General features: G+C 63.1%; 120 protein-coding genes, 1 tRNA gene, 1 pseudogene and 1 riboswitch (2 of these 123 only partly in view). Of the genes and pseudogenes, 77 read left to right on the top strand and 45 right to left on the bottom strand.

The window, feature by feature from the left end:
* On the top strand, positions 1-315 hold the 3' end of the coding sequence (locus RPF88_RS02870; protein ID WP_027160742.1) for an NmrA/HSCARG family protein. 555 nt of this gene lie to the left of the window's left edge; only the last 315 of its 870 coding nucleotides appear in the window; the start codon falls outside the window, past its left edge; its stop codon occupies positions 313-315.
* Between the two features lie 80 nt (positions 316-395).
* On the opposite strand, the gene RPF88_RS02875 is transcribed toward RPF88_RS02870, so the two are convergent.
* A complete protein-coding gene (locus RPF88_RS02875) occupies positions 396-713 on the bottom strand; it encodes a hypothetical protein (protein ID WP_013530766.1) in 318 nt (105 codons plus the stop codon).
* A gap of 278 nt (positions 714-991) precedes the next feature.
* Here RPF88_RS02875 and RPF88_RS02880 point away from each other — a divergent pair, with 278 nt between their 5' ends.
* Positions 992-1,234, top strand: a complete 243-nt coding sequence (locus tag RPF88_RS02880; RefSeq protein WP_013530767.1) for a hypothetical protein — start codon at positions 992-994, stop codon at positions 1,232-1,234.
* 91 nt (positions 1,235-1,325) lie between these two features.
* Here RPF88_RS02880 and RPF88_RS02885 read toward each other — a convergent pair whose 3' ends face one another.
* From RPF88_RS02885 to RPF88_RS02900, 4 genes are all read right to left on the bottom strand, one after another.
* Positions 1,326-1,532: a hypothetical protein gene (locus RPF88_RS02885; RefSeq protein WP_013530768.1), complete on the bottom strand. Its 207-nt coding sequence runs from the start codon at positions 1,530-1,532 to the stop codon at positions 1,326-1,328.
* Positions 1,533-1,726: 194 nt separating this feature from the next.
* Positions 1,727-1,912: a hypothetical protein gene (locus tag RPF88_RS02890; RefSeq protein WP_013530769.1), complete on the bottom strand. Its 186-nt coding sequence runs from the start codon at positions 1,910-1,912 to the stop codon at positions 1,727-1,729.
* Positions 1,913-2,229: 317 nt separating this feature from the next.
* Positions 2,230-2,303 (bottom strand) — tRNA-Gln (locus RPF88_RS02895).
* 84 nt (positions 2,304-2,387) lie between these two features.
* Positions 2,388-2,678, bottom strand: a complete 291-nt coding sequence (locus RPF88_RS02900; protein ID WP_013530770.1) for a hypothetical protein — start codon at positions 2,676-2,678, stop codon at positions 2,388-2,390.
* Between the two features lie 545 nt (positions 2,679-3,223).
* Between RPF88_RS02900 and RPF88_RS02905 the strand changes: the two genes are divergently transcribed.
* Positions 3,224-4,291: a sensor histidine kinase gene (locus RPF88_RS02905; RefSeq protein ID WP_013530772.1), complete on the top strand. Its 1,068-nt coding sequence runs from the start codon at positions 3,224-3,226 to the stop codon at positions 4,289-4,291.
* 33 nt (positions 4,292-4,324) lie between these two features.
* Here RPF88_RS02905 and RPF88_RS02910 read toward each other — a convergent pair whose 3' ends face one another.
* The 3 genes from RPF88_RS02910 to RPF88_RS02920 form a co-directional block, all read right to left on the bottom strand.
* Complete coding sequence (locus RPF88_RS02910; RefSeq protein ID WP_224621165.1) at positions 4,325-5,041, bottom strand: helix-turn-helix transcriptional regulator; 717 nt, start codon at positions 5,039-5,041, stop codon at positions 4,325-4,327.
* Positions 5,042-5,086: 45 nt separating this feature from the next.
* The gene (locus RPF88_RS02915) at positions 5,087-6,019 is read right to left on the bottom strand and encodes an NAD(P)-dependent alcohol dehydrogenase (RefSeq protein ID WP_224675784.1); all 933 of its coding nucleotides are present in this window, start codon (positions 6,017-6,019) and stop codon (positions 5,087-5,089) included.
* 102 nt (positions 6,020-6,121) lie between these two features.
* Positions 6,122-6,784 carry a nuclear transport factor 2 family protein gene (locus RPF88_RS02920; RefSeq protein WP_337121664.1) on the bottom strand — a complete coding sequence of 221 codons (663 nt, stop codon included), beginning with the start codon at positions 6,782-6,784 and terminating at the stop codon, positions 6,122-6,124.
* Here RPF88_RS02920 and RPF88_RS02925 point away from each other — a divergent pair.
* Complete coding sequence (locus RPF88_RS02925) at positions 6,783-7,331, top strand: MgtC/SapB family protein (protein WP_024501608.1); 549 nt, start codon at positions 6,783-6,785, stop codon at positions 7,329-7,331. The genes RPF88_RS02920 and RPF88_RS02925 overlap by 2 nt on opposite strands.
* Here the strand turns inward: RPF88_RS02925 and RPF88_RS02930 are convergent.
* Positions 7,311-8,249 carry an alpha/beta fold hydrolase gene (locus RPF88_RS02930; protein WP_337121665.1) on the bottom strand — a complete coding sequence of 313 codons (939 nt, stop codon included), beginning with the start codon at positions 8,247-8,249 and terminating at the stop codon, positions 7,311-7,313. The genes RPF88_RS02925 and RPF88_RS02930 overlap by 21 nt on opposite strands.
* A 146-nt stretch (positions 8,250-8,395) precedes the next feature.
* Between RPF88_RS02930 and RPF88_RS02935 the strand changes: the two genes are divergently transcribed.
* Positions 8,396-8,704, top strand: a complete 309-nt coding sequence (locus tag RPF88_RS02935; RefSeq protein ID WP_013530773.1) for a hypothetical protein — start codon at positions 8,396-8,398, stop codon at positions 8,702-8,704.
* Between the two features lie 91 nt (positions 8,705-8,795).
* A complete protein-coding gene (locus RPF88_RS02940; RefSeq protein ID WP_263484935.1) occupies positions 8,796-8,930 on the top strand; it encodes a hypothetical protein in 135 nt (44 codons plus the stop codon).
* 38 nt (positions 8,931-8,968) lie between these two features.
* Here RPF88_RS02940 and RPF88_RS02945 read toward each other — a convergent pair whose 3' ends face one another.
* From RPF88_RS02945 to RPF88_RS02965, 5 genes are all read right to left on the bottom strand, one after another.
* A complete protein-coding gene (locus RPF88_RS02945) occupies positions 8,969-9,214 on the bottom strand; it encodes a DUF982 domain-containing protein (protein WP_337121666.1) in 246 nt (81 codons plus the stop codon).
* 13 nt (positions 9,215-9,227) lie between these two features.
* The gene (locus tag RPF88_RS02950) at positions 9,228-9,464 is read right to left on the bottom strand and encodes a DUF982 domain-containing protein (RefSeq protein WP_013530775.1); all 237 of its coding nucleotides are present in this window, start codon (positions 9,462-9,464) and stop codon (positions 9,228-9,230) included.
* 94 nt (positions 9,465-9,558) lie between these two features.
* On the bottom strand, positions 9,559-10,002 hold the full coding sequence (locus RPF88_RS02955; protein WP_013530776.1) for a GFA family protein: 444 nt from the start codon (positions 10,000-10,002) through the stop codon (positions 9,559-9,561).
* A 171-nt stretch (positions 10,003-10,173) separates the two neighbouring features.
* The gene (locus tag RPF88_RS02960) at positions 10,174-10,353 is read right to left on the bottom strand and encodes a DUF3606 domain-containing protein (RefSeq protein ID WP_013530777.1); all 180 of its coding nucleotides are present in this window, start codon (positions 10,351-10,353) and stop codon (positions 10,174-10,176) included.
* 490 nt (positions 10,354-10,843) lie between these two features.
* Complete coding sequence (locus RPF88_RS02965; RefSeq protein ID WP_013530778.1) at positions 10,844-11,035, bottom strand: hypothetical protein; 192 nt, start codon at positions 11,033-11,035, stop codon at positions 10,844-10,846.
* A 199-nt stretch (positions 11,036-11,234) separates the two neighbouring features.
* Here RPF88_RS02965 and RPF88_RS02970 point away from each other — a divergent pair, with 199 nt between their 5' ends.
* The gene (locus RPF88_RS02970) at positions 11,235-11,663 is read left to right on the top strand and encodes a DoxX family protein (protein WP_063168563.1); all 429 of its coding nucleotides are present in this window, start codon (positions 11,235-11,237) and stop codon (positions 11,661-11,663) included.
* Between the two features lie 49 nt (positions 11,664-11,712).
* Here the strand turns inward: RPF88_RS02970 and RPF88_RS02975 are convergent, their stop codons facing one another.
* Positions 11,713-12,018 carry a hypothetical protein gene (locus RPF88_RS02975; protein ID WP_013530780.1) on the bottom strand — a complete coding sequence of 102 codons (306 nt, stop codon included), beginning with the start codon at positions 12,016-12,018 and terminating at the stop codon, positions 11,713-11,715.
* A 73-nt stretch (positions 12,019-12,091) separates the two neighbouring features.
* Positions 12,092-12,361 (bottom strand): hypothetical protein, encoded by a 270-nt coding sequence (locus RPF88_RS02980; RefSeq protein ID WP_063168562.1) that lies wholly within the window; start codon positions 12,359-12,361, stop codon positions 12,092-12,094.
* A 365-nt stretch (positions 12,362-12,726) separates the two neighbouring features.
* Between RPF88_RS02980 and RPF88_RS02985 the strand changes: the two genes are divergently transcribed.
* From RPF88_RS02985 to RPF88_RS03035, 11 genes are all read left to right on the top strand, one after another.
* On the top strand, positions 12,727-12,921 hold the full coding sequence (locus tag RPF88_RS02985; RefSeq protein ID WP_337121667.1) for a hypothetical protein: 195 nt from the start codon (positions 12,727-12,729) through the stop codon (positions 12,919-12,921).
* A gap of 1 nt (position 12,922) precedes the next feature.
* On the top strand, positions 12,923-13,195 hold the full coding sequence (locus RPF88_RS02990) for a hypothetical protein (RefSeq protein ID WP_337121668.1): 273 nt from the start codon (positions 12,923-12,925) through the stop codon (positions 13,193-13,195).
* A 2-nt stretch (positions 13,196-13,197) separates the two neighbouring features.
* A complete protein-coding gene (locus RPF88_RS02995; protein WP_337121669.1) occupies positions 13,198-15,237 on the top strand; it encodes a hypothetical protein in 2,040 nt (679 codons plus the stop codon).
* Between the two features lie 66 nt (positions 15,238-15,303).
* Positions 15,304-16,599, top strand: coding sequence for a hypothetical protein (locus RPF88_RS03000; protein WP_063168560.1), 1,296 nt, complete (start codon positions 15,304-15,306; stop codon positions 16,597-16,599).
* Between the two features lie 36 nt (positions 16,600-16,635).
* Entirely contained in the window at positions 16,636-17,427 is a 792-nt protein-coding gene (locus tag RPF88_RS03005; protein ID WP_063168559.1) for a class I SAM-dependent methyltransferase, read from the top strand.
* A gap of 482 nt (positions 17,428-17,909) precedes the next feature.
* The gene (locus RPF88_RS03010; RefSeq protein WP_337121670.1) at positions 17,910-18,620 is read left to right on the top strand and encodes a glycoside hydrolase family 108 protein; all 711 of its coding nucleotides are present in this window, start codon (positions 17,910-17,912) and stop codon (positions 18,618-18,620) included.
* On the top strand, positions 18,617-18,832 hold the full coding sequence (locus tag RPF88_RS03015; protein WP_063168557.1) for a hypothetical protein: 216 nt from the start codon (positions 18,617-18,619) through the stop codon (positions 18,830-18,832). Before RPF88_RS03010 ends, RPF88_RS03015 begins: the two co-directional genes overlap by 4 nt.
* A gap of 1 nt (position 18,833) precedes the next feature.
* Positions 18,834-19,067: a phage-related exported protein gene (locus RPF88_RS03020; RefSeq protein ID WP_013530787.1), complete on the top strand. Its 234-nt coding sequence runs from the start codon at positions 18,834-18,836 to the stop codon at positions 19,065-19,067.
* Positions 19,052-19,237, top strand: a complete 186-nt coding sequence (locus RPF88_RS03025; protein ID WP_063168556.1) for a hypothetical protein — start codon at positions 19,052-19,054, stop codon at positions 19,235-19,237. The genes RPF88_RS03020 and RPF88_RS03025 overlap by 16 nt, the downstream gene beginning before the upstream one ends.
* Complete coding sequence (locus RPF88_RS03030) at positions 19,237-19,560, top strand: hypothetical protein (protein WP_013530789.1); 324 nt, start codon at positions 19,237-19,239, stop codon at positions 19,558-19,560. The genes RPF88_RS03025 and RPF88_RS03030 overlap by 1 nt, the downstream gene beginning before the upstream one ends.
* A 363-nt stretch (positions 19,561-19,923) precedes the next feature.
* Complete coding sequence (locus RPF88_RS03035; RefSeq protein ID WP_013530790.1) at positions 19,924-20,238, top strand: hypothetical protein; 315 nt, start codon at positions 19,924-19,926, stop codon at positions 20,236-20,238.
* Positions 20,239-20,323: 85 nt separating this feature from the next.
* Here RPF88_RS03035 and RPF88_RS03040 read toward each other — a convergent pair whose 3' ends face one another.
* Positions 20,324-21,031 (bottom strand): hypothetical protein, encoded by a 708-nt coding sequence (locus RPF88_RS03040; RefSeq protein WP_127369710.1) that lies wholly within the window; start codon positions 21,029-21,031, stop codon positions 20,324-20,326.
* A 299-nt stretch (positions 21,032-21,330) separates the two neighbouring features.
* Here RPF88_RS03040 and RPF88_RS03045 point away from each other — a divergent pair, with 299 nt between their 5' ends.
* Entirely contained in the window at positions 21,331-22,878 is a 1,548-nt protein-coding gene (locus RPF88_RS03045) for a glycosyltransferase family 39 protein (protein WP_013530792.1), read from the top strand.
* An 82-nt stretch (positions 22,879-22,960) separates the two neighbouring features.
* Positions 22,961-23,479, top strand: coding sequence for a peptide-methionine (S)-S-oxide reductase MsrA (msrA, locus tag RPF88_RS03050; protein ID WP_013530793.1), 519 nt, complete (start codon positions 22,961-22,963; stop codon positions 23,477-23,479).
* A 69-nt stretch (positions 23,480-23,548) separates the two neighbouring features.
* Here msrA and RPF88_RS03055 read toward each other — a convergent pair whose 3' ends face one another.
* Positions 23,549-23,866, bottom strand: coding sequence for a hypothetical protein (locus tag RPF88_RS03055; RefSeq protein WP_013530794.1), 318 nt, complete (start codon positions 23,864-23,866; stop codon positions 23,549-23,551).
* Between the two features lie 183 nt (positions 23,867-24,049).
* Positions 24,050-24,163, top strand: a riboswitch (TPP riboswitch).
* On the opposite strand from RPF88_RS03055, the gene RPF88_RS03060 reads away from it, so the two are divergent.
* The 5 genes from RPF88_RS03060 (at position 24,154) to RPF88_RS03080 (ending at position 28,263) form a co-directional block, all read left to right on the top strand.
* Entirely contained in the window at positions 24,154-24,762 is a 609-nt protein-coding gene (locus RPF88_RS03060) for a YkoF family thiamine/hydroxymethylpyrimidine-binding protein (protein WP_164919913.1), read from the top strand. It overlaps the preceding riboswitch by 10 nt.
* A 92-nt stretch (positions 24,763-24,854) precedes the next feature.
* The gene (locus tag RPF88_RS03065) at positions 24,855-25,616 is read left to right on the top strand and encodes an ABC transporter permease (RefSeq protein WP_224621222.1); all 762 of its coding nucleotides are present in this window, start codon (positions 24,855-24,857) and stop codon (positions 25,614-25,616) included.
* Entirely contained in the window at positions 25,613-26,380 is a 768-nt protein-coding gene (locus tag RPF88_RS03070) for an ABC transporter ATP-binding protein (RefSeq protein WP_063168554.1), read from the top strand. Before RPF88_RS03065 ends, RPF88_RS03070 begins: the two co-directional genes overlap by 4 nt.
* The gene (locus RPF88_RS03075; RefSeq protein ID WP_224621151.1) at positions 26,373-27,395 is read left to right on the top strand and encodes an ABC transporter substrate-binding protein; all 1,023 of its coding nucleotides are present in this window, start codon (positions 26,373-26,375) and stop codon (positions 27,393-27,395) included. The genes RPF88_RS03070 and RPF88_RS03075 overlap by 8 nt, the downstream gene beginning before the upstream one ends.
* Positions 27,396-27,567: 172 nt before the next feature.
* On the top strand, positions 27,568-28,263 hold the full coding sequence (locus tag RPF88_RS03080) for a methyltransferase family protein (RefSeq protein ID WP_224675516.1): 696 nt from the start codon (positions 27,568-27,570) through the stop codon (positions 28,261-28,263).
* 781 nt (positions 28,264-29,044) lie between these two features.
* Here RPF88_RS03080 and RPF88_RS03090 read toward each other — a convergent pair.
* On the bottom strand, positions 29,045-29,302 hold the full coding sequence (locus tag RPF88_RS03090; RefSeq protein ID WP_013530800.1) for a hypothetical protein: 258 nt from the start codon (positions 29,300-29,302) through the stop codon (positions 29,045-29,047).
* Positions 29,303-29,386: 84 nt separating this feature from the next.
* On the opposite strand from RPF88_RS03090, the gene RPF88_RS03095 reads away from it, so the two are divergent.
* The 10 genes from RPF88_RS03095 to RPF88_RS03140 all read left to right on the top strand — a co-directional run bounded on the left by RPF88_RS03095 (position 29,387) and on the right by RPF88_RS03140 (position 38,298).
* On the top strand, positions 29,387-29,656 hold the full coding sequence (locus tag RPF88_RS03095; protein ID WP_013530801.1) for a DUF982 domain-containing protein: 270 nt from the start codon (positions 29,387-29,389) through the stop codon (positions 29,654-29,656).
* Positions 29,657-29,885: 229 nt separating this feature from the next.
* On the top strand, positions 29,886-30,611 hold the full coding sequence (locus tag RPF88_RS03100) for a GntR family transcriptional regulator (RefSeq protein ID WP_013530802.1): 726 nt from the start codon (positions 29,886-29,888) through the stop codon (positions 30,609-30,611).
* Positions 30,612-30,614: 3 nt separating this feature from the next.
* On the top strand, positions 30,615-31,655 hold the full coding sequence (locus RPF88_RS03105; protein ID WP_224621148.1) for an ADP-ribosylglycohydrolase family protein: 1,041 nt from the start codon (positions 30,615-30,617) through the stop codon (positions 31,653-31,655).
* Positions 31,652-32,623 (top strand): PfkB family carbohydrate kinase, encoded by a 972-nt coding sequence (locus RPF88_RS03110; RefSeq protein WP_013530804.1) that lies wholly within the window; start codon positions 31,652-31,654, stop codon positions 32,621-32,623. Before RPF88_RS03105 ends, RPF88_RS03110 begins: the two co-directional genes overlap by 4 nt.
* Positions 32,624-32,680: 57 nt before the next feature.
* Positions 32,681-33,742, top strand: a complete 1,062-nt coding sequence (locus RPF88_RS03115) for an ABC transporter substrate-binding protein (protein WP_275952666.1) — start codon at positions 32,681-32,683, stop codon at positions 33,740-33,742.
* Between the two features lie 64 nt (positions 33,743-33,806).
* Positions 33,807-34,670, top strand: a complete 864-nt coding sequence (locus RPF88_RS03120; RefSeq protein WP_013530806.1) for an ABC transporter permease — start codon at positions 33,807-33,809, stop codon at positions 34,668-34,670.
* The gene (locus RPF88_RS03125) at positions 34,670-35,458 is read left to right on the top strand and encodes an ABC transporter permease (protein ID WP_224621147.1); all 789 of its coding nucleotides are present in this window, start codon (positions 34,670-34,672) and stop codon (positions 35,456-35,458) included. Before RPF88_RS03120 ends, RPF88_RS03125 begins: the two co-directional genes overlap by 1 nt.
* Entirely contained in the window at positions 35,458-36,522 is a 1,065-nt protein-coding gene (locus RPF88_RS03130; protein ID WP_027160724.1) for an ABC transporter ATP-binding protein, read from the top strand. Before RPF88_RS03125 ends, RPF88_RS03130 begins: the two co-directional genes overlap by 1 nt.
* Positions 36,523-36,592: 70 nt before the next feature.
* On the top strand, positions 36,593-37,843 hold the full coding sequence (locus tag RPF88_RS03135) for an aconitase X (RefSeq protein WP_337121672.1): 1,251 nt from the start codon (positions 36,593-36,595) through the stop codon (positions 37,841-37,843).
* Positions 37,840-38,298: an aconitase X swivel domain-containing protein gene (locus RPF88_RS03140; protein ID WP_013530810.1), complete on the top strand. Its 459-nt coding sequence runs from the start codon at positions 37,840-37,842 to the stop codon at positions 38,296-38,298. The genes RPF88_RS03135 and RPF88_RS03140 overlap by 4 nt, the downstream gene beginning before the upstream one ends.
* On the opposite strand, the gene RPF88_RS03145 is transcribed toward RPF88_RS03140, so the two are convergent.
* Positions 38,259-39,344 (bottom strand): siderophore-interacting protein, encoded by a 1,086-nt coding sequence (locus RPF88_RS03145; protein WP_337121673.1) that lies wholly within the window; start codon positions 39,342-39,344, stop codon positions 38,259-38,261. The genes RPF88_RS03140 and RPF88_RS03145 overlap by 40 nt on opposite strands.
* Before the next feature lie 2 nt (positions 39,345-39,346).
* Positions 39,347-41,530: pseudogene (locus RPF88_RS03150) on the bottom strand (TonB-dependent hemoglobin/transferrin/lactoferrin family receptor).
* 123 nt (positions 41,531-41,653) lie between these two features.
* On the opposite strand from RPF88_RS03150, the gene RPF88_RS03155 reads away from it, so the two are divergent.
* The 7 genes from RPF88_RS03155 to RPF88_RS03185 all read left to right on the top strand — a co-directional run bounded on the left by RPF88_RS03155 (position 41,654) and on the right by RPF88_RS03185 (position 48,273).
* Positions 41,654-42,598 (top strand): heme/hemin ABC transporter substrate-binding protein, encoded by a 945-nt coding sequence (locus tag RPF88_RS03155; RefSeq protein WP_337121674.1) that lies wholly within the window; start codon positions 41,654-41,656, stop codon positions 42,596-42,598.
* Positions 42,599-42,878: 280 nt separating this feature from the next.
* Entirely contained in the window at positions 42,879-43,475 is a 597-nt protein-coding gene (locus tag RPF88_RS03160; protein ID WP_013530814.1) for a thioredoxin family protein, read from the top strand.
* Positions 43,476-43,506: 31 nt separating this feature from the next.
* Positions 43,507-45,132: an FAD-binding protein gene (locus RPF88_RS03165; protein WP_337121675.1), complete on the top strand. Its 1,626-nt coding sequence runs from the start codon at positions 43,507-43,509 to the stop codon at positions 45,130-45,132.
* Positions 45,129-45,455, top strand: coding sequence for a 4Fe-4S dicluster domain-containing protein (locus RPF88_RS03170; protein WP_013530816.1), 327 nt, complete (start codon positions 45,129-45,131; stop codon positions 45,453-45,455). Before RPF88_RS03165 ends, RPF88_RS03170 begins: the two co-directional genes overlap by 4 nt.
* Before the next feature lie 17 nt (positions 45,456-45,472).
* A complete protein-coding gene (locus tag RPF88_RS03175; RefSeq protein WP_013530817.1) occupies positions 45,473-46,309 on the top strand; it encodes an ABC transporter ATP-binding protein in 837 nt (278 codons plus the stop codon).
* A gap of 12 nt (positions 46,310-46,321) precedes the next feature.
* Entirely contained in the window at positions 46,322-47,218 is an 897-nt protein-coding gene (locus RPF88_RS03180) for an ABC transporter permease (RefSeq protein ID WP_127366722.1), read from the top strand.
* Between the two features lie 35 nt (positions 47,219-47,253).
* Positions 47,254-48,273 (top strand): aliphatic sulfonate ABC transporter substrate-binding protein, encoded by a 1,020-nt coding sequence (locus RPF88_RS03185; RefSeq protein ID WP_013530818.1) that lies wholly within the window; start codon positions 47,254-47,256, stop codon positions 48,271-48,273.
* Positions 48,274-48,330: 57 nt separating this feature from the next.
* On the opposite strand, the gene RPF88_RS03190 is transcribed toward RPF88_RS03185, so the two are convergent.
* Positions 48,331-49,359 (bottom strand): LacI family DNA-binding transcriptional regulator, encoded by a 1,029-nt coding sequence (locus RPF88_RS03190; protein ID WP_024501567.1) that lies wholly within the window; start codon positions 49,357-49,359, stop codon positions 48,331-48,333.
* Positions 49,360-49,695: 336 nt separating this feature from the next.
* Between RPF88_RS03190 and RPF88_RS03195 the strand changes: the two genes are divergently transcribed.
* From RPF88_RS03195 to purU, 15 genes are all read left to right on the top strand, one after another.
* Positions 49,696-51,309, top strand: coding sequence for an extracellular solute-binding protein (locus RPF88_RS03195; RefSeq protein WP_063168542.1), 1,614 nt, complete (start codon positions 49,696-49,698; stop codon positions 51,307-51,309).
* A gap of 81 nt (positions 51,310-51,390) precedes the next feature.
* Positions 51,391-52,164, top strand: coding sequence for a carbohydrate ABC transporter permease (locus RPF88_RS03200; RefSeq protein WP_337121676.1), 774 nt, complete (start codon positions 51,391-51,393; stop codon positions 52,162-52,164).
* A gap of 82 nt (positions 52,165-52,246) precedes the next feature.
* Entirely contained in the window at positions 52,247-53,206 is a 960-nt protein-coding gene (locus RPF88_RS03205; RefSeq protein ID WP_013530822.1) for a carbohydrate ABC transporter permease, read from the top strand.
* A complete protein-coding gene (locus RPF88_RS03210; RefSeq protein WP_337121677.1) occupies positions 53,203-54,294 on the top strand; it encodes an ABC transporter ATP-binding protein in 1,092 nt (363 codons plus the stop codon). The genes RPF88_RS03205 and RPF88_RS03210 overlap by 4 nt, the downstream gene beginning before the upstream one ends.
* A 1-nt stretch (position 54,295) precedes the next feature.
* Positions 54,296-55,357 carry an ABC transporter ATP-binding protein gene (locus RPF88_RS03215; protein WP_337121678.1) on the top strand — a complete coding sequence of 354 codons (1,062 nt, stop codon included), beginning with the start codon at positions 54,296-54,298 and terminating at the stop codon, positions 55,355-55,357.
* A 35-nt stretch (positions 55,358-55,392) separates the two neighbouring features.
* Positions 55,393-56,478 (top strand): Gfo/Idh/MocA family protein, encoded by a 1,086-nt coding sequence (locus tag RPF88_RS03220; protein WP_337121679.1) that lies wholly within the window; start codon positions 55,393-55,395, stop codon positions 56,476-56,478.
* Between the two features lie 55 nt (positions 56,479-56,533).
* Positions 56,534-57,448: a sugar phosphate isomerase/epimerase family protein gene (locus tag RPF88_RS03225; protein WP_013530826.1), complete on the top strand. Its 915-nt coding sequence runs from the start codon at positions 56,534-56,536 to the stop codon at positions 57,446-57,448.
* A gap of 64 nt (positions 57,449-57,512) precedes the next feature.
* The gene (locus RPF88_RS03230; RefSeq protein WP_337121680.1) at positions 57,513-58,457 is read left to right on the top strand and encodes a sugar ABC transporter substrate-binding protein; all 945 of its coding nucleotides are present in this window, start codon (positions 57,513-57,515) and stop codon (positions 58,455-58,457) included.
* 58 nt (positions 58,458-58,515) lie between these two features.
* On the top strand, positions 58,516-59,520 hold the full coding sequence (locus RPF88_RS03235; RefSeq protein WP_337121681.1) for an ABC transporter permease: 1,005 nt from the start codon (positions 58,516-58,518) through the stop codon (positions 59,518-59,520).
* The gene (locus RPF88_RS03240) at positions 59,517-60,299 is read left to right on the top strand and encodes an ATP-binding cassette domain-containing protein (RefSeq protein ID WP_024501560.1); all 783 of its coding nucleotides are present in this window, start codon (positions 59,517-59,519) and stop codon (positions 60,297-60,299) included. The genes RPF88_RS03235 and RPF88_RS03240 overlap by 4 nt, the downstream gene beginning before the upstream one ends.
* A 16-nt stretch (positions 60,300-60,315) precedes the next feature.
* Positions 60,316-61,497: an aldose 1-epimerase family protein gene (locus tag RPF88_RS03245; protein ID WP_337121682.1), complete on the top strand. Its 1,182-nt coding sequence runs from the start codon at positions 60,316-60,318 to the stop codon at positions 61,495-61,497.
* Positions 61,498-61,546: 49 nt separating this feature from the next.
* Entirely contained in the window at positions 61,547-62,629 is a 1,083-nt protein-coding gene (locus RPF88_RS03250) for a fatty acid desaturase family protein (protein ID WP_337123846.1), read from the top strand.
* 11 nt (positions 62,630-62,640) lie between these two features.
* On the top strand, positions 62,641-62,955 hold the full coding sequence (locus tag RPF88_RS03255; RefSeq protein WP_013530832.1) for a MocE family 2Fe-2S type ferredoxin: 315 nt from the start codon (positions 62,641-62,643) through the stop codon (positions 62,953-62,955).
* A 34-nt stretch (positions 62,956-62,989) separates the two neighbouring features.
* The gene (locus tag RPF88_RS03260; protein ID WP_063172545.1) at positions 62,990-63,790 is read left to right on the top strand and encodes a 3-methyl-2-oxobutanoate hydroxymethyltransferase; all 801 of its coding nucleotides are present in this window, start codon (positions 62,990-62,992) and stop codon (positions 63,788-63,790) included.
* Complete coding sequence (gene purU / locus RPF88_RS03265) at positions 63,787-64,668, top strand: formyltetrahydrofolate deformylase (protein ID WP_337121683.1); 882 nt, start codon at positions 63,787-63,789, stop codon at positions 64,666-64,668. Before RPF88_RS03260 ends, purU begins: the two co-directional genes overlap by 4 nt.
* 9 nt (positions 64,669-64,677) lie before the next feature.
* On the opposite strand, the gene RPF88_RS03270 is transcribed toward purU, so the two are convergent.
* Together RPF88_RS03270 and RPF88_RS03275 are read right to left on the bottom strand one after the other, a co-directional pair.
* Positions 64,678-66,159 (bottom strand): HAL/PAL/TAL family ammonia-lyase, encoded by a 1,482-nt coding sequence (locus RPF88_RS03270; protein WP_337121684.1) that lies wholly within the window; start codon positions 66,157-66,159, stop codon positions 64,678-64,680.
* Positions 66,156-67,157, bottom strand: a complete 1,002-nt coding sequence (locus RPF88_RS03275; RefSeq protein WP_337121685.1) for an ornithine cyclodeaminase family protein — start codon at positions 67,155-67,157, stop codon at positions 66,156-66,158. The genes RPF88_RS03270 and RPF88_RS03275 overlap by 4 nt, the downstream gene beginning before the upstream one ends.
* A 121-nt stretch (positions 67,158-67,278) precedes the next feature.
* Here RPF88_RS03275 and RPF88_RS03280 point away from each other — a divergent pair, with 121 nt between their 5' ends.
* The 7 genes from RPF88_RS03280 to RPF88_RS03310 all read left to right on the top strand — a co-directional run bounded on the left by RPF88_RS03280 (position 67,279) and on the right by RPF88_RS03310 (position 76,447).
* Positions 67,279-68,742, top strand: coding sequence for a DHA2 family efflux MFS transporter permease subunit (locus tag RPF88_RS03280; protein WP_063168532.1), 1,464 nt, complete (start codon positions 67,279-67,281; stop codon positions 68,740-68,742).
* Positions 68,743-68,982: 240 nt separating this feature from the next.
* Positions 68,983-69,969, top strand: coding sequence for an ABC transporter permease (locus tag RPF88_RS03285; protein WP_013530837.1), 987 nt, complete (start codon positions 68,983-68,985; stop codon positions 69,967-69,969).
* Positions 69,970-70,035: 66 nt separating this feature from the next.
* Positions 70,036-71,064 (top strand): sugar ABC transporter substrate-binding protein, encoded by a 1,029-nt coding sequence (locus tag RPF88_RS03290; protein WP_013530838.1) that lies wholly within the window; start codon positions 70,036-70,038, stop codon positions 71,062-71,064.
* Positions 71,065-71,146: 82 nt separating this feature from the next.
* Entirely contained in the window at positions 71,147-73,270 is a 2,124-nt protein-coding gene (locus RPF88_RS03295) for an ABC transporter permease (RefSeq protein ID WP_337121686.1), read from the top strand.
* Positions 73,267-74,322 carry a hypothetical protein gene (locus RPF88_RS03300; RefSeq protein ID WP_337121687.1) on the top strand — a complete coding sequence of 352 codons (1,056 nt, stop codon included), beginning with the start codon at positions 73,267-73,269 and terminating at the stop codon, positions 74,320-74,322. The genes RPF88_RS03295 and RPF88_RS03300 overlap by 4 nt, the downstream gene beginning before the upstream one ends.
* The gene (locus tag RPF88_RS03305) at positions 74,322-75,818 is read left to right on the top strand and encodes a sugar ABC transporter ATP-binding protein (RefSeq protein WP_013530841.1); all 1,497 of its coding nucleotides are present in this window, start codon (positions 74,322-74,324) and stop codon (positions 75,816-75,818) included. Before RPF88_RS03300 ends, RPF88_RS03305 begins: the two co-directional genes overlap by 1 nt.
* 221 nt (positions 75,819-76,039) lie before the next feature.
* Positions 76,040-76,447 carry a carboxymuconolactone decarboxylase family protein gene (locus tag RPF88_RS03310; RefSeq protein ID WP_337121688.1) on the top strand — a complete coding sequence of 136 codons (408 nt, stop codon included), beginning with the start codon at positions 76,040-76,042 and terminating at the stop codon, positions 76,445-76,447.
* 4 nt (positions 76,448-76,451) lie between these two features.
* Here the strand turns inward: RPF88_RS03310 and RPF88_RS03315 are convergent, their stop codons facing one another.
* From RPF88_RS03315 to RPF88_RS03370, 12 genes are all read right to left on the bottom strand, one after another.
* Positions 76,452-77,339: an amidohydrolase family protein gene (locus RPF88_RS03315; protein ID WP_337123847.1), complete on the bottom strand. Its 888-nt coding sequence runs from the start codon at positions 77,337-77,339 to the stop codon at positions 76,452-76,454.
* Positions 77,339-78,475: a vWA domain-containing protein gene (locus tag RPF88_RS03320; RefSeq protein ID WP_337121689.1), complete on the bottom strand. Its 1,137-nt coding sequence runs from the start codon at positions 78,473-78,475 to the stop codon at positions 77,339-77,341. Before RPF88_RS03320 ends, RPF88_RS03315 begins: the two co-directional genes overlap by 1 nt.
* Before the next feature lie 200 nt (positions 78,476-78,675).
* Positions 78,676-79,557 (bottom strand): AAA family ATPase, encoded by an 882-nt coding sequence (locus tag RPF88_RS03325; protein WP_337121690.1) that lies wholly within the window; start codon positions 79,555-79,557, stop codon positions 78,676-78,678.
* Positions 79,558-79,565: 8 nt separating this feature from the next.
* Positions 79,566-80,570: a xanthine dehydrogenase family protein molybdopterin-binding subunit gene (locus RPF88_RS03330; RefSeq protein WP_023756899.1), complete on the bottom strand. Its 1,005-nt coding sequence runs from the start codon at positions 80,568-80,570 to the stop codon at positions 79,566-79,568.
* Position 80,571: 1 nt separating this feature from the next.
* Positions 80,572-81,939 carry a xanthine dehydrogenase family protein molybdopterin-binding subunit gene (locus tag RPF88_RS03335; protein WP_337121691.1) on the bottom strand — a complete coding sequence of 456 codons (1,368 nt, stop codon included), beginning with the start codon at positions 81,937-81,939 and terminating at the stop codon, positions 80,572-80,574.
* A gap of 11 nt (positions 81,940-81,950) precedes the next feature.
* Complete coding sequence (locus RPF88_RS03340; RefSeq protein WP_127370349.1) at positions 81,951-82,433, bottom strand: (2Fe-2S)-binding protein; 483 nt, start codon at positions 82,431-82,433, stop codon at positions 81,951-81,953.
* 60 nt (positions 82,434-82,493) lie between these two features.
* Positions 82,494-83,288 carry an FAD binding domain-containing protein gene (locus tag RPF88_RS03345; RefSeq protein ID WP_275952685.1) on the bottom strand — a complete coding sequence of 265 codons (795 nt, stop codon included), beginning with the start codon at positions 83,286-83,288 and terminating at the stop codon, positions 82,494-82,496.
* 13 nt (positions 83,289-83,301) lie between these two features.
* Positions 83,302-83,745: an SRPBCC family protein gene (locus RPF88_RS03350; protein ID WP_013530850.1), complete on the bottom strand. Its 444-nt coding sequence runs from the start codon at positions 83,743-83,745 to the stop codon at positions 83,302-83,304.
* 152 nt (positions 83,746-83,897) lie between these two features.
* Positions 83,898-84,725: an AraC family transcriptional regulator gene (locus tag RPF88_RS03355; protein WP_063172535.1), complete on the bottom strand. Its 828-nt coding sequence runs from the start codon at positions 84,723-84,725 to the stop codon at positions 83,898-83,900.
* A gap of 178 nt (positions 84,726-84,903) precedes the next feature.
* Positions 84,904-85,671, bottom strand: coding sequence for an SDR family oxidoreductase (locus RPF88_RS03360; protein ID WP_013530852.1), 768 nt, complete (start codon positions 85,669-85,671; stop codon positions 84,904-84,906).
* Positions 85,672-85,758: 87 nt separating this feature from the next.
* The gene (locus tag RPF88_RS03365; protein WP_337121692.1) at positions 85,759-86,757 is read right to left on the bottom strand and encodes an ABC transporter permease; all 999 of its coding nucleotides are present in this window, start codon (positions 86,755-86,757) and stop codon (positions 85,759-85,761) included.
* A 42-nt stretch (positions 86,758-86,799) separates the two neighbouring features.
* Entirely contained in the window at positions 86,800-87,540 is a 741-nt protein-coding gene (locus tag RPF88_RS03370) for an ATP-binding cassette domain-containing protein (RefSeq protein WP_013530854.1), read from the bottom strand.
* Between the two features lie 466 nt (positions 87,541-88,006).
* Between RPF88_RS03370 and RPF88_RS03375 the strand changes: the two genes are divergently transcribed.
* Together RPF88_RS03375 and RPF88_RS03380 are read left to right on the top strand one after the other, a co-directional pair.
* Positions 88,007-88,996, top strand: coding sequence for a sugar-binding protein (locus RPF88_RS03375; RefSeq protein WP_013530855.1), 990 nt, complete (start codon positions 88,007-88,009; stop codon positions 88,994-88,996).
* Positions 88,997-89,194: 198 nt separating this feature from the next.
* Positions 89,195-89,977 (top strand): FadR/GntR family transcriptional regulator, encoded by a 783-nt coding sequence (locus RPF88_RS03380; RefSeq protein WP_013530856.1) that lies wholly within the window; start codon positions 89,195-89,197, stop codon positions 89,975-89,977.
* Between the two features lie 24 nt (positions 89,978-90,001).
* Here the strand turns inward: RPF88_RS03380 and RPF88_RS03385 are convergent, their stop codons facing one another.
* Positions 90,002-90,940: an NAD(P)-dependent oxidoreductase gene (locus RPF88_RS03385; RefSeq protein ID WP_013530857.1), complete on the bottom strand. Its 939-nt coding sequence runs from the start codon at positions 90,938-90,940 to the stop codon at positions 90,002-90,004.
* Positions 90,941-91,059: 119 nt separating this feature from the next.
* On the opposite strand from RPF88_RS03385, the gene RPF88_RS03390 reads away from it, so the two are divergent.
* Positions 91,060-91,956, top strand: coding sequence for an NAD-dependent epimerase/dehydratase family protein (locus RPF88_RS03390; RefSeq protein ID WP_337121693.1), 897 nt, complete (start codon positions 91,060-91,062; stop codon positions 91,954-91,956).
* A 308-nt stretch (positions 91,957-92,264) separates the two neighbouring features.
* Complete coding sequence (locus tag RPF88_RS03395) at positions 92,265-93,041, top strand: FadR/GntR family transcriptional regulator (protein ID WP_024501538.1); 777 nt, start codon at positions 92,265-92,267, stop codon at positions 93,039-93,041.
* Positions 93,042-93,055: 14 nt separating this feature from the next.
* Here the strand turns inward: RPF88_RS03395 and RPF88_RS03400 are convergent, their stop codons facing one another.
* Positions 93,056-93,346: a DUF3175 domain-containing protein gene (locus RPF88_RS03400; protein WP_027160693.1), complete on the bottom strand. Its 291-nt coding sequence runs from the start codon at positions 93,344-93,346 to the stop codon at positions 93,056-93,058.
* A 169-nt stretch (positions 93,347-93,515) separates the two neighbouring features.
* Here RPF88_RS03400 and RPF88_RS03405 point away from each other — a divergent pair, with 169 nt between their 5' ends.
* From RPF88_RS03405 to RPF88_RS03435, 7 genes are all read left to right on the top strand, one after another.
* Complete coding sequence (locus tag RPF88_RS03405) at positions 93,516-94,745, top strand: MFS transporter (RefSeq protein ID WP_337121694.1); 1,230 nt, start codon at positions 93,516-93,518, stop codon at positions 94,743-94,745.
* 176 nt (positions 94,746-94,921) lie between these two features.
* Complete coding sequence (locus RPF88_RS03410) at positions 94,922-95,950, top strand: LacI family DNA-binding transcriptional regulator (RefSeq protein WP_337121695.1); 1,029 nt, start codon at positions 94,922-94,924, stop codon at positions 95,948-95,950.
* Positions 95,951-96,252: 302 nt separating this feature from the next.
* Entirely contained in the window at positions 96,253-97,380 is a 1,128-nt protein-coding gene (locus RPF88_RS03415; RefSeq protein WP_013530863.1) for a sugar ABC transporter substrate-binding protein, read from the top strand.
* Between the two features lie 79 nt (positions 97,381-97,459).
* A complete protein-coding gene (locus tag RPF88_RS03420) occupies positions 97,460-99,007 on the top strand; it encodes a sugar ABC transporter ATP-binding protein (protein WP_024501534.1) in 1,548 nt (515 codons plus the stop codon).
* Positions 99,004-99,984 (top strand): ABC transporter permease, encoded by a 981-nt coding sequence (locus RPF88_RS03425; RefSeq protein WP_337121696.1) that lies wholly within the window; start codon positions 99,004-99,006, stop codon positions 99,982-99,984. The genes RPF88_RS03420 and RPF88_RS03425 overlap by 4 nt, the downstream gene beginning before the upstream one ends.
* Positions 99,981-100,967, top strand: a complete 987-nt coding sequence (locus RPF88_RS03430; protein WP_013530866.1) for an ABC transporter permease — start codon at positions 99,981-99,983, stop codon at positions 100,965-100,967. The genes RPF88_RS03425 and RPF88_RS03430 overlap by 4 nt, the downstream gene beginning before the upstream one ends.
* A 2-nt stretch (positions 100,968-100,969) precedes the next feature.
* Positions 100,970-101,515, top strand: a complete 546-nt coding sequence (locus tag RPF88_RS03435) for a gluconokinase (protein ID WP_337121697.1) — start codon at positions 100,970-100,972, stop codon at positions 101,513-101,515.
* Here RPF88_RS03435 and RPF88_RS03440 read toward each other — a convergent pair.
* Together RPF88_RS03440 and RPF88_RS03445 are read right to left on the bottom strand one after the other, a co-directional pair.
* The gene (locus tag RPF88_RS03440) at positions 101,510-102,661 is read right to left on the bottom strand and encodes a hypothetical protein (RefSeq protein WP_337121698.1); all 1,152 of its coding nucleotides are present in this window, start codon (positions 102,659-102,661) and stop codon (positions 101,510-101,512) included. The genes RPF88_RS03435 and RPF88_RS03440 overlap by 6 nt on opposite strands.
* Positions 102,662-102,825: 164 nt before the next feature.
* Positions 102,826-103,731, bottom strand: a complete 906-nt coding sequence (locus tag RPF88_RS03445) for a LysR family transcriptional regulator (RefSeq protein WP_337121699.1) — start codon at positions 103,729-103,731, stop codon at positions 102,826-102,828.
* Between the two features lie 118 nt (positions 103,732-103,849).
* Between RPF88_RS03445 and RPF88_RS03450 the strand changes: the two genes are divergently transcribed.
* Both RPF88_RS03450 and RPF88_RS03455 read left to right on the top strand, forming a co-directional pair.
* Positions 103,850-104,272, top strand: a complete 423-nt coding sequence (locus RPF88_RS03450; protein WP_337121700.1) for a DoxX family protein — start codon at positions 103,850-103,852, stop codon at positions 104,270-104,272.
* A 43-nt stretch (positions 104,273-104,315) separates the two neighbouring features.
* Positions 104,316-105,185, top strand: coding sequence for an NmrA family NAD(P)-binding protein (locus tag RPF88_RS03455; protein WP_024501528.1), 870 nt, complete (start codon positions 104,316-104,318; stop codon positions 105,183-105,185).
* Between the two features lie 114 nt (positions 105,186-105,299).
* Here the strand turns inward: RPF88_RS03455 and RPF88_RS03460 are convergent, their stop codons facing one another.
* From RPF88_RS03460 to cysT, 5 genes are all read right to left on the bottom strand, one after another.
* Positions 105,300-105,749, bottom strand: coding sequence for an RrF2 family transcriptional regulator (locus RPF88_RS03460; protein ID WP_013530871.1), 450 nt, complete (start codon positions 105,747-105,749; stop codon positions 105,300-105,302).
* 256 nt (positions 105,750-106,005) lie between these two features.
* Positions 106,006-106,992: a sulfate ABC transporter substrate-binding protein gene (locus tag RPF88_RS03465; protein ID WP_337121701.1), complete on the bottom strand. Its 987-nt coding sequence runs from the start codon at positions 106,990-106,992 to the stop codon at positions 106,006-106,008.
* Between the two features lie 371 nt (positions 106,993-107,363).
* Positions 107,364-108,404 (bottom strand): sulfate/molybdate ABC transporter ATP-binding protein, encoded by a 1,041-nt coding sequence (locus tag RPF88_RS03470; RefSeq protein ID WP_013530873.1) that lies wholly within the window; start codon positions 108,402-108,404, stop codon positions 107,364-107,366.
* Between the two features lie 13 nt (positions 108,405-108,417).
* Entirely contained in the window at positions 108,418-109,302 is an 885-nt protein-coding gene (cysW, locus tag RPF88_RS03475; RefSeq protein WP_013530874.1) for a sulfate ABC transporter permease subunit CysW, read from the bottom strand.
* Positions 109,295-110,090: the 3' portion of a sulfate ABC transporter permease subunit CysT gene (gene cysT, locus RPF88_RS03480; RefSeq protein ID WP_013530875.1), read on the bottom strand. The gene runs 56 nt beyond the window's last position; the window shows 796 of its 852 coding nt (coding positions 57-852); the start codon falls outside the window, past its right edge; the stop codon is at positions 109,295-109,297. Before cysT ends, cysW begins: the two co-directional genes overlap by 8 nt.

Genomic DNA, 110,090 nt, shown 5'->3' on the forward strand with positions numbered 1-110,090 from the left:
GCGGAGCCGCTTGCGCTCGAGCGGATCAACCTCGTCGGTCCGCAGACACTGACCGGGACGGATATCGCGGCCATCTGGTCCGACGTGCTCGCCCGGCCGATCAGCTACGGCGGCGACAACACCGAAGGTTTCGAGCAGAATCTCAAGCAGTTCCTGCCTGCCTGGATGGCGTACGACATGCGCTTGATGGGCGAACGGTTCCTGACCGACGGCATGCTGCCCGACGCCGGCGACGTGGAGCGCCTGACCGCGCTTCTGGGCCGCCCTCTGCGTCCCTATCGCGACTTCGCCTCACAAATCGCCGGCTCTGCCTGACGGAACGGCTCCGGTCATCACCCGGTTCAGAAACAGCAGGGCGGCCTTTTGAGAAGGCCCCCTGTTCAGCCGGTACCGTCTTACTGCAGGGTGGCCGGACCAGGCCCGTCGCGTTGGGCGATCATCCGCCCGCCATCGTCGCCACCGAGACCATCCACGAACAGGCCAGCCACGCCGTCGAAATTGGTGAGCCCGTCGAATTCAATTGCGGCGCCAATCAGCTGGGCTGCCTGGAAGACAAGGTATTCGACGTCCTCGAGAGCGATGTTTTCGGCCAGGTTCCTGACCCTTACATGTTCCGCCACCGCCGTGATGCTGACGATGCCGGTCTTCCTGAAGGCGATCTGGACCGCTGAACGGACGTCATCGCGCAGTCGCGCCGAGTAATCATACCGCATCGAAACCTCCCAAAGGGAACGGTTTTCTGTTCAGGTTGCACAATGCGGCAGAGGCTTCGTCTTGGCAAGTCACGAATTAAATAATATCTAAACAAATCAGCTAGTTAGCATAGTTATGCAAGTATGCGCCTTACGCCGAATACCATCAGGCTCATCATGTGCATGAGAAGCAGTTCACTCATCGCGAGGTCTTGACGCACTAGGAGCGCTTTCCTAACTATTAGGTAAGCGAGTTGAATACTCATTCGAGGTATCGGGATCCTGAGCGAGGGAGCGCGATGACTGAACTGGAACGCCCGGAACGGTTGCAGATCATGCTGACGTCAGACGAGCTGGCTGCGCTGGAAAACTGGCGCTTCGACAAGCGTATGCCGAGCCGTTCGGCCGCGGTCAGGGAATTGCTGCGGCGCGGGCTTGCCTCGGACGGCTTCCTGACGGCGGAGCAAGGGGCGAAGTCGCAAGACTTCGGCATCCTGCCAACCGCCGGCGGCAACGGCATTTCCGAAAGCGGCAAGGAGTAGCGGTTCACCGCGCGTGAGCCGCTCCAGTCCTTTCAGGCTGCCGGTCGCCGCAACGCGGTGCCGACCGGCCCAGCGGACCATAACTCTCGATTCAGAGGATGTTGGTCGTCACTTCGACGACGATCGCGGCACCTTCCAGGCTGCCATTGGTGACGTGCACGACACGCGATACCCGCAGATCCTGCGTGGTTCCATCGATCGACAGCGCAACGCTTTCGCCGATCCGCGGAACCGCCTGAAAAACCGCGTCCGTGGCCTCCGGCCGGTTGTCGATCGATATGCGGCAGTTGACGGTCATGAGATGTCTCCTGTGTCGGCCCGGTGGTCAACGCGGGGTCCGCGAAATGGTTTCAGGAGCCGGATGCAACTTGACGGCGCCCGAATCCGTAAAGCAGTAATTGCTCCATTGTTCGTCGTAACGGAGCAACAGGGCTCGCTGGGGGCGTTGGGGCTGCCCCGGCGAGCTTGATCCGCCTTGCCAGGGGCGTGGCATCACCGGGGTATGGAGACGAGTTTCGGCGCCCGCAATTCCCCGGCCATCCTTGCCGCCTGGAAAATTGTCATCAAAACCAGGATGGGCTCACCCTCGGTCGGGTTGATGGTCAGCACGACGCGGCCAAGCTCGTCGCTCATGCCGCAAGACCAGTCCTTGACGGCTATCACCTTTCTCGCGGCCATATGCCGTTCTCCTGCACGGGAGGTTCTCTGCCGGCTACGCCGTCTGGAGTTGGTCGACAGAACCTTCGCCTGACATTGCAAGCAGCCGAAATGCGGCAAATGCGGCCAATATCATGAAAACCGCCGTGACGTTCAGGGACATCGTCGACGCAAGGACGCCCCCGTCAAAGCAACTCAGTTCCATGCGCTGTACCCCTTCAAGCCACTGACGGCCTGGATGATGATCCTGCTTCGAGTGAAATACAAGCGCGCGCTAATGTGCTGAAGCCGGCTGGCCAGTCTGCGCGCGGCTTCGAACCAGCCAAGCGCTTGGTTGCTGGTTCCCGCTCAAGGGCTCGAACCTCGATTCACGCCTTCAAAGGGCGCTGTCCTACCATTAGACGAAGCGGGAAAATGCACGTTGCGCCCCACCCCTAGCCGGTTCGCGCGCCGGGATCAACGCACTGCGGCGGCAAAGCCGATTGGAAGCGCGGTGTCAGTCCGGAAAGTTGGTGACGGGTTCCTCGCAGCGGTAGACCGGGCAGCTGCCGTCACGGGTCGGGACATAGGCCGACATCGGCACCTCCGGCCAGTCGCATTCGTTGCCGAACTGCCTGACATAGCGGTCATAGGTGTTGGGGCCTGTGGTCAGCACCACGGCATGGCGGCTTTGGAGCAGTTGCCGGAGCTGGTCGCAACTCATCGTGCGGGTGTCGGGCCTGGCTTCGGCGAGGCCGGTCGCGGCCAGCAGGATCGCTGCCGTCAAGGCAATTCGGCGCATTGGCATGGCTGTTCCTCGAATGGACATATCGGCCGAAACTCGCATCCCGCCGGGTGGTTCCGCAACCGCCGGCTCGCCGTCTGTGGCAGCGCAACCAAATGGTCCGTCGTGCATTGCTGGGGATGGATGGCAGGAAGCCCTACAAAACTCCGCAATGGCGGCCCGGAAGCGGGGATCGCGAGGCCATGTGCTGTTCCTTCTGCGGCGGGCGCGACCACAGCTACGAGGACTGTCCGCAAAGGAATCCCGACGCCGATGCAGTGCCCGTTGCGCCGCCCAACGACGCCGGCTCCGAAGAAGCAGGCCGATGAGACGGACAGGGCGAAGCGGCCACCGGGCTTACAGCAGCTCGACTGGATCGGCATTTACGGCCGCAGAGGCATTGCCGAGATGGAGGGCCGGGCATTATCGTGACATGCGTGTCCGCGACCGCAAATGCGGAATGTTGCGCACCGACTGCAACCAAAATGCCCGGTCAGGCATTTCTGGCAGGAGGGGAATCCTCACGCAGACGCTGGCGGGAGGCGGCAAGGTGGGGCCACGACGGGGCAATGACAGAATTGGCAAGCGTCGATAGCCTGCTCGAAATCACTGCCCACGCTCGGCTGGCGGCGATTGTCGATTCGTCCTTCGACGCCATCGTCAGCAAGGACCTGAACAGCATCATCACCAGTTGGAACGCGGCGGCGCAACGCATGTTCGGCTACACCGCCGAAGAGGCCGTCGGCCGCTCCGTGCTCATGCTCATCCCCGATCATCTCAAGGATGAAGAGACCGACATCATCAGCCGGGTTCGCAAGGGCGAACTCCTGGCCAGCTATGAGACGATCCGCCGGCGCAAGGATGGCGGCCTCATCGCCGTGTCGCTGACCATTTCGCCGATCAGGAACGCGTCCGGCGAGATCATCGGCGCATCGAAGATCGCCCGCGACATCACCGCCAGCAAGGAGAGCGAGCGCCGGATCAGGCTTTTGCTCCGCGAGGTGAACCATCGCGTCAAGAACCAGTTCGCGGTGATCCTCTCGATGATCCGGGAGACCAGCAAACGCTCGACCGATCCGCGCGAGTTCGAGGAGATGATCCGTTCCCGCATCATGGCGCTGTCGCGGTCGCACGATCTGCTGGTGAACTCGGAATGGGCCGGCGCCAGCCTCTTCGACCTTGCCCAGGAGCAGCTCAAGCCGTTCGGCCACGAGGCGCGGGTATCGCTTTCCGGACCGCTTTTGACCCTGCAGCCGAATGCCGTGCAAAATCTCGGCATGGCGTTTCATGAACTCGGCACCAACTCTTCCAAATATGGCGCGCTGGCGAGCGAGGCCGGGCGGCTGGAGATCACCTGGCGGATCGTCGAAGGCGCTTCGGACAAGCTGGAAATCCATCTGCTCTGGGACGAGACGATGCCGGTGCGTGAGGGAGAGCGGCCCGGGGGGCGGCAAGACGAAAGCACGCGCAAGGGTTTCGGCACCGTCGTCCTGCAACGGGTCGCGCCGCAATCGCTGAACGGCTTGGCGGTGCTGGATCGCAGTCCGGGCCATCTCAGCTGGTCGCTGACGGCGCCGCTGGATTCGATCATCGTTCCGCAGTTGGGCGCCGACCTGCCTGAAACCGAAACGTCCTGAGCGCTTGAGGGTCGGGCTCTTGGCGGCCGCCAATTAAGCGCGGGGTTTGCCGTCGCGAGATGTGTTCGCGTTTTCGCTATCGACCTTTGCCCGCCATTGCTTGGCGAGATCACGACGGCGTCCCGGATAGCGGTCGATCTGTAGTTTCGCCCGGCCAACCCGATCCATGCGAAACAGCCGGAAGTCTTGCCGCAACTCGCACCAGCTGGCGATAAAGCGCTTTGTTTCGACGAAGCCGAGCACGATCGGCCAGATGATCCGTTCGGTCTCGGGCCCCTTCGGGTCATGATAGGTTATCAGCAGCTTGCGTTGCTCGCGCATCGCCTGGCGCACCATTTGCATATCGATCTCGTTTGCATGGTCTGGCGCGCGGCCGACATGGAAGGCGTTCTCATTCAGGATTGGGCGGAGCTCGACAGGGAGCACCGCGCCGATCTTGCCAAGCAAGTTTTCCGCGGCGCGCGCCAGTCCCGCATCTGTCTGCCGGCTCACCCATTGCGCCCCCAGCGTGAGCGCGTGCATTTCCTCCTCTGAGAACATCAGTGGGGGCAAAAGGAAGCCGGGCTTCAAAATGTAACCGAAGCCCGGCTCACCTTCGATTTGAGCGCCCAAAGCCTGCAAGGCGGCAATGTCGCGATAGATGGTCCGCAAAGAAACCCCGGCTTCGCGCGCAAGCTCCGTGCCCGGCACCGGGCGTTGGTGCCGTCGCAACATCTGCATAAGCTCGAAAAGCCGGTTGCTCTTGGACATGGAACTATCCTAGCACAGCTGGTGCCAAAATTTGGCAGCGAGCTGTCAGGCCATGGATACCAAGGCTTTTCCGCCCAGTTTGCGGCCTCCTTCAAGGGCGATCACCAAGGGGATCGCGTCCTGAAGCCGAACAATCTCGGCAACCGGCAGCTTGAGTTGCGCTTCCCCTGCGGCCCGGGCAAGGCCATCCAGGATGTCGGCCCCCGGTGTGCATATGATCGGCTTCAGCTGCCGCGTGAAAAGGGCACGGATGAACTTGGGCAGCGTCGGCTTGATGTCTAGATATATGCCATCCTTGCGCAGCAAACCGAGGCCCACGGCCACCGTCATGATGCCAGCGGTGTCGTAAACGACGTCGTAGCGGGCGCCGAGCTTGGACAGATCAATCGTGCGATAGTCGAATACTTTTTGCATGCCGAGGTCGACAGCCCTTTGCATCGCTTGCGCGCTGCAACTGCCCGACACCGTGGCGCCGAGCATACGGGCGATTTGAACCGCCGATTCACCGACGGCGCCGCTGCACCCGTTGATGAAGACCTGCTGCCCGCCCTTCAGGCGCGCCTTGTCGACGAGGCCATTCCAGGCTGTGATGCCGGGGGTGGCAAGACACGCCGCCTCCTCGAAAGAGATGGAGTTCGGCTTCTTGGCAATGAAGGTTTCCGGCACGATCACGGCTTCGCCGAGTGCGCCACCATCCTTGATTGGGGCGAGGCCAAACACGGCATCACCAACCTTGACGCGCGAAACGCCGGGACCAATGGCGGTGACGGTCCCTGAAAAGTCGCTGCCCAGGGCGCGCGGGAAGGTTTTCCCCGTCACCATCTTCAGCGCACCGTTGCGCACTTTCCAATCGATGGGATTGATGGCCGCGAAGCTGACCCTGACAGCAACCTCACCCTTTCCGGGGGTGCGAAGCTCGAAATCCCTGAGCTTCATCAATTCCGGGCCGCCGTAGCGGTCATACTGGATGCGTCTCATAGCAGGGCTCGGTGTGGAGGCGACCACCTCGGCCAAGGTGCCTAGCCGTTGTGTCGTAGGGGCAATGATAGTCATTGGGGGACTTCTTTCTGCCGGCGCGGCTCAGTGCGGTTGAACCGTTTTCATGTACTCGGCGAAGGGCGTGCCATCGTAAATCACGGTCGTCGATGCGATCTTGCCGTGCTTGACGATGATGTGCTCGGCCACGATCGCGTTCGGAACCGGATAGGTTTCCGCATCGTAGACAATGACGGCGTGCTCATCGTCGCCGAAGGCTGCGAGCAGGGTCAGCTTCTTGATCATCTTGGCGAAGCCTTCCTGAAAGCCACGGAATGCTTGCACGCCCTGAAGCTCGCCCACCGGAGAAATACAGGCCACGTCTTCGGCAGAAATAGAGACGATATTGCCGGCGTCCTTGTTTGCCATCGCTTCGAAATAGGCCTGCGCGATCGCCAGAGCCTTGCCGTTTGTTCCAGTCATCGTTCGTTCCTTTTGTTCGGTGTTGATGGCCAGCATATAGAGCAAGGCAATGACAGATTTTGTCAGCATGATGCACGCAGCTTGGAATTGGCCCAAAGGCGAGGCCAACAGGCGAGGCGAGAGTGACGAGACCCGGCCACTCGACCCCGAACTACTTGCTGCACCTCTTTCAGCCGTCGAGAAGCCTGCCACGATCGTCGTGGCTCGGGCCACCTTGAAGACAATCCTGAGGGAACCGTGACCCGGCGGCCGCGTTGTTGGCGTCAGGCCTTCAGGGGACATCATGGAACAGCTCGTCGAGGAATTCGGCCATCCCACCTACACCTCGTTTCCGGTCATCGCGGCAAGGCTGTTGCTGGCGACGCTCTACGGCGCGGTCATCGGTTTCGAGCGCGAATGGCGTAACCGCCCGGCCGGGCTTCGCACGCATATTCTCGTCTGCGTCGCCGCCGCCACCTTCGGCATCCTGACGATCGAGATCGTGCATGCGCCGATGTTCGCGCGGGAAGCCGTCAAGGTCGATCCAATCCGGGTGGTCGAGGCGGTGACCGCCGGCGTCGCCTTCCTCGCCGCCGGCTCGATCATGTTTTCGCGCGGCGAGGTGCATGGGCTGACGACCGGCGCCGGCATGTGGCTGGCGGGCGCGATCGGCGTAGCCTGCGGCCTTGGTCTTTGGCAGGTGGCCGGGTTCGGCACGCTGATCGTACTGGTCGTTGCCGGCTTCCTGCACCGGTTCGAACGCGGACCCGGCCTTGCCGCCGGTGATGAAGGCAGTCAGGCCAAGGTGCAGAAGGAGGCGGCCTCGACCCCATCAAAGGGAAGGCGAAGGTAATTCCGATCGCGGGGAGATGCCGTGACCGGTCTCACTGAAGAAGCCGGCCAGCAGATCGGCCGTCCGCGCCGGGTCCTCCTCGGGGAAGAAGTGTCCACCCGGCATCGCCTGGCCGCGCACATCCTCAGCCCAGCCGCGCCACAGCGCCAGTGGTCCGCCTTCGCCGGCATACCAATCCGCCAACGCGCCCTGACCGCTCCATAGCGCCAGCAGCGGGCAGCGGATGCGCCGGCCGGCTGCCTTGTCGGCATGGTCATGCTCGCGGTCGAGCGTGGCTGCCGCCCGATATTCCTCGCAGATGGCATGGGCGTGGGCAGGCGTACGCAGGGCCTCCACATAGGCCTGACGCACTTCGGCTGGAAACGCCGATGGCTGTGAGCCCCAGCCGTTGAGCGCATTGTCGACGATCGCCTCGGCGGCGCCGGACAGGATCTTTTCGGGCAATGGCTCGGGCTGCGCCAGCAGCGACCATGGCCAATAGCCCAGCGCCAGCCTGGCGTCGGCGCGGTCCCAGGCATCGGCGGTCGGCACGATGTCGAGGACGGCGAGCCTGTCGATGCTGCCCGGATGGTCGAGCGCCATGCGGTAGGCGACACGCCCGCCGCGATCATGGCCGGCGACCATGAAGCTGCTGAAACCCAGCTTCTCCATCAGCCTCACCAAATCGTCCGCCATGGCGCGCTTGGCATAGGGTGCGTGGTCCGGAGTGGACGCCGGACAGGAGCTGCCGCCATAGCCGCGCAAATCGGCGCAGACGACGCTGAACCGGCTGGCCAGAGCCGGCGCGATGTCGCGCCACATCAGATGCGTCTGCGGAAAGCCGTGCAGCAACAGCAATGGCGGCCCGGTCCCGGCACGCAGGCAGAATATGCCGGCATCGCCGGTGTCGATTTCCGCGCCTTGAAAACCTTCGAACATGACCGCCTCCGGCACGCGCAACGGCCGGCGAACGGGTTTGGTTGCAATGCCGCCCGGCGACGCGGCCAACCTTTTTCGTCGACAGGCGTTGTCCCTGTGAAGGGAAGGTCGCCGCAGGCGACCGTGAAAGAAAGAAGGAGGCAGTGATGAGAACTCTCGCCATCATGCCATTCGGCCTTATGCTGGCGCTGGCAGTGCCGGCCGCAGCCCAGCAGCAGAACGACAGCCAGGCGCCGCAGGCCGACAAATGCAGGGCTCAGACCGGGCAAGAGGCAAAACAGCAGCCTGAAAAGCAAGCCGATGACGGCAATTTGACCGCGAAGCTCAACGACTGCGGCGGCGTGCTGAAACCGCCCCCGACGGGAGACCAGGGCATGGCGGCGCCGGCCCCCGACGAAGGCAAGACGCCGGTGATCAAGCCGGGTGAAGTTCCACCCCAGCCGCCGAAGCAATAAACGCCGGCTCACTGGTATTATCGCACAAGCTAATGGAACCTCGTTTTCTCGGGAGCGTTTTTCTCACGACTTGGAATTTGGAGAGATTATCGTGAGAGATATTGCAGCCACAGCCACGTTGCTTGCATCGATCGCCATCGTGATTGCATTGATTCTTCTGGTGCCGAAGAGCTTTGGATTCGAAACCTCTCAGCCGATTGTCCAGGGCGAGCTTCCAACGAAATGACAAAGCAGGCGAGGCACGACGTCTGCTTCCTTTGACACCTACCGCACCAAGACGCCGGCGTGGCTGCAGAGCGCTGCGAACGCTTCCTGCGCCTCGGCGGCGCCTGTCTGGGTTTCCAATGCGGCTTCGACCTTCTCGCGCGCCGCCTGGTAGAACGGGCCGCGCTTGGCCTGCGGCCAATCGATCAGGATTTCGCTGGCATCCCTGAGCGTGGCGACGTCGCGGATCGTGTCCGAGCCATGCGGCTTGATCCGCGTCGGTGTGGGCAAAATGAGCTCGGACATGGCCCTGTTCCAACTACTGCAGGAGTTTTGCTTCGCGCGCGGCGTCGATCACCGCCCGCATCGCTTTTTCCGGCGGCGTCCAGCCATCCAGCGCATCGCGGCAGCTGCGCAACGCCGCCCGGTAGCGCCGTCCCTGACCAGCCGGCCAGTCGCCGAGGCATTCCAGGCCTTCCCAGGCGCTGCGGACGATGCGCTCGCGCTCAGGCGCGAATTTCAGCCTGATGGGGCGGGGAAACATCTTGTCGTTCAACGGTCGTCTCCATGATTGCCGCAAGTCGCCGGGCGACATGCGTGAGAGGCGTCCGGTAACGTCGGCGACAGGGCAGGGTTCCCTTGCCCGGAGATCAAATCTCTGCGTCGATGTCCGACAGCGATCTCGGCGTCGGCGCTTCGGCGTTGTACGCCGCTGGGCGGTCGTGCTCGAACTGTTCGGCGCCGGGCAAAGCGTGCAGCCAGGTCTCGCGCCTGGAGGTCCACAATTCATATTCGGGCACGAGATCGGTCGGCGCGATGTCGAGGCTGCCGATTGCCACCTCGGCCTCGTTGTCGTCGACCCAGGCGACGCGGCCGCCGCATGTCGGGCAAAAGCTGCGCGTGCCATAGGAGCTGACGAGGCCGGTGGTCTCGAAGGCCTCGCGCGGCCAGATGGCAAAGGCCGAATAGACCGAACCGCCGGCCTTGCGGCAATCCTTGCAATGGCACAGGCCGACGCGCAGCGGCGCGCCGTGAACCTCGAACTGCACGCCGCCGCACAGGCAGCTGCCGGTCCTGCGTATGGTGTCGGACATGACAACCTCCCTCAATGCGTGGCGCTGCGGGCCGGGTGGGACAGATGCTCGTCTGCCGTTTCGTTGGCCAGGATGAGAAACCGGGAAAAAGACATCCTGTTCACCGTACCACCAGGCCCGGTTGACGCGGCCCGCAGCGTCTTCAACGCCGCCCAGGCGAAATGGTTTCGGCTAGCCGCGGGCCGCCATATGGGCGTCGAGCTTCTTGCGCGAGGGTCCGTAGCGCTTGATGATGGTCTGTGCCTCGCTTGGCGGAATGCCGTATTTGCGGGCAAAGGCGGCAACCTCGTAGGGCTCTTCGCCCGAGACCTGCTTGCGGTCCTGTTTCGTCTTCGACTTGTCGTCAGCCATCTCAGGCCTCGCTTTCTGTTGTCGGGGAAACGCGCAACCTTCGGCGCCCGCGATCAACACGACATAACACAGATCGGCGCCGCCGGTTCCACCAGGCGACATGGCCAGGCTGCAACCGGCCTGTATCAGGCCGATGGCCGCATCGGGTCGGCGTCGGCAGCGTGGTCGCCGTCACATTCGGAGCATGCCGCGCTGAGGCCGGGGCAGCCGCGCCGGTGGGTGCCGGCAGGGCAACAATGGCCGTTGGAACTCGTCCAGCGCGGACATTGGAAGACCTGGCCAGCGCCGCCGCAGCCGCTGCATTCCAGCGTCGCCGACCCCACGCCACGAGGTGTCGCCCCAAACCTGACGCTTGTTCGCAAATTTCAGCCCACCCAAAATTGCTGCACCGGCACACCGCTGCATTAGCCCCGGCTAACAATATCACATTCGTGATTACCAACAAGTTTCAATCGCGATGCGCCGGAGAGCCGTTCGGGCCGGCGTGTCGTCAGGCCGGCTTCAGCCGCATCGCGGCGAGATACATGAGCGCCGAGGCGGCCTGCCCGCGGTCCCAGCCGGCAGCCTCGACCTTGCGGAGCAGGGCGTCGAGATGCGGAGCCAGCATATCCCTGCATTCCTGTTCGTAGGCGGTGCTCATCGCCGGATGCCGCGGTGCGCCAATGGTCAATGCCTTGGCCATGTCCGTTTCCCCCTTTGAGCAAACAACGCTATACCGTCGGCCGGCAAACCGAAGATCGCTCCTTGCCGTCGGTGTGAGGCTTCGAAGCCTGCTTCGACCCGCGGCAAGCGCCCTGTCGAGAAAAATTGGCCTGGCGTGTCGGATCTGGCTCCAGTCGCGCGTCCTAGGAGCGAGCAACCTGCAAAGCTGGAGAACGAGCATGTCGTCGCAAATCACTCAATCGCCGTGGCAGACCGCGGCCCTTCTCATCGCCCGGCTGATTTTCGCCGGCGTCTTCCTGATGGCGGTGACGTTCAAATTCATGGGCATGGCGGCCACCGCCGGCTATATCGCCGCCGCCGGCTTTCCGTTTCCGCTGTTCCTGGCCTGGTGCGCGGCGATCCTGGAAGTCGCGCTGGTGCTGTGCTTCCTGACCGGCGCCTTCTTCACGCAGGCGGCCCTTGTCGCCGCCGCCTATGTGCTGTTCCTGGCCCTTGCCTTCCACGGACCCAGCCACTGGGCCGGCAACCAGGCCGAGTTCGGCTTCTTCATCGACCATTTTTCGTTCCTGGCCGGACTGCTGTTTGCGGCGGTACATGGACCGGGCAAGGTGCTTTCGCTCAATTTGGGATGGCCGGGCAGGGCTTGAGGCGAGGGCAGTGGGCCACCGCGGACGCATGCCGGCCCGCCGGCACCGTTCACAGCTGGTCGTTGTAGGGTTCCTTTATCTTGCCGACCATGCGGGCCAGCTTTGAGAAGGACGGCAGCTCCGCCTCCGGCTGGCACTGGTTGGCGAGTTCCAGCAGCCGGATCGGAAAGTTGACGGCGTCGCGGCTGGATGCGGACATGCCTTCGGATCGTTCCTCGTTGGTTTCGCCGGCCTCGGTCTTGCGCAGGGCCAGGTCGATTTCCTCCGCCGTCAGCACCCCCTTTTGAACCAGGAGACGATTGATCGAGGCGACGGCCATCAACAGGCCTTCGAGTTGCAGGTTGGCGACATTCATGGCGATTGCTCCCGTGGCTGGGGTTGAAACGCACGAGCGGCATTTCCGCTCCAGAGAGGCTGCGGGCGAATGCCTATTCCTGCGTCAGCCGTTCGCCATATTCGCGCCACAGCGCCTTGACCTCCAGGTTGCCGAGGCTGCCGATCGAAACATCCCCACAGCTGATGGCGACGGCGCCGACGTCGTATTGGGGGTAGGCGTTGGCGACGAAACGGATGGCTTCGCCCAGCGAACGCACGCGGATGACTGGATCGGCCTGACCCTGGCCGGTGCTGCACACGCCGGAAACCGTGGCTGGTGCATGCCGCATCCTGAACACGGATGCCATGGCTGGTCTGTCCATCGTCCTCTCCCACAAGGCCGTGCGACGGGAATCATTCCATGAGCTTCGACGAATGATTTCACACCTGCCGGCTTATGACCAGCCGCCGGCAAAAGCAGGGTTTTACGCGCTTTGCCAGCGTCGCTCAGCGCGGGAGTTTCGACCAGACTAGGAATTTTTTCTCAGAAAGTGGTTGACGGGGTGAGTGCAGCTATGCTACATTTTTGCCCATGGTGCTGAGTTGCGCCAACGACCCGCCGCCGAGGCGGGTTTTTTGTTTCTGGACCGGTTTCATTTGCGCCACATGGAAACGTCGGCGGGACAGCGGGGGCGCCAAGGAATGCCATCCTTCGCCCGATGACTCATTTCGCAATCCGAGAGACACCATGACCCGCTACGCCACCATCATCACCGATGCTGACGGCCAGGAAATCGTCAGCGCCATCGGCGAATTCGAAGGCACTGCGCCGCAGCCATGCCTGGGACGTGTCGAGCAGGTGGCACCCGGCGTAAAGATCGGCGTGGTGCGGGATGCGGCCGGGTTCGACCGAATTAGGAATTTTTTCTCAGAAAACGGTTGACGTGATCGGAACCGACGACATTGTGCTGTCGTTCTACCAGTCCGACGACACAGTCGGGGATATCCAGGCAGCCGCGCAAGGCATCATCGACCAGGCCCAGGCCGCTGCGGACGTAGCGACGGGCGCCATGACAACCGTGCTCGATCCGCAATTCGCGACCAAGGCGACGGCGGAGGCATACTCGCCGGCGGTTGCGCCTTCTACGACAGCTCTCAGGTGGCAGGCAGTGGCGCTGTGTACCGCAAGAATGGAACGAATGTCGGGGATTTGGTGATCATGCTGAGCGATGGCATGACGAAGACAGGCTATACGCTCGCCTCGACCCCGGTGACGGCATCAATGCTCGGGGCGCGTGGTAATGGTACAAATGCCACGGCTGCTATCAGTGCACTGCTCGCGGGCAGCTATCCGCATGTGCTGATTGACGGCTCCTACCAGACCGACGGCAACCATACGATCTCGACAGCGAAGAAGCGCGTCGAATGCCTGGGCGGCTCTGCCCTGATCCTGCGCGCGCCAGTCGGTGCCGTTACCGGCCACCATCCCGTCATCGATATCGCTGCCGATGACGTCCTGATAGACGGGGACCTCACGATTGATGGTGGATCACATGCCGGCTACCAGGCTTCTATCGGTATTCGCGTCGGCCTCTCCACTGGTGCACGCCGGAAGCGGCCGACAATCCGCGGCGTGAAAGTCCGCAATCTCGGCCTTGCCGGTGTGATGGCGCTCTGTGTCGACAGCCCGACGATTGAGGACATTGACGGCTATAACATTGTCACGCCAACCGGCGGCGAGTTTGGCGACACGGTTTACGTGGCCGGCGTCCGCAAGCCGATCGTGCGCAACATCCGGTCGGCGAAGTGCAAACGCGACGGTGTCGTGTTGACCTATACGGGGAATCTAAACACCACCGACGTGTTGGTCGACGGGGTTTTCGCCGATGCACATCTCGACAGCCCCTCCGCCGGTGTCTGGGTGGAGATGACCGGTGCGCGAGATCCGCGAGGGATCATAACTAACGTGGTGGCGAATGACTGTCTGATTGGCGTAGCTGCGACTGACGCCAACAGCGAGATCGTCATTTCGAATGTCAAGGCAATCGGCAACCGGCTCTCCGGTAGTTCTGCCGGTAACGTCTTCGGCGTTCAGATTCAGTCGGGCCGGCTCGATAACTGGTACATCGATCGCTACAACACAGCCCTGCAATTGGAACCAAACGGCGAATATCAGTTCGCCCTCAGCTCGCAAGTTGGATCGTTTGCGATTAGCGAAACGGTCAGCGGCGGCACCTCTGGCTCGACCGGAACCCTGCGGTTCCAACATTTTGAAATCGTCATTACCGGTTCAACCCTCGACTATGAACTCGGTGAGACGGTGACAGGCGGTTCATCCGGCGCGACGGGCATCTTGGTCGACTTCTTTGCCAACGTGCTGAGGGTCTTGCCGATAAGCGGAACGTTTCAGGCCGCTGAAACAATCACTGGAGGCACCTCTGCGATTGCCAAAACGGCAAACAGCGCGACCCAGCGCATCTATGTGCGCGGTTCGGCCGGCATCTTTCGGGCTGGCGAGACTATCACGGGCGGAACGTCAGGTGCCACAGCCGTAATCGCCGCGCCCTACCAGACGCCACTTGCGATCGGCCCGGGCACGTTGATGAACTGCTCGACCGACGCCATTGTCGTTGCGAACGTAGTGACACCGGCGAGCCTTAGCCTTTCTGGCATCAGGGGAAACACCCAGTCGCATGGCGTCCGGTTCAATCTTTCGGTGGGCCAACGGCTGCGCAAAGCCAGTCTCAGGGACATCGCCCTGAAGAACCCGACCTCCATTGGCGTTGCCTTTCGGGTAACCACCGGCGGCGCGATAGACGAAATGCTGGTCGATGGCTTTGACATGACGGAATGGGTTGGCGATGGCACCGGCAGTTCCATCACGGCCGGCACCGTGACCAGGTTTATTGGCGGCAACAATCCCGGCCTGCAGGGGACGTCGAGTGTGCCGATCAATCTGAGCGTTAACACAACGCTGTCCGGGCTTCACAACCGGGCACTCTGCCACAACAACGGCGCCGGCGCGACGTGCACACATACGCTGCCGCCTGCCGTGCCTGGCCTTCGGATCGGCTTTGCCGGGGTACACGCAACCCATGTCATGAACATCGAGCCCAACGGGACGGACACGATCAAGGGCGGCGGTGCAGGCAAATATCTCATTCTCGATCCCGGCGAGCGTGTAACCCTGGAGGCATACGCAACGGGCTCATGGGTGGTCAGCGCGACAGTCGGTTGGGCGGGCGATTTCGAGTTGTGACTTTGTCGTTGTGAATGACCGAATCGCCTAGGTTGCTTTTTTGATCCAAATAGTCGAACGAAAGATATGGTCCTCGCTCTGTGGTCAATGGTGGCCGTGACCACCTTTATACTTGTGGCCCGCCACAATCGGGTTTCTGTTGTAGCGATTGGCTATATCGGCCTTCTTGCTTATTCGGTGCCCGCGCTGATTGGCTTCACGCGGCCTGTGAGCGCGAAAGGATTGGTGCCATATCTTGAGCCGGCGTCGTCGGAAGCAATTCTGGTGATGGTCGCTGCTTGGCTAGGGTTCGGGTTGGCGCTGCTGCTGATGCCTTCGTCTGTGGGCGGCAGGCGTCCCCCTTGTTACCAACTGCACCCGATGCGGGTCATCTGGTTCATTCGGTGCGCGCTGATCATTTCTTTAGCCTGCTATGCATGGATGGCAAACAGGGCTGGACTTGAGTGGTACGCGATGGAGCGTGCCGACATCTATGACGCCGTCGGTGGGCTCATTTCCATCGTGTGGCGTTGGGTCAGCGGCATCGGTCTTCTGGCATCAATCTATTTCGATAGGCCATGGGGTCGCGGCGCTCGTATTTATCAAGCCATCTTTGCGTTAATGGTCGCACTTAATGCGATCGCGGGTGATCGGACGGTCCCGGTGATCTTGGCAATGGCGTTCGCCATCGTGTTATTGTGGGAGTGGCCGATAACGAAGGCGGCCCTGCATTGGAAGGCATGGGCGATCGGGCTGGCGACGCTTGCGATCATCTTCTTTATGAAGCCCTTCTATCTGGCCTACAAACGCGACCTGCCGTTTGGCAGGATGCTGACAGGCGGTTCTGATCCGATGGCTATGGTGGCCTCCTGGGAAGCCTTCGGCACTCATGAAAACATCGAAGGGCTGATTAGGAGTAGCACGACCTATCCATGGTGGAACACGGTTCGCGATACCTTGGCGCAACTGCTAATTCAGCCGTCGGCCTTCGGCTTCGACAGCACTGGGTTCAACACGGTGCTCCAGACCCAGATATTTTCACAGGCGTTGTACGGCTTGGCTGGTACATTCTGGGGGCAGGCGTGGGCGATTGGCGGTATTCCCGTTGTGATCGTATTTGGGTTGATCTATGGCGGAGCGTTGGTGGCGTTGCATCATGCTTCGCTCAAAAGTAAGGGTATGTGGTTCTTCTTCTGGATCATCCTCGGCAGCGTGATTGGGGTCTATGCGCACCGGAATGCCTTGGAGAATGTTCTTGCGCAGGCACGGCAGCCATTCGTCGGTTTCGTGACGATTCAGGTCTTGGTGTGGGTACTGCTCTTCGGGCGCTTCCATACCAGCATTCCGGCTGTTCCGATTGTGGGTCGAGACTACGGCAAATGAACTGACGTTGAGCGGCGCCTTGGGGGAGGCAAATGAATGGTGGAGCAGGTATATCTCGATCGGCAGCATGATCGTCTTGTATTCATCGACCAACCAGCCGACGAAGGATTTTGGGACGATCGTTGGGCGCAATCCCTAACAGCAACGGACATTCGGAAAAAGAGCGTCTTTGTCCAGCATGTTACCCGAAAGTATTTAAGCCCGCCTGATCGAGTGATTGATGCAGGCTGCGGTGTGGCAAACACAGTCTTTGGGCTCCATCACGCCGGGTTCGAGGCATACGGACTAGACTTTGCCCCCGTAACCATCGCTAGAATCAAGAAGCACGCCCCCGAACTTAATATCGTTCTCGGCGACGTGCGAGAAATGCCATTCGAGGATGCCTTTTTCGAAGGGGTGTGGTCCTTAGGGGTGATCGAACATTTCAAGGATGGTTACGCATCGATCATCGAGGAGGTACGCCGAGTGCTGAAACCTGGCGGACTCCTTTTCCTAACTGTCCCCAGCGTGTCGCCATTGAGGCGTCTAAAGATGCGGCTCGGTCGATACGAAGATGTGAGTGCCGCGGACATGGCTCGATTTTACCAATTTGCCTTCACCCCGAACGACACAATTAGAACGATCAGCGGGATGGGGTTCCGGCTTTTGGAAAGTCGGTCCAGGGGCGGATATCTGGGGTTGATGCGGGAAAGCAATTTGTTCAAGCGCCTGCTTGAACCATTGTATGAGAGCCGGTCGCGACCGATGGTGACCTTACGACGCGCGATCGACTTAGTGATCAGTCCAGTATCGTTTCACACAAAGCTGTTCGTCTTCAAAAAGAACTAGCTGAAACTGAATTTTCGAACTCCGACCTCAGTTACTTGTATCCAGCACGAGTTGTCGCGGCGCTTCGACTGAAGTCCTGTTGATCATTTCCGCAGCGTCAACGCGCCGAAGACTCATTCATTGATCTTTATCCTGACGGAGCTTCTCATCGATGTCTCTCAGGCTTTTGTTGTACGCTCGCGTCTCTCGCCGCACCCCTATCGTGGCAATAACTACCCACGCGATAGAGAAGGCGCCGATGAGGACTCCTAAAACTAAATGTTGTATGTCAGGCATATGTGCTTTTGCGCGTCCTAGGTGCGTCAATGACTTACCGAGCGCACGATTCTCTTGCCGATACTCAGAATTTTAAGTCTGTATCTGCCAACTTGGCGAATGATATCCAGAATCATAATCGCCCGCGCCAAGCCTAACCTCCACCCGGCGAACATACCAAAAATCAAAAACTGAACAACTGCCCGGAAGGGCGGAAAGGAAACACCATGGACCGCAACTTCGCGCGGGCGCTTGCGCTTGTTCTCAAATCGGAAGGCGGGTGGTCGGACAATCCGGCTGATCCTGGCGGCGCCACCATGAAGGGCGTGACGCTTGCCAGCTTCCGCCGCTATGTGAAGGCGGGCGCGACAAAGGCGGATCTGCGCGCGATCAGCGACGCGCAGGTCGCCACCGTCTATCGCCGCTTCTACTGGGACGCTGTGCTCGGCGCCGAGTTGCCCGATGGCGTCGATCACGCGGTATTCGATTTCGCCGTCAACAGCGGGCCTGGCCGGGCGGCCAAATATCTGCAGGCGGCCGTCGGCGTTGCGCAGGACGGCCGGATCGGACCGGTCACCGTCGCGGCGGCCAAGGCAAAGCCGGCCGGTGTGACCATCGATGCGCTTTGCGATGCGCGGCTGGCGTTCCTGAAGCGGTTGCCGACATGGGCAACATTCGGGCGCGGCTGGTCGGATCGGGTCAGGTCGGTGCGGGTTCAGGCCCTGCTGATGTCGGCGCAGCGCTCCGCCGCACCGGTGACCGCGGCGGCGCCGCCCAGGGTCGAAACATCGGCCAATGGGGCGCCGTCGGTTCGTCTCGAGCAGCCGACGCCCGGCGGCAAGACGGCTGCCGTGGCCGGCATCCTCGTTCTCATGGCCGGAGCGCTCGCGGCCGTCCGGTATCAGATCGCCGATTTTTTCGGGAGCCTGTTTCGATGACATGGTTCAACACCAATGCGCTGCACAATCTCCTCAACACGCTGATCGCCATCATCTGCGGCGGCGCGCTCGCCGGCTTTGACTGGACGCTGCTCGGCGTGAGCGACCGCACCGCCCTTCAGATCAGCGGCGCCATTGCCCTTGCCAAGATCATCATCAACGCGGTGCGTGACGGGCCGCGCGGCATGGTCGCGCCGGCCAAGGAGACATGAGATGGGAACACTCGCTTTCGCGCTGCTTGGCCAGGCCTGGCCGTATCTTCTGGCAATGGGCGCCGCGCTCGCCGGTGTCTGGACGGCCTACGCCAAGGGCAAGGCCAACCAGAAGGCCAGGCAGGATGCCGCCGACGCCGCGGCGCGCACCGAAGCCCAGGAGATCGACGATGCCGTCGCCGGCCGGGCGCCGGACGACAACAGAGGGAGGCTGGCCAGATGGTCAAAATCATAGCGCTCTCGCTCCTGCTGGCCGGCTGCACCACATCAGGCGGATCGTTCTGCGCGGCCGGGCATCCCATCCGGCCGACAAGGGCAGAGGCGGCGGCCCTTTCCGACGCGTCGGTGGCGGCGATCCTGGCTCACAACGAAAAGGGCCAGAAATTTTGCGGCTGGAGGCCATGATGAACGATCTTTTCGACCTGCTCGGCATCAAGGGACCGGTCGTGGCGGCGGGTCTCGCCGGCGGCGTTCTGCGCGCGCTGTCGCGGCATCGCTACAAGCTGCGCGAAATGGTGGCCTCGCCGATCTGCGGTGCGCTTGCGGCAGCTTATCTGACGCTGCCGGCGGTTTCCTACGCCAGGATCGCCGGCCTGCCGATGCCCGATCCCGCCGACGACACCACCACACTGGCGGCCGCCTTCCTGATCGGCGTCTGTGCGATGTGGATTTCGGACGTGCTGTTCGAGTTTGTGGTGCGGAGATTCAAGCCAGGGGTGGAGGAGTAGCTGTTGGCACCGCGTCGTCTGTTGGCTGCTGCCTGACGGAATTACCGAGACAGGTGGACCTGGCGCGGCGTGGCTCTCATTTCCAGGACCGACCGCTGCCCGCTTCGGCTCACGCCGGGGCGGGCTTTTTTGCATTTCCGATCGGCCATTGCTGAGCGGCATTCGAGTTGACCGGTCTCGTCGTCGTCCGTTGTGATAAGCAAGTTAATCATGTCGGTTATGCATAATGATTATTGTTAATTTTTGATTGAAGCACCGAAACTAGATAAAGACTTGAGCGCATGAAGTGTTCATATATTGTTAAGCAAGAGGTAGACCACAGAAGACGGAAGCCATCTCCATCATCAAACGGGAGTAGCTTTCATGAACAAGTTCACTGTTATTTTCGCCGCTGTTGCAGTTGCATCGTCCGTTGGAGCCGCCGAGGCAGGTTGTGGGTGCGGAGGTTCGGGCGGCTGGGGAGGCAATTCGAGCAGCCTGATCAATGTTTCGCCGTCCATCGACCTTGGCAAGATCACCGCGCTGAACGACGTGCTCAGCGGCAACAACATCCTGAGCGGCAATGTCGTCTCAGGCATTCTAAACGGCAACAAGACCGGCATCGTCGGTGGCGTTCTGAGCGGGCTCGGCGTGAACCTGCTGGGCGGCAACAGCTACAGGCTGGGCAAACGCCACTAGTCCGGCGCTGCATTTCAACTGTCGAAGGCAACCCAAAATAGCCCGTTCCGGTGCGCCGGGCGGGCTATTTCGCGTGTCGGGCCGATCAAGCGAGGATGTTGACCGCGCGTGCCGCGACCAGCGCGATGGTCAGCAGCGAGATCATGGCCTCGGCCATCATCAGCAGCTTGGCGCGCTGGGAAAGGGGCAAGGTATCGGTGGGCGAAAACGCTGTCGCATTGGTGAAGGCGAGGAAGAAATAATCGACGAAACCGGGCAGCCAATCTCGGAGGTCACGGTCGTTCAACGTCATCTGCGCGAACAGGAAATCGGCCTGCGCAAGCTTGACGAGGCCGCAGGTCGGCGGGCCGCCGCGGTCGGTGCTCCAGAACCACAAGGCAAAGACGATGACGTTGGTGACCCAGATGTTGAGTGCGTCGATCAGCAGCGTCGTGCCGCTGTTGCCGCCATGGCCCTCCAGCAAGGCACGCACCAGCAGGACCAGCGAACCGCAGTTCATGATGCTGATGATGGCGGTCATGGTCAGGGCTGTTCTGCGGATCATGACCCGAAACTGGCCGATCGCATGCCACTCGTGGTCCTCGACCGCCTTGCGGGTGGCGGCCTGTGTCCAGGCGGTGGCCACCGACAAGGGCAGCAGCAGAGCGGCCTCCAGCGCGGGCGCTAGCCAGCGCGGCCCGAATGAGAGATTGTTGATGACCAGAAGCTGCAGGCAGATGATGACGAGAACGGCCGCACGGGCCATCCAGAAATCGAGCGCACGGTAGTGGATGATGGCATGGTGGTGGCGCATTTATCAAATCCTGGATGCTTTTTTGGGGACGGGAACCGGTCAGGCGTAGGCGACGCCTGCCGCGATCACGCCCGATGCGCCGTGCCCGGCATGTTCAGGGCGCTCCGGGACGGCGTGTTCCATTGTTGTCCTGCTGGCATGTGATGATGAGAGAGGCGGCATGGTGGCGCGAAACTCTGCCTCAATCTTGGTTTTGCCATGGTCACCCAAGTATACATTTTCGTAAGCTTCGAGTTCTGGGCTGTTCCAAAAACCGTCCGGTGTGATTTATCCACCGCATGACGCGAATCGACGAACCCATGAACGGTTGGCTGCCGGTCGGCAGTTCTGTTCCAGGCGACTGGCGGCAGTCGTCGATCTGGCAGGGGCTGACGCGCTATCCAGAAGCCGGCCTGGCGCTTTTATGCCTGACACAGATCCTGTGCTGGACCGTGGCGCCCGCGCTTGTCGACGTGTCACCGCCCAACGATGTCGTCGAAGGCTTCATGTGGGGCCGCGAATGGGTGCTGTTGACCTACAAGCATCCACAGCTTCCCGGCTGGCTGCTCGAGATCAGCCATCTTCTGACCGGATCGTTCCGCTGGCCGCAATATCTCGTGGCTCAGCTAACGATCTCGGCCACTTTCGTGCTAGTCTATCTGCTGGCCCGCGACATGCTCGGGCGAACCCGCGCGCTGGCCGCCGTGCTTCTGATGCCGTCGCTCTATTTCTTCGGCTGGCCGACCCCACAGTTCAATCATGACTACGCGCAGATGCCCTTCTGGGCCGCTATCTGCTGGCTGTTGTGGCGTGCGGGCCGTGGTGGTGGGCCGGGCTGGTGGCTGGCGCTCGGGCTGGTGTCGGGCGTCGGGCTCTATGCCAAGCTTTCCACCGGCCTATTATTGCTTTTCGGGGCGATCTGGCTGCTGTCGGACACACGCGCACGCAGTCGGCTCGCCACGCCCTGGCCATGGCTCGGGCTCGCGGTTTTCGGCGCTGTCGCCGCTCCACTGGCCGCCGAACTCTGCCGCGTCGATTTCCTGCCGCTGACCTATGCCGCCTGGCGCGATCAGTGGGTGGTGGCCCATCGCTCCCGCTTTTATTATATCGGCGTCCAGATGGCTGGGCTCTGCGGCTTTCTTCTGGTGCTGGCGATATCAGGGCTGCTGCGGCGCTCGCCCGCGCCGCAAAAGCCCGTCGGGCGCGGCACGCTGGTCTATCTCTTGTGGATGGGGGTTGGCCCGGCGATCCTCGTCATGGTGGCGTCCCTGTTCACCGGCGCCGGCGAGGCCTGGGGCGCGCCGATGTACAATCTTGCTGGCGTTGTGGCGCTCGCCTTGCTGGGCCATCGCCTCGGCGCCATCGAGATGCGAAAGCTGGCGATCTGCGCGCTCATCTCCATTGTCGGCATATCCGGTGCCTATGCGGGCATCCGCTGGACGAAATGCAATCTGCGTGGGCGCATGGACGCCGTCTGCTGGCCGGCGCAAAAGATCTCGGATGAGGCAGAGGCTGTCTGGCACGCTGCGACGCCCGATCGGCTCGACATCGTCGGCGGCCATGCCCTTATTGCGCCGCTGGCGGGCCTCAATGCCTATGACAAGCCGTCGATCTTCACCGAACTGAACATGCAGTACGCCCCCTGGATCACCAAGGAGCGGCTGCGCGAGCATGGCATATTGCTGGTCTGGCCCGGGCGCGATGTGCCATCTTATCTGCAGGCGTGGGTGGGCGACATCCCGGTCAAAACCGTTCTTTTCGACTGGTCGCTCAAGGCGCCGCCGGTGGCGATCAGCTTCGCAGCCATTCCGCCTGGCGCGCGGCAGTTGCCGGGTGCTATCGACGGCCTCGCCCGACCGAGCAACTGAAGCAGATCCGCCGGTCCGCTGGACGAAGCAGGTGACAATGCCCATCTATGTCCAGACAAACTTGCCTTTGAGGAGACGTGATATGGCGACTTCGACCGAACGCGCAGTCCTTGCCGGTGGCTGCTTCTGGGGTATGCAGGATTTGATACGGCGCTATCCCGGCGTCATTTCCACCCGTGTTGGCTACAGCGGCGGCGACGTGCCCAACGCCACCTACCGCAACCACGGCAGCCATGCCGAAGCCATCGAGATCAATTTCGATCCGGCCATCATAAGCTATCGCACGCTGCTGGAACGCTTTTTCCAGATCCACGATCCGACGACCCGCAACCGCCAGGGCAACGATGTCGGGACGAGTTATCGCTCGGCGATCTATTACACCAGCGACGAACAGAAGCGCATCGCCGAGGACACGATCGCCGATGTCGATGCCTCGGGCCTGTGGCCGGGCAAGGTCGTCACCGAAGTCGCACCCGTTGGCCCCTTCTGGGAAGCCGAGCCCGAGCATCAGGACTATCTGGAGAAATACCCCAACGGATACACCTGCCACTTCGTCAGGCCGGGGTGGAAGCTGCCGGTTCGGGAAAAAGCGGTGCCGTAGATACACTGATACGACAGGATTTGAGAAGCCGCGGAGCGCTCGCTCCGCGGCTTCTTTTCATTGCAATTCCTACTTGCCGCAATGGTTGTCGTTAACTGTCGGCGCGGTGGTGCCCGGCGACGTTCCACTGGCATCGGGCTGTGCGCCCTGCGGATGGGCAGGGCAATTTTCATCCGCGTTTGAATTCGTGGCGCCCGGTGCTACCGTCGTACTGTTGGTCGTGCCGGGGTCTACCGTGTTCGGCGAAGCCGGCGTATTTGGGTCGACGGTGACCGACTTGCCGCTGCCGCCGGATCCGTCGGTGCCGCTTGTGCCATTGCTCTGCGCCATGGCCGATGTCGCCAGGCCAATGGTGAGCGCCGAAGCTGCGAGGATTTTCATGAACATGGTTTGTCTCCATTGTCTGTGAACTCGTCGCGTAGCGACTGGTGGGACAACCTCGCGGCCTGGTGAAGGTTCCCGATAAATTCTCGCGCCGGCAGAGCCAACCGCTCCCGCCCTGGCGCAATGCTTTTGGCGCAGTGCGATAAAAAAACGGCTTTTCCTTCAACTCGAATGATGCTTTAAGGCGCACATCCACAGGGGTGCTCCGTACGGTCGGGGCTGAGACGGGGGCGGCAAGCCCACAGACCCTAGAAGCTGATCTGGGTAATACCAGCGGAGCGAGGCGGGCGATGTTTTCAGGCGCACAGATTTCCCTATATCCCATGACCGACGATTTCGTCGGTGTCATCCTTGGCGCGCTCGGTGCGCTCGATCCCTGGCGCGACAAACTCAGGATCGAGACCGACGACATCTCGACCTTGCTGGTCGGGCCGCCCGAAGTGCTGTTTCCTGCCATGCGCGACCTCTTCGTGGCGGCGGCACGCAGCGGCAAACATTGCGTGTTGTCGGCCACCATCTCGCGCGGCTGCCCTGGCGAGCCGGACGATCCGATCTGCCGCTCCGATGCGTTTGGCGGGCCCGTCGGTCCACTCGGCCCGCGCAAGGACGCGGCCATCGCGGCGGTGCGCAATGCTGCTGCCACCGGCCAGCCTGCGGCGGCGCAGTTCTCGCTCTATGTGATGGGCACAGACGACCACATGGACGAGATCTACGGCTGCATAGACTTTCTCAAGCAGTCCGGCGTCTATGAGCGCTCCAAACATTTCTGCACGAAACTGCGCGGTGATGCCGGTGCGATCTTTTCGGCGCTGGACGAGGCTTTCTGCCGTTTCGGACCAGGCGCTGGCCACGTAACCCTCGACGTCACGGTCTCGGCCAACAGCCCGTCGGCCGTCTGAAGCCGCGCGGCTCTCGCGGCCGTCAAAGGTTATCTCCCGTGGTCTCATCATCAGTCGCTTCGCGCCCGATCGCGAGCTTTCTCGTCAAGGCAATGCCGGCCATGATCTCGGCCGGTTTGCTCCTGCTGGCGTGGGAGCTTTATGCCACCTATTCCGGCATCAGGGCCACGATACTGCCGGCGCCGTCACGCGTCTTCGAGCAAGCGATGCTCAATCGCGAGGCGCTGGCCGACAATGCCGTTCCGACCATCCGTGCCACGCTTCTTGGCTTTGCCTGTTCGCTCAGCGCAGCCTTCGTGCTGTCGATGCTGGTCGACTTCTTCCAGCCGCTGCGGCGTGCGTTGTTTCCCGTCTTCATCGTCAGCCAGACCTTGCCGCTGGTGGCGATCGCGCCGCTGGTGGTGCTGTGGTTCGGCTTCGGGCTGGCGCCCAAGATCATGCTGGTGGCGCTGGTCACCTTCTTTCCGATGCTGGTCGCATTGGTCGAAGGCTATGAGGCGACCGAGGCCGAGATCGGGCAAATGCTGCGCGCCATGGGGGCAGGGCGCTGGCGCATCTTCCTGCTCGCGCGGCTGCCTTCGGCGCTGCCTTACTTCTTTGCCGGGTTGAGGATCTCCATCACCTATGCGGTGGTCGGCGCCATCTTCGCCGAGTATGCCGGTGCCGCAAAGGGACTGGGCATCTACATGCTCAACGCCAAAAACAATTTCCGTCCTGATCTGGTTCTTGCCGCCGTCGGTGTCAGCGCGGCGCTGACCCTTGTCCTGTTCGGGTTGACCGTGTTGCTGCAGCGTCTTGCCATGCCCTGGGAGCGAGCCGGCAGGGAAACTGCCGGGAAGGGGGCCTGGCGATGAGCCGGCTCGAACTGCGGCATGTGCACAAGGCGTTCGGTGGCCTCGACGTGCTGGCCGATATTTCGCTCAGCGTCGGCGCTGGTGAGTTCGTCTCGATCCTTGGACCCTCGGGTGCCGGCAAGTCGACGCTGTTCCAGCTTCTGACCGGCGCCGAGCATGGCGAGGGCGAGATGTTGTTCGACGGCGCGCGGCTCGACGACCACGGCAGGCACTTCGCCTTCATGCCGCAGCGCGACGCGCTGATGCCATGGCGGCGCATCCTCGACAACACGACGCTCGGGCTCGAAGTGCAAGGTATGAGGAGACAGGCGGCGCGGGCGCGCGTTGCGCCGTTGTTTGCCGAATTCGGGCTTGCCGGCTTCGAGCGGCATTTTCCCGCGCAGCTGTCCGGCGGCATGCGCCAGCGCGCGGCCTTGCTGCGCACCGTGGTGCAGGAGCGCGACATGCTCCTGCTCGACGAGCCTTTCGGCGCGCTCGATGCGCTGACCCGCACCGCCATGCAGCGCTGGCTCGAACAGATGTGGCGGCATCATCGCTGGACGGCGCTCTTGATCACCCATGACGTGCGCGAAGCCGTGTTCCTGTCCGACCGCATCTATGTGCTGTCGGCGCGCCCGGCCCGCATCGTGCGTGAAATCAGGGTGCCGTTGCCGCGCCCGCGCAGCCTTGGCGGCGATGCCGCGCGCCAGGCAAGCGCGCTCGAGGCCGAAATCCTCGACATCATCCTCAACCCCAATCCATCCAAAGGACACGATCATGACTGACTTGACGCGCCGGCAGGCCTTGTTGCTGACCCTTGCCACCGGCCTTCCCTTGATTGCCGGAACGCGTCGGGCTCGAGCACAATCGGCGGCACAAAAGGTCACCGTCGCCCTCGACTGGACGGTCAACACCAACCACATCGGACTGTTCGTTGCCCGCGACAAAGGGTTTTATCGCGAGGCCGGACTCGAGGTCGACATCCTGCCCTACAGCGATACCGGTGCTGGCACGCTGGTCGCAAACCGCGTCGCCGATTTCGGCATCAACGGCACCATCAGCCTGTTCACCCAGAGAACCGCCGGGGCGGATCTGAAGGGCGTCTATGCGGTGGTGCAGTCCGAAACAGGCCGCGTGGTCTTCAATGCGGCACGCAACGAGATCAAAAGCCCAAGAAGCCTCGACGGCTTGATCTATGGCGGCTTCGGCAGTGCCTGGGAAAACGCGCTGATATCGACCATCATCCGCCACGACGGCGGCAAGGGCGATTTCGAGACGGTGACGCTCGGCACCTCAGCCTATGAGGCGCTGGCCAATGGGTCGGTCGATTTCACGCTCGAAGTCTCGACCTGGGAGGGTGTCGAAGCCGAACTCAGGGGCGTCAAGCAGCGCAGCTTCGTCTATGCCGATTATGGCGTGCCTGATGAGCACACGACGCTGATCTCTTCGAGCGAAGCCTATCTCCAGGCCAATCCCAAGCCTGCGGCCGACTTCGTTCAGGCGACGCGACGCGGCTACCAGTTCGCTGTCGACCACCCCGACGATGCGGCAACCCTGCTGATCGCTGCAAACAAGGATGCCTTGACCAATCCGGCGCTGATCCACGCCTCGCTGAAGGCATTGATCGACGGCCATTATCTACGCAGCCAAAGCGGGGCCATCGGGACGATGGATCCGGCCAAGATGGAAGCGATTGGCGACTATCTCTTCGCCTCCGGCATTTTGCGCGATTCCGACGGCAAGCTGGTTGCTCGACGCCCGGATTTCGGGAGCTATTTCCGCAACGACTATCTGAGCTAGTCTGGCAAAACCAAATGACATGGGTCGCCAGTCTTTCTGGGCGACCGCGGGGAGCAGGTCGTCTGGAAGTGGCGCCCTGGCTCCCCGACAGCCAATTTAAGACCGATCTGATCTTGTTGATTAACTGCCCGGCAATGGTTGCGTGCAAAGGTCGCCCTGAGGGATCATTGGGGTGTCTGCATTGCTCATATCAAAAAGCGAGGCGCTTTCGCACGTCAGTGACGGCACGATTCTGTCCGCAGCCCGAAAGCGTGAGATCCTGGTGGATTTGCGCGAAGGTTTCTTTCGGATCTGCGCGCTGGCCTTCGCGGGCATGTTCGTCTACCGCGGCGTGTATCACCTGATGCTCGACCCGACGCGCATCAATGTGGCGCTGGTGGCGATTTCCGAGATCCTGACCTTTACCTGGCTGCTTCTGTCGCGTCGGCCGAAGGTTCGCGACTGGAACCCGCTCACGGTGGTTGTCTCCGTGATCGCCAGCTTCGGTGTCGGTTTCATCGACCTGGAGCCGGGCGTGGCCATCATCCCGGTCCATGTTGCGGCGCCGCTGCAGGCCCTGGCGTTGGGGTTCGTGATCTGGGGAAAGATATCGCTGGGGCGTTCTTTCGCCATTCTGCCGGGCAATCGCGGCGTGATGACAGGCGGTGCCTACCGTCTGGTGCGGCATCCGATCTATGCCGGCTATCTTGCCGGCCATCTCCTGTTCCTGCTATCGGCCTTTTCCTTCTACAATCTAGCCGTCTACGCGGTGATCACCTTCTTCCAGGTGCACCGCATCCTGCGTGAAGAGGCGCTGCTGGCCGCCACGCCGGAGTACCGGGACTATATGAAGCGCGTCCACTACAGGCTGTTCTACGGCGTCGTTTAACAGCGCCCCGGCGCGCAGAATCGTTCGGTCTGCAATCACCTGGCAACGTTGATCGTCAATAGATCTGCGCATTGTTTGTGCAAACTAATATTACAACTTTATTATTTCAGAAATTTTGAGATATATATAACACACTTCAATTTCAGTATTCTCTCTGTGAAGCTGAAACTCACTACCTCGCGTAATTGCTTCTGCAATCGGCTTCTCGCCATCTCCGGCCGATCGGAAAGCCCGCCACACTGGTGGGCTTTCTGCGGTCCACAGGCGTGCCGGAATTAAATTCTGGTTGCCATCACCTGGATGGCCGTTTCTGTTGCTGGCGTGACTTCTTCCGCGCGATGCCCGCCACAATCGCGGAACGGTAGGCCTTTGGAGCGCTCGTCTTTTGAACATCGCAGCTGCGACGTTCAATCCTACGGCGCCGGCTCCTATGGCGGCGGCGGCCTTGGGCTCGTGCTGCTCATTGTCATCGTGCTTGTCGTACTCGGGTGCATCTAGCCGGGTTATCGCCAACTGATCGCAATCTCGTGAGCGCCCCAACGTCGGCGTGCACCGGATTGTGATGCAGGCAAGCCGGCTTGTGATCCTGCACTCTGCAAAACTTTCGTATGGTCATTGCGGTCCACACCCCCCCCGTGGAAACAAGAGGAGAGGGTCCCACCCCTTGTCCTCCTCCAAGGCCCGCTCCGGTTCACCGTAGCGGGCTTTTGCTTGCTGGCGAGGCAAAACCGGCTCGCATCAAACCCTATGGGCGAGGCGTTCAGATGCTGGCGCCAGTCGACTACTCCATGTCAGGCACGTCACCGCTGACGAAGAGCGTGTTCGGCGGACCATATTCGCCCAGCGTCGGATCGGCCTCACGGCTCCAGGCGATGACGCCGGAATGCTTTGCCGTCAGAGCCCTGGCGGTGCGTATGGCGCGATCCTCGCTCTGCTGGTCGGCGGGTCCAAAGGCTGGGAACAACTCGCCATCCTCACCGCGATCGAACGCGACCACGACGATCAGCCTGGGATTTTTCTGGCCACTGGAATCGGACATCTTGCACCTTTGGCGCAGAACCTATCACATTGCTCGGGGTTGAAGGCCGCGAATCGATGAATGCCGACTTTGGGGAGTGGCATCGTGCAAGATCAGCGTTTCGATGAGCCGGTCAGGATTGCGCTCGGCCGATCGCGAAACTCGATCTTCAACGTGGAGCGGGTCGCTCAGGCTGCCGACATCCTGCTGAACCGCTGGCCGGTTGCGACCGGGCAAAAGCATATGGTTGCCCGCAAGGCCTGTCTGGCCGTGCTCGAGGGAAAGAAAGAAGTCTCGGCGGCAAGAGCGGCGTTCATCAACGCCGCTATCGAGGCGGACATCCTCGTCGAACCGCGTGAGGTGTCGATCCCGTAGCCTGCCCCTGCTGAAATTGAATCAGGATCTGGCTCCATACCCTTGATGTATGCCTCTTTTTGGCGATCGCCGACCGGCTTTTCAGGGCTATTGACCTGCCTCTCGGCACGCCCTGCACGGTTATCCCGCACATTTCGCTGCCTGTTGGTCAGTCTTCGGCATCTGTTGACATAGCATCCGGGCCTCGGTATTGAACAGGATTATACAGGTTCATTGAACAGGTACCCTTATGAAGCGGCGCGCGGTTCAACTGTCTCCCGGCACGGGCAAGCCCGAGCAGATCGCCACCGTCCTCGAACATGAGATCCGTTCCGGCGTCCTCGGTTTCGGCGACCGCCTTCAAAGCGAGAACGAACTCGTCCAGCGCTTCTCCGTTAGCCGCAATACGGTCCGCAAAGGCCTCGAGGAACTGTCCAGCCGCGGGCTGATCACGACCAAGGTTGGTATCGGCTCGTTCGTCACCTTCGACGGCAAGCCGGTCGACGACTCGATCGGCTGGTCGCGCGCGCTGGCCGATGCCGGCGCCAATGCCGAGACGCGGACGCTGCGGCTGGAGGTCATCGAAGACCCCGATCTGGCTGCGCTGCTTGGCATCGAAAGCCCGTTCTTCATCGCCGTCGACCGGGTGCGCACCAACGCCAGCGACGGCCATGCGATCTCCATCGAGCGCAGCCGGTTGCCATTGTCCTCCGAGCTCGAGGACGTACCGTTGCGCGGATTGCGCGAGGGCTCGCTGCACCAGACGCTGCGCGTCGCCGGCCTCATTCCCGACCATGGCGAGGAATGGGTCGAGATCGAGATGCTCAATGCCGAGGATGCGGCCATCCTCGGCTGCCCGCAAGGCACGCCTTTCCTGCGTGGCCGCCGGCTGACGCGCGCCGCCGACGACCGGCCGATCGAGTACGTCACCAGCCTGCTCAATCCGGCGCATTTTGCGCTGCATATGAGGTTCTGAGCGATGTCGGATGCAACCAGCAAGGCCATTGATCGCGCCATGGGGGCGCTTGTCGGCGGAGCGCTGGGCGATGCGCTCGGCATGCCGACGCAGCTTCTGTCGCCGGTTCGCATTGCCGAACTCTACGGCCGTGTCGAGGATTTCATCGAGCCTTTCCCGGATCATCCGGTGTCGAAGGGACTGGCCGCTGGCACCATCACCGACGATACCGAGCAGGCGTTGCTGCTCGGCCGCATCCTGGTCGAATCCGGCGACCGTTTCGACCATGCGCGCTGGGTCAATGCGCTGCTCGACTGGGAACGCGAGGTGAAGGCGCGTGGCAGCTATGACCTTTTGGGGCCATCGACCAAACGCGCCATCGACGCCATCAACAATGGTGTGCCGGCTGAGGAAGCGGGACGCAGCGGCGACACCAATGGTGCGGCGATGCGTATCGCGCCGGTCGGCATCATGATGCCGCTCGAACCGTTGGAAGGGTTCGTCGGCAAGGTGGCTGAGACCTGCCGGGCCACGCACAACACCTCGATTGCCATCGCCTCCGCCGCTGCCGTTGCGGCAGCCGTCAGCCGCGGCGTCGCCGGCGGTGGCTGGCGCGACGCTTCCGCCAGCGCGGTCGCGGCGGCGAGGCGAGGGGCGACACTCGGACATTGGGTGACCGGCGGCGACATCGCCGCGCGCATCGTCTGGGCGCAAGACATCGTGCACGGCAAGGCGATCAGGGATGCGATCCGGCTGATCACCGATCTGGTTGGCACCGGCGTCGCCAGCCAGGAATCCGTTCCGGCGGCCTTCGCCGTGCTGGAAGTCGCGCGTGGCGACCCATGGCAAGCAGCCGTCATCAGCGCCAATCTCGGCGGCGACACCGATACGATCGGCGCCATCGCTGCCGGCATGGCCGGCGCCTGCAGCGGTTTTTCCCGATTGCCGCAACAGCATATCGCCCGGCTTGTCGGCCTCGACATGTCGGAGGTTCGTGCGCTCGCCGCCGATCTCGTGGCAGCAAGGATGGCGAAAATCGGTTCCGGCAAGGACGCGGCGGAATGAGCGGCCGTCTCGTCCATGTCGGCAGTGCCGTGGTCGACTATGTCTACCGCATCGACGCCCTGCCGGCGCCCGGCATGGAAAAGACGGCATCGAGCTTTGCCCAGGTCGCCGGCGGCGGCTTCAACATGATGGTGGCGGCCAGCCGCACCGGCATGCAGGTGGTGTTCGGCGGCCAACTCGGCAGCGGGCCCAATGGCGATTTCCTGCGCGCTGCGTTCATAGCCGAGGGTATCGAGACACTGACGCCGCCATCGCCCGTGATGGACAGCGGCAACTGCGTCGCCATGATTTCGAGCGACGCCGAACGCACCTTCGTGTCGTGGCCTGGTGCGGAGAGCGTTCTCAGCCTCGACATGATGGCGCCGGTCGCGGTGGCACCGGGTGACTGGGTGTTCACCTCCGGCTACACGCTGAGCTACCCCAAGAGTCGCGATGCGCTCACTGATTGGATCGAGGCGCTGCCGACAGGTATTCCCTTCGTCTTCGACCCGACGCCGGTCATCACGGACATTCCGCGTCCCATCCTGTCGCGGGTGCTTGCCCGCACCACATGGCTGAGCTGCAACACGACGGAAGCCGCCGAGATTGCCGGCCCAGGCGATGTCGAGGGCCTCGCGGTACGGCTGCTGGGCGACCACTGCCCGAAAGCAGCGGGCGTGGTCATCCGCTCCGGGGCAAAGGGTTGCCATATCAGGTTGGCCGACGGCACGGCGCAGACCGTTGCCGGCTTCAAGGTCACCGCCATCGACACCAATGGCGCTGGCGACACCCATATCGGTGCTTTCGTCAGCGCGCTGGCGCGCGGCATCCCGCCCTTCGAGGCAGCGCGCTATGCCAATGCGGCAGCGGCCATATCGGTCACCCGCCATGGCGGCTCGTCGGCGCCGACCGACCACCAAATCCAGACATTCCTGAGCCATGCCGCCGATCCGTCGGGAGCAGGCCGGACACAGAAGGCCAATGCATAACAGCTGTAAAGCCTGACAAGCCCGGGAACCGGGCAAACCCACAGAGAGGAACCAACCATGCGCATGCCTGACTTGACTGCTCTGCTGACGGCGACCGCCGTCTTTACCTCCGCACTCGCGTTCGCTGCCAAGGCTGACGAAGTGCATGTGCTCAACTGGAAGGGATACGGCGCCGACGAACCATGGGCGGTGGAGGCTTTCGAAAAAGCGACCGGCAACAAGGTCGTCAACGACTTCTTCAATTCCGAACAGGAAATGCTGACCAAGATCCGGACCAATCCCGGTCTCTACGACGTGGTCATGATCAATGCCGCCTTCAACGACCAGGCGATGGACGGCAAACTGATCCAGCCGATCGACGTCTCCAAATTGCCGAACTACGCCGACATCAGCAAGGACAAGGCGGGATCGCCGATGCTCGTCCATGACGGCAAGGTCTATGGCGTGCCGTGGGTGTGGGGCCTCACCGCGCTCGCCATCAACGACAAATCCTTCGACAAGCCGCCGACGAGCATCGCCGAGATGTGGGATGCCGCCCACAAGGGCCGCGTCGTCATTCGCGACGATGCCGTCGAAGCGGTGCAGTTCGGCGCCATCGCAACGGGCCAGAACATCAACGACATCAAGGATATGGATGCGGTCAAGGCGAAGCTCACCTCGCTGATGCCGCAGATCAAGACCTTCTGGAGTTCGGAGAACGACTGGAACCAGATGGTCGCCTCCAACCAGATCGACATCGGCACCTACTGGAGCGGCTCGGCCGATCGCGCCAAGACGCATTTCAAATTGCCGGTCTCTCTGGTCGTGCCGCAGGAGGGTGCCGTCGCCTGGCTCGACGCGTTTTCCATTCCGGTCGGCGCCAAGAACGTCGCCGGCGCCGAGGCTTTCATCAACTACATGATCGACCCGAAATTCTACGTCGAATGGGTCACCAAGGTCGGTGCTCCTGTCTCCGCCAACACTAGGGCGGTGGAAGCGCTGCCCGAGGATGCCTTCAACCGCAAGGTCATGGGCGACCCCGAGGTGGCCAAACGCATCCAGTTCCAGGCGCCGATCACCGATGCCCAGCGCGAAGCCTATCTGGCGCTGTGGCAGCAGTTGAAGGTCGACGTGAAATAGAGCCAACATCCCGGCCAGCCGGCGGTTCGCGCCGGCTGGCGTTTCAATCCTGGGGGAGGGTATCATGGCAGCTGCGACAGCGTCGCGAAGCGGGCTGAGATCGGCACTGCCGCTGCTGGCGCCAGCCTATCTCTGGCTGACGGTGGCGATCTTCCTGCCGCTCTCGGCCATGGTCTTTTTCTCGTTCATGACCGAGCTGCCGCTGTCGGGAAAGCCGTGGACATTCACCCTTGGCAACTATGCCACCTTCTTCTCGCAAAGCCTCTATCTGACACTGCTGCTGGCCTCGCTGCGGCTTGGCCTCGAAGTGACGCTGTGGTGCGTCGTCATCGGCTATCCCGCCGCTTACGTGCTCGCCAAAGTGCTGAAGGGGCGCAGCCGCGAGGCGATCTTCCTGCTCGTCATCTTGCCGTTCTGGTCGAACGGGCTGGTGCGCATCTTTTCCTGGGCGATGGTTTTGCGCGAGGGCGGCATTCTCGACACCGCGCTCAACGCCGTGCTGCCGTTCAAGATCAACATCGACCTGATGTATTCCTATCCAGCCGTCATCATCGGGCTGGTGCATTCCTACGTGCCTTACATGGTACTGACCTGCTATCTCACGCTGCAGGCGATCGATGATTCCCTGATTGAGGCCGGGCGTTCGCTTGGCGCTTCACGGCTACAGGTGCTGAAGCGGGTGATCATCCCGCTGTCGATGCCCGGATTGGTCGCGGGTGCGGCCCTGATCTTCGTCCCCGTCGTCGGCTCGTTCATGGAGCCGCGCATCCTCGGCGGTCGCACCGGCACCTTCTACGGCACGGTCATCGAGGACCAGTTCGTCGCCGTGTTCAACTGGCCGCTCGGTGCCGCGCTTTCCTTCATCCTGCTGGCCGTGGTGCTGGTCATCCTGGCGGTGGCGTCGCCGGTGCTGCGGAGGGCCGCGTGATGGCGACGACCCGCGTCCTCGAATGGCTTGGCCGCTTCTACATCGGTCTGCTGCTCGCCTTCCTCTATCTGCCGATCATCATCATGGCACTGATGTCGTTCAACGTCTCGCCCTTCTACCAATTGCCGTTCGAATGGACGACCGAATGGTACGCTTCGCTGTGGCAGAACGACCAGCTGATCGCCGCCACCTGGAACAGCGTCGAGATCGCCGTCATCACCACCGTCATCTGTGTCGTGCTCGGCTCGGCGGCATCGCTGGCGCTCTATCGCTATGAGTTTCGCGGCAAGAAATTCCTGCAGGCGCTGTTGTTTCCGCCGATCGCCATTCCGTGGCTGATCACCGGCACGGCGATGCTGATCTTCTTTTTCGGCGTCGGCATCGGTCGCGGGCTGCATGCGATCCTGCTTGGCCACGTCGCACTGGCGCTGCCCTATGTCATCGTCGTCGTCTCGGCCCGGCTGCAGACCTTCGCGCCGGAGCTGGAAGAGGCGGCACGCTCGCTCGGCGCTAACCAGTGGCAGGTAACGAGGCGCGTCACGCTGCCTTGGATCACGCCAGGCGTCATTGCCGGAGGGCTGTTTGCGTTTGCAGTGTCGTTCGACCAGTTCGTGGTGTCCTATTTCCTGGCGACGCCTGGGCAGACGACGCTGCCGGTGGAAATCTACGCCGCGATCCGCAAAGGATTCACGCCCGAGATCAATGCGGTCTCGACGATCATCATTGTCGTGTCGATGGCGCTGATGCTGCTCACGGCGCGGTTCTTCAAATTCGGCGGAGAGAAATAATGGCCGGCGTGCAGGTATCTGATGTCTCGCGCAGTTTCGGCGCACACAAGGCGCTGGACAATGTCTCCATCGATTTCGCCGATGGCGGATTCTATGCGCTGCTGGGGCCGTCGGGCAGCGGCAAGACCACGCTGCTGCGCCAGATTGCCGGTTTCGATTTTCCCGATTCGGGCCGCATCACCATCGGTGGCGAGAGCGTCGAGCGGGTGCCCGTCGAAAAGCGGCGCATCGGCATGGTGTTCCAGAACTATGCGCTGTTTCCCAATATGAGCGTCGCCGACAATGTCGCCTTCGGCCTGTCGGTGCGCGGCGAGGCCAAGGCGGTGATTGCAACGGAGGTGCAGCGCGCGCTCGATCTGGTGCAGCTCGGCAAGCTTGGTGGCCGCCGGCCGCACCAACTCTCCGGCGGGCAGCGGCAGCGTGTGGCTCTCGCCCGCGCTATCGTCACCAAGCCGCGCGTGCTTTTGCTCGACGAGCCGCTCGGCGCGCTCGACAAGGCGCTGCGCGTCGATATGCAGATCGAGCTCAAGCGCATCCAGCGCGAGATCGGCATCACCACCATCTTCGTCACGCACGACCAGGAAGAAGCGCTGACGATGAGCGACCGCATCGGCATATTGCGCGACGGCAGGCTGGTGCAGGAGGGGCCGCCGGAGGAGATCTATAACAGGCCGAAGAGCGAATTCGCCGCCACCTTCCTCGGCGACGCCAACATTTTTCGCGGCGACAGCACGGGCGATGGCATCAGGCTTGCGGACGGAACGGCGATTGCCGCTGGTGTGGGTGCCAAGCTTGCCGCCGGCGCCAAGGCGAGCTGTGCCGTGCGGCCCGAACGCATCCGCATCGCCAGGGATGCCGGAACACCGGATGGCAACGCCAACATGCTCAAGGGACAGGTTTCCAAGCGCATCTTCGCCGGTAGCAACAGCACCTATTTCGTCGAGCGTGCTGGTCAGACGTTGAAAGTGATTGTGCAGAATACCGGCATGGAACGGCTGGCAGAAGGTCAGGATGTCGTGCTGCGCTGGTCGCCTGAAAGCACGGTGTTGATCGCGGCGAACTGATCCTCACCGGGTCTTGCCAGACCGTCCGCAATCAGGGACAGCATAGACGGGCACGACCCGGAGCATACCGATGACCCTGGAACTGACTGCACGCGACCGATCCATGCTCGACGGCGAGCATGGCCTGTCAGCGGCTGCTGCCATGAAAATCCTGGTCGCCTTTTCCAACGCGATCGGCGCGGGCAGCCTGCTCGACATTGCCGGCGCCCATATCGACGGCTGTCTCTACCACGGCAAGGCAGGGCTCGATTTCGTCGAGCGGCTGGTCGAAGGCGGTGGCCGCGTGCAGGTGCCGACGACGCTCAATGTCGGTTCGTTCGATCTCATCCATCCCGGCATGGTGAAAATGCCAGCGGCGGAAGAGGTGCCGGCGCGGCGGCTGATGAAAGCGCATCTGGAGCTCGGCTGCCAGGCGACTTTCACTTGCGCGCCTTACCAGACGCGGTTCCGGCCAAGCTTTGGCCAACAGATCGCCTGGGGGGAATCCAACGCCATCGTCTTTGCCAATTCGGTGATCGGCGCGCGGACCAACCGCTATGGCGATTTCATCGATCTGTGCTGCGCCATGACCGGGCGCGCGCCGGCCTGGGGTCTGCATCTGAGCGAGAACCGGCGTGGTCGGATCCTGTTTGAGCTGGATGTTCCGGACAGCGAGCCGAGCGACAGCCTTTTCGTCGGCGTCGGGCTATTGATTGGGCAAGCGAGCGGCGACCGCGTTTCGGTGATTGCCGGCCTGCCGCGGCCGCGCGACGAGGACCAGCTGAAGGCGCTGGGGGCGGCGGCGGCAACGACCGGTGCTGTGGCGCTGTTCCATGCGGTCGGCATCACGCCGGAAGCGATGACGCTCGACGAGGCGTTCCAGGGTCATGCGCCTGACGAGACGATCCGCATCAGCCGCGCCGACATCGATCATGCGCTGGCCAGGCTATCGACCGTGCCCGATGGCGCGCCGCTGGCGGCCGTGTCGCTCGGCACGCCGCATTTTTCGCATGAGGAATGGATGCGACTGTTGCCGTTGCTGCGCGAGGCAGCACCGGGTAGGCGCATTCCGATCTATGTCAACACCGGCCGCGCGACGCTGACGCGATTGCAGGAGGAGGGCGCGCTGGCCGGTATGGAGGCGTTCGGCCTGATCCCGGTCGCCGATACCTGCACCTATGTCACATCGATCCTGGAACGCCTCGATGGCGTGGTGATGACCAATTCCGGCAAATGGGCGCACTACGCACCCGGCAATATCGGTGTGTCCGTCGCCTTCGCCGAGATGCGGGATTGCATCCGCTCTGCTGCGGCCGGGCATGTTGTGCGGAGCGCGTCATGACGCGACCGGTGGAACGAACCGGCACTTTCCAGCTGGCCGGTGACGCTGAGGGTCAGGCGCTGGTGTTTTCGCAACCGCTCAGCTTCTGGGGCGGTATCGATGCCGAGACCGGCGAGATAACAGACCATTCGCACCCCGGCCTCGGCCGAAATGTCGCCGGCAGGATTTTGGTCATGCCGAGCGGTCGCGGCTCGTCGTCGTCATCCTCGGTCCTGGCAGAGGCGATCCGCAGGGGCACGGCGCCGGCCGGTATTCTTCTGGAGCGGCCGGACCCGATCCTGGCGGTCGGTGCCATCGTTGCCGAATTTCTTTATGACATCCGCATGCCGCTGGTGGTGTGCGATATTTCGAACCTTGTCTCCGGTGATCAAATTGATATCGGCATCGGCAAAGACCGCGGGCCGATCATCAGAGTTCACCCCGCCATCAATCCGGCAGAGCCACGCCGCCAATAGGCCGCCGCCAGCGTTTGATCGCGACCAAGCCCCAGCGTGTCGCGCCAACATTCGCGCACGATCTTGGCGGCAGCGGCTTCCGCGGCGAACCAGCCGAAGGCCGAACCGTCCTGCGGCCACGCCACCGAGCGGACAGCCTCGGCCAGCAGTCTGTCCTCGCCCGCCGCCACGCCATCCCGTGTCAGCCAATGAACGTCGATGCCCGTGCCATTGTTGATCGCTTGTCTTTCACCATCATTGGCGATCTCGACGAAGGCGACGCCTTTTGTCCCGGCCGGTAGTGTCTCCAGCAGCCGAGCCAGCGCCGGCAAGCCGGTTTCGTCGGCGCCCATGACGTACCATTCTGCCTGCCGCACCGGACGGCCGACCGGGCCCATGATGCCAACCTTCATGCTGGGCGCGGCCTGCATGGCCCAGGCGGAGCCGACGCTCTCGCCGGGATGGATCAGGAAGTCGACATCGATGATGCCCTTTTCCACGTCAAGCGCGCGGATGGTGTAGACGCGCGCCACCGGGCGCCGGTCGTCGGTGGGCCAGACCGGTAAGCCATTGCCGCCCAGCACCGGCCACAGCGGATCGGGGACGTCCCTGGTCGGAAACAGCATGCGGATATGCATGCCGCCGAACTTGGCGAAGCGCGAGAGATTCTCGCCGGCCAGACGAATGCGGCGCATATTCGGAGTGAGGTCGCGAACATCGGTCACCACCATCTCGCGGAACTGGGCGAGGCTGGTTTCGCCTGAGAGATCGCCGGTCCAGACGATCTCGGGGTTTTCCTCCTTGGCGTAGACCTGTACGGCTGTGGCGAGCAGGTCCTTGATACGGGCGAGCCCGTCGCGGTCGGCAGCATTGGCCCGCATCACCAGCCGCTCCATGTCGAACGAGGCGCCGCCGAAGGCAAAGCGGAAATCGATGCGCTGTCCCTGATGCGAAGCATCGGCCTCGAAGCTCCGCAGCCTGTCTGAGATGCTGTCCATGTAGTCCGGCAGACGCCGCAGGTTGAGCCGTGCCTCGCAGGCCAGTTCACGCACCGATGCTTCGTTCATTGTCAGCCTCCCATCCTGCCGGTGAGGGCCACCTTGAAGGTGCGGCCCTTGCCCTGTTCTGTTGCCGCCGAGGTCGACCATGCGCTTTGCGGATCGGTGTAGGCGGTGTTGAATATGTTATCGACGCCGAAATCGAGCTTGAGGTTGTCGTTGACGCGCCAGTTGGCGAAGACATTGACCAGATCGAAACCGTCATCGACGACCGGCACGGCGTTGGGATTGGTGCGGCTGGTGCGGGTGATCTTGCCGACGCTGAGATATTGCGCGCCGACGGTGAGCTGGTCCTCCAGCATGCGGAAGCCGATCGTGGCCGAGAAGCGGTCGAGCGGCGTGTTGTTCAACGCCTGGCCGGAATAGACGCCGCTGACGACCTTGGCATCGATCAGCGCGCCGGAGAAGTTCACGAAACCCTAGCCATAATCATAAACCATCTCGGCCTCTACGCCCTTCAGGCGTGCGTCGCCGATGTTGATTGCCGTGCGCGGCAGCACGGTGAGGTCGACGTCGATGTAATCCTCGACGTCAGTGTGGAAAACGTTGACCTTGGCGCGCAGCCGATCACCCGCCGTCAGCACATCGTCATATTTCACGTTGACGCCGGCCTCCCAGTTCTTCGCCGTCTCGGGCTGCAGCAGAAGATTGGGCCGATATGTATCACCGCCGCCATGCGCGCCGCCGCCACGGAAGACATCCTGCAGACCCGGCGCCCGGTAGCCTTCGGAATAGGTGCCATAGAGCTGGAAGCCATCGAATGGCGTGACGCCGACGGTGAGGCGCGGCGACCAACGATCGCCGGAGATCGAGGCTTCCTGCGGTGACGGGATGCGCGTCTCGCCATCGAGCTGGTAGCCGTCATAGCGCATCGCCGCGATGACCTGCAGCCAGTCCCCGTAATCGCCCTGCCACTGCAGGAAGCCGCCATAACCCTGCTGTTGGCCAGCGCCGAAATGCGCCGCTTCCGAGGAGGCCTCGAGATAGTAGTAGTCGAGTCCGTAGGTCAGCGTATGTGTTAGTCCCCAGACGTCGAAACGCGAGGAGTTCTTCACATTGAAACCTGTCGTGGCCACGTCGTAGAAGCGGAAATTGCCGATCGCCGAGGTCGGCCAGACCTGCGTCTGCTCGGCGCGGGTGCGGTTGTGATAGGCATTGGCGCTGAAGTCGATCAGCGCGTTGTCGTCGGGCTTCCAGGTGTAAGCGGCGGTGTAGGTCTGGTTGGTGGTGTCGGTGTCATAGCGGCTCAGGGTCGGCGAGGCCGAGCCGCTCGATCCGGTGATCTGGTCGTTGTAGCGCTGCAGGATGGCGCCGAGCTTCAGCTCATGGCCATCGGCCGGCCGCAACGTCGCCTTCAGATAGCCGCTGGTCACCCGCTCGCCGGTCCATGGCACGGTGTCGCCATTGCCATCGGTGTAGCTGTCGCGGTCGCGGTAGATGAGGTTGCCGATGATATCGGCATCGTCGCTGAAGCGGTAGGCACCGGTGGTGCTGGTGGTGAAGCCGTCGCCATTGTCCTCGTAGCCGAGCTTCTCGCTCAGCGCCCAGCGCTCATCCTTCTTGAGGAAATCGCCGGCATCCTTGGTCTCGAAGGAGACGACGCCGCCGATGCCGCCGGAACCATAGGCATTCGAGACCGGACCGCGAATGACGGTGGCTTCCTTGATCAGGTCGGGTTCGACATAGAACGAGCCAGAGCCATGACCGACGCGCCAGTAGTCCTGGCGGGCGCCGTCGAGGGTGACGACGACGCGGCCATATTGCTCCAGGCCGCGGATGTTGATGGCGGTTGCGGGATCGTCGCCATTCATCGAGGCAGCGACGCCCGGTGTGGTGCGGAAGATGTCGGCGGCTGTGTCGGGCTGGATGCGGTCGAGTTCGTCCTGATCGACGGCGCTGATGGCGGCCATCGATTCGATCACCGCCGTTTTGATCATCGTTGCCGAGATGGTGATCACGTCGAGCATCGTCGCCGGCTGGTTCTGCGCGACACTGGCCGGCGCCAGGCGGCCGGTCTTGGCGGCGGCCTTTTTCTCCCGGTCCTGTTCCTGCGCGCTGGCAAGAGGCACGGCGCAGAGGCCGAGCACGAAGGCGAGCGCCGTGCTCGCCATCAATGTCGTGTTTGTTGTCGTTGTCATGCAGCCCCCAAGCAAAAGCAAAACTGCTGGCGGTGGCTGAGCGGCCTTGGCTGGCATTATTGAAAATCCCTCGACCAGGCAGGTCAGGGCACGGGTCACATATTAAAACATGATGACATAAGTCAACTTTAAATTTATAGCCGACCATCCTCGAGAAGCATCTGGCACGGGAACAGCGGCATGGTCGGCAGTTTAGGCGAAGGCAAGACGACCCACTGGTCGCAACCGGGCAGGATCGCGGCGGTGCTGCTTCTGGCACTGTCGGTGCTGGCGCCTTCCTGCGGCTTCAAGGCGCTGGCCGCCGAGATCGTTGTCGATGCGCTGGGGCGAACCGTCGTGCCGGGCGCGGCGACCCGGATCGTGACGCTCGGTTCCGACGTCACCGAGATCGTCCACGCGCTGGGCGCCGGCGGGCGAATCGTCGCTATAGATCGCGGCAGCAAATATCCGCCTGAAGTCGCGCAAAAACCCAATGTCGGCTACCGCCGCCAGCTTTCGGTCGAGGGGCTGGCCAGCCTGCGTCCCGACCTGATCCTGGCCGCAGAAGACAGCGGGCCTCCTGAAGCGGTCGAGGTGCTGAAGTCGCTGGCAATCCCGATCGTCTTGGTCCCGCAGGACAACAGCCCGCAAGGCATCGAGCACAAGATCACGTTGATCGCCGCCAGCCTTGGGCTCGAGGACAAGGGCAAGGCGGTTTCCGCCGAGGTGCTCACCGCCTTTCAGGCTGCCGCGGATCTGGCGTCGCAAATTCCGCCGGAGCGGCGCAAGAAGGTGGTGTTCTTCCATGGCCTGGTACGTCTGAGCGCTGCCGGCGCGGGTACTTCTGCCGACGCCATCATCCGCTATGCCGGCGGCCTCAACCCTATGGACATCGTACAGGGCTACAAGGCGGCGTCGGAGGAAAAACTGATCGAGATGGCGCCTGACGTCATCCTGATGATGGGCGACGGCAAGGGCGGGCCGTCGGCCGAGCTGGTGTTCGGCAACCGCGCGCTGGCGGCAACGCCGGCGGCAGCCAACAAGGCGCTGGTCGTGCTCGACGGCGCCTACATGATCGGCTTCGGCCCGCGCACATCGGATGCGATCCGCGACCTGGCGAAAGCGCTCTATCCGGAAGGGGAATGACGTCGCGAAAATCGCAAGACGGTTCGGCTGGGCAGTACAATTTCGTCGCCGAACCCCGTTGCGCTTCATAAATGCTGTCCGTCCGGATTTCTCCGGATCGGCTTCCGCCCGAACAAACTTGGCGGCTCGGCCTGAAACATTGGCACGATATTCTAAGCCGCGCGGTTGACCGTGAATGCGCTCTCCAGCCTATAATTATACTAAATTCATAGACTAACTGCGAACGCTCGGAGCGCTCGCATCTTGGCCTGTGAAAATGGTTGCACAAGAGAGCGCATCGATGCCGAAAACAGAGTCCAATCCGGTCGACCTCGGCACCAGGGCCGCCGACTTCCTGCTGCCCGACGCGCAAGGTGTGCTGCACCGCCTTGCCGATTTCGACGCCAAGCCGGCCTTGCTCGTCGCTTTCATCTCCAACCGCTGCCCGTTCGTCGTGCTGATCCGCGAGCAGCTTGCCGCTTTCGCCAGGGATTACGCCGGCAAGGGGCTGCAGGTGGTGGCGATCAACGCCAACGACCACGAGGCGCATCCGGAGGAGACGCTCGCCCGCATCGGCGAGGAGGCCGAAAAATTCGGCTATTCCTTCCCCTATCTCAAGGATGCGTCGCAGCAGACGGCGAAAGCCTATGGCGCGGCTTGCACGCCCGACTTCTTCCTGTTCGGCACTGACCGGCGGCTCGCCTATCACGGCCAGTTCGACGATGCACGGCCGGGCAACGGCAAGCCGGTGACGGGTGCCGATCTGCGCGCGGCGGTCGATACGGTGTTGGAGGGCGGCAGGCCCACTGCCAGCCAGGCGCCGTCGATCGGCTGCAACATCAAGTGGAGCGCGGGCAACGAGCCGGTGTGGTCTTCCAGCGCGGCCCGCGCGGCCTAGCGCCTGCTTCGACTTTATTCGCCAGGTCTCCATGCCCAAGCCGCAAAAATCCGCTTCCGACAGCTTGCTGCTCCAGGCCGACGTGCTGGTGCTGGGCGGCGGTCCGTCGGCAGCTTGGGCAGCAGTCGCCGCGGCCGAGGCCGGCGCCAAGGTGGTGCTGGCCGACAAGGGCTATCTCGGCACCAGCGGCGCCACCGCGCCGTCCAACACCGGCACCTGGTGCGTGCCGCCGGGCGACAACAGGCATGCCGTGGTCGAGCGACGCTGGCAGCGCACCGGCGAACTCGCCGACCCGCGCTGGATGCTGCGCTGCGTTGACACCGCCTACCGCAACCTGCTCAGGCTCTCCGAATGGGGCTATCCTTTCCCGAGCGAGGATGACGGCCGGCTCTACATCGCCAATCTGCGCGGCCCGGACTACATGCGCTTCATGCGCCGCCGCGTGCTTTTGGCCGGCGTCACCGTCCTCGACCATCATCCCGCGCTCGAACTTTTGTCGGACGGCGATGCCATCGTCGGCGCCGCCGGTGTCGCCAGGCAGATCGGCCAGGATTGGCGCGTCGACGCCAACGCGGTGGTGCTGGCGACCGGTGGCTGCGCTTTCCGCGAGCGCATCCTCGGCGCGACCGGGCTGACCGGCGACGGCTATCTGATGGCGGCGGAGGCCGGCGCCAGCCTGTCGGGCATGGAGTTCACCGGCAAATACACGCTGGCGCCCTACGGCTCCTCGTTGAACAAGGGGCTGCCGTTCCGCTGGGCGTCGTTCCATCGCGAAGATGGCTCACCGATCGTCGGGCCGACCGGCGAGCCGTTGCGCAACGGCATCGGCGACCGCGAGGAGGAAGTGGCGCGCGCGCTGATCGACGGCCCGGTCTACGCGCGGCTCGATCAGGCCGAACCGGCGCTGCAGGGCTGGCTGCGCCAGGGCCAGCCGAATTGCTTCGTGCCCTATGACCGCGCCGGCATCGACCCGTTCAGCGAGTTGTTCCGCATCACCCTGCGCGCCGAAGGCACGGTGCGCGGCACGGGCGGCATAGACATCGTCTCCGACGATTGCGCCACCGGCGTACCCGGCCTCTATGTCGCCGGCGACGCGGCCAGCCGCGAGATCATGACCGGTGCGGTGTCGGGCGGCGGCGCCGTCAATTCGTCCTGGGCGCTGGCCAGCGGCTGGTGGGCGGGCAAGGGCGCTTCGACCCATGCCAAGCGCCGGACCGGCAAGGCATTCCGCACTGAGGTGCAGTCGCTTGGCCAGGCTGGATTACGTCCTGCATCATCGCCGCGCGTCGACATCTCGGCAGGCGAAGTCATCGAGGCGGTGCGCAGTGAGGTGACGCCGCTCGACAAGAATTTCTTCCGCACCGGCGAAGGCCTGGAGAAAAGCGGCGAGCGGTTGGAGAGTGTCTGGCGCGACGTGCGCGACCATCTGCAAGGCGACGGGCTGGATAGGGTCCGTACCCGAGAGGCAGCTTCGATCGCCGCCGCCGGGCGCTGGTCCGTGGCCGCAGCGCTGCACCGCACCGAGAGCCGCGGTATGCATCGCCGCACCGATTTGCCGGGCAAGAGCCCGGCCTTCGCGCAACGGCTGGTCATCACCGGTGTGGATGCGTTCCGCATCGCAGGCGCGCCTGAGCGGCTGGCGGAGCTGGCGTCATGATCGAGATCGTCTCGGCCACGCGCTGCGTCGAATGCGACATCTGCGTCAAGGTGTGCCCGGCCAACGTCTTCGACGCGACCGAGAGCGGCGTGCCGGTGATCGCCCGCCAGGAGGACTGCCAGACCTGCTTCCTGTGCGAGATCTACTGCCCGACCGACGCGCTCTATGTGGCCGAGTTCGCCGAAGGGCCGACCGGCATCACGGAAGCTCAGGCCGACGCCCGACAGCTGTTTGGCTCCTATGCCCGCGCGCTCGGCTGGAAGCGCGGCAAGGCCGGCGGCTCGGAATTCGACCCGACGCACCGCATTCGCGTGGCGCAGTGAACCGATCGGAGACAGATATGGACCGTATCGTCGTCAGCGACATCAGCAAGACCTTCCAGCTCAAGCCGGGGCAGTTCGTCACCGTCGATGGCGAGGCGACCGACCGCGTCACCGTGCTCGACGGCGTCGACCTCTCGATCCGTAAGGGCGAGTTCATCACGCTGGTCGGCCCCAGCGGCTCGGGCAAGTCGGTGCTGCTCGACATCATTGGCGGGCTGACGCAGGCGACCGGCGGCGACGTCAAGCTCGATGGCCGGCGCATCACCAGGCCCGACCCGAAGACCGGCTATGTCTTCCAGCAATATGCGCTGTTTCCCTGGCGCACGGCGCTCGCCAACATCGAATATGCGCTGGAAGTGCGCGGCGTGGCCAAGGCTGAGCGCACGGCGACGGCCCGCCATCTGTTGTCGCTGTTCGGCCTTGCCGGCTTCGAGGACCGTTTTCCCAACCAGCTGTCCGGCGGCATGCAGCAGCGTGTGGCGATCGCGCGTGCGCTGGCCAGCAACCCGGAAGTGTTGCTGATGGATGAGCCGTTCGCGGCGCTCGACCAGCAGACGCGCGAGCTTCTGCAAGGCGAGCTGCTGCGGATCTGGGGCAAGATCAACACGACTGTCATTTTCGTCACCCACTCGATCGACGAGGCGATCTTCCTCGCCGACCGGGTGGTGGTGATGACGGCGCGGCCGGGCGCGGTGAAGGAGATCATCGATATCGACCTGCCACGGCCGCGCGACGGCGACATCCGCGCCAGCGCCGAATTCAATCTATATCGCGCTCGCGTCTGGGACGTGCTGCGCGACGAGGTCAACAAGGCGCAGAAGGACTGGACTCTGTCGCCAGCCTTCAGTCACTGAGGAACTGGACCCATGGCCTATCTGACCGAGAAGTTTGGCTCCGCTGGAGCGCTCCACCTGTTTGCCGGCGCTGGCGAAACGGTAGCCGCCGCCAGGGTCCCCGCCATCAAGGCCAACGCCAAGATCCGGAGCAAGAAAGCGAGCCACGGCACATTCCTCTATGGCTTGCCGCTGCTCGGCCTGTTCTTCCTGCTGTGGGAGATCGCGCCCCGGCTCGGCTGGCTGAACCGCATCTTCTTTCCGCCGCTGAGCGAGGTGCTGGTCGCCTGGTGGGCGCTGCTCGCTTCGGGCGTGCTGATCGAGCATATCGGCATAAGCCTGCAGCGTGCCGCGATCGGCTTCGCACTCGGCGTGGTGGTGGCCATCCCGCTCGGTCTGTTGATGGGGCGCTATTCGCTGTTCGAGAAGGTTTCCGACCTTTTGGTGCAGACGCTGCGCAACACCTCGCAATTCGCGCTTCTGCCGGTGTTCATCCTGCTGCTCGGCATCGGCGAGGAATCGAAGGTCGCGATCACCTTCTACTCCTCGGTTTTCTTTCTCCTCGTCAACACGATCAGCGGCGTCAAGTCGGTCGATCCGCTGCTCATCAAGGCTGCGCGCTCGATGGGCACGTCCGACTTCGACCTTTTCCGGAAAGTCATCCTGCCGGCCAGCATTCCCTCGATCGTCGCCGGCGCTCGGCTGGCGGTGAAATCCTCGCTGTTCGCGGTCATCGGCGCCGAGATGCTGGCGGCCAAATCCGGCCTCGGTTTCCTCATCCAGAATTCGCAGCTGATGATGGAAACGGCCGACATGTACGCCGGCATCCTGACGCTGACCGTCATCGGCCTGACCGTCAATTACCTGCTCGTCTGGTTCGAGCGCTGGGCAACAGCCTGGAAGGGCCAGTCCGAGACCTCGCTCATTTAAGCGGCCCCATCATTCCAAACAGGAAGGATTTTCCCATGCCCAACATTCCATTCGACGCAATTCGCCGGCTGCTGCTGAAGGGCGCCATTGCCGTCGTCATCGGCCTTGGCGGCATGCCTGCCTTCGCACAGGACAAGCCTGACATCATCCGCATCGGCAGCACGGCGCCGGGGCACCTCAAATTCGTCCTCGCCCAGAAGGACGGCTGGTGGGACAAGGAATTCGCCAAGGACGGCATCAAGGTCGAACTGGTGACCTTCAACGGCGGCTCGGAAGCCACGACGGCATTGGCGACCGGCGCCATCGAGTTCACCTATACCGGCAACAATCCGGCGCTGCGCGTTGCTGCGTCCGGCGCCGACGTCAAGCTGATCGGCCTGTCGAGCTATGTGAAGGCCGGCGGTTCCTACATCGTCGTCAAAACCGACTCGCCGTTGAAGACGCTGCAGGATCTCAGGGGCAAGAAGGTCGCCTATCTCACCGGAACGGTGCGGCATTCGAACTTCAGCAAGGCACTGAACAGCGTCGGCCTGACCACCAATGACGTCGAAGGTCTGAACCTGCCTTTCGAGGCATCCGGCCCGGCGCTGCTGCGCGGCGATATCGACGCCATTGTCGAGACGGATTCGACGGCGGCCAAGCTGGTCGACACCGGCGAGGCGCGGGTGCTGTTCGACACCAGCACCCATCCGGAATGGAACGTGCCGAACGTCATCTCGGTCAACGGCGCCTTCGCGGCGAAATATCCCGATCTGGTCAAGCGGCTGCTGAAGGTCGACATCGAGATTTCGCGTTGGGCCGACGCTCATCCGGACGAGACGATCAAGACGTTTGTGGAGGCGACCAAGTCGTCGGAGAAATCCGTCCGCAAGACCTATGCCGACGGGGTGTTCCACCAGGATCCGAAACTAACCGACGACGCGATCGCCGCCTTGCAGGGCGAGGAGAAATTCATGGCCAGCGCCGGGCTCCTGAAGGGCTCGATCGACTACGGAAAATGGGTCGACAAGAGCTTTGTCGATGGCGCCGCGGCTGAAATCGCTGCCGTCCAATAGACTGGAAGCATCGAGCGGGGCGGGCGCTTTACCGCGCTGCCCCGCTCGTCTGGTCCGTCAAATCTCAGGGATGTTCTCCTTGAAGATCACCTGCAGCCTTGGCTGGTGCAGTTCATAGGGCAATCCCCGGACCGCATGGGTCAAAGTGTTGAGCGCTTCGCGGGCTTCGACGCGCGGGTTCTGGTCGATGACCGCGTCGAGCGTGCCGTCGAGCAGAAGGTCCTTGGTGCCGTCCGTCACCTCGTGGCCGAGGAAGACCATGGACTGGGCGCGGCCGTGCTCCTTGAGCGCGCGGGCGATGCCGGTGTTGCCGGCGCCGACATTGTAGATCGCGGCAAGGTCGGGGTGCCGTTCCAGCAGGGCCGATGCCTCCGAATAGGCCTTCTCGCGGTCGTCGAGCATTTCGCGCATCTCGACGATCTGCAGGTTGGGTGATTCCTCGGTCAGGACGTGGCGGAACCCCATCTCGCGTTCTTCGTGGCCGCGATAGGACAGCGAGCCGGCGAACAGCGCCACCTTGCCCGGATGCCCCGATCCCATGAAGCGGTTGAGCAGATAGCCGGCCAGCCGCCCGGCGGCGCGGTTGTCGATGCCGATATAGGCGACCCTGGGCACATGCAGGATGTCGGAGGCGATGGTCACCACCTTGATATCGTTGGCCGACAGGGATCGGATCGCTTCGCGCACCGTCGGATGGTCGAGCGCTATAACGCCGACGCCTTGCGTCTGTCCGCGCAGGTCCTGCAGCAGGCGGGCGAGCCGGTCAGGATTGAAGCCCTCGATGGTGGCGATATGGACATCGAGGTCGGGCCGCGCCAGAGCCTGTGCCTCGATGTGCCGGTGCAGCATCTTGATGAAGGAATTGGTGCCGGCCGGCAGCGCGAAGTCGAGCCGGATGACCTCGCCAGGCGAGGGCCGTGGCGGCGCGCCGTTCGGGCCTTCGGCGATGTAGCCGAGGCGCTGCGCCATTTCGAGCACGATTTCGCGCGTGCGCGCCCGCACGCCGGGTCGGTTGTTGAGCACGCGGTCGACGGTGGCGGCCGAGACGCCGGCTTCCCGGGCTATGTCAGTCAGGGTGGAACGCACCGTCTTTCATCTCCTGCATGCGTCAGATCGGCTGGTGACGGCTTCCCCGCCATCGGCGATTCTGATGGGAAATGATGTATCCGCCCTTAGCCCATGCGCAAGCCGCCGCGCTAAATCAAATGGTCCGGTAGGGCTGCGCAGGGCCGGGAAGGGTCGTGTGCCCTCAAATTGAAGCACCCGGCATGATGCATGGATCCCGTTTTTGTGCATTTCCTTGCCCTATTGCGATGTTGTGAGGTGTTTTGATTATTTATGATGTTGACAGCCTTGCCATGCTGCCGTCAATATCCCTCATAAGGGCCGTGGAGGAAACGTGGCCCTGAGGGAGGAGTTTCAATGTCTGACTTGATCCGCATCTCGCGGCGCCGGCTGCTGGCATCCGGAGGAAAGGCGGCTGTGATCATGGCCGCCGCTGGTATCGCACCCCAATTCATTCGTCCCGGCCGCGCCTATGCGGCCGACGCGCTGGCGCCAGGCATGATCGGCGGCCCGACGGGCTTCGATGGAGCCGAGCGCTACCAGTATGGCGCCGACACGCCGGAAGGCCGCGCCATCGAGGCGGCCAAGGCGCTGAAGGGCGCCGGCAAGGCGCCCGCCAAGATCGTGCTCGGCCTGTCCGACGGCTCGATCGGCCAGCTCACGCAGCCGTTCCCGGCCGGTGCGCCGTCGATCAAGGAGCTGTGGGAAAAGGAAACCGGCATCGCGATCGAAATCGTCGGTTTGCCGAACGGCCAGGAATTCACCAAGACGATGCAGGACATCTCCACCAAGGGTGGCGCCTACGACATCTATTCGACCGAATGGAACCGCCTCGGCGACCTCGCCGAAACCGGCGGCATCGCCAAGCTCGATGACTTTGTCGCGCAGCACAAGCCCGAATGGGACGATCCCGTCAGCGGCTATGTCAACGGCGCCAAGGGCGTGTCGCTGCTCAACAAATACCGCGGCTCCAACTATGGCGTGTCGCTGGACGGCGACTTCCAGACCTGGGTCTACCGCACCGACCTGTTCGGCGACGAAGCCGAGAAGAAGGCCTTCAAGGACAAATACGGCTACGATCTGGCGCCGCCGAAGACCTGGAAGCAGCATGGCGACATCGCCGCCTTCTTCCAGCGTCCGGACAAGGGCCTGTTCGGCTCGACCGACCTGCGCAACCAGGGCTGGGGCTACACCAACTGGTACCAGCGCTATGTCTCGATGGCTTCGCCCAACCAATTCCTGTTTGGCGATGACGGCAAGCCGATGATCAATTCCGAGCAAGGCATTGCCGCCACCAACGAATATGTCGCTTCGCTCGCACATCATTCGCCGGATGCGATCTCCTGGGGCTGGCCGGAGCAATACGGCAACTTCGCCAAGGGTGGTGCGGCGATGACCTGCGCCTTCTCCAACCTGCCGAAATTCCTCGACAATGCCGGCAACAAGGATTCGGCCGTCACCGGCAAGATCGGCTCGATGCTGCCGCCAGGCCGCGAGATCGACGGCAAGCTGATCAGCCGCTCCGTGCTGTGGTTCTCGCTGACCGGCATGGTCTCGTCGCAGTCGAAGAACCAGGAGGTTGCCTATCTCCTGCTGCAATGGCTGGGCTCGGCCCGTATCTACGCCTGGATGAGTGCCAACCCCGGCGGTTATCTGGACCCGTTCCGGCTTTCGGACTTCTCCGATCCGCTGGTGCGCCAGACCTATCATGCCTACCACATGGACGTCGTGCGCGAGACGGTGGCGCGCACCGTGCCGACCATCAACTATCCCGGCGCGACAGCCTTCCACAATGCGCTCGACGAGAACCTCATGGCGGCGCTGACCAAGGCCAAGACATCGGAGCAGGCGATGGCCGATACGGAGGCGGAGTGGAAGAAGATCGTGCGGCGCACCGGCGAGGACAAACTGCTCGAAGCCATCAAGACCAACAAGGAGGCCTGGCCGACAGTTCTCGACCCGATCGTCTGATCCATCTCCCTGGATCACATCGAAGGAGGGGAGGAGCCTGCTTTTCCCCTCCGCCCACAACGCCACCAGCAAAGCCGCCAGATGAAGCGTTCCGTTCCTTTCCTGATATTCCGCTATGCCGCGATCTTCGCGGCCATGGCGGTGACGCTGGTGCCGATCCTGTGGATGGTATCGATGGCGTTCAAGCCGATCGCCGAATGGTCGGCGACCGGCGCCGACCTGACCTGGTGGCCGAAGAACCCGACGCTCAGCAATTTTCGTTTCGTCTTCGGCGAGTCGACCAACAATTTGATCGTCGCGCTCGACCGTACCGCGCTGAAGCCGATCCTCGCATCGCTGCTGTCGGCGGTTTTCGGCACGGTGATCGCCATGTCGGCGGGCACTGCGGCGGCTTATGGGCTGTCGCGTTTCGGCTCCGGCCAGAACCTGCCGCTGGCGCTGATCCAGCTCAGGATTTTTCCCCCGATGGCGGTCATGATCCCGGTGATGATCATGTGGGCTTTCCTCAACTTCACCGACAGCTGGTGGGGCCTGGCGCTGATCTACGGCATCGTCACCTTGCCGTTCGCCTTCTGGCTGATGAAGACCTTCTTCGACGACATGCCGCGCGAGATCGAGGAGGCAGCGCTTGTCGAGGGCTGTTCGCGGTTGCGCGTCTTCACCCGCATCACGCTGCCGATGATGCGCGCGCCGCTGGCCAGTGCCGCGCTCTTCGTCTTCATCCTCAACTGGTCGGACTATCTGATCGCGCTGCTTCTGACGACGCGCGAATGGGTGACCATCCCGGTCTACATGGCCTCGCTATCCTCCTCGATGACCGGGCAGCTCTATGGCGCCAAGGCGGCGCTTGGCTGATCGCGGCCGTGCCGCCGGTCATCATGGGCATCGCCATCCAACGCCATCTGGTGCGCGGGTTGACATTCGGGGCGCTCAAGCAATGAGCGCGGTGACTGTCATGACTTCCAAGGATGAGGTGAAAGCCGTCGGAGCAAAGCCGGTTTCGCGCGATGAGGGTGCAAGGCTGGGTTTCCGGCTGACATTGCCTGCGCAGATCCTGGTGCTGTTCATCTCGGCCTTCCCGCTGTTGATGCAGCTCTACATCAGCGTCACCGACTGGTCGCCCCTGTCGGGCACCGGCTGGTGGAACGCCTGGTCGATGTGGAACAGCTTTGCCAACTACACCGATCTCGCCGCCGACGCGCGCTTCTGGAGCGCGCTGAAGCGTACGGCCATCGTCATGATCGTCTGCGTGCCGGCGGAATTCCTGCTTGGGCTGGCGCTGGCGACACTGTTTGCCGACGATTTCCCGGGCAAACGCGTCTTCTATTCGATCCTGCTGATGCCGATGATGGTGGTGCCTGCCGTGGCCGGCTACATGTTCTTCATGCTGTTCCAGTCGGGCGGCCCGGTGAACGACATCTTGTCGGCGCTCACCGGATCTCCCGTCACCATCGCCTGGCTGTCGGATCCGACTCTGGCGCTGATTGCGGTGATGGTCGCCGACATCTGGCAATGGACGCCGCTGATGTTCCTTATCCTGCTTGCCGGCCTGGTCGGCGTGCCGGAGGACCAGATCAAGGCGGCGACGCTGCTCGGCGCCAATCCGTGGCAGCGCTTCGTCACCATCGTGCTGCCGAAGATGAAGACGATCATCATCATCGCGTTGGCGATCCGGGTGATCGAGAACTTCAAGATCTTCGACACGCTCTACATCATGACCGGCGGCGGTCCAGGCGTCGCTACCGAAACCATCTCGGTCTACATCTACAAGCTCACCACGCAGGACCTGATCTGGGGCTATGTGGCGGCGATCGCGCTGGCCATTTTGGTCGTGCTGTCGATCGTCGCGGTGTTTGCCATGAAGCGCATGGCGCGTGCACGCGAGGTACCGGCATGAGCGCCATCCACCTGCAAAACCTGGTCAAGAAATTCGGCGACTTCACCGCGCTGAAGACCATGGACCTGGCAATATCAGATGGCGAGTTCATGGCGCTGCTCGGCCCGTCGGGCTGCGGCAAGTCGACGACGATGAACATGATCGCGGGCATGGAAGAACCGACCGGCGGCAAGATCCTGTTTGGCGAGCGCGACATGGCCGGCGTGCCGATGGGCCGGCGTGGCGTCGGCTTCGTGTTCCAGAACTACGCCATCTTCACGCATATGACGGTGCGCCAGAACCTTGCCTATGGACCAAAAATGCGAGGGGCTGCCAAAGCCGAGATCGATCGCCGTGTCGGCGCCATCGCCGAGATGCTGCAGCTTTCGCCGCTGCTCGACCGCAAGGCCGACAGGCTGTCGGTCAATATATTGCAACGGGTGGCGATCGGCCGCTCGGCGATCATGGAGCCGGCGATCTTCCTGCTCGACGAGCCGCTCTCCAATGTCGACGCCGCTTTCCGGGCCGTCATGCGCACCGAACTGAAGCAGTTGCAGCGGCAGTTCCGCCAGACCATGGTGTATGTCACCCACGATCAGCTCGAGGCGATGACCATGGCCGACCGCATCGCGGTCATGGATCATGGGGTTTTGCAGCAGGTCGGCACGCCGCTCGAGGTCTACAACGATCCAGCCAATGTCTTCGTCGCCCGCTTTATCGGTGCGCCGGGCATGAATCTGCTCAAGGGCAGGCCGGCGGAGAGCGACCGCGGACTGGTCGTCGATCTCGGACCGTTGGGCATCACGCCGCCGCTGGCGGGCGAACTCGCAGCGGCCATGCGTGGTGCACGCGGCGAGGTGCTTTACGGATTCCGGCCTGAACAGGCGACGTTGGTGCAGAATGGGCAGGGCCTCGCAATGCCGGTGACCTTTGTCGAACGGATCGGTGCGCGCACCATCGTTCATCTCGGCCAGGGCGAGGCGGCTGTGAAAACGGTGTTCGACAATGATGTCGGGCTGGCTATCGGCGACACCGCTGTCATCGCTCCCACTACGTCGTCGGTGCGCGTCTTCGACGCCGCTACCGGCCTTGCGATGAAGGCAGGTTGAGATGGCCGATATCGTCTTCCGTAGTGTGACCAAACGCTACGGCAATACACTCGCCGTCGACGACGCCTCGTTCACCGTCAACGACAATGAGTTCTTCTGCTTCTTCGGTCCGCCGCTGTCGGGCAAGTCGACCATCCTGCGCCTGGTGCTCGGGTTGGAGACACCTGACACCGGCGAAATCCTGATCGGAGGCAGGCCGGTCAACGCGATGTCGCCGGCCGAGCGCAACGTGGCTATGGTGTTCCAGAACCTGGCGCTGTTTCCGCATATGAGCGCGCTCGAAAATGTCCGCTTTCCCCTGGTCGAACGCCGGGTCGCCGAGGCCGAGATCAAGCGGCGGGTCACCGACGTCGCGGCGAAGCTGCATATCGGCCATATCCTGCACAAGCCGCCGGGACAGCTTTCGGGCGGGGAGCGGCAGCGCGTGGCGATCGCCCGGGCTCTGGTGCGCGATCCCAATGCCTATCTGATGGACGATCCGATCTCGGCGCTCGACGCCAGGCTGCGCGAAGAAACGCGCGTCGAGCTGAAGCGCATCCAGCGCGAACTCGGCAAGACGCTGATCTACGTCACGCATGACCAGGAAGAAGCGATGTCGGTCGCCGATCGCATCGCCATCCTGGAGGACGGCAAGATCAGGCAGATCGGTACGCCGGCAGAAATTTACGACCGCCCGGCCAGCACCTATGTGGCAAGGCTGCTTGGCTCGCCGATGATGAACATCCTCAGATCGGCGCGTGGCGAGGGCGGTGTCGAAGCGGCTGAAGGCACGATCCGCATCGACGACAAGACAGCGCCCGCCGACGCCGTGGAGATCGGGCTGAGGCCGGAGGACATCAAGGTCAGACCGTGGGCGGACGGGGGCCCGGGCCGCCCGGCGCGAGTGTTCGAGGTCGAGCCGCTTGGCGGCTACACCGTGGTGACGCTCGCTGCCGGGCAGGCGCGGCTGAAGGCGTTGCTGCGCGGCCAGCCCGACATCCGGCCGGATGCCATGGTGGCGATATCCTGCGAGCCGGCCAGAGTGCATTATTTCGAACAGAGCGGCGGGGCGTTGGCACGATGACGGCCACCGCAAGGAAAGACTTTCGGGAGGAAGAGATGGCAAGCAAAGGCTTCGAGCCGGACGTGAAGGTCCGCACGAAGGAATACAAGATCGGCTGTGTCGGCGCAGGCATGATCATGGCCGAGTGCCATCTCGCCGCCTACAAGGAAGCCGGGTTCCCGGTGGTGGCAATCGCCTCGCGCACCAGGGCCAGCGCCGATAAGGTGGCGACGCGCTGGGGCATTCCGACCGTCCACGACACACCGGAAAAACTGATCGAGGACGAAAATGTCGAGATCATCGACCTTGCTTTCCCGCCCGACCTGCAGCCGGCGCTGATCCGTCACGCGCTGAAGCAGAAGCACATCAAGGCGATCCTGGCGCAGAAGCCGTTGGCCTTGTCGGTCGACGAAGCGGTCAAGCTGCGTGACGAGGCGGCCAAGGCCGGCAAGATCCTCTCGGTCAATCAGAACATGCGCTACGACCAGTCGATGCGCGTCTTGAAGCAGATCATCGACAGCGGCGCGCTGGGCGACATCGTCTTCGCCCAGATCGACATGCACGCCATCCCGCACTGGCAGAGCTTTCTCGAGGATTATGACCGGCTGACGCTCGCCAATATGAGCGTGCATCATCTCGACGTGCTGCGCTTCCTGTTCGGCGATCCCGACGAGATCACCACGCTGACACGCAAAGACCCGCGCACGACATTCGACCACTCGGACGGCATCACGGTGTCGACGCTGCGCTTTCCGTCCGGTGTGCTCGCTGTGTCGCTGGAGGATGTCTGGTCCGGTCCGCGCCAGGATGGCTACAAGGACGACCAGCACATCAATTGGCGCGTCGACGGCAGCAAGGGGGTCGCGAAGGGCACCATCGGCTGGCCGACGGGCGCTGCCTCGACGCTGACTTACGCTTCGACCGAGACGACCGGCGGCGAATGGGTCAGCCCGAGCTGGGACACGATGTGGTTCCCGCATGCCTTTATCGGTGTGATGGAGCAGCTCCAGCACGCGGTGAAGACCGGCACGCCGCCGGCGCTGTCGGTCGCCGACAACGTCAAGACCATGGCGCTGGTCGAGGCGGGTTATCGCTCGATCGACGAGGCCCGCACGGTCAAGCTTTCCGAAATCGCTACCTGATCACCGCAGCTGAAACACCAGACAACTGAATCGCTTACAGGGAGGAATTCACACCATGATGCAGGCAGGTATTTTCACGGGCTATTTCCCGTACGGCCTCGAAGAGACGGCGAAGAAGATCCGCGGGCTCGATTTCAACACGGTGCAACTCGACCTCCACTTCAAGGACGTCGACCTGTCGGCGGGGCAGATCACCAAGGATAAGGCCAAGAAGGTACGCGACGTCTTCCGCGATCATCACCTGCCGGTGTGCTGCATTTCCGGCTACACAAATATCATCCACCCGGACAAGGCCGAGCGCGACAAGCGCGTCGGCTACCTCAAAGAGATCATCCGCAACGCCCGCCATTTCGGCAGTCCGTATGTGATCTCGGAAACCGGCACCTACAACACCGAATCCGACTGGGTGCATCACCCCAAGAACAAGACCGAGGAAGGGTTCGAGGAATGCCGCAAAGTGGTCGCCGACCTTGCCCAGACGGCCTATGACCACGGCGCGGTCTTCCTGCTCGAAACCTATGTCAACAACGTCGTCGGCTCGGTCGAGGAGACGGTCAAGATGTTCGCGCAGGTCGATCACCCCGGCCTCGGTCTGCTGATGGACCCGACCAATTATTTCGAGACGCATAACATCGACAGGATGGACCAGATCCTGAACCAGGTGTTCGACACGCTGACCGACAAGATCAGAATAGCTCACGCCAAGGACGTCAAGCGTTCGGGCGGCGACAAGTCCGAGAAGCACGCCGATATCGGCGACGAGGACGCGCTGGAGAGCCATACATTCCGTGGCGTCGGTGAGATCGAGTTGCCGGCACCGGGCCTCGGTTCGCTGAACTACGACCTCTATCTCCAGCGGCTGGCGGAAAAGCATCCGAACATCCCGGTGATCATCGAGCATCTCTCGGAAGACGACGTGCCGAGGGCCAAGAAATTCCTCGACGGGAAGTTCCGCGCCAACGGTCTGTGACGGCCTTCTCGCGCCGCTGGTTCGCGGCGGCGCGGTTCGGTTCCAAAGTAAGGGAGGAGAAAAAATGTTGAAATTCGCATTGAAACTGGCGGCTGCCGTAACGCTGCTTGCCGGCGTCTCGTTGAGCGCGCCGGCAATGGCGCAGGATGGCCAGAAGACGTTCTACTTGCTGTCGCATGGCGGTCCGTCGGATGCGTTCTGGCTGGACTGGAATGCCGGCGCGACCAAAGCCTGCGACCAGCTCAAGGTGACCTGCAAAATCTCATTCAGCGGCGGCGACATGGCGGCGCAGAAGGAGGCCTTCAATTCCGCGCTTGCGGCCAAGCCCGACGGCATCGCCACCACCTCGGCCCAGCCGGGCTTGTGGACGGAAGAGGTGAAGGCGGCCAAGGCGGCCGGCATCCCGATCGTGTTCTTCAACACCGACGATCCGGCGACCGGACGGCAAGCCTATGTCGGTGCCGATCTCAAGGAGGCGGGGGTCACCTGGGCCAAGTATCTTGTCGACCACAAGATGGTGAAGCAGGGCGACAAGGTGTTCCTGCCGGTGGAAGTGCCCGGCGCCAGCTATCAGCAGCTGGAGACCGAAGGCATCGCCAGTGTCTTCGATCCGTTGGGGATCAAATATGATGTGGTCGATTGCGGCACCGACCCGGCCGGCATCATTGCCAAGATGACCGACTACATGGTGGCCAACAATCCGCCGGCGATCATCGCGCTTGGCGATTCCGTCGCGGCCAGCGTCAAGCGGGTGTTCGACGGCGCCGGCGTGCCGGCCGGCAAGATCCCGGTCGTCGGCTGGGGCAATTCCAAGGAAACCGCGGAAGCCGTCAAATCCGGTTTCGTCAACGCGGCCGCCTGGCAGTTCCCGTCTGCGCAGGGCTTCATGCCGGTGGCGCTGCTCGGGCTCGCCGCTTCGGGTGAGCCGATCGGCTACGACATCCACACGTTCAGCCTCTACGACGCCTCGAGCGTCGAACCGATCCTGAAACTCTACGACACGAAGTGAAAACCGGTGCCCGCGGCGCAAGCCGCGGGCGTCTCTTCAAAGCATGGTTGAAGCAGTCATGACGATCGCCGCAGAAGACGAAATGCCTGTCGGGAAACGCAGATCGAGCCTTATGCGCTCGCCGCAATTCTCCTCGCTCGTCATCCTCATTGTCCTGCTCGCGGTGTTCGCCATTGCCGATGCCAATTTCCTGTCGCCGCTCAACATCTCCAACATGATGGCGTTCCTGCCCGAGCTCGGCATCATCGCGCTCGGCATGACGCTGCTGTTGACGGCGGGCGAGTTCGACCTGTCGGTTGGCGCCGTGTTCGGGCTGGCGCCGGTCGTCGTCATGCTCCTGGTGCAGAACGGCGGCGTGGATATAGGTGTCGCCCTTCTGGCCGGGCTTCTGCTGTGCATCGCCATCGGCGCCATCAACGGGCTGATCGTCACCAAGATCGGCATTTCGTCCTTCCTGGTCACGCTGTCGATGCTGCTCGTGGTGCGTGGGGCAGCGCTCTACATCACGCAGGGCTTTCCGCTGAAATCCTGGGACCAGCCGGGTTTTTTCGTGACGCTGCTGGCCGGCAGCTTCAATGTCGGCTCGTTCCGGTTCTACACCTCGCTGTGGTGGTTCATCGGTCTCTCGCTGCTGGCAATCTACGTGCTGCGCTATGCCAAGCTCGGCAACTGGATCAGCGCCATCGGCTCGAACCGCAACGCGGCGGTGGCGCGTGGCGTGCCGGCGGACGCCGTCAAGGTGTGGCTGTTCATCCTGACTTCGGTTCTGGCGGGGCTGGCCGGCATGATCAGCGCCTTCCGCATTTCGGCCGCTTCACCGGTGGCCGGCACCGGCTACGAGCTCGAAGTGATCGCCATGGTGGTGGTCGGCGGCACGGCGCTGACCGGCGGACGCGGCACCATCCTCGGCACCATCGTCGGTGCGCTGATGCTGCGCGCGATCCGCAACGGCATTGTGCTGATCGGCGTGCCGGGCCTCGCCTACAACATCTTCGTCGGCCTGATCATCCTCGCCATGCTCATCCTGCACGCTTTGCTGCAGAAGAACGCCGCAAGGGGCTGACGATGGAAGTTCTCCGGCTGCAAAATCTGCAAAAATCCTTCGGCAGCGTCCGCGCACTGAAGAATGCGTCCTTTGCCCTCAAGGAAGGCGAGGTGGTGGCCCTGCTCGGCGACAACGGCGCCGGCAAATCGACGCTGATCAAGGCGATTTCCGGTGTGTTTCCGATCGACCGTGGCGACATCTATGTGCGCGGTGAAAAGGTTTCGATCCGTTCGACACGCGACGCGATGGACCTCGGCATCGAGACCATCCACCAGGATACGTCTCTTGCGCCGGATCTCAGCATCGCGCGCAATCTTTTCCTTGGGCGCGAGCCGGTCAAGCTGAAATGGCTGGGCGTGTTCGCGCCGCTCGATTTCGCCAAATTGCGAGACGCGGCGTCGGCGCTGTTGAAGCGCGTCGGCATCTCGAAAAAACTCGACGCCGATGCGCTGGTCTCGACGCTATCGGGTGGCGAGCGGCAGTCGATCGCGATTTCTCGCGCCATGCAGTTCGCCGCCAAGGTCATCATCCTCGACGAACCGACCAACAATCTCGGTGTCGAGGAAACCCATGGCGTGCTGCGCTTCGTCAAGGAGGTGCGTGACGCCGGTCATTCCGTGCTCTTGATCACCCACAACATCCATCACGTGTTCCAGGTCGCCGACCGCATCATCGTCATGCGCCGCGGCGAGATCGTCGCCGAGCAGACGGTTGCCGATACCGATCTCCTGACCGTGGAAAGCATCATCACCGGCGCCGACATGTCGGCGCTGCTGAAAGAGACGAGAGCGAAGTGAAGAAGTTGGCCGTCACATGGTAGAACTCTACGGCAAGACGCTTTCGCGCCGGCAGGTGTCGGAACGTTCGGGCATGCTGTCGCAATTTGCCGGCGTGCGGCTGATGACGCTTGGCGACGGGGTGGAACGCGGCATCCGCATGCTGGAGTTCCGCACCGGCTCGGGCCTGCGCTTCACGGCGCTGGTCGACCGGGCGCTCGACATCGCTGACTGCGACTTCAAGGGACAGGCGATCGGTTGGCATTCGCCGAGCGGTTTTCGCCATCCCGGCCTGCACGATTATGAGGGGGAAGGGGGGCTCGCCTGGGCGCGCTCCTTTTCAGGGCTGCTTGTCACCTGCGGCCTCGACCACATATTGGGCCGGGAAGAAGTGCCGGCCGATAGCTACAACTACCCGGGCAGGAAGACCGTGATCCATTCGCTGCATGGCCGCGTCGGCACCATTCCGGCGCGGCTGACCGGTTATGGCGAGACCTGGGACGGCGACCGCTGCGTGCTGTGGGCCGAAGGCACCGTGCAGCAATCGGCAGTGTTCGGCGAGGATCTGCATCTGATCCGGCGTATCGAGGCCGATGTCGGCGGCAACGAGATCCGGCTGTCGGATCGCGTCGTCAACCACGGTTTCAACCGCACGCCGCATATGTATTTCTACCACGTCAATGTCAGCCATCCCTTGCTCGACGAGGGTTCGCGCTATCTGGCGCCGATCCGCGACGTCGTCTGGGCTGGCCATGCCGGCGAGCGCTACCAGGCGCAGAAGGTGGGTTACCGCACGATGCCGGCGCCACAATCGGGTTTCAGCGAGCAGGTCTGGCAGCACGAGATGGCGGCGGGCGCCAATGGCGAGGTGCCGGTGGCAGTGGTCAACGATCAGCTCGGGCTCGGCTTCGAAGTGGTGACGCGCAAGGACCAGCTGCCTTGCGCCTATCAATGGCAGAATTTTCAGGCGGGGCAGTATGCGCTGGGCATAGAGCCCTCGACACACCATGTCTTGGGCAATCTCGCGGCGCGCGAGCGGGGCGAGATGATCTGGCTGGAGCATAGTGAAAGCCGTTCTTACGACGCGGTATTCCGGGTGCTCGACGGCGCCGGCGCGATCGCCGAGGCCGAAGCAAAGATCGCGTCGATCGCCAGGCAGCCGCAACAGGATTATCCTGCGCCGTCGGGACATTTTCCGGGATTGGCGGACAGGGCATGAGGCGAAACGAACGCTCCGGCTGGCGGGCCGGAAATCGGAGGTCGATGTGATGGAGAAAAAGCGCGACTACAGCCTGGTCGGGGAAAGCACGCGCATAGCGATCGAGACCGGGCTGGCCTCGGCCGAGTGGTATCACACCGATGTGCCGCGCAAGGCGATGAAAGAGCTGATGCAGCGCTCGGACGGCCCGGCGATCCGCGACACGATCATCTGGATCGTTGCCATATTGGGTTCCGCCGCCGGGATCGCCTGGTTCTGGGGCACGTGGTGGGTGGTGCCGTTTCTGCTCGTCTATGGCGTGCTCTACGGCTCGTCCAGCGACTCGCGCTGGCACGAGTGCGGCCACGGCACCGCCTTCCGCACACGCTGGATGAACGATGCCGTCTACCAGATCGCCAGCTTCATGCTGATGCGCAATCCGGTGACCTGGCGCTGGAGCCATGCCCGCCACCACACCGACACGATCATCGTCGGCCGCGACGCCGAGATCGCGGTGATGCGTCCGCCGGACCTGCTGCGCGCCGCACTCGCCTTCACCGGTGTTCTCGATTTCCGCTATTCGCTGCCGACGCTGTTGCGCAATGCGTTCGGCAGCATCTCGCCGGACGAGAAAAGCTTTATTCCCGAGATGGAGCTTCACAAGGTGGTCACAGCCGCGCGCTGGCATGTCGTCATCTATGTCGCGGCGATCGGGCTGGCGCTTTATCTGTGGTCGTTCCTGCCGCTGGTGCTGATCGGCCTGCCGCGCCTCTACGGCAGCTGGCACATGGTGCTGACCGGCCTGCTGCAGCATATCGGGCTGGCCGACAATGTCACCGACCACCGGCTGAACACGCGCACCGTCTACATGAACCCGATCAGCCGCTTCATCTATTGGAACATGAACTATCATGTCGAACATCACATGTTCCCGATGGTGCCCTATCACGCGCTGCCGAGGCTGCACGAATTGATCAAGCACGATCTGCCCGAGCCGAACCCTTCGATGTGGCATGCCTATCGCGAGGTCTGGCCGGTGCTGCTGAAGCAGCTTCAGTACGAGGATTATTTCCTCAAACGTGAATTGCCGCCGACGGCGCGGCCGTATCGGGACGAATTCCATGCACTGACCATTCCGGCTGCGGCGGAATAGGGGAAAAGCAGATGGCCGACTGGGTTGAAGCGTGTGGCGTCGACGATGTCGAGGAAGAGGATGTCATCCGCTTCGATCATGGCGGCCGTACCTTCGCCATCTATCGCAGTCCCGATGACGAGTACTTCGCAACCGACGGATACTGCACGCATGAGAAGGCGCATCTGGCCGATGGGCTGGTGATGGACGACATCATCGAATGCCCCAAGCACAATGGCCGCTTCAACTACAAGACGGGCGTGGCTCGAGGCGCACCGGTATGCGTCAATCTCGCCACCTATCCAGTGAAGGTCGAGGCTGGCAAAGTGATGATCCAGATCGGCTGACCTGCCGCCGAATGCAACTGAGGGAACCCTTTTGATGAGCCGAAAAAGACCGACGGTGGCGGATTTGCGCGCCATGAAGGGCAAGCGACAGCTGACCATGCTGCGTGTGCTGACGATGGACGAGGCCGAGGCCGCGGAGCGCGCAGGGGTCGACATCGTCTCGGTGCCGCCCGAATTGGTGCTCAACCCTGAGTACCGCGACGCGGCGCCCAGCCTGTTCACCATGCCGGGCGACAATTTCTACGAGATCGGCACGGCGGACGATTTCGTGCGCTGGGCCTTCCGGCTCTACAAGGCCGGCGCCGACGCGGTCTATTGCAGCGCCGGCTACGCCACGATCAAGCGGATGGCCGATGACAATATCCCGGTGATCGGCCATGTTGGCCTCATTCCTTCTCGCGCGACCTGGACTGGCGGCTTCAAGGCGGTCGGCAAGACCGCCGACACCGCCATGGATATCTTCGCGGCGGTGAAGCAGCTGGAGGCTGCAGGCGCCATCGGCGCCGAGATCGAGGTGGTGCCGGTCGAGGTGGCCAAGACGATCTCGGAGCGGACGTCGCTGATCATGCTGTCGATGGGAGCGGGTACCGGTTGCGATGCGCAATATCTGTTCGCCGACGACATTCTCGGCCAGAACCGTGGCCACATGCCCCGTCATTCCAAGGTGTATCGCAATTTCGCCGCCGAATATGATCGTTTGCAGGCCGAGCGTATCGCCGCGTTTTCGGAATATGTTGCCGACGTGAACAGTCTCGCCTATCCCGAAGACAGGCATGTGGTGCATATGGATCCGGCTGAACTCAGCCTGTTCATGAAGAGGGTCGACGGGGCGTGAAATCTCAAGGCAATGATGCGACGGACGAGGCCGCGCCGGTTCATATTCTCACGCTTTCCTGCGAGGATCGGCCGGGGATCGTCGCCGCCGTCACGGCGGAGCTTGCCGCGAACGGCGCCAACATCGCCGAAAGCAGCCAGTTCTGGGACCGGCAGACCAATCGCTTTTTCATGCGGATCGCCTTCATCAGCCCGCCAGGCTCGACCGGGGACAGTCTGGCGCGGGCCCTGGAATCGAGCGTCGACCGCTTCGGCATGAAGATCGCGCTGGTCGATCAGGGACGCCGCCCGAAGATCATCGTCATGGTCTCCAAGTTCGACCACGCGCTTCTCCATCTGCTGTACCAGATCAGGGTCGGCTGGCTGAACGCGGAGGTTGCAGCCGTCGTCTCCAACCACGAGGATGCCCGCCGCTTCGCCGAGCTGGAGGGCATTCCCTACCACCATTGGCCGACCACCAAGGAGAACAAGGCCGAACAGGAACAGAAGCTGCTGGACCTGGTGCAGCGGACAGGGGCCGAACTGGTCATCCTGGCGCGCTACATGCAGGTCTTTTCAAAAGGTCTGTCGGACCGGCTGTTCGGACGGGCGATCAACATCCACCATTCGTTCCTGCCGAGCTTTAAGGGCGCCAAGCCGTACCACCAGGCTTTCGACCGCGGCGTCAAGCTGATCGGTGCGACGGCGCATTACGTCACCTCCGACCTCGACGAGGGCCCGATCATCGATCAGGAGACCGAACGCGTCACCCATGCGATGAGCGCCGAGGATTTCGTCGCCGTCGGGCGCGACATCGAAAGCCGGGTACTGGCGCGCGCCGTCAAGCTGCATCTCGAAGCCCGCGTCATGCTCAACGGCCACAAGACCGTCGTCTTCTGAGAAGCCGCGTCAGGCCGGCCAATTTCCGCCGGCGAGCGCGGCGTAGAGCGCTTCGGCGTCGATACCGAGCGGCCGGTCCTCTTTCAGCATGGGGACGAGAGCGCGGATTGCCGTGTGAATTGCGGCGGTGCGCGGCGCCAGCGTGAAGCCGTCGCGCAGGTCGACGGCCTGCGCGGCGGCCATCAATTCGAAGGCGATCAGCCGCCGCCACAGCGCGATCATCCCTGCGCATTTCGCAACCGCCAGAGGTGTCTGCGTGGCGTGATCCTCGACGCCCTCCGACACGGCCAGAAAGTCGAGCATCACCGGATTGGCCTTATGGCGGATGGCGGCCAGGATCGAGGTCACTGTCTTCTGTAGCGGTACGAAGCCGGCGGAGGCGGCGCCGACCGGCGACAGATATTTCGGCAGGCCATTGCGGCCCGAACCGGTGAGCTGGATGAAGCGCGCGGCACTGGCCGCGGCACATTGGGCGATCGCCAGGCCGAGCGTCTCAAAGGCGAGCGCCAGTGCGGCGGTGTGGAAATTGCCGGTCGACAGTACCAGTTCATCATCGCCCAGCACCAGCGGGTTGTCGGCGGCGGCGTTGAGCTCGATCTCGACAGCCTGTCTCGCCTGGCCGATCGCCTCGATCAGTGCGCCATGGACCGACGACATGCAGCGGATCGACAGCGGGTCCTGCAAGGTGGTCGGTGCCGGCGCGTCGTCTCGGACGAGCAGATTGTGCAGCACCTTGGCTGCTTCCTGCTGGCCGGCTGCCGGGCGCGCCATATGCAGGCGCGGGTCGAGGATGGTGCGGTTGGCACCAAAACCTTCCATGGTCAAAGCCCCGGCATGCTGTTGCTGGGCCAGGGCAGTGAGGGCATCCGTCACCGCAAGTGCGCCGCTGCCGGCGGAAACCGCCGATGCGTTGATCAGCGATAGCCCGTCCTTGGGCGCCAGGCTGATCGGGGCGAGGCGCGCCATCATCAGCGCCTTGGCCGCCGGTATGCGACGGCCCTGATAGTCGGCTTCGCCTTCGCCGGTGAGCATGCGGGCGAGTGCCGTCATCAGCACCAGGTCGCCGGCTCCGATCGAACCGAGCGAGGGCATGACGGGATGGACGCCGGCATTGAGCGCGTCGAGCAAAGCAACGAAGACGGAAGACGAAAGGCCGGATCCGCCAACCGACAGCATCGCTGCACGCGCGGCCATGCTTGCCCGCACGGCATCGACCGGCAATCCTTCGCCGACGGCGCCGCTGCGTCCCTCCAGCAACTGGCGCTGGAAGGCTCCGGCATCGCCCTCTACAGCAGTGCCGAGATTGGCGCCGAGCCCGGTGTTCAAGCCATAGATCTGCTGGCCGGACGCTGCAGCCTGGTCGAGCACTCTTCGTGCCTTCTCAAGCCTGCCGATGACATCGGGTCCGATCTCCACCTTGCGCCCATCGCGGGCGACCGCAGCGACATCGCCGACGCCGACGCCGGTTCCGGTGAGGACGAGCGCGCTCATGCGAAGCGCAGCCTCTGACCGATGCCTTGCGCCCGCGCCTTGGCCAGCATCGCCTTGCCCAACGCGATATCAGACAGCGACAGGCCACGATGCCAGAACAGGATCGTTTCGTCGTCGCTTTCGCGCCCAACTTTCAGGCCGGCGGCGATTTGGCCGAGCTCGGCATGCAGCGTCTTCTCGCTCAGCCGCCCGGTCTCGACATGGGCGCGTAGCGAGCCGAACTTGCCGCCCTTGCACTGGCCCCAATCGTCGACGACCATTTTCTGCATTATGTCGGTCAACGACAGTTCCACCGCGCTCATCGTGCCATAGGGCACGACCAGCGCGCCGGGCCTGATCCATTCGGTCTTCAGCAACGGCTGCGGCTCCGGCAGCCGCGAGGCCTCGACGACGATGTCGGCGCCCTCGATGCAGCTTTTCCAGTCGGCCACCGCTGTGACCGTCTTGCCGAGATCGGCGGAGAGTTCGGCGGCAAAACCGTCGCGGCTTTCCGGGCGGCGCGAATGGACGCGAATCTCGTCGAAGTCGAAGAGATGGTCGAGCAGGCGCACATTCCAGTAGGCGGTGCCGCGCGCGCCGATATGGGCCAGCACCTTGGAATTCTTGCGCGCCAGATGCCTGGCGCCGATGGCGGTGACGGCGCCGGTTCGCATGTCGGTGATGACGGTGGCGTCGAGGATGGCGCGCGGCGCGCCGGTGCGCGGGTCGAACAGGTTGAGGATGCCGAATTCGGAAGGCAGGCCATGCAGGTAATTGTCGACATAGTCGCCGACGATCTTGACGCCGGCCGTGTCGAGCGGCGCGACGTAGCCGCGCAACACATTGAAATGGCCGTGGAAGGACGGGTCCGGCTCGAGATGGACGCGCGGTTCGATCACCGTCTGGCCCTTGCCTTGCGCCACCAGGCCAGCCTCGACGGCGGCGATGATTTCGCCATCAGTCATGGCAAGGGCATCGATGTCGAGGGCATTGAGGTAGTCGATGTAGATGGGCTTCATGTTACGCGTATACTCTCCTCGACGGCCCCATCCATTCCATAGCAGGCCATGGCGGCACACGAAAGTTTGTTGCGACGTCTCTGGACGCCGCCGGGGAGATGCTGTTCAAACCGGTTCCGTCATGACTGCCATTCCCGAGACCGCAACCTTGTCCGAAACGGCCATCCATGCGCGGCGCGTGGCGCTGATCGTCGCCATCGCCTTCTTCATGCAGTTGCTGGATTCGACGATCATCTCGACATCGCTGCCGCAGATGGGCGCCTCCTTCGGCGTGTCGCCGGTGGCGATGAGCATCGGCATCACCGTTTACATGCTGACCATGGCGGTGTTCGTGCCGCTGTCGGGCTGGCTCGCCGACCGGTTCGGGGCGCGCAACATCTTCCTGCTGGCGATCGTCCTGTTCACCCTGGCTTCGCTCGCCTGCGGCCTCTCGCAAACCCTGACCCAGTTCGTCGCCGCACGTGTCGTGCAAGGGCTCGGCAGCGCGCTGATGACGCCGGTTGGGCGCATTCTCGTCCTGCGCAATGCGCCGAAATCCGAACTGCTCAACGCCACGGCGCTGATCACCTGGCCAGCACTGTTTGCGCCGGTGGTCGGGCCGGTGCTCGGCGGCTTCATCACCACCTATCTGTCCTGGCACTGGAATTTCTTCATCAACATCCCGCTCGGCGTGATCGGGCTGGCGCTGGTCGCCCGTTTCATCCCAGGCGACCGCGAGGCCGACCCCAAGCCGCTCGACTGGCCCGGTTTTTTCCTGACATCGGCGGGACTTGCCTTGCTGCTCTACGGTCTCGAGCGTATCGCGCATCCCGAGGACGGCGTGCTGCCGACAGCGCTGCTGATCGTAGCCGGCATCGTCCTCGGCTGGCTGGCGGTGCGCCATCTCAGGCGCGCGCCGCATCCGCTGCTCGATCTCTCCTCGTTCAAGGTGCTGACCTTCGCCATCTCGACGCTTGCCGCCGGCACCATTTTCCGGGTGGCGATCAACGCCACGCCGTTCCTGCTGCCGCTGCTGTTCCAGGTTGGCTTCGGCCTTTCGCCTGTCGATGCCGGCTTGATGATCCTGGCCTATTTCCTTGGCAATCTCGGCATGAAGACGGTGACCACGCCGACGCTGCGCCGTTTCGGTTTCCGCTCGGTGATGGTCGTCAACGGCATCATCGCCTCGGCCTCGATCATGGCTTGCGGAGCGATCTCGCCGCAGACGCCGCAAGCGCTGGTGGTGGCGCTGATGCTGATTGCCGGCCTGTCGCGCTCGATGCAGTTCACCGCCCTTAACACGCTGGCCTTCGCCGACATCGATGCGTCGCAACGAAGCTCCGCGGCGACGCTGTCCTCGATGCTGCAGCAGGTGGCGATGCTGTTTGGCGTCGCGGTGGCGGCGGCGATCCTTAATCTGTCGCAGATCGTCAGGGATCGCCCCGCTCTCGATCTTGTGGATTTTCGAGTAGCCTTTCTGGTGATCGGCGCCATCGGGCTGGTGGCGGCGCTGCGTTTTCTCGTGCTCCCGCCAGGTGCGGGCGCGGAGGTTTCCGGGCACTCGCCGGGAAATTCAGATCGATTTTTCCGCCTGATGCGGAGATAAATTCCGTCCTGTCCCTTTGCCTTGGTGCAGCGCTTTCGCGTGCGGCCGCAATGGCGCAACCAATTGCCAAAAGCGCAGAGTTTTCCGCGCATTGCGCCAGCTTCGGCAATCGATGCGTCCACTCGATAAATATCGCAGCCGGCCTGGGTTCCGGGCGCGGATTCATTTGACGAACCGGCGTTGGGCCGATTAGCGTTCTTTCCCAGGGATGGCAGCGCTGCCATCGGGGCAAACGCAGACATGAACACCATCGGCTGGCCAAATTTCAGGAGCCTGAACCAGGAAGGCATTGTCTTTGCCATCGCCGTGGTGCTGTTCGTTGCAGCGGCTATAGGCCTGCCAGGCTTCATCGACCCCAACAATCTCGTCGCCATCGTCCGCTCCGTGTCGGTGCTGGGCATCCTTGCGCTCGGCATGGCCGTGGTCATCATCGGCCGCGGCATCGACCTCTCTGCCGTCGCGATCATGGCGATGTCGGTCGCCTGGTACCTGCAACTGCTGAATTCGGGGACGCCGGACGGGCTTGCCTTCGCCTATGTGCTGGCCGGTGTGCTGGCCATCGGCCTGCTCAATGGTTTTCTCGTCGCCTATGCCGACGTGCCGGCGATCTTCGTGACGCTGGCGACAGGCTCCTTCGTCTTCGGCTATGTACGCTCGCAACTGATCACGCAGGATGCCGTGCCGGTGCCGCAGGGCCATTGGGTCGAGTTGCTCGGTGGCCTGCGCTTCCTCGACATTCCCATCGAGGTGTTCGTCTTCGCCGGCCTGGCGTTCCTGTTCTTCCTGTTCCTTCGCTACACCAAATGGGGCCGCTATATCTATTTTGCCGGCGATAATCCGGTGGCCGCCCGCAACATCGGCATGCCGGTGCGGCCGATGCTGGTGCTGCGCTATGTGCTTTCCGCCTTCGTCGCTCTGGTCGCCGGCCTGCTGACGGCGGCGAGCCTGCATTCGATCAACACCCGCGTCGTCAATTCGACGCTGCTCTACGACATCGTGCTGGTGGCGGTGATCGGCGGCATCGGCCTGTCGGGCGGGCGCGGCGGGGTGCGCAACGTGCTGGTCGGTGCGGCACTGATCGGCATCCTGCTCAACGCCATGACCATCATCGACATTCCGCTGCTCTACCAGAACCTGATCAAGGCAGCGATCCTGCTCGGCGCCATCATCGTCGACGGCATCATCAATCCACGTGACGAGCAGACCGCCCAGCAGGGCGACATTTAGACCTGAACTGCGGCGGACGGTTGGGGCCGGCCGCTGATAACAACGACCAAAGCAAAAGGATCCGACATGAAACTGATCAAGACACTCATGGCCGCCGCCACGGCGCTCGCTGTCACCGCCTTCGTGGCGCCAACCTTCGCCGCCGACGATCCGGGGCCGGCTGCGTACGCGCAGGCGCTCAAGGGCAAGCGCGTCATGCTGGTGCCGCTGGCAATGGGCTTCGACCTGGCGCAGGGCTGGGCGCACTATCTGAAGACCGAAGTCGAGGCCTGGGGCGGCGTGTTCGAGACGCGCGACCCGAACTGGGTCGTCGATGCCGGCGCGCAGGCGATCACGGACGCCATCTCCTCGGACACCAGGCCGGATGTGCTGATCATCCACGCGCCGGACCTCAACTCCTATTCCAAGCTGATGAAGAAGGCACAGGCCGCCGGCACCTATGTCATCCTGGTCGACAATCCCGCCAACTTCCCGGCCGACGCCTTTATCGGCAGTGACTGGGACCGGCTTGGCCAGCTCGAGGCCGAAGCGGCGATCAAGGGCTGTGGCCCGAACTCGTCGAAGAAGATCGGCCTTGTGCAGGGTGACCAGGCGAACTCCTCCAGCCTCTATCAGTATGCCGGCATCATGAAGGTGCTGGACAAGAATCCCGACTTCAAGGTGGTGGCCAAGCCCGATTCCAACTGGGATGCGACGACCTCGCGCAACGTGACGACGACGATGCTGCAGCAGAACCCGGATATCTGCTCGATCATCGATTTCTGGGATGGCGACGCCACCGGCGCGTCCGCCGCGATCCGCGATGCCAAACTCGACGGCAAGGTGTTCCTGGTCACCACCGGCGGCGGCGAGAAGGCGGCCGATTGCGACAAGCTGGTCGACGGCACCTATGGCGCTGTGGTGATGACCGATCTTGCTCGCCAGTCGGGCGACATGAACGCCATCATCAAGTTCCTGCTGCAGAGCGGCCAGCCGGCCGGCACCTCGCACACCTACATCTACACGCTGGAGAAGGCGACGACCAAGGCCGACCTCAAGCCCGACAGCTGCTGGGACCTGAAGGCGCTGCAGGCACAAGCGGCGGCGGCAAAGTAAGCCGCACCTTTTCGACTGAAGTACAAGCGAGGTGACCGGAAGGATCCGGTCACCTCGTCCCCTCATGGAATAGCAGCAGCCGATGTCCTTTCGCGAACGCCTGCAGTCCTGGCGCTACAATCTCGTGCCCGACCATGTCGTCGGCGAGATACTGACCAAACGCTGGACCGACAACGCCATTCCGTTCCTGGCGCTGGTGGCGACATTGGCGACCTTCGGCTCGGTCATTCCCGGCTTCTTCAAGCTGACCGCTTTGCAGGAATCGACCCGCCAGCTCGGCGAGTTCTCGATGGTCGTCACCGGCATGACGGTGGTGATGCTGGGTGGCGGCATCGATCTGTCGGTCGGCTCGATCTTCGCGCTGTCGTGCTTTTCCGCCGTCTATGTCTTCTTCATCCTCGAACAGTCGATCTGGCTGGCGCTGGCCGCATCGCTCGCCACCGGCCTCATCTTCGGCGCCATCAACGGCTACCTTGTCGGCTATCTCAGGCTGCGCGCCTTTCTCACCACGCTGGTGACCTTCATCTTCGGCCGGGCGCTGTTCGACATCCTGGTCACCACCTATGCCGCCGATGTGCAGCTCTCGACCGCGACATCGGATGTGCTCGACTTCATCGGCGACAGCACCTTCTGGGGGCTGTCCGTCTCGGTGTGGCTGGCGATCATCCTGGCCATCGTCACCCATATCGCGCTGACGCGTTCGCGGCCGGGCTGGCACGTGCTGGCGGTCGGCGGCTCGAGGCGCTCGGCGCACAATGCCGGCATCCGCGTGCGCCGCACCGTGTTCATGACCTATGTCTTCTCCGGCTTCTGCGCCTCGATCGGCGGCTTCCTCATTGCTTGCCGGCTGAGCGGGGCAGGGCCGGGAACCGGCCTCAACCTCGAGATCATGGCGCTGACGGCGGCGGTGGTCGGCGGCGTCAGCCTCGGCGGCGGGCGCGGCTCGGTGATCAAGGGGCTGATGGGCGCAATCATCGTGCTGACCATGACCAACGGTCTGATCCGCTTGGGCTACGGCACCGGCACCAACCAGATGGTGCTCGGCATCATGTTGGCGGTGGCGGTGACCATCGACATCCGCTGGCTGAAGAACCGGCACAAGGTGCTGAATGAGGTCTATGTCGCGCCGGTCTATCTCAAGATGGGCGAGACACAGTCGGCCGCACCCCGCTCGGGCACGCCATACGAACTCGACAACAGGCTGTCGGCCGCAGAGCATATCGGGCTTGGCGAGCTGGAGGGGCCGGAAGACGTCATCCTCGACCGCGACGACAATCTCTATTGCGGCACGCGCCATGGCGAGATCGTCCGCTTCTTCGCGCCGGACTATGTCAGGTCGGAGGTGTTTGCCCACATCGGCGGTTTCCCGCTGGGGCTGGCCTTCGACAAATCAGGCAATCTGATCAGCTGCGTCGGCGCGATGGGGCTCTACTCCGTCTCGCCGGATCGTGAGGTCAAAAGACTGTCGGCCGAAACGTCGCGCTCGTGGACCTCGATCGTCGACGATGCACGGCTGCGTGACCCCAATGACTGTGACATCGCACCCGATGGGCGCATCTATTTCACCGACTCGACCAAGCGCTACGATGCGCATGACTGGGCGCTGGACTCGATCGAGAACCGCGCCACCGGCCGGCTGCTGGTCTACGACCCGAAGGACGGTTCGACGAAGACGCTGCTCGACGGTTACCGCTACACCAACGGTGTGTGCATGGCGCATGACGGCAAGTCGCTGTTCTTCGCCGAAAGCTGGGCCTGCCGCGTGCACCGCTACTGGCTGGAGGGGCCGAAGGCCGGCACCGCCGAATGCGTCATCCGCGACATGCCGGGCTATCCCGACAACATCAACCGCGCCTCCGATGGCAATTACTGGATGGCGTGGCTCGGCATGCGCACGCCGAGCTTCGACCTGTCGCTGCGCCATCCCGACATGCGCAAGCGCATGACGCGCCGGCTGCCGCAGGACGAATGGCTGTTCCCTAACATCAACACCGGCGGCGTGGTGAAATTCACAGAGAAGGGCGGCATCGTCGAGGCGATGGGCGACCTCACCGGCGGCGCGCACCCGATGGTCACCTCGATGCGCGAGCACAAGGGGTATCTGTTCGTCGGCGGCATCCTCAACAACCGCATCGGCCGCTACAAGATTTCAGGCGCCGACCCGAACTGGACCAGCCCCGCTTCCTATTGGGGAGCAAAGCCATGATCCTCGACCCGGTGCTCGACCTGTTCCGCGGCAAGGCGGTGACCATCCCGCCGCTCGACGGCGCTTTTCGCCCCAATACGCGGCTGGATGATGCGCCGGCTTTTGCCGAGCTGACGGAACCGGATAATCTGCTGGTTACCGGTGACAGGCTGGTGGTCTCCAGCGGCAACGCCATCCATTCGATTGCTGCTGGAGCGCAACCTGTCGTGGTCGAGACCTTTCCGTCTGCCGTCACCGCGCTGGCGCTGTCGCCATTGGGCGAACTGACGGTCGGGCTGGAAAGCGGCAAGTTGCTGATTGGCGGCAGCGACGTTTCACTGCCGGCCGGGATCAGCTGCATCACCGCACTAGCCTATGCGGATGACGGCACGCTGTGGCTGGCGAACGGCTCGGCCGAGCATGCGCCATCGCAATGGGCCGCCGACCTGATGAAGAAGGGCGCGTCCGGTTCGCTCTGGAAGCGAGACGCGGCAGGCGGTGATTTTCGCAAGCTCGCCGGCGACATTGCCTTTCCCTACGGGCTGCATCCTGTCGGCAAGGATGTGCTTGTCAGCGAAAGCTGGCGCCATCAGTTGGTGCGTTTCGGCGGCGCGACGGGCAGCCGTTCGACGGTTCTGACGCATCTGCCAGGCTATCCCGCGAGGCTGTCGCCGTCCGCCGATGGTGGGGCCTGGCTGACCTTGTTTGCGCCGCGCAACCGGCTGATCGAATTCGTGCTGCAGGAAACGCATTACCGGCAGGACATGCTGAGCCAAGTGCCGCCGGCCTACTGGATCGCGCCGGCACTGGCGTCCAGCCGCAGCTTCCTCGAGCCGCTGCAATGCGGCGGCATCCGCACCATGGGCATCCACAAGCCGTGGTCGCCGAGCCGCTCCTATGGGCTGGTGGTCAGGCTCGACCAGAAGATGCAGCCGCTGTTCAGCCTGCACAGCCGCGCCAACGGCACGCGTCATGGCATCTGCAGCGTTGCGGAAAAGGACGGCCGGCTGTTTGTCGCCTCCAGAGGCGGTGACTGCGTGCTGGCGATCGACCTCGCTTCGGGAGGTTTCTGATGGAACCGATCGTTCGGCTGGAAAACGTCACCAAGAATTATCGCGGCGTGCCCGCGGTGAAGAACGTCAGCTTCGAACTGCGCAAGGGCGAGATCCATGCGCTGCTCGGCGAGAACGGCGCGGGAAAATCGACGCTGACCAAGATCATCGCCGGTGTGGTCGATGCCACCTCGGGCAAGATGTTCCACAAGGGCCAGGAAATCGCCTACGCCTCGCCGCACGCAGCGCTTGAAGCCGGCATCGCGATGGTGTTCCAGGAGACCAGCCTGGTGCCGTCGATGACTGTGGCGCAGAACCTTTATCTCGGCACCGAAAAGTTCCTCAACCGGCTGCGCGGCACCTACATTTCAGCGCAGCAGTTCCTGCAGTCGCTGAACTTCCCGGTCGATCCGAACGCCATGGTGGCAACGCTGGGTGCGGCCAAGCGGCAGATGGTCGAGATCGCGCGCGCCGTCCACCACAATGCCGAGATCATCATCTTCGACGAGCCGACGGCGACGCTGACGCCGGAGGAGAAGCGACACTTCTTCGCGCTGATCCGCCGGCTGAAGGCGGGCGGCGTCTCGATCGTCTTCATCAGCCATGCGCTGGAAGAGGCGCTCGATATCGCCGACCGCATCACCATCCTGCGCGACGGCGAGCTGGTCATTACCGACGACACATCCGCCTTCGACCGCGACAGGATCGTTTCCGCCATGGTCGGGCGCACGCTATCGGGACAGATCTACCGCCAGCGCGACGAAGCGAAGCTGCGCAAGGCGGGCAAGAAAGTGCTGTCGGTGCAGGACATTTCGATGAGCAATGTCGTGCGCAACACCTCTTTCTCGATCTTCGAGGGCCAGATCACCGGCGTGTTCGGGCTGATCGGCTCCGGCCGCACCGAGACATTCAAGATCGTCTCAGGCATCTACAAGCGGGATTTCCTGCGCGGCGGCGCGATTGAACTCGATGACAGACCGGTGCGCTATCTCGTGCCGAGCGAAGCGGTGGCCGACGGCATCGTCTATGTCACCGAGGACCGCAAGAGCGAAGGCATCTTCGAGACGATGGGCATTGCCGAAAACCTGTTCGGCGGACTGCTGGCGGCGGGCCGCGAAAAGGCCTGGGTGATCAACACGCAGGAGATGCGCGCGCTCTCGGCCGAATGGACGAAGACGCTGAACATCAAGGCAATCAACGACAATGCGCGCGTCGTCGAGCTGTCAGGCGGCAACCAGCAGAAGGTGGTGATCGGCAAGGGGCTGGTGCAGAAGCCGCGCATCGTCATCTTCGACGAGCCGACACGTGGCGTCGATGTCGGCGCGATCGCCGAGATCCACCAGATCATCAACCGGCTGGCCGATGAGGGGCTGGCCGTCGTCGTCATCTCGTCCTACCTGCCGGAGATCATGAACCTGTCCGACCGCATCCTGGTCTGCCGCCAGGGCCGCATCGTCGAGGAGTTTTCGCCGGCGGAGGCCACGGAGGAGAAGATCATGTACGCGGCCGTGCATTAGATTCAGGTGAGGCCGGCCTGCAAATGGCGGTTTCCTGCGCTTCCGGTGCTCACGTACGAAAAGTACGCTCCGCTCCGGTTCTCGGAACCCACCATTTTCGACTCGGCCTGACCTGAATCTAGACGCCGGCGCTGGAAAAAGTGAATCGGACGAGTGGATTGGCCGCAATTGCTCAAGACCTGATTCAATTCACGTAACGATCCAACGAAGGAAAAAACCCCATGGCCACCACAAAACTCCTCAGCGATGCCGAGGTCGAAAGGATTCCCGCCGTGAAAGCCGTGTTCGAAGACATCCGCGCGACGCGCAAATCTGATTTCGTCAACAATTTCTGGCGCGGGCTGGCCAATGATCCTCCGGCGCTGAAGCGGATCTGGGAACAGTTGAAGGTGGTGATGGTCGCCGACAGCGCCATCGATCCGCTGACCAAGGAGATGATCTACATCGCGGTGTCGACCGCCAATGGCTGCTCCTACTGCGTCCACTCGCACACGGCGGCAGCCCGCGCCAAGGGCATGACCGATGCGCAGCATGGCGAACTGGTGTCGATCATCGGGCTCGCCGGCCAGACCAACCATCTGGTGACGGCGATGCAGATTCCAGTCGATCCGCAGTTCGAGGTGAAGTGAGGCGTCACACCGGCCGGTAAACCTTCTCCGCCGTGTTCCAGAAGATATCCGCCTCGGCCACCGCACCATGCTTGGCCACCGCGTCGCGGTGCGCCTTGATCAGCTCAGCGTGGCTGGTCCACAGCTTCTCGATCGGGAAGTTCGAGCCGAACATCAGATGGTCGGCACCCAGGATATCGATCGCGTTGTCTACGACATAGGCGATCAGCAGGGGATCGTTGCGGTGGACGAAGGTGCCGAGGCCCGACAGCTTGGCGTAAAGATTGGGCGCCGCCGACAGCGTTCGCAGGCCTGCCTTCCAGGCCTCGGTGGTTTCCGGTTCCATGCCGGTCAGCATGCCTGCATGGGTGAGGATGAAATTCGTTTCGGAGTTCTCGCCGACCAGCGTCAGGCCGTCCTTCATCTGGGCGGGGAAGAGCTGCAGGTCGAAGGACAGGCCATAATCCTTGAGCCGCGCCACATTGGCGCGCACTTTCGGGTCGATCACCTGATCGGCGGAGGCGGCGAAGCGGAAGGCCGGGGTCTCGTGCCAGTGCAACTGCATGCGCACGCCGCGCAGCAGCCTGTATTTCATCAAGCGATCGATCTGAGGCCTGATATCGTCGACGGTCATGTCGGTGTAGCCGACGATGGCATGCGGCCAGCCGGTTTCGTCGGACGTCTTCTGCAGGAAAGCGACTTCCTTCTCGAAATCCTCCTTGGCCCAGTTGGTCTGGACGTAGACGGCCTTCTCGACGCCTGAATCCCTCTGGTCTTCGAGAAATTCCTCGATCGGATAGTCGCGCCGGATCGGTTCGTAGGGGCCGAAGATGCGCGGCACCATCGGTCCGACCAGCCATGGCTGGTCCTGTTGGCGCCAGATGTGAAAATGTACGTCGATGGTTTTCTGCATCATGAAACCCTCTTCCAGATTGTCGCCGCCGCCGGAGCAGGGCGGGCGAGCGACAGGATGAAATCGGTGAGACCGGCAAGCGACGAGCCGTCGACGAGATCGTCGAGGTCAGGCAGGATGGCGCGAAGTGCCGCCGTTGCCGGCCGGAAGCGCGGGTCGCCGGCCAAAGGTGTGGCCAGCGACAGCCGGAAGGCGCGGGCGCTCAGCCGCCGCATGGCCGTCTCCAACTCGGCATGATCGCCGCGTTCCAGCGCGTCGGACAGGATGACGATAGCGGCACCGCGTGCAAAGGCTGAAAAGCGGGGCACCGAGAGGAAGGCGAGCAGCGTCGGCCCCATGCGGGTGCCACCGTCCCAATCGTCGACCTGGACAGCGGCGCGGGCCAATGCCTGGTCGCCGTCGCGGATGCGCAATGCCGTGGTGATGCGGGTCAGCCGCGTGCCGAAGGTGAAAATCTCGGCACGGTCCGCGCCTTGCACGGCGGCATGCGCCAGCTTGAGATAGTCTGCGGTGTGCAGCTTCATCGAGCCGGAAACGTCGATCAGCAGCAGCAGCTTGCGCGGCACGGTCTGGCGGCGGCGCAGCAGCGGCGAGGGCACGTCGCCATCGGCGCTGACGATTTCCCGCAGCGACCGGCGCAGATCGAGCTTGCCGCGCGAATGCGTGCGCACGGTGCGGAACGAGCGGCGGACGGGCAAGGCTGAAGCGAGCCTGCGGCGGAAAGCGGCAAGGTTGTCGTCGTCGCGCTTGAAATCGCGGGTACTCAGTTGTTCGGCTCCGGAAGAGAGTTCGCCACCTTCCTGATGGCTGATGACCTCGATCTCTTCCTGGCTCGCACCGCCATCATCCTTGATGCGGGTTTCCTCGTCGGCGTCGCCTTCGACTATGGCAGATGTGTTGCCATAGAAATGGCTCTGGAAATGCGCTTCGAATTCGTCGCGGCGGTCGGGCGGCGGCGCCAGGGTGGCGAGGGCCGCCTCGCGGATGTCGGCCATCGAGCGTGGACCGAGCAACGTCACCGCCTGCATGAAACAGGAGACTTGCTCGGGGGCTATGGCAAAGCCGTAGCGGCGCAAGAGCCTGGCAAAACCCAGGAATGGCGAGGCGGCGCGGGGGAAGCTTGTTTCCCGCATCATTCTGTGTCGCCCCCCCTCTGTCCTGCCGGACATCTCCCCCTCAAGGGGGGAGATTGGCAGCTTCGGCGCTTCGCTCTGTTCGGCGACGTCAGCGATTAGCGAAAGCGGGGATGACATCCGATCTCCCCCCTTGAGGGGGAGATGTCCGGCAGGACAGAGGGGGGCGCTGTCCCGCCAGCCTTGCGAAATGACCTCCCGCGTCACGCCAGCGCCTCCTCGACGATCCGGCCAAGCTCCGGTGCGATGTAGGAAAGGTCTTCCTCGTCCTTGATCAGCACGCCGATGGCGCGGCGGAAGGCTTCCGGCCACGGGCTGCCGCCCTTCTCCAGGATGGTGGCGGCATTGGCCCATTCGACGGCCTCGGCAATACCCGGCGGCTTGGCCAGCGGCCGGGCGCGGATGGTCTGCACGGCTGCCGCCACTGCGCGCGCCGTTGCTTGCGCCACATCGCCGGCGCGCAGCATGATGATGGCGGCCTCGCGCTCGGCGTCGGGATAGCCGATCCAGTGGTAGACACAGCGGCGGCGCAGCGCCTCGGCAAGCTCGCGGGTGCGGTTCGAGGTCAGGATGACGATCGGCTGTGCCGTGGCGCGGATGGTGCCGCGTTCGGGAATGCTGATCTGGAAATCGGAGAGGAATTCCAGAAGCAGCGCCTCGAATTCATGATCCGAGCGGTCGATCTCATCGACCAGCAGCACCCGCTGCTCCGGCGCCTTCAGCACCTGCAGCAGCGGCCTGGCGATCAGGAAACGGTCTTCGTAGATGTCGATCTCATGCTCGCCGGCGTGGCGAATGGCGAGCAGCTGGCGTTGATAATTCCATTCGTAGAGCGCATGCGCGGCGTCGATGCCTTCATAGCATTGCAGCCGCACCAGATCGCGGCCGAGCAGCGCGGCGATCGCCTTGGCCGCTTCCGTCTTGCCGACGCCTGGTGCGCCTTCGAGCAGCAGCGGCTTCCCCAGCCGGATCGCCAGGAAGATCGCGGTCGCAAGACTGTCGTCGGCCAGATAGCGCGAGGCGGCAAGATGCTGCGCCACCGCCTCCGGCGAGGTCGCTGATGTCTCGGCGCTTGTCCCGGTCATTTCGGCCCTCAGTTCGCCGCTTGCGCCTTCAGCGCGCGCAGGATGCGCTCCGGCGTGATCGGCAGCGTGTCGATGCGCACGCCGACGGCGTCGAAGACGGCATTGGCGACCGCCGGGATCTGCGGGTTGGCGCACATTTCGCCCGGCCCCTTGGCGCCGTATGGTCCGTCCGCCGATGGCCGCTCCAGCACGATGATCTCGGTCTCGGCGAGGTCGCCGGGGCCGGGCATCAGATACTGGTTGAAGTCCGTGCCGCCATGGTCGCGGTTGGGATAATAGGGCTCGGTCGTCTCGTAGAGCGCATGGCTGATGCCCATCCACGAACCGCCGACCAGTTGCTGTTCGACCATTTTCGGGTTCAGCGCGCGGCCGATCTCGAAGACGTTCTTCACAGTCAGCACGGTGACCTCGCCGGTCTCGTCGTCGACCTCGACCTCGGCCACGGTGCAGGCATGCGCGTAGCAGGTCGACGGCTTCATCGCGCCAGTCTCTTTCTCCGGATAGGAGCGCGGAATCAGGAACATGCCGCGACCCGAGATCGAGCGGCCGCGCTTGAAATGCGCCGACAGCGCGACATCGAAGATCGAGATCGATTTTTGCGGCGCGCCTTTGACCAGTATGTTGCCCTGGCCGTCGGTCTCGAGGTCGGAGGCGTTCACCTCCAGTTCCTCGGCGGCCACTTCCAGCATCACCTGCCGCGCTTCCCTTGCCGCCTGGATGACGGCGTTGCCGGCGCGGTGCGTACCGCGCGAGGCGAAGGTGCCCATGCAGTGCGGGCCGGTGTCGGTGTCGGCGGTGTCGACGACGACGCGGTCTGTCGGCACGCCGATGGTCTCGGCGCAGATCTGCGCCATGATTTGCTTCATGCCCTGGCCGAGATCGACGGAGGACAATGTCACCATGAAATTGCCTGTTGGCGTCGAGTGCACCAGTGCCTGCGTCGGGTCACCGCCGAGGTTCATACCGGTGGGATAGTTGATCGCGGCAACGCCGCGCCCACGCCTGATCGCCATCTCAAGCTCCCTTCGTGTAGGAGGACATCGCCAGGTACTTTTCCGCCACCGGCCAGTTGGCGGCGCGCGAGGCTTCCTGCATGCATTCGATCAGCGCGGCGCCCTCTGTCGGCTGGCGGTGCGCTTTCATATCACCGTCGCGATAGGCGTTGATGAAGCGGAATTCGAGCGGGTCCATGCCGATCAGGCGCGCCAGCTTGTCCATCTGCACCTCCAGCGCGAAATCGCCGATGGTGACGCCGAAGCCGCGCATGGCCGACGACGGCGTGCGGTTGGTGTAGACGCAATAGGTGTCGATCCAGACGTTCGGAATAGTGTAGGGGCCGGGATAATGCCCCGCGCCCTTCTGCGCGCCGTAGGGCGAGTGGCGCGAATAGGCGCCGGCATCGGTGTATCCGGTGACCTTGCGCGCGACGATGCGGCCATCTTTCATGACGCCGTCCTTGATGACGACCTTTTCAGCGGCGCGCGGCGACGAGATCTGCATCTCCTCCTCGCGGCTGTAGATAAAACAGACTGGTCGTCCTGTTAGTTTTGCGCCGAGGATGGCGATCGGCTCGACGATGACGTCGACCTTGCCGCCAAAACCGCCGCCGACTGTGCCGCCGACGAAATGCAATTTGCTGCCCGGCATCTGCAGGATGATCGAGGTGTTGTCGAGCGTGAAGAACATCGCCTGCGTGTTGGTGTAGCAGGTGAAGCGGTCATTGCCCTCGGGCGCCACCACGCAGCCGGTGGTCTCGGTCGGCGCGTGCTCGATCGGCGAAGACTGGTAGCTCTGCTCCAGTATGTGGTCGGCGCCGGCGAAGCCCGCCTCGACATCGCCGAAGCGCACCTTACGGCACTCGCCGCTATCATAGAGGTAATAATTCTGGCCGTGATATTCGTTGACCAGCGGCGCGTCGGGTTTCAGCGCCTCTTCCATGTCGAAGACGGCCGGCAGCACCTCATAGTCGACCTTGACCTTGGCTACGGCCTCCTGCGCGGCCCGCTCGGTTTCGGCCAGCACCGCCACCACGGCCTCGCCCTTCCAGCGCACCTTGCCGTCGGCAAGCACCGTCTCGTCCTCCGGCCCGATCTGGATCAGGATCAGGATGGTGTAGACATTGTGCGGTACGTCCTTGGCGGTCAGAATTTTCACCACGCCCGGATGTTTCTCCGCCTCGGAGGTGTCGATCGAGCGGATGCGGGCATGGTGATGCGGGCTGCGCACCATCTTCAGGTGCAGCATGCCGGGAAAGTTGCGGTCGGCGAAAAAGGCGGTCTTGCCGGTGACATGGCCGGGTGAATCCGAGCGCGGCCGCGGCTGGCCGATCTCGTGCAGATCATCCTTGCGGACATCGGCGAAGTAGCTCTTGCGCAGTTCCATTTTTTGTAACCTCAAGCCGCGTTCTGAGAGTTGGACCGCGCGGCGGTGAGCACCGCCTGGATGATCGGCTCGTAGCCGGTGCAGCGGCAGATGTTGCCCGACAGCGCCTCGACCACCTCGTCGCGGCTGGGATTGGGCGTGTGGTCGAGCAGCGCCTTGGCCGCCATGATCATGCCCGGCGTGCAGAAGCCGCATTGCGTGGCGAACGTGTCGAGGAAGGCCCGCTGCAACGGGTGCAGCACGCCGCCTTCCGCAAGACCGGATGTCGTGGTGATGGTTGCACCATTGCAGGTCTCGGCCAGCGTCAGGCAGGAGAGCCGGAGTTCGCCGTCTATGATGACAGAACAGGCGCCGCAGGTGCCTTGATGGCAGCCGCCTTTCGGCGAGGTGTCGCCGATCTTGTCGCGCAGCGCCTGAAGCAGCGTCGTGCCGCTGTCGATGAATTCGGCCTTTTCCGAGCCGTTGAGCGTGAATTGAACCGGAACCTTTGCCATGTTTTCCTCCCAGCGCGCCTGCCCGAACCAGCGGACAGACGCGCGCCCCCGAACGAAATATTATGCGAGCAGCAACCGCCCGAGATGAACCGGCAGGACTTCGGCGCGATACCAGGCGCTGGCGATCGGGTCGGTGATGGGCGAGGTGCCATCACCGGCCGCGGCCAAGGCCGGCGCGATGCCGTCAGCGGTCAGCGTTCGGCCGATCAGCGCTTTTTCCGCCGCCCTGGCGCGCATGGGCCGATCCGCCATGCAGCCGAGCGCGATCCGCGCCGAGGTCACGGTGCCATCCGACGACAATTCCAGAGCACCGGCTATGCTGAGCACGGAGACGCCCTTGGGCTTGACCCTCGACACTTTCAGGAAGCGGAAACTGTCGGCCTTCGGAAGCGTGAAGCTCACGGAAGTGACGACGGCGCGGCTGCCGTCCCGATTGGCCAGGAAGGTCTCGATCGGTGTTTCGCCGCCATCGGTACTGACCGTCGCATCGAGCGCCAGCAGGGCAACGGCGAAATCGCCATAGGGGGCCGGGGCAAAAAGATTGCCGCCGACGGTCGCCATGTTGCGGATGGCCGGGCCTCCGACGGCACGGGCGGCCTTGGCGAGCGTGCCGAGCTCCGGATGGCCGGCGATCGCCGCCATGGTCACCGAAGCGCCGATGCGGACTTTATCGCCGGCAACGGCGATGGTGGACAGGGACGGCTCGGTCGACCTGATAAGGCCGGATACCGAAACATCGCCTTCATTGGCCGCGCGGACGACCAGCGTGCCGCCACCGAGATAGCGGGTGCCGGCCGCCTTCAGTGCCGCGTTCGCGTCTTTCACCGTTGCAAAAGTCTGCAGTGCCAGCGCCATGGTCTGGCTCCTGTCAGCTCTGGCCGGCGAAATGGCTTTTCAGGGCGTTGAAGCCGCCCTGAAAGACATTGGCGCCCATGCCCTCGGCCAGCTTGTCTGCCTCCTCGGGCGCGGCGTCGAAGCTGGCGGTCCATTCGGCGTAGGTGCGGTCGCCATCGGTCACGCGCCGCAGCTGCAGGGTCGCCTTGTGGTTGGTCAGCGGCTGCGGCGTCTCGAGGATGGAGTAGCTGACCAGGAAATTCTGATCGGAGAAGTCGAGCAGCTTTTCGCGCAGGCGGGCGCCGCTGGCGAGCTGGAAATTGCGCACGCAGCCGATTGTGGTGGCATCCTTGCCGTCTTCAATGTGGCTCTCCACCATGCGCGGATGCCAGTCCGGCAGCCCGTTGAAGTCGCGTATGCGCGCCCAGACCTTTTCGACCGGCGCGTCGATGACGCTGGAGATGGTGACTTTGGCCATTCAAAATGTTCCCTTGCAAAAGCGATCCGGTGCAAGGGTAGGGCGGCCATTTCAGCGACGCTTATCAATGCGTCTTGAGCGCCTATCAAGGAGTCTGAAAAAGGGCGGGGAGTCTGAAAAAGGGCGGGGAGTCTGAAAAAAGGGCGGCTGGCTCAGGCGATCGCCCGCGCGGCCTCGCGGTAGAGCGTCGGCGGCACGCCGACATGGTCGCGGAAAAAGCGCGAGAAATTGCCCTGCGTGGTGAAGCCGAGATTGCAGGCGACGGAGATCAGCGGTTCCTGCGACCATTGCAGCTGCCGCACCGCTTCCTCCATGCGCAGCGTGTTCCAGTAGACATTGGGCGTCAGATTGGTCTGTTCCTTGAACAAAGCGAAGAAATGCGGTCGCGACAGCCCGACGCTGCGCGCCACATCGTCGAAGCAGATGCGCTCGCAGACATTGGCCTTCATCAGCTGGATTGCCTTGCGGACACGAAAATCCTGCATGGTGTTGATGCGGACACGGCCCTCCTGCGGCGCCGAGGCGTCGGCGGCGTCGAGCACGCTATCGATGAAACGCTCGATCTCGTAGTTGGCGATGTCGTCGACGCTCTCATTGTCGCTGAGGTGGTCGAGCAGATTGGCGGCGGCCTGATGCAGCCACGGTTCCAGCGTGATCGCGGCTTGTGAAAACAGCGGCGCCGACGAAGGCAGGTCGCGGCGGCGCCGCGCCCAGTCGGGATCGATGTAGAAGGCGAGAAACAGACCGGGCGTCCCGTTTTGCGACAGAACATGGCTGTGCGGCTGGAAGGAGTTGATGCCGGCGGCCGTTCCAGGCCCAAGCCGGACGGTCTCGCGGCCGATGGTCATTTCGCCGGCCGTACCTTCCAGCCAGATGATGAGATGGGCCTCGACATGGGCATGGGTGACGAAGTCGCTTGCGACATTCAGGATAGAAACATGTCCGAACCGGCCCCAGTAGAGCCTGATCGCTTCCGTCATGGGTTATCCTCCCGCAGGCGACTGGCCTCCCTTCGCCTGCAGTGGGGATTGTGCGGCCGAGTTCGGGGCCGCGTCAAGACGCGCGCGGGCGGCGAGGGCGAATGACGGCCAGTGAGGCCGGATTTTCAGACTGAGCGATACGCACTGGAACGAATGGCGGTCGGGAGAATTGCCAACCTCAAACCGAAGCCGTCATGCCGCCATCGACATACAGCGTATGGCCGTTGACGAAGGACGAGGCGTCGGAGGCAAGGAACACCGCGGCGCCGATCAACTCGTCGACATTGCCCCAGCGCCCGGCCGGCGTGCGCTTTTCCAGCCAGGCGGAAAATTCGGGATTGTCGACCAGCGCCTGGTTCATCTCGGTGCGGAAATAGCCGGGCGCGATCGCATTGATCTGCAGGCCGTGTTTGGCCCAATCGGCGCACATGCCCCTTGTCAGGTTGCGGATCGCGCCCTTGGTGGCGGTGTAGGGCGCGATGTTCGGCCTTGCCAGTTCGCTCTGCACCGAACCGACGTTGATGATCTTGCCCTTGCGGCGCGGGATCATGTGGCGGGCGACCGCCTTGGCTGCATGGAAGGCGCCCGACACATTGGTCTTGAACAGGCGCTCCCATTGCTCTTCGGGAAAGTCCTCGAGCGGGGCGCGGAATTGTATGCCGGCATTGTTGATGAGGACGTCGATGGCGCCGATCTCGGCCTCGATGCGGGCAATGTCCTCGTTGACCGCCTGAAAATCGGTGACGTCGAATACCGAGGCGTGCGCCTTGAAGCCGGCGTTGCGCAGCTTTTCGACGGCGCTGTCGATCCTGGCGGCGTCGCGGCCGTTCAGCACCACGCTTGCCCCATGTTCGGCCAGGCCCCGAGCCAGCGCGAAGCCGATGCCCTGGCCGGAGCCGGTCACCAGCGCCAGCCGGCCCTCGAGGCTGAACAGGGAGTTGGCCATCAAACCGTCTTTTGTTTGACCATGATCTCCGGACAAACGGTTCCGTTTGTCCGAGAAAACCGGTTTCCACTTTTCGGGATCATGGTTCTAGTCGCTGCGGCGGAAATTGCGGATGCGGTCGAACAGCACCGCCAGCAGGATGGCGCCGCCGATGAAGACGCCTTGCCAGAAGGCATTGATGCCGAGCAGGCCGAGACTGTTGCGGATCACCTCGATCAGGGCCGCGCCGACGATGGCGCCGAAGGCGGTGCCGACGCCGCCGGCCAGATTGGCGCCGCCGATGACGGTGGCGGCGATTACCTGCAGCTCCATGCCGGTGCCGAGATTGGTGGTGACGGCACCCAGCCAGCCGGTCTGGATGATGCCCGCAATGCCCGCCGACAGCGCCGAGATCATGTAGACGGCAACCTTGATCTGGCGCACCGGAACGCCGGTCAGCGTTGCCGCGTGCTCATTGCCGCCGATGGCGAAGATATGGCGGCCGAACTTGGTCCAGCGCAGGACGAAGCCGGTGATCAGCGCCAGAAGGATCATGTAAAGCACCGGGTTGGCGATGCCGAACACCCAGGCGCCGCCGCCCAATGACAGAAGCTTGGCATGGTCCGGCCCGAACTGGAAGACCACCGTGTTGTTGGAGGCGACCATGGCGAGGCTTCGGGCGATCGACAGCATGCCGAGCGTCACCACGAAGGGTGGAAAGCCGAGATAGGCGATCAGCACGCCGTTGAAGGCGCCAATGGCGAGCGCGGTGGCAATCGAGGCCAGGATGCCGACCTCGATCGAGTAGCCGGCATGCATGGTGACGGCCAGCACCATCGACGACAGGCACAGCACCGAGCCGACCGACAGGTCGATGCCGCCGGTGATGATGACGAAGGTCATGCCGAGCGCGATGATGGCGACGAAGGTGATGTTGCGGGTGATGTTGTAGAGGTTCTTCGAGGTGGCGAAAGCGTCGGTGGCAAACGACAGGAACACGCAGGCAAGGATGACCGCGATCACCACCCAGAAAGTCTGGCTGGCAAACAGTCTCGCGGCCAAGGATTGCTGCTTATGCTCGATCGGCTGGTCAATTGTCAGTGCCATCGTCGACCTTCATCTGCTGTGCGTGGTGGAATTCGCTTGAAATCAAACCTGTTCGATAGCGCCGGTGATCAGCCCGGTGACTTCCTCGGGCGAGCTCGACGCAATCGTCTTGTCGGCGACCTTGCGCCCGCGCCGCATGACGATGACGCGGTCGGCGACGGTGAACACGTCAGGCATGCGGTGGCTGATCAGAACGACGGCGATGCCCTGATCGCGCAAATGGCGGATAAGGTTCAGCACTTCGGCGACCTGGCGCACCGAGATCGCCGCCGTCGGTTCGTCCATCAGCACGATCTTGGCCTGCGACAGCATGGTGCGGGCAATCGCCACCGCCTGGCGCTGGCCGCCCGACATCTGCTTGACGAGGTCGCGCGGACGGGTCTCGGACTTCAATTCGGCGAAGAGCTGGCCGGCACGCTTGTACATCGAGGCATAGTCGAGGATCCGGAACGGCCCGACGCCGCGCCGCAACTCACGGCCGAGATAGACATTGGCGGCGGCAGTCAGATTGTTGCAGAGCGCAAGGTCCTGGTGGACGATCTCGATGCCGTGCTGGCGGGCTTCCGCCGGCTTGTGCAGGATCAATTCCTTGCCGTCCATGTGCATGGTGCCATGGCTCGGGCGGAAATTGCCGGCGATCATCTTGACCAGCGTCGACTTGCCGGCGCCGTTGTCGCCCATCAGGCCGACCACCTGTCCGGGCTCGATCGACAGCGAAACGTCGTTGACGGCCTGGATAGCGCCGAAATGCCTTGAGATGTTGGTGAGTTCGAGAACCGCCACCAGCCTTTGCCTCCCCGTGCTTTGCGACCTGCAGCTGTTACCGGCGTGGATGCCGACGCTGCTTTGGCCTCGCTCTCCCCGGCTCCTCCCGAAGACGGCGTTAGCGTTCTTTTACGCAAAAGCCGGCGCACGTCAATCAATTGTCGGACGAATTGGGCCAGGACTATTTTAAAAATCCGTTTTGTAGGACAAATAGCATTGACGTTGGCGCCAAGCCGATATTAGCTAAGCGTCGGAGGAGATTATGCCGATCCCCGCTGGCGGTTCGCCGGCCGGAATTGGCGGAGGTTTGACGGTCCAGGATCCGGCGGCACCTGTGTGTGAGCTGATCTGAAGCCGAATCTGGAAATGCTTATCGATCTGTCCTGGCGACACGAGCGCTCGCGAAACGACCCTCGGTCATCACGCATCCGGTCGATCTGTATGGCGGGCACGCCGTGTCCGTTTGTTTCAAGGGAGGACTGACATGAGGAAAACACTTTTGCTCGCCGCCGTCGCCGCCATGGCGTTGGGTGCCGGGCCGGCTTTGGCCAAAAAACAGCTCGTCATTGTCGTGAAAGGTCTCGACAATCCGTTCTTCGAGGCCATCCACCAGGGCTGCGAGAAATGGAACAAGGAAAACGCCAGCTCGGAATATGAATGCTTCTACACCGGTCCGGCGTCGACTTCGGACGAGGCCGGCGAGGCGCAGATCGTCCAGGACATGCTGAGCAAGGCCGACACGGTGGCGATGGCGATCTCGCCGTCCAACGCGCCGCTGATCGCGCAGACGATCAAGAGTGCCAATCCGTCGATCCCGATCATGACGGTCGATGCCGATCTCAGCAAGGAAGACGCAGGCCTTCGCAAGACCTATCTCGGTACCGACAATTACCTGATGGGCAAGAAGATCGGCGAGTACATCAAGAAGGGCAAGCCGAATGGTGGCACGATCTGCACCATCGAAGGCAACCCGGCAGCCGACAACATCCTGCGCCGTGCGCAAGGCATGCGTGACGCACTGTCGGGCAAGGAGGGCCTCGCCGCACTTGCCGGTGAAGGTGGCTGGACCGAAGTCGCCGGCTGCCCGGTGTTCACCAATGACGATGGCGCCAAGGGCGTGCAGGCGATGACCGACATCCTCGCCGCCAACCCCAAGCTGGACGCCTTCGGGATCATGGGCGGTTGGCCGCTGTTCGGCGCGCCGCAGCCCTATCGCGATCTGTTCGGACCGCTCAAGGACCGGATCGCCAGCAACGACTTCGTCATCGGCGCTGCCGACACGATCGGCGACGAGATTGCGATCGCTCGTGACGGCCTTGTAACGGCTCTGGTCGGCCAGCGGCCGTTCGAAATGGGCTACAAGGCACCGTCGGTGATGATCGACCTGATCGAAGGCAAGGCGGTCGCCGATCCGGTGTTCACCGGCCTCGACGAGTGCACCAAGGATACGGTCGACACCTGCATCCAGAAGTAGGTTCTCGATTTCGGGGCGCCCGGCTGCGGGCGCCCCGTCATTCCTGGACGGAAGCGATAATTCCCGAACGGACGCAATGGTTGGGGCTACCGGCTCCGGCTTTGCTGCGCCCGTGATCTGGATTTTTCGGCAACGAGATCGGCGCCCGTGCGGTTCGGACCAGTCCGGACGACAGACGGTCGACGCATTGGAACGTGGATGCCGGACGAGAAGTCAAGCAAGCGAACCGACCGGGCCAAGGCACAAGCCAGCCACGGCCCGGCTGTCATGCGCAAGGCCGGTGCTGCGCATTTTGCGGGAGCGAGCGTCCATGTCTCGCTGGCCGGCGAGATCGGCCTGCGGATCGTGCGTGGCGACTATCCGCCCGGCACCATCCTGCCCAACGAGTCCAGATGGGCCGAGATCTTCAATGTCAGCCGTTCGGCGGTGCGCGAAGCCATCAAGATGCTGATGGCGAAAAGCCTGTTGGCCTCACGCCCCAAGATCGGCAGCTGGGTCGAGCCGAAGGAGCGCTGGAACCTGCTCGACCGCGACGTGCTGGCCTGGTACGCGACGGCGCCCGACCGCGAGGCGTTCCTGCGAACCGTGCAGGAGTTTCGTCATATCATCGAGCCGGAAGCATCGGCCTTTGCAGCCATACGGCGCAGTGACGAGCAAATGGCGGAAATCAGCCAGGCCTGCCGCGAGATGGGCGAAGCCTTGAGCCTGCAGGAGCGTATCCGCGCCGATACGCGCTTTCATCTGGCCATCCTGCGCGCCTCCGGCAACGACCTTCTGGTGCCGCTCGGCGTGCTGATCGAGTCGGCGCTCGACCATCTCTTCGCATTCACGACACAGCAGGTCGCCGATCAGCGCCAGGCGCAGAAGCTGCATGAGGCAATCGAAAAGAACATCCGCCTGCAGCGCCCGGCCGCGGCGCGCAACGCCGTGCACAAGCTGCTTGCGGATACCGATGAAGGGATCGGGCGCTGGAGGCGGTGATCGGCGCCTGCGTTGGGCAATCGGTTAAATGGTCTGCTTCTTGCCATCCTTCATCGGCATCAGGTCGACGCCGTTCACCTTGCCGATATGTGTTGCCAGCATCGGTACGAATTGCTCGGCCGGGCCGGTTGCGTGGGCACCGGCGAAGGCGTTCTTGGTGGCGTTGCCGAGCGGGTTGGCAATGCCGGCCGCACCCGCCATCGATTCCAGATAGGTCAGGTCCTTGAAGGCGTTGGCGATGGTGAATTTGTGCGCGTCGCGGTCACCTTCCAGCGTCCAGCGCATGAAGGTCTGGTAGAAGCCGCAATCCATGCGGCCATTGCGGATGACGCTGTCGAAGCGCGGCGGCGAGATGCCGACCTTCTCAGCCAGTGCCAGTGCCTCGGAATAGATCGCGGCGTAGCCGAGCGAGATGAAATTGTTGAGCAGCTTCATGCGATGGCCATCGCCGGTGTCGCCGATATGGACGATGCGGCCGGCCCAGGTTTCGATTACCGGTTTCACCCTGGCAAAGAGGGCGTCCGGCGCGCCGACCATGGCGTCGAGTGTGCCTTCCCAGGCTTCCTTCGGCGTGCGGCTGAGTGGTGCGTCGACAAAATCGATGCCGAGCGCCTTGAGTTCAGCGGCAAGCGCAATGGTCGAGACGGGGTCGGAGGTCGAGCAGTCGACGACGACGGAACCTTTCTTCAAACCCTCCTTGAGGCCGCCCGGGCCGCGAATGATGGCTTCGACCTCGCGCGAACCGGTGACGCAGATGAAGACGATTGTCGATGCCGCCGCCACATCGCGCGAGGTCGATGCTTCGGTGGCGCCGCGGCCAAGCAGGTCTTCCGCCGGCTTGCGGTTCTTGCGGCCGAGAAAGGTCAGGCTGTAGCCCTTGTCGACGATGTTCTTGGCGATCCCGTGGCCCATCAGGCCAAGCCCGATGAAGCCGATCTTTTCGCTCGCGGCAGTCGTGTTCATGTCTTCAAGTCCTGTTGCAATGATTGATGTCAGGCGCTGCCGTTTTGCAGGCGAGGGTGGTTGCGGATGGCGATATTGTCTGACAATACACATAAATTCCTGAGGATGTGGAGAGCAAAATGACGAAGCGGATCATGTTCACCGGCGGCAGCGGCAAGGCCGGACGCCATGTCGTCCAGTATCTGGTCGAGCAAGGCTGCCAGGTGCTCAACATCGACACCAAGCCGCTCGACAACCCCAAGGTGCGCACGCTGATCGCCGACATCACCGACAGCGGGCAGGTGTTCAACGCACTGTCGAGCTATATGGGCCTGCATGAATTCGACCCCTCGCTGCGTCCGCAGCCGGTCGATGCGGTGGTGCATTTCGCTGCCATCCCGCGCATCATGATCACCACCGACAACGAGGTGTTCCGCATCAATGCGCTCGGCACCTACAATGTCATCGAGGCGGCGGTTAAGCTCGGTATTCGAAAGGTAATCATCGCCTCCAGCGAGACCACCTATGGGCTGGTCTTCGCCAACGAGCCGCGCGATCCAAAATATTTCCCGCTCGACGAGGAGTATGACGTCGATCCGATGGACAGCTATGCCTTGTCCAAGGTCGTCAACGAGAAGACGGCGCGGGCCTTCGCGCAGCGCAACGGCACCGACATTTATGCCCTGCGCATCGGCAACGTCATCGAGCCGCACGAATATTCGCTGTTTCCGAAATGGTTCGCCGATCCGGGTTTCCGCAAGCGCATCGCCTGGAGCTATGTCGACGCGCGCGACCTTGGCCAGATCACGCTGCGCGCCATAGAGAAGGACGGGCTCGGCTATCAGGTGTTCAACGCGGCCAATGACGACACCTCGTCCGACCTGCCGACAGCCGAACTCTTGAAGCGGTTCTACCCCGGCGTGCCGGTCAAGGCCGAACTCGGCGAATACGAGACGCTGCTCTCCAACCGCAAGGCGCGTGACGTGCTGGGCTTCCGCCCGGAGCATAGCTGGCGCAAATACGTCAAGCAGGCCTAGGCATGTCGACACTCAGGTGATGCCGGCCTGCGAATGACGGCTTTCTGCGCTTCCGGCCTTCGCCGGCCGAAGCACCTATGAGGGACGGTGACAGTCAAGGCTGCGGTCGGCATAGGCCGGTGCTCACGTACCCAAAAGTACGCTGCGCTCCGGTTCTCGAAATCCGTCATTCTCGGCTCGGCCTGACCTGAATATCGACATGCCAATCAAGCGGCGGATCGGGGCTGATCTGTGCACAGCGGGCAGCTTTGCGATGCAAGCCGCTTGCCGCGCTTGACAGCCTGCTTAATACGGACTTTCTGGACCCCATGCGGGACGCGAAGCCGAACAAGGAAAAATCGTTGGGGAAAGCGGCCTCCGGGGACCGTCCGGGCGGCGTTCGCCGGGCGGACGCCGCGCGTATTCCCGGCTCCAGCGTCCACGCCTCGCTGGCCAGTGAAATTGGCCTCAGGATCGTGCGCGGCGATTATCCGCCCGGCACCATCCTGCCCAATGAAGCGAAATGGTCGGAGACCTTCAGCGTCAGCCGCTCGGCGGTGCGCGAAGCGATCAAGATGCTGATGGCCAAGAGCCTTTTGGCCTCACGTCCCAAGATCGGCAGCTGGGTCGAGCCGAAGGAACGCTGGAACCTGCTCGATCGCGATGTGCTGGCCTGGTACGCGACGTCGCCGGACCGCGAAGTGTTCCTCAAGACGGTGCAGGAATTCCGCCATATCATCGAGCCGGAAGCGACCGCGTTCGCCGCGATGCGAAGAACCGACGAGCAGATGGCCGAGATCAGCCTGGCCTGCCGTGAGATGGGCGCGGCGACGAGCCTGCAGGAGCGGACCCGCGCCGACACGCGCTTCCATCTCGCCATCCTGCGGGCTTCGGGCAACGACCTGCTGGTGCCGCTCGGCGTACTGATCGAATCCGCCTTCGATCATCTCTTTGCCTATACGACACGGGAGATCGACGATCTCAACCACGCGCAGAAGCTGCACGAGGCGATCGAGAAGAACATCCGCCTGCAGCGCCCCGACGCGGCGCGCAATGCTGTGCGCAAATTGCTCGCCAACACAGACGGCGTCATCCGCGCCCGGTAGGGCTGGACGGGCCGCTAATCATCCTTGTCACGTCCGAAGGCGCTGCGCAGCTCGCCCTTGGCGTCCTCAAGCACTTTTTTGCGCGCGGCAGGCAAGTTCTTGCCGGCGCGGTTGATGTAAAAATTCAGCATCGACATGGCGGATTGAAAAGGCTCGGCCTTGCGCCTGTGGCTGTGTTCGGCGGATCGTTTCAGCGAGGCGGCGATCTTCCTGGCGTCGTCGGATTCGAAGACGTGATCCTCAAGATCCATTGCGTTGCTGTGCTCGGTCACCTCGGCCGACCATTTTTTCCTGGTGGCGGTCATCGCAGGACTCCTTTGCGGGGTGGTTGCCGGGAAACTCCGCACATCGGCATCGGTTCCGCCCTGGCTCTGGAGCCACGGATTTGCCCGCTGTGGCGCTGCTGCGGCCTGAGAATGCGCCGATAGTGGCGCAAACGGCAGCCGATCTCCGAGACCGCCGACAGGAAACGCCTTGACCCGAACCGACAGCCTCCAGCCCGGCCCCGGCATCGACAGCTCCTATGCCTGGATGCGGCTCGCCATCTCGATGCTGCTGGCGACGATCGGCGCCGTGGGCATGTGGGCTGTCGTCGTCGTGCTGCCCGCCGTGCAGGCCGAGTTCGGCGTCGACCGCGCCGCGGCGTCCATGCCTTACACGGCGACCATGGTCGGTTTCGCCGCCGGCAACGTGCTGGTCGGCCGCGCCATCGACCGGATGGGTTACTGGATCCCGGCGCTGATCTCTTCGATTGCGCTTTCCGCCGGCCTGCTGCTCGCGGCGCTATCGACCTCGATCTTGCAATTCACGCTTGCCCAGGGAGTGCTGATCGGTATCGGCACGTCGGTGATCTTCGGGCCGCTGATCGCCGATATCTCGCACTGGTTCAACCGCCGTCGCGGCGTCGCCGTGACCGCGGCGGCCGCCGGCAACTATCTCGCCGGAGCATTGTGGCCGACCATCATGCCGACGCTGATGAAGGCGGAGGGCTGGCGCTTCACCTATGCGGCAATCGGTATCTTCTGCTTGGTGACAATGGTGCCGCTGGTGCTGATGCTGCGGCGCGGTGCCCCGGCGGCGGCCGTCGCGGGTTCGCCCGGAAGCCGGTCGGTGCAGCCGATCTCGCTGTCGCCGGCCGCCTTGCAGGTGCTGCTGGTCGTCGCCGGACTCGGCTGCTGCGTGGCGATGTCGATGCCGCAAGTGCATATCGTCGCCTATTGCATGGACCTCGGCTACGGCGTCGCACACGGCGCCGACATGCTGTCGATCATGATGGCGGGCGGCGTCGTCAGCCGGCTGGCGTCCGGCTTCCTTGCCGACCGTATCGGCGCGGTGTGGACGTTGATGATCGGCTCGGTGCTGCAGTGCCTGTCGCTGCTGTTCTACATCCCGTTCGACGGGCTTGCCTCGCTCTATGTGGTGTCGCTGGTGTTCGGCCTGTCGCAGGGCGGCATCGTGCCTTGCTACGCGATCATCGTGCGCGATTACATGCCGGCCAGGGAGGCCGGCCAGCGTATCGGCATCGTCATGATGGCGACTATCTTCGGCATGGCGATCGGCGGCTGGATGTCGGGCTGGATCTACGATTTGACCGGTTCCTACGCCGCCGCATTCCTCAACGGCATCGCCTGGAATTTGCTGAACCTGGTGGCGATCGGGCTGCTGTTCTGGAAGGCGCGGCGCAGCACAGCCGTGATGGCCTGAGCTCTCCATGCCAATGGTCCGGGAGCTGCGCGGCTTGACAACCACCCACGGCTGCGCGACGCCGGAAGGCGGGTGGGTGCGGCAACAGGCCGGTTCGGCATGACGACGGTGGCAAAGACCCTGACTATGGTTCTAAAGGCGCTTGGCTGTACAAGCCCGTCGCCAGGAGTGCGTCCTTGACCAAGCCGCGCTCGCGCCGGGGCGGCGGCCGCCCGACCATCGCGGATGTCGCGAGCAAGGCCGGTGTCGGCGCCATCACCGTGTCGCGCGCGCTGCGTGAGCCGGAGCGTGTCTCCGAAGAGTTGCGCCGCCAGATCCAGGCCGCTGTCGACGAACTGGGCTACGTGCCGGACCCGAATGCCCGGGCGCTGGCCTCGGCGCGCGCCGAGGTGTTCGGCGTGCTGGTGCCGTCGCTTACCAACAACGTCTTTGCCGAGGTGGTGCGCGGCATCTATGACAGCCTGTCGGCCAGCCCGTTCCGCATCCAGCTTGGCAACACCCACTATTCCGGCCTTGAGGAAGAGCGGCTGCTGCAGGTGTTCGGTTCGCAACGGCCAGCGGCGCTGATCGTCGCCGGCATCGATCAGACGTCGGCTTCGCGAAAGCTGCTGGAAAGTGCCGGCTGCCCTGTGGTGCAGGTGATGGAAACCGGTCCCGATCCGGTCGACATGATGGTCGGCTTCTCGCATCTCGATGGCGGGAGGGCGGCGACCGAGCATCTGATCGAGGCCGGCTATCGCCGCATCGGCTTCATCGGCGCGCGCATGGATCCGCGTTCGCAGCGGCGCCTTGCCGGCTATCGCGCGGCGATGGAGGCCGCGGGCCTGTTCGACCCGCGCCTCGTCACCACCACGCCGGTGCTGTCCAGCGTGTCGCTCGGCCGCGAGATGTTCCGCGACGCGCTGGCCAAGGTGCCGACACTCGACGGTGTCTTCTGCAACAATGACGACATCGCGCTCGGCGTCTTGTTCGAATGCCATCGCGCCTCGATCGCGGTGCCGAAGACGATCGGCATCGTCGGTTTCAACGATCTCGACATGATGCAGGTGGCGTTTCCTTCGGTCACCAGCATCCGCACCCATCGTTATGAGATCGGCCGGCGTGCCGTCGCCATGGCGCTTGCTGCGATCGCCGGCAAAAGACCGGAGCAACGGATCGTAGACCTCGGTTTCGAGCTCAAGCGCCGCGAGAGCACGGCGCGTTGAAACGCACAGAAGCGACTGTGCGAATGCCGGTTTACACGCCAATTTGGTAGCGCTACCATCTCCTACAGGCAGGTGCATGAACGACAGGTCGCACCTGTTTATTATACATAAGCGACAACTAATACTTGTTTATTATGGATAATATGATAGTTTTCGCCCCGCTGGCGGCGACAAGGGAGGTACCGGGTCGGCCATCACGGGCGGCCGAGGAAGCGCATGGCAAGGCGGGAGGTGCCGGTCCATCGCGCGAAAAATTCGCATTGCGAAACGAACAATCAGAACTGCAATCGGGAGGATTATCGATGATCAAGTCACTCGTTGGTGGCGTCGTTGCCGCCACTGCATTCGTCATGCTCAATTCGGCCGCCATGGCCGCCGGACCCGAAATCGTGTCGGGTCCCGCCGCTCAGGCGGACTGTTTCGCGCCGTGGAGCGCGGAGACCAAATTCTTCAAATATCCCAAGAAGGAAGGGCCGTTCCGCATCGCCTTCGCCAATGGCTATATCGCCAACACCTGGCGCATCCAGATGGTGCAGACGGCCAAGGCCTACGCCGCGCAACCTGAAGTCAAAGCCAAGATCAAGGAATTCAAGGTCGTCTCGACGGGCGAGGACGTGCCGGCACAGATCTCGGCGATCAACAATTTCATCGATTCCGGCTATGACGCCATCGTCACCGACGCCCAGAACCCGACGGCCTTCGGTCCGGTCATCAAGCGTGCCAAGGAAGCGGGCATCGTGCTGGTCGCCTTCGACAACATTCTCGACACCAAGGACGCCATCAACGTCAATGTCGATCAGAAGGGTCTTGGCGAATTGTGGGCCAAGTGGCTGGTCGGCAAGATACCGAACGGCGGCAAGATCCTGGAAGTGCGCGGCGTCGCCGGCACCTCCGTCGACACCGATCGTCACAACGGCATCCACGAGGTCTTCGATGCGTCCGGCAAGAAGTGGGACGTGACCGAAGTCGCCGGCAAATGGGATGACGGCGTGGCACAGAAGGTGACCGCGGATGCGATCGCCACCAACGGTCCGTTCGACGGCATTACCGGGCAGGGCGGCGACACCGGCATCGTGCAGGCGATGATCGACGCCAAGCATCCGTTCGTGCCGTTTGGCGGCGAGACCGAGAACGGCTTCCGCAAGTTCTGCGCCGCGCATTCAGCCGACGGGCTGAAGTGCTCGTCCGCGGGCTCGGGCCCGGCTCAGGTCGCCGTCGCCATCAAGACCGCGATCGCCGCACTCGAAGGCGAAGTCGTGCCACAAGAGGTGAAGCTGCCGCTGGCGATCGCCGAAGACCCGAACATGAAGGAAGGCACGGATTACTTCCCCAAGGAATCCGACAATTTCTTCGTCGGCAATTCCTTCCCGACCTGCGGCATTAATTTCAGCGCCCAGGAAATCATGGGTCAGACCAAGGAAAACCAGTAAATCATCGCTGGCCGTCACCTGGCGCCGCGGCTTGAGCCGCGGCGTTTGTCTCAATTCCACAATCGCCCTGGGAGGGCCGATGGACGGTGCGGCTCCGCTCTTTCGTATGGAAGGCATATCCAAGCGCTATGGCGGTGTACGCGCGCTGGAAAAGGCCGAGCTTGTTGTCGAAGCCGGCAGCATCCACGCCATTCTCGGCGAAAACGGCGCCGGCAAGTCGACGCTGATCAAGGTCATGGCAGGTGTCGTGGCGCCCGATGAGGGCCGCATGACGCTGGACGGGCGCGAGGCGACCTTCGCTTCTCCGGGTGCCGCCAACAAGGCCGGCATCGTCTGCATCTTCCAGGAACTGTCGCTGGTCCCCGAGCTAAGCGTTGCCGACAACATCGTCATTTCCGACCCGCCCAAACGCTTCGGCATGATCGACCGCAAGGCGCAACGCCGCATCGCCGAAGAAGCACTTGCTCGTGCCGGCGCCGCCGACATCCACCCGCTGGCGCTGGTCAAGGACCTGCCATTGTCGCGCCGGCAGATGGTCGAGATCGCCAAGGCATTGGCACGCAAGCCGCGCATCCTCATCCTCGACGAGGCGACCTCCGCGCTGACTGCCGCGGATGTCTCGAAGATCTTCGCGGTGCTGAAGCGGCTGCGCGCGGAAGGGCTGGCGCTGCTTTACATCTCGCACCGCATGAACGAGATCGCCGAACTGGCGGACCAGTGCACGGTGTTCCGCAACGGCCGCAATGTCGCCAGCTATCCAGCCGGCTCGAAGAGTGACAATGAGGTGGTCGAACTGATGATCGGCCGCGAATACAGCCATATCTTTCCGCCCAAGCCGACGGCCGTGCCTGCCGCCGCCGCCCCTAGGCTCGAGGCCCGCAAGCTCTCATGGGCCGACCGGCTGCACGACATCTCGCTGACCGTCAGGGCAGGTGAGGTGGTCGGCCTTGGCGGCCTCGACGGCCAGGGCCAGCGCGAATTGCTGCTCGCCTTCTTCGGCGTGCTGCGCGGCCTCAGCGGCCAGATCCTGATCGACGGCAAGCCTGTGTCGATCACCAGTCCATCCGTTGCGCGCGACGACGGCATCGGCATGGCGCTCATTCCCGAGGACCGCAAGACCGAAGGGCTGATGCTGCCGATGACGGTGCGCGAGAACCTGTCCTTCGCCGCGCTCGACCGGCTGTCGAAAGCCGGCATCATCGACCGTGCCGCCGAGCAGCGGCTGATCGACGACATGGTCGGCCTTTTGGCGATCAAGACGGCGGGCCTCGACATTCCGGTCGGCGCGCTTTCGGGCGGCAACCAGCAGAAGGTGGTCATCGCCAAATGGCTGATGCGCCAGCCGCGCATCATTCTGCTCAACGATCCGACGCGCGGCATCGACGTCGGCACCAAGCAGGAGCTGTACCAGCTGATGCGCAAACTGGCCGACGCGGGTGCTGCGATCCTGTTCTACTCGACCGACTATGACGAGCTGATCGGCTGCTGCGACCGTGTGCTGGTGCTCTACGACGGAGCGGTCAAGCGCGAGCTGGTCGGCGCCGAGATCACCGAGCGGGCGCTGATATCAAGCGCGCTCAACATCCATGGCGAGGACAGCCCGGTGGGCCTGGGAGTGGGCGCATGAAGGATTGGCGTTACTGGCTGGCCGAGCAGCGCGGAACGCTGCTGGCGTTCGGCATCTTCATCGTCATGTTCGTCATCTACACCTCGAACCATCCGGCCGGCTTCACCGCCAATGTGGTGCAGACGGCGGCCAACAAGGGCGTGCTGCTCGCCTTCGTCGCCATGGCGCAGACGCTGGTGGTGATCACCGCCGGCATCGACCTGTCCGTCGGCATGATTTTTCTCCTCACCAACTGCCTGGCTTCGTGGCTGGTGGTGGGAACGCCGACGCAGACGACGCTCGGCGTCATCGCCGTGCTGGCGGTGGGGCTGCTGTGCGGCGCCATCAACGGCGCCATCGTCATCTATGGCCGGCTGCAGCCGATTGTCGCCACCATTGCCACAGGCGCCGTCTATTACGGCATCGGCCTGTTGCTGCGGCCATTTCCGGGCGGCTCGGTCAATGAGGACCTGGCCGATGCGCTGACCGGCCGTGTGTTCGGCGTGGTGCCGGCAAGTCTCGTCGTGCTGCTGGCCATCGTGCTGGTGATCTGGGTGCCGTTCAGCCGCTCGGTGCTTGGCCGCGCCGCCTACGCGGCAGGCTCATCGGAGACGGCGGCCTACATGTCGGGTGTGCCGATCCGGCGCGGCAAGTTCGCCGCCTACACGCTGGCCGGCCTGCTGGCGGCGATCGGCGGACTGTTCCTGACCTTCTTCACCTATACGGGTGAGGCGGCCTATGCCAGCGGCAACTCCTACACGCTGTTTTCGATCGCCGCCGTGGTGCTCGGCGGGGTTTCGCTGTTCGGCGGCAAGGGCAGCGCCATCGGCGCCATCTTCGGCGCACTGGCTTTCCGCACGATCGGCGACTTGTTGTTCGTCTTCGATTTCGATCCGCTCTGGCAGCCGCTGTTCCAGGGCGTTATCCTGCTGGTCGCCGTCAGCCTCGGCGCCTTCGCCCTGTTTCGGGTCCGCAACCGGCTGGAGTGGTTCCTGTGAGCGAAACGACGCTTGGCGGCATTGCCGGCCGCATGCCCAGATTCATCCGCCGCGCCGATCCGGCGGTGCTGACGGCCTTTGCCTGCATCGTGCTTTTGCTGTTCTTCGGCAGCCTCTACTCCAGAAGCTTCCTGTCGCCTGAATATCTCCTACAGCAGCTCAAGGTGGCTTCATTCCTCGGCGTCATCGCGACAGGCATGATGCTGGTCATCCTGCTCGGCCAGATCGACCTGTCGGTGCCGTGGGCGGTGGCGGCGGGCGCCATGATGGCCTGCGCCGCGGCGGCGTACGGCCCGGTCGGCGTGGCGTTGGCCATCCCGTTCGGCATCATCTGCGGCATGCTGATCGGCGTCGTCAACGGCATCGGCGTCGCCTATCTGCGCATCCCCTCGATGATCATCACATTGGCCACCAACGCTGTCGCGCAGGGGCTGATGGTGGTCTACACCGGCGGCTTCTCGCCGCAGGATTCGGCGACGGGCGCGATGCGCTACCTGGCGACCGGTTTCGCCATTCCGGGCGTGCCCAACGCCGTCATCATCTGGGCGCTGATCGGGGCCGCGATGGTGTTCGTGCTGACGCGGACCGGTTTCGGCCGCACCGTCTACGGCATCGGCAACCGCGAGCGCGCGGCCTATCTCTCCGGCATCGACACAAGGCGCGTGGTGATGATCGCCTTCGCCGTCTCCGGTGGGCTCTCGGCTTTCGGCGGCGTGCTTCTGGCCGGCTATGCCTCCAAGGCGGCGCAGTCGATGGGCGACGCTTATCTGCTGCCGTCGATCGCCGCGGTGGTGCTTGGCGGCACCTCGATCCTGGGTGGGCGCGGCTCCTATCTCGGCACTGTCGCCGGTGTCATCCTCATCACGTTGCTGCAATCCATCTTGTCGGTCATGCAAATGCCGGAGGCGGGGCGGCAGATCATCTACGGTGTCGTCATCGTCGCCATGCTGCTGCTCTACGGCCGCGCGCCGGCAAGCCGCTGACAGTGGACGAAGCGGCAGCACAGGCGCCGACGAGCGCCCCCGGCTCGGTGCCGGCCATCGTGGTTATGGGCGTCGCCGGCTGCGGCAAGTCGGCGGTGGGCATTGGGCTTGCCGCCGCTCTGGGCGTTACCTTTATCGAGGGCGACAGGCTGCATCCGCCGGAAAACGTCGCACGCATGGCAAGCGGCGAGCCGCTTACCGATCAGCTGCGCGAAGGCTGGCTCAACGCGATCGGCGAGCGCATCGCCGCGTCGGTGGGGCAGGGCAAAGGCGTGGTCGCCGCCTGCTCGGCGCTGAAGCGCAGCTACCGCGACCGGCTGAGCGGCTTCTGCCCGGAAATCGTCTTCCTCTATCTGGAGATCGACCCTGGTACGGCCAGGCAGCGCGTCGGCAGCCGCAAGGGCCACTTCATGCCGGCGAGCCTGGTCGACAGCCAGTTCGCCATCCTCGAGCCGCCGGCTGCGGATGAGCGCGCCTCGAAACTCAATGCCACACGCCCGGTCGGTGAGCTCGTCGCTGCCGCGGTCCGCCTGATACGCCGGTCATGAGCCTTCATCCATTCCGATGCCGATGCTGTCCGAGACCTCGGTCAGCCGCTGCCGGCGGGACCACGTCAGCATCTGCTCGGGGTAGAGCTTCAGCGCTTCCAGCAGGCGGTCGCGCTTGAGCAGGATGTAGTGCGCCTGCACAGTCATGTTCTTGGCGCCATCCCTGGCCATGTCCGTTGCCGGGCTGACAGATGCCTCCGGCGTCAGCTCGGGGCTGAGCACGGCCCGGTATTCGATGAAGGGAACCACTTCGAAGGTCGACATGGCAAACAGGGCTGTCCTGCCCCTGGCGGCAAAATTCGCCGGCGCCGAGGCGAGATGCGTCCAGCCGCTTTCGCCCATGGCTGCCTCGGTGAAGGTCGTGCCGGCGTGGACGGTGTTGGTCATCGTCACCACGCCATTCTGCTTCAGGATCTTCTGGATGCGGATGGTGACCTGATAGGTGTCGTCGCGGCCAAAGACGACCCGGCTTTTCAGGAACCGGTTTTCGACATCGATCAGCGGCGGATTGAGGAAACGCAAGCCGAACGCCGATTCGGAAATACCGTGGGTGTTGACGCTCACCTGATGCGCTTCGATACCGGCCTCGTACAGCGCGCGCTTGCCGATGATGGTCTGGGCGGTGAACTGATCGCACCAGAGGATGGCGCCGTGGCCGCGCTGCAAGGCCGACCGCAGCCCCGCCAGCCCCTCCAGCCGGATCGTCGGCGACCAGCGGCCGGCCACCAGATGAGCGGCGAGCTGCAAGCGGCGGCGGTGGCGCGCTGCCAGCAATCCCTCGAACAGCTTGCGTGCATCGATACCATCGCCCAGCACCGCGAGCGTGGCGGCAGCGTAGGCCGGGAATTCCTTGCGCATATGGCGCTTGAGGCGAAACCTCGATATGCGGCCGCAGATCGGCGCCCACCACCGCACCGGCAGTGCCGCCGCCACCACGAGATAGAAGATAGACAGCAGGCCTTCGCCAAGATCCTTGTTGGAAAAGCGGCGAAGCCGGCCAGGGCGAACCAGCTTGCGGCTGAAGAAGCGCACGTCCTCCGCCCGTTCCGGGACGAAGACGTCGGCGATGATTTCAGTGCGGAAACTGGCTGCCGATGGCAGCTTGCGGGCGGCCTTGCGGGATTTCGCGAACCACCACAGCCTCATCGGTCCAGCCCGTTCTTCGAACCCCGCTTTACTGCGTCGGCTTGGGCCGTGCAAGGTGGTGTCCGTGCTCGAGACTTCTGCAAATTTCGCTTGCCCTAGACTTAAGACAAACGCGCCGCTTACGAAGTGTTGATTTCGAGGGCCGGACGAAGATAGTCGTATCGCTATTCCATATATGGCGTCAGCACATCTTCGATCCATTTCATGAACGCGCGGACCCGGCGCGATAGATTGCTCCGATGTGCGACGACGAGGGACACGGCGAGCGGCCGGCGACGAAAATCGGGTAGGATCTCGACAAGCGCTCCACTCTCCAAGTATCGGCCAATGCCCAAGAGTGGCGCCTGGATCAGGCCAAGGCCGGCGAGGGCCGCTGCTTCGTAGGTCTGTGCGCTGTTGACGTGTAGCGCACCTGGCAACTGAAGCGTCGCGTAGCTGTCGCCGTCCGGATATTCCCATCCATAGGGTCGCGCGCCCAGCAGCGTCGAAAAATGAATTGCCCTATGTTCCTGACGCTGGAGATCTTCCAGCGATCGAGGCACGCCATGGCGCGCCAGATAGGCGGGACTGGCTGCGTTGGCCATGCGCAACAGGCCCAACGGGCGGGCAATCAGGGTCTCGTCGCGAATGGGTCCAAGCCGCAATACACAATCGAACCCCTCTTGAACCAGATCGACTTGCCGATCCGTACTCGACACCTCCAGCTCCAACTCGGGGTGAGCCGCCATGAAATCCGGCAAAGCCGGTACGATCGTTGTGCGCGCCACTTCGGTCGGAAGGTCGACCCGCAAACGGCCGCGAAGTGCCACGCGGTCGCCTGCGAACATCGAGTGCAGATCATCGACTTCAGCAAGCAGATCGCGGGCGCGGGCATGAAATGCGCGTCCGTCCTCCGTCAACCGCACGCTGCGCGTCGTCCGGTGCAGAAGCCTGACACCCACATCTTCTTCCAGCTTGCGGACCGCCGTTGAGGCTCTCCCCTTTTGGATGCCCAGGCAATCGGCCGCGCGGGTGAAGCTCCCCATTTCCGCGACCGTTGTGAAAATGAGGATGGGTTCGAGATTCTGCATTTTCGTGCCTCGGATTGTTCCCCAAAAAGAGAACAGTTGGTTCATTTTCTCGGCATTTATCACATTTGAGAGGCACAGTAAGCTTCGAATATGGGATCTCCCCATCGGAGAATGACAAGTGTCCGAAACTGTGAACCTGCATCAGACACCGGAAATTATGACCTTGCATCGCGCCCTGTGGGCCGGCCGGATCATGAGCGCGTTTGTCGTCATCGCCCTGACGGCAGATGGCACTGTTCAGCTTTTCGCGCCGGCACAGATCGCCAGCATGTTGCAGGAAACCGGGTTTGCGATGGACCTGACCCGTGTCGTGGGTCCGATCGTCCTCGCCTGCGCCATCCTCTACGCCATCCCGGTCACCGCCGTCCTCGGCGCGATCCTGGTGACGGGCTTTTTGGGAGGTGCCATCTGCGCCCATCTGCGCATCGGTGAGTTGGGGTCGCCGCCGGAAATCATCTCCCTGCTTCTGGGCGCGATGACCTGGGGCGGCCTCTATCTCCGCGATCCCCGTATCCGGGCCATTCTGCCGCTCATCCATTGAACCAACAGGGGCAGCTCTGTCCCCCGACATCAGGAGAAAACACATGTTCCTAGTAATGGGGATCACGGGAAAAGTTGGCGGCGCAACGGCAGAGCATCTGCTGGCGCACGGCAAGGAGGTACGCGCGCTCGTCCGCAATCGCGACAAGGCGGCCAATTGGGCGAACCAGGGCGTGGAACTGGTAGACGGCGACTGGAATGATTCGGCAGCCATCGAGCGAGCCCTCAAAGGCGTCGAAGGCGCGTTCGTCATGTTGCCCCCTGTCTGGGCGCCGTCGCCCGATTACAAAGAAGCGAGGAGCGTGATTGCTAGCTATGTCGAGGCTCTGACCAAGGCAGCGCCGCCGCGAGTGGTTGCGCTTTCGTCGATGGGTGCGAACAGAACAAGCGGGCACGGGGTGATCGCGGCCTTGTCGCTTCTGGAGCAAGGGTTTCGCGGCCTGACATCGCCAACCGCATTTGTGCGCGCGGGGGGATTCTTCGAAAATTTCCTCTACGGCTTGCAGGTCGCGCAGGGCGGAATGCTACCGGTCTACTATAATCCGACAAACCGGAAATCGACCATGGTTGCGACGAACGACATCGGCGCACAGGTCGCAACCCTTTTGACCGGGTCGACGTGGTCAGGGCAACGCATCGTCGAGATCGGTTCGATGGTCACCGCGGATGAAGTCGCCGAGCAGTTGGGTGAAGTCCTGAATCTCGCCGTGAAGGCCTTTGCAATTCCGCGTGCGGGGTGGGCGGAAGCATTCGAGCAATTCGGCATCCCGAAGGGTCACTCCGGGCCTGCCGAAGAAATGTTCGAGGCCGTGAATGCGGGATGGATGGACCTCGGTGTGGCGGGTACTGAGCACGTAGCGGGTACGACGTCCGCACGCGCTGTATTCGAGGCTGCGTCTAATGTGAACGGATAGGCCAAAACTGCATGAGGTTCTCCGTGATTTCGAGCTTCGCAACCCGAGATTTGGAGAACCTCTCCTTCAATGCAGGAATCTCTATCTGAACGCGATCAGCTTGAAGTCGGTGGTTTAGATCTGCGACGTCAGCTCGACCGGAAAATCGTCATTGTCGGCATCGCGCATGGCGGCGAGGCTGCGATTATCCAGCACTTCGGCGATTGCCTGCCGCACCTCCAGCATCATGTGGCGGACCTGGCAGGTCGCCTCGTCGCAATCCTCGCAGCGTTGATACTGCGTGCGGCTGGCGCAAGGGATCGGCGCCAGCGGCCCGTCAAGCACGCGCACGACATGGCCGATCTTGATTTCGGAGGCCGGCCGGGCAAGGCGGTAGCCGCCTTCCTTGCCTTTGCGGCTCTGGACGAAGCCGGCATTGCGCAATTCGCCCAGGATGGCATCGAGGAATTTCTTCGGGATATTGTTGGCCACAGCGATGTCATTGACGAAGGCCAATTGGCCGGCCGGCAGGCCAGACAGATGCACGAGGGCCTTGAGGCCGTATTTGCCTTTTTTTGTCAGCATGCCCAGATCAACCCATAAAAGCCCCAACCACTCGCATCTGGCGACTGTTTGTGTGCAAATAATGACGTCTTCGCCGCGCGATGATGTTTCGCGAAACAGCCACCAAATTGCACGTTAGGCATAAACGCGTTGATTCTTTGTAACGTTTTGCACTGAGAACGCGGATATTCCGCTGATAACCAGGTTATCGGCGTTCAAAAACGAAAAAAGCCGGCAGCGCGCCGGCTTTTTCGTCTGCTGTGCAGGTATCGCTGCCTCAGCGGCTGCCGTAGGTCTGGTCGAGCAGGCCGCCGGCGGCGAAATGCTCTTTCTGCACCTTGTCCCAGCCGCCGAAAACGTCTTCCACCGTCAGCAGCCGGACATCGGGGAAATCGGCCTTGTATTTCGCCGCCACAGCGGCGTCGCGGGCTCTGAGGCCGTTGCGGGCGGCGATGTCCTGGCCCTCCGGCGTGTAGAGGAAGTCGAGATAGGTCTTGGCCAGATCGCGCGTGCCGTGATCGTCGGCAACCTTGTCGACGATGGCGACCGGGAATTCGGCCAGCAGGCTGACCGAAGGCGTAACCTGCTCGAACTTGTCGTCGCCATACTCCTTGCGGATGCCGCGCGTCTCCGACTCGAAGGTGATCAGCACATCACCGATCTCGCGCTGCACGAAGGTGGTGGTCGCGGCGCGGCCGCCGGTGTCGAAGATCGGCACGTTGTTGAACAGCTTGGTGATGAACTCCTTCACCTTGGCGTCATCGCCCTTGAAGGCTTCCTTGGCGTAGGCGGTGGCCGCCAGATAGGTGTAGCGCGCATTGCCGGATGTTTTCGGGTTTGGGAAGATCACCTGCACGTCGTCGCGCACGAGATCGTTCCAGTCCTTGATGTGCTTGGGGTTGCCCGCGCGGACAAGGAACGAAGGCAGAGAATAGAAGGGCGAGGCATTGTCAGGGAAATCCTTCTGCCAGTCGGCCGAGACGAGGCCCTTCGTGACCAGGAAGTCGATGTCGATGACCTGGTTGAAGGTAACAACGTCGGCGCCAAGACCCTCGGCGATGGCGCGTGCCTGCGCCGAAGTGCCGGCATGCGACTGGTCGACGGTGACGCCCGGTTGCTGGGCTATGAAAGCCTTGTTGACCTGCACGAACAGTTCGCGGCCGACATCATAGGATGCGTTGAGCAGTTTGTCGGCCGACCAGGCTTGGGAGGATGCAAGGAACAGGCCGGCGACGGTGGCAAGCCCGAGGAAAAATCGTTTCATGAAAACAGGCTCCGATGCAATGCGTTGATGGTCGGACCATAGCCGTGACGTATCATGCGCGACGAGGCATGCGCTGTCGGTTCGCGCCCTCGTCGTGGGAAAATATATCGCCTAAGTTGGCACCTGTTGGAATTCTGTTCCAGGAGATGGCTACCTTCGTCGGAGTTTTTCTGCGCCTTGTTTGCGGTGCTGCATGGCATATACAAAAGGCAGATACAAACAGCTGCCGCCATGCCCCAGAACCGTCATTCAACAACGCCGCCCAAGGAGGCGAAGCTGTTTCGCAACAACCGCAACCCAACACGGGAGAGTTCACCCGGATCAGGAATCTGAAGGTCGAAAACCGGTTGGCGTAGCGCTTGAGCCGAGAATCAAGCCGCCGGAAAAAGCTTCCAGCGGCCGGGGCGGAACGCCACCCGGCTTTTTTGCGCCGCGGGATGATCGACCGGCAACTCGATTTCGACCCGCTGACGCTCACCACCGATTTCAAGCTCGACCCGGCGCGTGCCGGCGACGCGCCGGCTGGCGGCGACCGTGCCGGCGATGCAGCCGCTGCAGCCGTCCAGCAATTCGACATCGTGCGGGCGGAAGTAGAGCGTCGCATCGCCCGAGGGCTCGTTGGGCGCGGCAAGCCCGATCGGACGGTCGGCGAGCCAGATCTCGCCATTCTCGACTTTGACGGGAAGCGAGCTCGATTCACCGATGAAGCCGTAGACGAAGGGCGAGTTCGGCGTGTCGTAGATGTCGTCGGCGGTGCCGACCTGCTCGATGCGACCCTGGCTCATCACCACGACGCGGTCGGCAAGCTCCAGCGCCTCTTCCTGGTCGTGGGTGACGAAGACGGTGGTGTGGCCGGTGGCGTCATGGATTTCGCGCAGCCAGCGGCGCAATTCCCGGCGCACCTGCGCGTCAAGCGCGCCGAACGGTTCGTCGAGCAGCAGCACCTTGGGTTCGATGGCCATGGCCCGCGCCAGCGCCACGCGCTGCCGCTGGCCGCCGGAAAGCTGCGCCGGATAGCGCTTTTCCAGCCCCGACAGCTGGACAAGGTCCAGAAGCTCGGAGGCGCGGCGGCGGATCTCCTGCGCCGGGGGGCGCGACGGCCCGTGCCGGACCTTCAGGCCGAAGCCGATATTGTCGGCCACCGTCATGTGCCGGAACAGCGCATAGTGCTGGAAGACAAAGCCGACATTGCGATCCTGGATCGACTTGTGCGAGGCGTCCTCGTCGCCGAAGAAGATGTTTCCGCGCGTCGGCCGCTCCAGTCCGGCGATCAGCCTGAGCAGCGTCGTCTTGCCGGAGCCGGACGGCCCCAGCAACGCGATCAGTTCGCCCGACTTGATATCGAGCGACACGTCGTGGAGGGCCGGAAACCGGTCAAACTCCTTGCGCACGTTGGCAACGCGAACTTCCATGCAAATCCCTCTGTCAGTGTCCGCGCGTCGCGGCGATCTCGGCGCCGTAGCGCATCTCGAGAAGTGTTTTCAAGACCAGCGTGACGAGCGCCAGGCCCGCAAGCAATGAAGCGACGGCGAAGGCGCCGACGGCGTTGTACTCGTTATAGAGGATTTCGACATGCAGCGGCATGGTGTTGGTCAGGCCGCGTATATGGCCCGACACCACCGAGACCGCGCCGAACTCGCCCATGGCACGCGCATTGCACAGGAGCACGCCGTAGAGCAGCCCCCATTTGACGTTGGGCAAGGTCACGTACCAGAAGGTCTGCCAGCCATTGGCGCCAAGCGAAAGTGCTGCCTCCTCGTCGCCATTGCCTTGCTCCTGCATCAGCGGGATCAACTCGCGGGCGACGAAGGGGAAGGTGACGAAGATTGTGGCCAGCACGATGCCCGGCACGGCAAACAGGATGACGATGCCATGCGCTTTCAGCCAGGTGCCGAGCAGCCCCTGGGCGCCGAACAGAAGCACATAGACGAGGCCCGATATGACCGGGGAGACCGAGAAGGGAAGGTCGATCAGCGTGGTCAGGAAGGCCTTGCCCTTGAACTCGAACTTGGCGATCGCCCAGGCGGCGGAGATGCCGAACACAATGTTGAGCGGTACCGAGATCGCGGCGACCAGCAGCGTCAGCCGGATCGCCGAGCGTGTGTCGGGATTGCCGAGCGCTTCGGTGTAGGCACCGATGCCCTTGGCGAAGGCTTCGTTGAAGACGATGATCAGCGGCAAGAGCAGGAAAATGCCGAGGAAGGCAAAGGCGACGGCCATCAGGGCCAGACGCGCCGGGCGGCTTTCCGTGACCGCCGCCGACTGGCTTTCATGGTGCGGTTCGTAAGATTTGATCTCCGGATCAGCCATAGCGCTTGCGGCTCCACGACTGTGCGAGATTGACGACCAAAAGCATGATGAATGACAGAGCGAGCATGATCGCCGCAATCGCGGTTGCCGCCGGGTAATTGTATTCCTCCAGCCGGATGACGATCAGCAGCGGCGCGATCTCTGATTTGTAGGGCAAGTTGCCGGCGATGAAGATGACCGAGCCGTATTCGCCGACGCCGCGCGCGAAGGCGAGCGCGAAGCCGGTGACGATGGCCGGCGCCAGGCCCGGAAACAGGATGCGGGTGATGATCTGGAAACGATTGGCGCCAAGGGTGGCCGCGGCTTCCTCCACTTCCTTGTCGATCTCCTCCATGATCGGCTGCACGGTGCGCACGACGAAGGGCAGGCCGATGAAGATCAGCGCGATGACGATACCCAGCGGGGTATAGGCGACCTTGATGCCGAGCGGCATCAGCAATTTGCCGATCCAGCCGTTCGGCGCGTAGAGCGTGGTCAGCGCGATGCCGGCCACAGCCGTCGGCAAGGCGAAGGGCAGATCGACCATGGCATCGACGATGCGGCGGCCGGGGAAGCGGTAACGCACCAGCACCCATGCGACCAGCGTGCCGAAGACGACGTTGACAGCAGCCGCGACGAAGGCAGTGCCGAAGCTGATTCTCAGCGCATTGATGGTGCGGCGATCGGTGGCGATCGCCCAGAATTCAGGCCAGCCAAGGGCGGCCGAGCGCCAGAGCAGCCCGGATAGCGGGATGAGAATGATGAGGGTGAGGTAGGCAAGCGAGAAGCCGAGCGTCAATCCGAAACCC

The sequence above is a fragment of the Mesorhizobium sp. ISC11 genome (genome assembly GCF_037162595.1).
Lineage (GTDB): Bacteria > Pseudomonadota > Alphaproteobacteria > Rhizobiales > Rhizobiaceae > Mesorhizobium > Mesorhizobium ciceri.

Bases quoted from the DNA above. Each gene is read 5' to 3' on its own strand.
- RPF88_RS02905 (WP_013530772.1), top strand. From the start codon at position 3,224: ATGACAGAATTGGCAAGCGTCGATAGCCTGCTCGAAATCACTGCCCAC.
- RPF88_RS02980 (WP_063168562.1), bottom strand. From the start codon at position 12,361: ATGGACAGACCAGCCATGGCATCCGTGTTCAGGATGCGGCATGCACCA.
- RPF88_RS03030 (WP_013530789.1), top strand. From the start codon at position 19,237: ATGAACGATCTTTTCGACCTGCTCGGCATCAAGGGACCGGTCGTGGCG.
- RPF88_RS03385 (WP_013530857.1), bottom strand. From the start codon at position 90,940: ATGAACACGACTGCCGCGAGCGAAAAGATCGGCTTCATCGGGCTTGGC.
- RPF88_RS03175 (WP_013530817.1), top strand. From the start codon at position 45,473: ATGGACCGTATCGTCGTCAGCGACATCAGCAAGACCTTCCAGCTCAAG.
- RPF88_RS03255 (WP_013530832.1), top strand. From the start codon at position 62,641: ATGGCCGACTGGGTTGAAGCGTGTGGCGTCGACGATGTCGAGGAAGAG.
- RPF88_RS02900 (WP_013530770.1), bottom strand. From the start codon at position 2,678: ATGCCAATGCGCCGAATTGCCTTGACGGCAGCGATCCTGCTGGCCGCG.
- RPF88_RS03275 (WP_337121685.1), bottom strand. From the start codon at position 67,157: ATGAAGCCCATCTACATCGACTACCTCAATGCCCTCGACATCGATGCC.
- cysW (WP_013530874.1), bottom strand. From the start codon at position 109,302: ATGGCTGATCCGGAGATCAAATCTTACGAACCGCACCATGAAAGCCAG.
- RPF88_RS03280 (WP_063168532.1), top strand. From the start codon at position 67,279: ATGACTGCCATTCCCGAGACCGCAACCTTGTCCGAAACGGCCATCCAT.
- RPF88_RS03070 (WP_063168554.1), top strand. From the start codon at position 25,613: ATGAGCCGGCTCGAACTGCGGCATGTGCACAAGGCGTTCGGTGGCCTC.
- RPF88_RS03025 (WP_063168556.1), top strand. From the start codon at position 19,052: ATGGTCAAAATCATAGCGCTCTCGCTCCTGCTGGCCGGCTGCACCACA.
- RPF88_RS02910 (WP_224621165.1), bottom strand. From the start codon at position 5,041: ATGTCCAAGAGCAACCGGCTTTTCGAGCTTATGCAGATGTTGCGACGG.
- RPF88_RS03465 (WP_337121701.1), bottom strand. From the start codon at position 106,992: ATGAAACGATTTTTCCTCGGGCTTGCCACCGTCGCCGGCCTGTTCCTT.
- RPF88_RS03360 (WP_013530852.1), bottom strand. From the start codon at position 85,671: ATGGCCAACTCCCTGTTCAGCCTCGAGGGCCGGCTGGCGCTGGTGACC.
- RPF88_RS03170 (WP_013530816.1), top strand. From the start codon at position 45,129: ATGATCGAGATCGTCTCGGCCACGCGCTGCGTCGAATGCGACATCTGC.
- RPF88_RS03290 (WP_013530838.1), top strand. From the start codon at position 70,036: ATGAAACTGATCAAGACACTCATGGCCGCCGCCACGGCGCTCGCTGTC.
- RPF88_RS03460 (WP_013530871.1), bottom strand. From the start codon at position 105,749: ATGCTGACAAAAAAAGGCAAATACGGCCTCAAGGCCCTCGTGCATCTG.
- RPF88_RS03340 (WP_127370349.1), bottom strand. From the start codon at position 82,433: ATGGCAAAGGTTCCGGTTCAATTCACGCTCAACGGCTCGGAAAAGGCC.
- RPF88_RS02880 (WP_013530767.1), top strand. From the start codon at position 992: ATGACTGAACTGGAACGCCCGGAACGGTTGCAGATCATGCTGACGTCA.
- RPF88_RS03125 (WP_224621147.1), top strand. From the start codon at position 34,670: ATGGCGACGACCCGCGTCCTCGAATGGCTTGGCCGCTTCTACATCGGT.
- RPF88_RS03375 (WP_013530855.1), top strand. From the start codon at position 88,007: ATGAGGAAAACACTTTTGCTCGCCGCCGTCGCCGCCATGGCGTTGGGT.
- RPF88_RS03065 (WP_224621222.1), top strand. From the start codon at position 24,855: ATGCCGGCCATGATCTCGGCCGGTTTGCTCCTGCTGGCGTGGGAGCTT.
- RPF88_RS03445 (WP_337121699.1), bottom strand. From the start codon at position 103,731: ATGCAGAATCTCGAACCCATCCTCATTTTCACAACGGTCGCGGAAATG.
- RPF88_RS02955 (WP_013530776.1), bottom strand. From the start codon at position 10,002: ATGTCCGACACCATACGCAGGACCGGCAGCTGCCTGTGCGGCGGCGTG.
- RPF88_RS03040 (WP_127369710.1), bottom strand. From the start codon at position 21,031: ATGCGCCACCACCATGCCATCATCCACTACCGTGCGCTCGATTTCTGG.
- RPF88_RS03325 (WP_337121690.1), bottom strand. From the start codon at position 79,557: ATGACCGGGACAAGCGCCGAGACATCAGCGACCTCGCCGGAGGCGGTG.
- RPF88_RS03390 (WP_337121693.1), top strand. From the start codon at position 91,060: ATGACGAAGCGGATCATGTTCACCGGCGGCAGCGGCAAGGCCGGACGC.
- RPF88_RS03160 (WP_013530814.1), top strand. From the start codon at position 42,879: ATGCCGAAAACAGAGTCCAATCCGGTCGACCTCGGCACCAGGGCCGCC.
- RPF88_RS03230 (WP_337121680.1), top strand. From the start codon at position 57,513: ATGTTGAAATTCGCATTGAAACTGGCGGCTGCCGTAACGCTGCTTGCC.
- RPF88_RS03045 (WP_013530792.1), top strand. From the start codon at position 21,331: ATGAACGGTTGGCTGCCGGTCGGCAGTTCTGTTCCAGGCGACTGGCGG.
- RPF88_RS03330 (WP_023756899.1), bottom strand. From the start codon at position 80,570: ATGGCGATCAGGCGTGGGCGCGGCGTTGCCGCGATCAACTATCCCACC.
- RPF88_RS03135 (WP_337121672.1), top strand. From the start codon at position 36,593: ATGACCCTGGAACTGACTGCACGCGACCGATCCATGCTCGACGGCGAG.
- RPF88_RS03000 (WP_063168560.1), top strand. From the start codon at position 15,304: ATGGTCCTCGCTCTGTGGTCAATGGTGGCCGTGACCACCTTTATACTT.
- RPF88_RS03250 (WP_337123846.1), top strand. From the start codon at position 61,547: ATGGAGAAAAAGCGCGACTACAGCCTGGTCGGGGAAAGCACGCGCATA.
- RPF88_RS03220 (WP_337121679.1), top strand. From the start codon at position 55,393: ATGGCAAGCAAAGGCTTCGAGCCGGACGTGAAGGTCCGCACGAAGGAA.
- RPF88_RS03315 (WP_337123847.1), bottom strand. From the start codon at position 77,339: ATGCAGAAAACCATCGACGTACATTTTCACATCTGGCGCCAACAGGAC.
- RPF88_RS03420 (WP_024501534.1), top strand. From the start codon at position 97,460: ATGGACGGTGCGGCTCCGCTCTTTCGTATGGAAGGCATATCCAAGCGC.
- RPF88_RS03425 (WP_337121696.1), top strand. From the start codon at position 99,004: ATGAAGGATTGGCGTTACTGGCTGGCCGAGCAGCGCGGAACGCTGCTG.
- RPF88_RS03155 (WP_337121674.1), top strand. From the start codon at position 41,654: ATGGTCGGCAGTTTAGGCGAAGGCAAGACGACCCACTGGTCGCAACCG.
- RPF88_RS03005 (WP_063168559.1), top strand. From the start codon at position 16,636: ATGGTGGAGCAGGTATATCTCGATCGGCAGCATGATCGTCTTGTATTC.
- RPF88_RS03115 (WP_275952666.1), top strand. From the start codon at position 32,681: ATGCGCATGCCTGACTTGACTGCTCTGCTGACGGCGACCGCCGTCTTT.
- RPF88_RS03455 (WP_024501528.1), top strand. From the start codon at position 104,316: ATGTTCCTAGTAATGGGGATCACGGGAAAAGTTGGCGGCGCAACGGCA.
- RPF88_RS02965 (WP_013530778.1), bottom strand. From the start codon at position 11,035: ATGGCCAAGGCATTGACCATTGGCGCACCGCGGCATCCGGCGATGAGC.
- RPF88_RS03415 (WP_013530863.1), top strand. From the start codon at position 96,253: ATGATCAAGTCACTCGTTGGTGGCGTCGTTGCCGCCACTGCATTCGTC.
- RPF88_RS03010 (WP_337121670.1), top strand. From the start codon at position 17,910: ATGGACCGCAACTTCGCGCGGGCGCTTGCGCTTGTTCTCAAATCGGAA.
- RPF88_RS03140 (WP_013530810.1), top strand. From the start codon at position 37,840: ATGACGCGACCGGTGGAACGAACCGGCACTTTCCAGCTGGCCGGTGAC.
- RPF88_RS03180 (WP_127366722.1), top strand. From the start codon at position 46,322: ATGGCCTATCTGACCGAGAAGTTTGGCTCCGCTGGAGCGCTCCACCTG.
- RPF88_RS03300 (WP_337121687.1), top strand. From the start codon at position 73,267: ATGATCCTCGACCCGGTGCTCGACCTGTTCCGCGGCAAGGCGGTGACC.
- RPF88_RS03345 (WP_275952685.1), bottom strand. From the start codon at position 83,288: ATGGCGCTGGCACTGCAGACTTTTGCAACGGTGAAAGACGCGAACGCG.
- RPF88_RS03305 (WP_013530841.1), top strand. From the start codon at position 74,322: ATGGAACCGATCGTTCGGCTGGAAAACGTCACCAAGAATTATCGCGGC.
- RPF88_RS02995 (WP_337121669.1), top strand. From the start codon at position 13,198: ATGCTGAGCGATGGCATGACGAAGACAGGCTATACGCTCGCCTCGACC.
- RPF88_RS03200 (WP_337121676.1), top strand. From the start codon at position 51,391: ATGAAGCGTTCCGTTCCTTTCCTGATATTCCGCTATGCCGCGATCTTC.
- RPF88_RS03260 (WP_063172545.1), top strand. From the start codon at position 62,990: ATGAGCCGAAAAAGACCGACGGTGGCGGATTTGCGCGCCATGAAGGGC.
- RPF88_RS03090 (WP_013530800.1), bottom strand. From the start codon at position 29,302: ATGTCCGATTCCAGTGGCCAGAAAAATCCCAGGCTGATCGTCGTGGTC.
- RPF88_RS02875 (WP_013530766.1), bottom strand. From the start codon at position 713: ATGCGGTATGATTACTCGGCGCGACTGCGCGATGACGTCCGTTCAGCG.
- RPF88_RS03195 (WP_063168542.1), top strand. From the start codon at position 49,696: ATGTCTGACTTGATCCGCATCTCGCGGCGCCGGCTGCTGGCATCCGGA.
- RPF88_RS03320 (WP_337121689.1), bottom strand. From the start codon at position 78,475: ATGATGCGGGAAACAAGCTTCCCCCGCGCCGCCTCGCCATTCCTGGGT.
- msrA (WP_013530793.1), top strand. From the start codon at position 22,961: ATGGCGACTTCGACCGAACGCGCAGTCCTTGCCGGTGGCTGCTTCTGG.
- RPF88_RS03100 (WP_013530802.1), top strand. From the start codon at position 29,886: ATGAAGCGGCGCGCGGTTCAACTGTCTCCCGGCACGGGCAAGCCCGAG.
- RPF88_RS03165 (WP_337121675.1), top strand. From the start codon at position 43,507: ATGCCCAAGCCGCAAAAATCCGCTTCCGACAGCTTGCTGCTCCAGGCC.
- RPF88_RS03470 (WP_013530873.1), bottom strand. From the start codon at position 108,404: ATGGAAGTTCGCGTTGCCAACGTGCGCAAGGAGTTTGACCGGTTTCCG.
- RPF88_RS02945 (WP_337121666.1), bottom strand. From the start codon at position 9,214: ATGTCCGAGCTCATTTTGCCCACACCGACGCGGATCAAGCCGCATGGC.
- RPF88_RS03020 (WP_013530787.1), top strand. From the start codon at position 18,834: ATGGGAACACTCGCTTTCGCGCTGCTTGGCCAGGCCTGGCCGTATCTT.
- RPF88_RS02885 (WP_013530768.1), bottom strand. From the start codon at position 1,532: ATGACCGTCAACTGCCGCATATCGATCGACAACCGGCCGGAGGCCACG.
- RPF88_RS03015 (WP_063168557.1), top strand. From the start codon at position 18,617: ATGACATGGTTCAACACCAATGCGCTGCACAATCTCCTCAACACGCTG.
- RPF88_RS03400 (WP_027160693.1), bottom strand. From the start codon at position 93,346: ATGACCGCCACCAGGAAAAAATGGTCGGCCGAGGTGACCGAGCACAGC.
- RPF88_RS03075 (WP_224621151.1), top strand. From the start codon at position 26,373: ATGACTGACTTGACGCGCCGGCAGGCCTTGTTGCTGACCCTTGCCACC.
- RPF88_RS03185 (WP_013530818.1), top strand. From the start codon at position 47,254: ATGCCCAACATTCCATTCGACGCAATTCGCCGGCTGCTGCTGAAGGGC.
- RPF88_RS03210 (WP_337121677.1), top strand. From the start codon at position 53,203: ATGAGCGCCATCCACCTGCAAAACCTGGTCAAGAAATTCGGCGACTTC.
- RPF88_RS03035 (WP_013530790.1), top strand. From the start codon at position 19,924: ATGAACAAGTTCACTGTTATTTTCGCCGCTGTTGCAGTTGCATCGTCC.
- RPF88_RS02920 (WP_337121664.1), bottom strand. From the start codon at position 6,784: ATGATGTCCCCTGAAGGCCTGACGCCAACAACGCGGCCGCCGGGTCAC.
- RPF88_RS03060 (WP_164919913.1), top strand. From the start codon at position 24,154: ATGTTTTCAGGCGCACAGATTTCCCTATATCCCATGACCGACGATTTC.
- RPF88_RS03310 (WP_337121688.1), top strand. From the start codon at position 76,040: ATGGCCACCACAAAACTCCTCAGCGATGCCGAGGTCGAAAGGATTCCC.
- RPF88_RS02985 (WP_337121667.1), top strand. From the start codon at position 12,727: ATGACCCGCTACGCCACCATCATCACCGATGCTGACGGCCAGGAAATC.
- RPF88_RS02960 (WP_013530777.1), bottom strand. From the start codon at position 10,353: ATGGCTGACGACAAGTCGAAGACGAAACAGGACCGCAAGCAGGTCTCG.
- RPF88_RS03270 (WP_337121684.1), bottom strand. From the start codon at position 66,159: ATGAGCGCGCTCGTCCTCACCGGAACCGGCGTCGGCGTCGGCGATGTC.
- RPF88_RS03355 (WP_063172535.1), bottom strand. From the start codon at position 84,725: ATGACGGAAGCGATCAGGCTCTACTGGGGCCGGTTCGGACATGTTTCT.
- RPF88_RS03145 (WP_337121673.1), bottom strand. From the start codon at position 39,344: ATGAACGAAGCATCGGTGCGTGAACTGGCCTGCGAGGCACGGCTCAAC.
- RPF88_RS02915 (WP_224675784.1), bottom strand. From the start codon at position 6,019: ATGAGACGCATCCAGTATGACCGCTACGGCGGCCCGGAATTGATGAAG.
- RPF88_RS03365 (WP_337121692.1), bottom strand. From the start codon at position 86,757: ATGGCACTGACAATTGACCAGCCGATCGAGCATAAGCAGCAATCCTTG.
- RPF88_RS03055 (WP_013530794.1), bottom strand. From the start codon at position 23,866: ATGTTCATGAAAATCCTCGCAGCTTCGGCGCTCACCATTGGCCTGGCG.
- RPF88_RS02975 (WP_013530780.1), bottom strand. From the start codon at position 12,018: ATGAATGTCGCCAACCTGCAACTCGAAGGCCTGTTGATGGCCGTCGCC.
- RPF88_RS03285 (WP_013530837.1), top strand. From the start codon at position 68,983: ATGAACACCATCGGCTGGCCAAATTTCAGGAGCCTGAACCAGGAAGGC.
- RPF88_RS03440 (WP_337121698.1), bottom strand. From the start codon at position 102,661: ATGAGGCTGTGGTGGTTCGCGAAATCCCGCAAGGCCGCCCGCAAGCTG.
- RPF88_RS02890 (WP_013530769.1), bottom strand. From the start codon at position 1,912: ATGGCCGCGAGAAAGGTGATAGCCGTCAAGGACTGGTCTTGCGGCATG.
- RPF88_RS03225 (WP_013530826.1), top strand. From the start codon at position 56,534: ATGATGCAGGCAGGTATTTTCACGGGCTATTTCCCGTACGGCCTCGAA.
- RPF88_RS03350 (WP_013530850.1), bottom strand. From the start codon at position 83,745: ATGGCCAAAGTCACCATCTCCAGCGTCATCGACGCGCCGGTCGAAAAG.
- RPF88_RS02935 (WP_013530773.1), top strand. From the start codon at position 8,396: ATGAGAACTCTCGCCATCATGCCATTCGGCCTTATGCTGGCGCTGGCA.
- RPF88_RS03205 (WP_013530822.1), top strand. From the start codon at position 52,247: ATGAGCGCGGTGACTGTCATGACTTCCAAGGATGAGGTGAAAGCCGTC.
- RPF88_RS03130 (WP_027160724.1), top strand. From the start codon at position 35,458: ATGGCCGGCGTGCAGGTATCTGATGTCTCGCGCAGTTTCGGCGCACAC.
- RPF88_RS03110 (WP_013530804.1), top strand. From the start codon at position 31,652: ATGAGCGGCCGTCTCGTCCATGTCGGCAGTGCCGTGGTCGACTATGTC.
- RPF88_RS03335 (WP_337121691.1), bottom strand. From the start codon at position 81,939: ATGGAACTGCGCAAGAGCTACTTCGCCGATGTCCGCAAGGATGATCTG.
- RPF88_RS03120 (WP_013530806.1), top strand. From the start codon at position 33,807: ATGGCAGCTGCGACAGCGTCGCGAAGCGGGCTGAGATCGGCACTGCCG.
- RPF88_RS03245 (WP_337121682.1), top strand. From the start codon at position 60,316: ATGGTAGAACTCTACGGCAAGACGCTTTCGCGCCGGCAGGTGTCGGAA.
- RPF88_RS03380 (WP_013530856.1), top strand. From the start codon at position 89,195: ATGCCGGACGAGAAGTCAAGCAAGCGAACCGACCGGGCCAAGGCACAA.
- RPF88_RS02930 (WP_337121665.1), bottom strand. From the start codon at position 8,249: ATGTTCGAAGGTTTTCAAGGCGCGGAAATCGACACCGGCGATGCCGGC.
- RPF88_RS02925 (WP_024501608.1), top strand. From the start codon at position 6,783: ATGGAACAGCTCGTCGAGGAATTCGGCCATCCCACCTACACCTCGTTT.
- RPF88_RS03235 (WP_337121681.1), top strand. From the start codon at position 58,516: ATGACGATCGCCGCAGAAGACGAAATGCCTGTCGGGAAACGCAGATCG.
- RPF88_RS03215 (WP_337121678.1), top strand. From the start codon at position 54,296: ATGGCCGATATCGTCTTCCGTAGTGTGACCAAACGCTACGGCAATACA.
- RPF88_RS03395 (WP_024501538.1), top strand. From the start codon at position 92,265: ATGCGGGACGCGAAGCCGAACAAGGAAAAATCGTTGGGGAAAGCGGCC.
- RPF88_RS02970 (WP_063168563.1), top strand. From the start codon at position 11,235: ATGTCGTCGCAAATCACTCAATCGCCGTGGCAGACCGCGGCCCTTCTC.
- RPF88_RS03105 (WP_224621148.1), top strand. From the start codon at position 30,615: ATGTCGGATGCAACCAGCAAGGCCATTGATCGCGCCATGGGGGCGCTT.
- RPF88_RS03295 (WP_337121686.1), top strand. From the start codon at position 71,147: ATGTCCTTTCGCGAACGCCTGCAGTCCTGGCGCTACAATCTCGTGCCC.